The sequence below is a fragment of the Methylobacterium sp. C33D genome, from assembly GCF_053345825.1.
This window is the reverse complement of record NZ_JBKFAV010000020.1, coordinates 1-110332: the sequence shown is the minus strand read 5'-3', so window position 1 is coordinate 110332 and position 110332 is coordinate 1. Positions and strand designations below refer to the sequence as shown.

Here is a 110332-nt window from a genome sequence, read left to right as displayed (position 1 = left end):
CAGTTCGGCGAAGCGATCCGCGATGGTCGGCTCGACATTGTCCTGCGCGTAGGTCGCCGCGAGCAGATGGCCGAGATGATACTGCACGCTGTCGGGGAGCCGGGGGCCCTGCGCGTCGATTGTATCAGCGTCGAGCGAGAGTTCGAGCATGATAGCCGATCACCTGAAGGGTATGAAAGATCGCGTGGCGCCATTAACCCCTGATCACGCCGCATCCGCCGCAACATAGATCAGCGGATGGGCACATCTTCGGATCAATATATGCTGGCATCCGCGACAATCGCGGCAGAGATTTCGACGGAATAGAGGGAGTTCGATGAGGTCATACGCACCGGAAAACTGTTCGCCGCGCGGCGGTATCTGCGGCAGCGCACGGGGATATCTCGCTCCCGCGAATGCTCACCCCGGGATGGGCGGGCACGGGACGCCCCGGACCGCCGGATCGCGCCCATGACCCGGCTCTCGGATCTCGAGGACGATCCCGCCTTCCAGGAGGCCGTCCGCGCCGTGCGCGGCGCGGCCAGCACCCTGAGCGGCCGGGCCGTGACCCTGGAGGAGGCCCGGTTCCTCGTCGGCATCGCCCTGACGACCTTCGCGCATGCCGGCGGTCTCGAGGAGCCGAGCCGCAGCCGGCTGGCCCGCTTCTCGGCGCGGATCGGGCCCGGCACCGTCGTCGAGACGCTGACCAAGCACTGAGCGCGGGCCCGGGCGCGCGGGCCGGCGGCCCGCGCGCTCATCCGGCCTCCGCCATGGCCGCACGCAGAACCCGGAGGAGGTCCGCCATGACCGCATCCCGGTCCGGGTGGCGCGCCGCGAGGCGGAGCCCCGCGGCGACGTGCTGGTCGATGATCAGGAGACCGACCTCGCGCAGGGCCGCGGTGGCGGCCCGGATCTGCTGGATCTCGTCGAGGCAGTGCCGGTCGGCCTCGACCATCGCCCGCAGGCCCCGGACCTGACCCTCGATCCGCCCCAGACGCCGGACCAGCGGTGCGCGCTCCGCGTCGGTCCGGGCGAGGCAGACACGACCGTCGACGAGCGTGCCGCGTGTCACCGTTCTGCGAGCCACCTGTTCCCGTCCGCGCGCGGGTCGCGGCGCGCCGGAGCGCCGCGCCATCGGATCGAGCCGTCCCGGCCGGCGGACCGGCCGGGCGCCCGGCGGATCAGCCGATCTGCTGGGCCTCGGCTCCGCTTTCGGGCCGCGCCGGGCCGAGGACCGGCTCCTCGCCCATCGGCTGGTTCTGGACGACGCTGAACTCGCCCTTGCCGTCGAGCGACGGGCCCTGCGTCCAGCGCCCGGCCGGCGGCGGCGAGCCGTCCGCCGACGTCGAGAAGAAGTTGTAGTTGAACTTCTGGTTCTCCTTCTCCTGCGGGAAGGAGTTCGGGATCGGCAGCGTGCCGGCGTGGCCGCCGAGTTCCTCGATCACCGCCAGCCACTGCTGCTGGTGCATCGTGTCGCGGGCGATGAGGAAGCTCCACATGTCGCGCATGCCGGCATCGTTGGTGGCGTTGTAGAGCCGCACCGCCAGCACCCGCCCGGTGCTCTCCGCGGCGACGTTGCAGTACATGTCGGCCGCGATGTTGCCGCTGGCGTAGATGTGGCTCATGTCGAAGGACTGGCCGTCGGAATTGCCCGGGAAGGCGGCCATGCCGGCGGAGAGCAGCGTCTTGTGCAGCATGCCCTCGGCGATGTGGCGCGGGTTCTCGCCGCCCATCACGGCCCCGACGATCGCGTCGGCCGCGCCGGCTTCCTGGACCTTGGTGGGGGCGTTCTCAAGATTCAGCGCCACCGCGGTCGCGAGCATCTCGATGTGGCCGATCTCCTCGGTGGCCGTGTTGAGCAGCATGTCGCGGTACTTGGTGGTCGGGGCGCGGTTCCCCCAGGCCTGGAAGAAGTACTGGAAGGCGACCCGGATCTCGCCCTCGATGCCGCCGATCGCCTGCTGGAGCATGCGGGCGTAGATCGGGTCGGGGCTGTCGACCTTGACCGGGTACTGAAGCCGCTTGTCGTGATAGTACATGATGTCTGTCCCTCGCGAGAGGCACGGCGTGCTCAAGCCCACCGCACGATCGGCCGTCGGCCCGGTACTCCCCGGGAGCATCGAGCCTCGCACCCTGTCCAACCCCGCATCGGGACCACGGTTCGATCTGCTCCGCGTTTTATAACGATCAATATTTGATCGATCTCATTTTATCCCGCCATATCAGGATATTGGCAGGAAAAATCCGCCCTAGATTTGGTCTGATCGATCAGAATTACATGACTTATGTTAGGGCGCCGCGTGACCGGATCGCCGGGACGCCGCCTCGTATCCCGGCAGCGGGCGCTCCGCGAACGGGCTGACGGCGCGGCCGCGCGGGGTCCGCCCTGTCCGGAGAAACGGCTCGCCGTGACGGTGATCGCGGGACGCGCGGCTCGGGGTGCCTACAGGAGCCCGGTGCGCCGGGCGAGCATCATCCCGAAGGCGAGGCAGGCGGCAAGGCTGACCGCCAGCATGGCCACGTTGGTCCAGAACCGGACCGGCCGGCTGGACCCGTCGATCCCGCTCGCCCGCAGCCGCACCCACGGCACGTAGAGGTAGAGGGCGATCAGCGTCAGGACCAGGAACGCGAGGGTGGCGAGCCGTCCGGTGACCAGGGCCGCGCCGGCCAGGACAGCCCAGCCGATGACGAGGCCCAGCATGGTGAACAGGGCTGTCGAGTTCACGTCCGAGCGTCCCCTTCAGCGGATGGTGTCGGCCGGGCAGCCGCCGCGATCCTCAGTCCACGCGAGGCTCCGCTAGGGAACCTTTAGCATTGTCCGGGCTGATTGCGAGATCGGGAAGATTTCTGGTGCTGCGAGAGAGGATTGAACTCTCGACCTCTTCATTACCAATGAAGTGCTCTACCACTGAGCTACCGCAGCAGGTGACCGGGGGCGCCCCCGCGGGGGGCGTCTCCGTCCGGCCGAGTGGGGCCATAACGGATCGCCGCCGCGTTGGCAACGCCGTGTTGCGCTTCCGCGCCGTTTTAGGTGCGCGATGCGGCCCGGATCAGGGCGGCGAGCCCGGGCTCGGAGACGGCCTCGGCGGCGTCCGACGGGGTGAACCAGCGGAGTTCCCGCTGGCGAACCTCCGGGAAGTGCTTGAGCTGCTTGCGCACCTCCAGCGGGAACACCTTCACCTGGCACAGGACGGTGTCGAGGTTCCGCAGACGCTTCTGGTACAGGTACAGTCCGATCGGGCGCTTGCCGACCGCACCGCGCAGGCCGGCCTCCTCGTAGGCCTCCCGCGCGGCCGCCTCGAACGGCTTGCGGCCCTTCATCGGCCACCCCTTCGGTATGACCCAGCGGCGGCTCTCCCGCGAGGTCACAAGCAGGATCTTGGTCTCGCCGTCCCGCCCGTGCCGGAACGGCAGGGCCCCGACCTGCCGGCGCGGCTCGCCGTCCGCGTCGAGGGCGGTCACGGGCGCACCGCGCGGCACGGGGCGCGGCGCCGGTCCGACCGGATCGACGGCGCGCGCGGGCTGTGAGCGGGCTGGGGGATGATCGGATCCTCGGTCGGCAGCTCACGACAAGCTACACGGTGAGTCGGCCCATTCAACTTGAAATAGTCGAGCGCCGCGGCGTGCCCGTGACCCCGCGGCGCTCCTGTCATCCCGCGTCCGGATGGCCGGCGCGCCGCGATCGGTCAGCCGATCCGGCGGACCGATCGCTCACCCGAGCCGGACGGCGGCAGCGCCGCGGCCGCCATCCCGGCCGAGACCGGGTCCGGGCCGGACGGCTTCGGGGCACCCGCCTTCGCCGGAAGGACGGTCGGGACCGGCGCGGTGGGGGCGGACGCCGTGGACGCGACCGAGGCCGAGCCGGGGGCCGAGACGGGGGCCGAGACGGGGGCCGAGACGGGGGCCGAAGCCGGTGCCGCGGCGGGGGACACGGCCGGGGGCGATGTCGTGGCCGAGGTGGGAATCGAGGTGGGGACCGGCTTGGCGGCCGGTCCGGCGACCGGCGCCGCGGCGTTCGGGGCCGCCGGCACGAGTGCCGGACCGGCGGCGTCCGCTTCCGGCTCCACGGCGGGCGCGGCCGCGAGCGTGTTCGGCGGCTCGCGCCACGCGAAAGCGTCGAGGCGCCCGGTCACCGGCGAGACCGGCGCCCAGGTGTCGGTGGCGATACCGTCGGCGATCCACACGCGGTCGCGCGGGGCGCGGGCGGCCCGGGCCAGCCACTCGCGGGCCTGCCCGGAAGCGGCCCCGTGCTCGGCCTCCTCGATGGCCGCCATCATCAGGCAGGCCCGGGCGGTCGGACGATCGGAGAGCAGCGGCTTCACGGCCTCCCGGGCCCGCTTGTAATCGCGCGCGTCGAGGGCGGCCTGGCCCAGGGCGAGGCGGGATTCGGGGTCCCAGACCGACAGCTTCGCCAGGACCTCGGCGCGGGCGAGGCGGTCGCGGACCGAATCGCCGGGACGCAGGCCCAGGTAGACCTTGGCGAGGTCGGGATGGGGATTGGCCTTCCAGGCCGCCTCGACGATCCGGGCGGCCTTCTTGACGTCGCCGCGGCGGGCGAGGAGGCGTCCGGCGATGCAGGCCGCCGGCACGAGGTCGGGGGCGAGCTTGACCGCCTGCAGGACCCGCTCGGTGGCGAGTTCGGGCTCGCCGGCCTCGTGCTCGCCGGCGATCGCGGTGAGGAGCACCGCCCGCTGGCGCCGGGCCGCGGCCTTGTCGATCAGTCCGAGGGACGAGCGGCGCTCGATCGTCTCCAGGGCGGCGGGCCAGTCGCCGTCGGCGCTCTGCGCCTCCAGCAGGGCCTCGTTGGCCCAGGTGACGCTCGGGGCGAGGCGGGCGGCCTCGGTGGCGTAGGCGCGGGCGGCCGTCTCGTCCTCGCGGCGCCGGGCCTCCACGAAAAGGCCGCGCAGGCCCAGGACCCGGGTCTCGGGATCGTCGACCATGCGCTGGAAGGCGCTCTCGGCCGCGTCCCGGTCGCCGGAGATCTGCGCCGCCTGCGCCTTGAGCAGCAGGGTCAGCGGCTCGGTGCCGAGGAGCCGCTCGGCGTCCCCCGCGTAGCGCCGGGCCGCCAGGGGATCGCCCGAGCCCACCGCCACCATGCCGCGGGAGAGGGCCGAGAGGCCCTTGGCCCGGCGCCGCTCGGCCGAGCCGCGGACCAGGGCCTCGGGCAGGCCGATGACGCCGCGCACGATCGCCCAGAGGACGCCCAGAACGATCGCCGCCGCGATCACGCCGACGAGGGCGACCGCGAGGCTGGTGCCGATCTGGTAGCCGTTCCAGACGACGGTGACGGTGCCGGGCCTGTCGGCGATCCAGACCGCCCCGAAGGCGGCGAGTGCGAGCAGGGCCAGGAAGGCGAGGGCGCGCCACATGGGGTCAGTATCTCCTGTCGGCGGCCGGCTGGCGGCCGTCGCGGGGTGCGGGAGGAGCGGGGCGCCTGCGCGCCCGCTCGGAGATGGTGCGGCCGCGCAGCGCGCGGATCGGGGCCCTCACCGGCCTAGCGCCCGGGGGCGGCCTGGGCCGGCTGGGCGGCGCCGACCGGCAGGGCCTTGAAGGCGCCGTCGAGCAGCGCGCGCACGGCCTGCTCGGCCTCGGCCCGGGCCTTGAGCTTGGCGCCGAAATCGCCCGCCTGCTCCCGGGCGTCGGCCGGGAGCGCCGCGAAGGCCGCCGAGGCCGCCGGCAGGTCGCCGCGGTCCAGGGCCGCCTGGACCTTGCTCTCCGGATCGTCCGACGCCTCCGGGGCCGGCGCGTCCGCCTTGCGGATCTGCACGAGACCGTCGGCCATGCTGAGGAGCTTGGTGCGGAAATCGCCGGTCTCGGCCGCGCTCTTGGCCCGCTGCGCCTGCCGCTTGGCCGCGATCCGCTCGGCGATCGGCCGGAACGTGTCGGCGAGATCCCCCGCCGAGGGGGCACCGCCGTCGGCGAAGGGCGCGAGGGCCTTGGCCTGGGCCTCGGTCCCCGGATCGAGCTTGCGCAGGGTCGCGAGCGGCTCCGCGTAGGCGGTACCCGATTCCAGGGCGGCCGCCACGCGGTCGGCGACGACGACCCGGAGCGCCGCCTGGACGGTGCTGGCCTCGGCGCGCTGCGCCACGCTCTTGTCGAGGGCGGCGATCTGGTCGGCCTGCTCCTGCAGCCGCCGGTCGACCGCCTTCGCGGCCTCCGCGGCCTGGGCCTGTCCGGCCTCGGCGGCGGTGCGGCTCGCCTGAGTCGCGGCCTGGACCGCCTCGGTGGCGGCCTTCACCCGCGCGTCGACGGCCTGCTGCAGCGCGTCGAGCCGCTGTCCGAGGGCCGCGTCGGCCTCGGCATTCGCCTTGGTCTTCTGCTCCACCTCGCTCTGCAGCGCCGCGACCTTCCGGGCGGCCTCCTCGGCCGCGCCCTTGCTGGCGCCGCCATCCTCCACCGCCTTGAGGCGGGTCTCGAGGTCGGCGATCTGCTTGGCGTTGTCCTGGACCGCGCCGACCTTCGAATCGGCCGGCTGGTCGCGACCGGGCTCCTGACCGGGCTCCTCCTGCAGCGCCGCGACGCGCTGGTCGAGGCTGTCGAGCCGGGCGACGAGATCCGGCGGCACGGCCGGGGCCTGACCGGAAGCCTGACCGGCGGCTTGCCCGTCGGACGCGGGCGCCGCGCCGGATTTGTCCAGCGCCTGCTTGGCGCTCGCCTCCGCGGCGGCGACGCGCTTGTCGAGCGCCGTCACCGCGTCGCGCGGGGCCAGCCCGTCGAGTCGCTTGTCGAGGGACGCGAGCTGGCTGGAGAGCCTCTGGTCGAGGGCATTCAGGCGCGGGTCGGGGCCGATCCCGGCCTTCTCGGCGCCGAACAGCAGGCCGGCGCCGATCACGCCGCCGAGCAGCCCCGCGGCCGCGAGGGAGCCGAACCCGGCCCGGGCCCGGCCGGCGGGCGCGGCGGCGCCCCTGCTCGGGTCGACGGCGGCCGCCGCGGGGATCGGGCCCTTCGGCGGCTCCCTGCCGTCCCTGGCTGCGTCCTTGAGGGTGTCCTTGGGGGTCTCCTTGGGGATATCTTTGGCCGTCTCCCTGCCCGTCTCCTTGCCGGCAGCCGGCGGATCCGGGATCCGCTTGGCCTTCAGGTCGATGATCGGTCCGGCCGTCACCGCGCTGGCCGCCGCCGGGCCCGCGGCGCCGGACGCGGCGCCGCCCGGACGGGGACCGCCCTGCGGGCCGGCTCCGGCCTGCGCGGCCTTCGGGTCGATGCGCGCGCCGGACGCGCCGGACGCGCTGGTGGAGGCCGTCGTCGTCGAAGACGCGGACGTTCCGGCCCGGGCGTCGGCGGTCGGCGACACGGGCGCGCCCGCCTTGACGGGATCGGGCCTGGCGCCGGCCGGCTGGGCGGCCGGGCCGCTCGACGGCTTCAGGCTGTCGGCCCCGGAGGCCGGCTTGCCGGCATCGGACTTCGGATCGATCGTGCCGGGCTTGGCGGTCACGACCGGGTCGGTCGCCGGCCTGGGCGGCGTTCCGGACGCTGATCCCTGCGGCGCCTTCACGCCACCGGCGACGGTGGAAGAGGTGGAGGCCGACGTGGAGGCGGACGCGCTGGCCGACGTGCTGGCCGACGTGGAGGCGGAGGACGCCGACGTCGCGGCCGGTCGCGACGCGCCCCCGGGCGGGCTGGACTGCCCGGGCCTGCCGGGCGCGGCGTCCGGCTTCCGGCCGCCGGGGCCGGGCTTGTCGGCGTCGCTGGGTGGTGGCGTCACGGGCAAGTCCTCCAACTCTTCGGCGTCGCCGCGCCCCCCTAGCACCGCGGCGGCGCCGGGCGCGAGGGCGAGATACGGCGGCCCGGCCTCCCTGTCACCGCGCGGTTAGCCCGGTCGCCCTGCCAGGGCGTCGAGCAGGTCCGCTTCGCGCGGGCGCGCCGCGACGAAATGGACCGGAACACCGGCCGCTTCCAGGGGTGCCGCGACATCCGGCGATAGGCAGTAATGCCTCAGCCGGCGGAAAGCTCCGCCGTGCTCCGATCCATCCGCGAGGGCAAGGGCGACGGCGGCGCTGCGCCGGGAATAGTGAAGGGCCGCCTCGAGGCGGTTCCCGGCGAGTTCGCAGCCGACCGCCGGCGGCAGGCGCTCCAGCGCCTCGGCCCGGTAGGCCACGAAGGCGGTGACCCGGAAACCGGCCGCCGCCAGCGTCGCCGCCGGCTCCGGCTTGCGCTCGGCGCCGGTCGCGTGGAGGAGCGGCTCGCCGGGCGGCAGCGTCGCCGCCACCAGGGCGGCGAGGCCCGCGGCGTCGCCGGGCCCCTCCCGCACGGGACCGAGGCCGGCCGCGCGGGCCAGGGCGGCCGTCCGCGCGCCGACGGCGAAGACCGGGAGGCCGCGCAGGGACGGCGCGTCCCGGAGCGCCGGCACCGCGTTGGCGCTGGTCAGCAGCAGCGCGGCGAAGGGTCCCACGGGCGCCGCCGCCGCGGTCGGGCGCACCGCCAGGACGGGGGCGACCAGCGGCGCGTGGCCGAGGTCGGCCAGGGCCGCGCCCGTCCGCGTCGCCCCCGGCTCGGGCCGCGCCACCCAGATCCGCAAGGGCTAGGCGTCCAGGGTCAGGCGGATGCCGTGGCGCGCCGCCGCGCCGGGGGCGAGCCGGCGCTGCGAGTCGCGGTCCGCGAGGTCGCCCGCGAAGTCCGCCCAGTCGGCGTAGCCGGTCCAGCACTCGAGCGACAGGAACGGCGCGGTCGGCTTGGTCCAGACCGCCAGGTGGGGGAAATCCGCCATCTCCATGCGGATCGCCCGGCCGGGGCCGGTGAAGCGCATCCAGCGGCTGCGGGCGTTCCGGAACACGAAGGCTTCGGTGAACAGCGCCGGATCGAGGGGCAGCGTGTCCCCGGCGAGGGGGATCGGCTGCTCGTCGCGCAGCAGCAGGCCGCCCGGGCCGACCTGGGGCGCGAAGGGCCGCTCCGCCTCCTCGAAGGCCACCGCGTAGCCGCCGTCCCGGGCGCGGGCGCCGCCCGCGAAGGGCCACGGGAAGGCCGGGTGGAAGCCGAGGGCGTAGGGCAGGGGGACGGCGCCGGGATTGGCGACGGTCACGTCCAGGTCGAGCCCCGCCGGGCGGACCCGCGCGGCGACGTCGAGCCGGAACGCGAACGGGTAGTGCGCCCGCGTCTCGGGCCCGTCGGTCAGGCGCAGGGTCACCGCGTCGGCGCTCCGCTCGACCACCGCGAAGGGCAGGTCCCGGGCGAAGCCGTGCTGGGCCATCGGGTAGCGCTCGGACCCGACCGTCACGTGCCCGCCCGCCGAGGCGCCGACCACCGGGAAGAGCCAGGGCGCGTGGCGGTTCCAGTGCTCGGGGTCGCCGCTCCAGAGATACTCGGTCCCGCCGACCCGCCAGGAGACCGGCTCGGCCCCGTGGGTGGCGAGCGTCGCGGTGGTGCCGTCCGGCGCGGTCAGCTCGATGCGCGTGGTCACGGTGCTCTCCCGGTCTGCCTCGGAGAGCCGAGGTAACGGAGGCGGGGCCGGACGCAAGGCCCCGCGCGGGGTTGTTCACGCGGCCGTGCCGAGCCCCGGCAGGACCGCCTCGGGCGGCCCGGAGGCGACGATCCGGCCTGCCTCCAGGACGTGGACCGCGTCGGCGCCCTCCAGGGTCGAGAGGCGGTGGGCGATCAGGATCAGCGTCCGCCGGCCCGAGAGAGCGCGCAGCGCCCGCATCACGGCCGCCTGCGTCTCGTCGTCGAGGGCCGAGGTCGCCTCGTCGAACACGATGACGTCCGGGTCGTGGTAGAGCGCCCGGGCGATGCCGACGCGCTGGCGCTGCCCGCCGGACAGCCGCGCCCCGCGCTCGCCGACCCGCTCGGCGTAGCCGTGCGGCAGGGCGGCGACGAAGTCGTGGGCGCCGGCGAGCCGCGCCGCCCGCTCGACGGCGGCGAGGTCCGGCGCGTCGAGGCCGAGCGCGATGTTCTCCGCCACGGTGCCGTCCACCAGGAACACCTCCTGCGGGACGTAGCCGATCCGGTTCTGCCAAGCGGGGAGGGTGCCGGCGTCGAGGGGTCGGCCGTCCACGGTGATCCGGCCGGCGGTCGGGCTCAGGACGCCGAGGATCAGGCCGGCCAGAGTCGACTTGCCCGAGCCGGTGCGCCCGGCGAGCCCGACCGTGGCGTTGACCGGGATCGTCAGGTCGATCCCCGCGAGGGCCGGGCGTCCGGTGCCGTAGTCGAAACCGAGGCCCTCGAGCCGGATCGCCCGCGCGAAGGGCAGCCGTTCCGCGGTGCGGGGCCGGGGCTCGCGCTCGTCGGCGAGCGCGTCGACGATCGCCCGCACCGCCGGCAGGGTGAAGCGCATCAGCGCCACCGAGGTGAAGATGTTCTGGAAGGCCGGCAGCATGCGGTAGCCCGCGAAGGCGAACAGGCCGAGCAGCGGCAGGATGCCGGCGACGTCGAGCCCCCGGGCGAGCGCGAACAGCACCACCACGATCACCCCGCCGAAGGCCAGGGCCTCGATCACGAAGCGCGGCATCTGGCCGGTGAGCTGGCTCGCCGCGGTGGCGAGGGCATAGGCCCGGGCCGGGGCGTCGAACCGCGCCGCGAACGCCTCCGCGCGCCCGTAGAGCTTCAGCTCGGTGAGCGCCCCGAAGGTCTCCTGCACGATCCGGAAGCGGGCCTCGTTGTCGGCGACGGTGCGGCCGCCCAGCCGCGCCAGCCGGGCGCGCATCACGAGGTAGATCCCGACATAGAGGCCGCCGAAGCCGCCCCCCAGGATCAGCGCGAGCTGCGGCGCGTAGGCCAGCAGGAAGGCGATCACCGCGAGCGCCGAGCTCGCCCGCGAGGCGAGCACCGTGGCGGGCGTCAGCGCGCCGATGACCAGCCGGTCGGTCTCGGACAGCACGTTCTTGGCGAGCTCGGCGCTGTTGGCCTTCGCGAAGAACAGCCGCTCCCGGTCGAGGTAGCGGAACAGCAGCCGCCGGCTGAGGCTGTAGCCGGCCAAGTGGGTGAACCGGAGCTGCGCGTAGGTCAGACCGGCATTCACCAGCGCGGTGACGAGGATCGCCGCGAGCGCCGCGCCGCCGGTCACCAGCAGGAAGCCGCGCTCGTCGGTCAGGCCGAGGGCGCCCCGGGCCTGGGCCAGGTAGGGGACCCGGGTCGCCGCAGACGGGTCCCCGACCAGCGTCAGGAACGGGATCACCGAGGCGACGCCCACCACCTCGAGCAGCGCCGCGCCCGCGAGGCCGAGGGCGATCAGGGTGAGCCGGCGCCGGTCGGCCGGCCGCATGGCGCGGACGAGGTCGATCAGCGCGCGCATGGCATCGCGGGGTCTGGCGGGACGGCTCGCATGGTCGGGCCGGGCTTAAGCGCGCCGTCCCGGCCTGTCCACGCCGGGCTCAGTCGAGCTTCTTGAGGGAGCCCAGGTCGACCTCGCCGTCCTGCCCGGTGAAGGTCAGGGTCTTGGCGGCCCCGTCCGCCTGCGCGACGCCGCCGATCCGGTGGTCGCCGCTGTCGTAGGTCGAGACCTGCCCGTCGCGGTCGACGAGGAGGCGGCGCTTGTCCGGGAAGAACGCGTACTTCATCCCGTTCTGCGCGCCGCTGGTCGCGGGCTCGCCGAGATCCTTCGGCCACCAGGGCTCCGCGCCCGTCATCGGTTTCATCGGCTCCATGGGCTCCATCGGCTTCATGGGTTTCATCGGCTTCATCGGCTCCACGGCGCGCACCTCCTGTCCGGCGAGAGACAGGAGGACGCGGCAGGCGCGGAAGGGTTGCACGCGGGCCCTGCCGCCCGGGCCCGGCTCAGAGCGGCGGCAGCCCCGGCGCCGGGCGCTCCCGCACCTGGCCGTCGAAGCCGACGTGGAGCTGGTGCTCGCGACCGTCCCGGTCCTTCGCGGCCACCTCGAGATGGCGCGGCCCGCGGCCCGTCACCCGCACGTCGCCGTAGCCCGCCGCCTGGACCGAGGCGGTCAGGGCGGCCATGTCGGGCTTCGGCCCGAGACCGAGCCGGTCCTTGGCCCAGTCCAGACTGCCGGTCGGGGGGCCGCCGGCCGGCCCGAGCAGCAGCGTCCGCCCGTCCCCGTGGGACAGGACTCGGGCGTGCAGGAAGCCGGTCTCGAAGCGGCCCTGCACCGTCACGGTCTCGCCCTTGGCGACGAGGCCGCCGCCCTCGCCCTCGCGGCCCGTCTCCACGAGGGCCCGCCCGGTGTTGTCCTGCACCACGAACTTGTTGCCGAAGATCTCCGCGACCTCGCCCTTGATGGCGGTCGCGCCCGAGGGAGCCAGGGCCTGGATCGCCACCGGCGCGACCGGCGTCGGCTGGAACGGCGTTCCCTGCGCCAGGGACAGGCCGACGGCGCCCAGGGCCAGCGGCAGCGCCACCGCGCCCACCACCCAGGTCCGCCGCGGGACCGCCCTCGAAGCCGGCCCGGCGGCCTCGGGCTCGCGGACCTCCCGCGCCGTCCCGTCGATGGTCTTGTCGTCGCTCATGATCGCATCCTCTGAAGGGTCCGGATCCGCTCGATCCGATGCCCCTTCCTAGGGAGCCGCCGGCAATCCGGTCTGAACCGCGCGGTTCAGGCCCGGTTAAACGCGCCGCCCTAGAGCGCTCGCTGGGGAACCCGTGCGGGCTCAGAGGCTTGGCAGCGGGCGCTGATGCGGGCCGACAGGTCGCGGCGGCCCGCGGCCGTCCCGGCGGACCGGGTGAGACCACGGCCCTAAGTCCTGGCGGCAGCGGGTGAAACCGGCCTGCCGCCCGGAGCATCGATCCGGCGGCGTTCGAAGCCGGCCCTCGGGGCCAGACGGGGAGGTGAGACCGGTGAAGATCCTGCTGGTGGAGGACGACGCGGCCCTCGCGGCGGAGGTCGCCAGGGTCCTGCGCGCCGAGAATTTCGTGCTCGACCACGCCGCCACCGGCGAGGATGCCCAGCATCTCGGCGAGACCGAGGGCTACGACGCCGTCGTGCTCGATCTCGGCCTGCCGAAGGGCGACGGGGTCTCGGTCCTGCGGGCTTGGCGCGGGGCCGGCCGGACCCTGCCGGTGCTGGTGCTGACCGCCCGGGACGGCTGGAGCGACAAGGTGGCGGCCTTCAAGGCGGGGGCGGACGACTATCTCGTGAAGCCGGTCCGGGTGGAGGAGCTGGTGATCCGCCTGCGCGCCCTCGTGCGCCGGTCCCAGGGCGGCGGGGCGAGCCGGATCACCTGCGGCCCCCTGAGCTTCGATCCGGGTCTCGGCGCCTTCGAGCACGAGGGCCTGCCGCTCAAGCTCACCGGCCTGGAATGGCGGGTCCTGTCCTGCCTGATGCTGAACCGCGAGACCGTGGTGCCGCGCCCGCACCTGATCGAGCGGGTCTACGAGGGGGATGCCGACGTCGATTCGAACTCCGTCGAGGTGATCATCACGCGCCTGCGCCGGAAGATCGCCCCGGCGCGGATCGAGAGCGTGCGCGGCCACGGCTACCGCCTGCACGCGGAGCCCGCCTGATGGCGGCGACGGCGCCGCGGCGCTCGCTCCGCACGCGGCTGCTCGCGGCGGCCCTGGTGATGGTGCTGGCGGCCCTGGTGGTGGCGGGCCTCGCCATCGGGGTGATCCTGCACCGCTTCGTGCGCGGGCAGCTCGACGGCCGGCTCGACGCGCAGATCGTCGCCCTGCGGGCCGGGCTCGAGGCCGGGATCCTCCCGCAGGGTCTCGACGCGCCGCCCTTCGACCGGCCCGGCCCCGGCTGGGCCTGGGAGGTGCGCCGCGGCGGCGAGACGATCCGCTCCGGCTCCCTCCGCGGCGGGGACATCCGGCTGTCCGATCCGGGACCGGACGACGATCCGGGCCGGCCGCGCCCGGCCTCGGGCACGGGGCCGCGCGGCGAGCCCCTCGTCGCCCGCGTGCTGGCCGTGCCCGGACCCGAGCCGGCGACGATCGTGGTGGCGGCGCCGGAGGGGGAGCTGCGCGGGCCGCTGCGCGAGGCGCTGACGAGCCTCGCCCTGGCGCTCGGCATCCTCGGCCTGTGCCTGCTCGCCGGCCTGGCCTTCCAGGTGCGCCTGGGCCTCGCGCCGCTGACGCGCCTGCGCGCGGACCTCGCGTCGGTCCGGGCGGGGCGGCGCGAGCGCGTGCCGGCGGACCAGCCCGCCGAGATCGCGCCGGTGGCGGCGGAACTCAACGCGCTCCTCGATCAGAACGCGCAGAACCTGGAGCGCGCCCGCGGCCACGTCGCCAACCTCGCCCACGCCCTCAAGACGCCGCTCGCCACCCTCTCGATGGCCCTCGCGGAGCCCGCCCGCGACCCGGACGGCGCGCTGCGCCGGCAGGTGGACGACATGGACCGGCGGGTGCGGCACCACCTCCGGCGCGCCCGAGCCGCGGCCCTGGCGGGTTCGGCCCGGGGCCGCACGGCCCTGGCGCCCCGGCTGTCGGACCTGCGCGCGGCGCTGACCCGGATCCACGCCGAGAAGGGCGCGGCGATCGACCTCGACGTCCCCGAGGCCCTGTCGGTCTCCTGCGAGGGCCAGGATCTCGACGAGATGCTCGGCAATCTCGTGGACAATGCCTGCCGCTGGTGCCGCGGCCGCGTGCGCGTCTGCGCGACGGCGCGCGACGGCGCGGTGGCCGTGGTCGTGGAGGATGACGGGCCCGGCCTCGACCCGGCGGCGGCCTCCGCCGTCATGGCGCGCGGCAGGCGACTCGACGAGGGCGTGCCGGGCCACGGCTTCGGGCTGCCGATCACCCTGGAGCTCGCCGAGCTGTACGGCGGCGGCCTGAGCCTCGGGCGGTCGGATCTCGGCGGGCTTCGGGCGGACCTGGTTCTCCCGGCCTGACCGGGCCCCCTCAGCCCAGCGCCTCCCGGAGGATCGGCCGGATCCGCGGGTCGGCGCAGTGGGCCACGTTGAAGCGCATGTAGCCGTTCCACGCATCCGAGAGGCTGAACGAGGTCCCGGGCGCCAGCACCATGCCGCGGGCCAGCGCCCGGCGGGCGACGTCGGCCCCGTCGCGCCCGTCCGGAAGGCGCATCCACAGGAAGAAGCCGCCCCGCGGCTGCGCCCAGGTCTCCAGGCCGCAGGCGCGCAGCTCCGCGGAGGCCTGCACCATCGCGCCGGCGAGCCGGCGGCGGGTCTCGGCGAGGTGCCGCCGGTAGGCGCCCTCGGTGATCAGGGCGTGCACCAGCGCGGCCGTGATGTGGCCGTTGCCGAGGCTGAGGGCGAGCTTGAGGTCGACCAGCGGCTCGACCCAGTCGGCCCGGAGGGCGATCCAGCCGCAGCGCGCGGCCGCCGACAGGGTCTTGGAGAAGCTGCCGATCTGGATCACCCGCTCCAGCCCGTCGAAGCCGGCGAGCCGCGGGGCGGCCTCCGGCTCGAGGTCGCCGAAGATCTCGTCCTCGACGATGAGCGTGTCGTGCGTTTCGCACAGCTTGAGAAGGCGGTGCGCCACGGTCGGCGCGAGGCTCGCCCCGGTCGGGTTCTGGAGGGCGGCGTTGGTCAGGTAGAAGCGCGGCCGGTGCTGCTCCAGCAGGGTCGCGAGCGCCTGCAGGTCCGGCCCCTCCGGCGTGATCGGCACGCCGACCACCGCGACGCGCTGCGCGCGCAGAAGCGCCAGGAAGTTGAAGTAGCAGGGATCGTCGACCAGCACGGTGTCGCCGGGCTGGAGCAGGAACCGGCAGACGAGGTCCAGCGCCTGCGTGGCCGATTCGACCAGCACGATCTGGTCGGGCTCGGCGCCGACGCCCTTCTCGCCGACCTTGCGGGCGATCTGGTGGCGCAGGGGCTCGTAGCCGAGCGGCCGGTCGTAGTTGGTCATCTCGGCGAGGTCGGCGCGGGCCACCCGGCGCAGGCCCCGGCGGATCGCCTCGTGGGGCATCCAGGAATCGGGCAGCCAGCCGGCCCCGGGCTTCAGCTGGTCGGCGCCGGCCTGCTGCGCCTGCCGGGTGATCCAGAGCGGGTCGACGATCCGGTCGAGCCGCGGCCCCATCGCCTGGAGCGAGAGCGGCCGGGTCTTGCCGGCGACGTAGAAGCCCGAGCCCGGCCGCGGCACGACGGCGCCCTCGGCGGCGAGGCGCTCGTAGGCCTCGACGACGGTGGATTTCGAGACGCCCATGGTCTCCGCGAAGGCCCGCACTGAGGGGATCCGCACGCCGGGGACCAGCCGCCGCGCCGCGATCCGTTCCCGGATCTCGCTGACCACGGCCTCGACGCGCGTCCCGGGGCTCCTGACTGCGACCGCCATCCGTACTGCTCTTTCGTCCGGACAATTCTTCCGAACCGTACCGAAGTGTTCCTGTCGCCGCCAGCCCCGGATCGCCAGGATCGCGACACCCCGGAACGATGGAGGAGGGGATCCATGACCCAGTGCCTGACCGAGACCGTCGCCCGCGAAGTCCCGATCGAATCGCGGATCAGACCGCGGAGCGGATGGCTCGCCCGGACGGTGGGGCCCGTGCTGGCCGTCGGCGCGGAGGTGCGCGCGGGCCTGTCGCGGGCGGCGATGAACCGGCGCGTGCTCCAGCGCCTGTCGACCCTGTCGGACCGGGAACTGAAGGATATCGGCCTGACGCCCCAGGACGTGGCGGATGCCTGCGTGACGGGCACGGGCGACGCGATCCACCTGCTGGTCGGCCGGCGCGACGAGCGCCGCCGGGCCCGGCGCGCCCTGCGCCCTTGGTGATCGGGGTCCAAGGGGCCTAGGATCGCGCCGATGACACTGCGTGACGGGCTGGCCGCGCTCCTCGTGGTCACGCTCCTCGGTGTGAACTTCGTGGCTATCAAGGTGGGGCTGGTGACGGTGCCGCCGCTGATGCTGTGCGCCCTCAGATTCGGCTTCGCGGCCCTGCCGGCCGCCCTGGTGATCCGCCCGCCCCGGGCGCCCGCCGCCCTGGTGGCGGCCTTCGGGCTGGCGCTCGGGATCGGCCAGTTCGGGCTGCTGTTCACGGCGATCCGCCTCGGCATGCCGGCCGGCCTGTCGTCGCTGCTCATCCAGATGCAGGTGCCGTTCACCGTGGCGCTCGCCTGGATCGTCCTGAAGGAGCGCCCGCGGGTGCTCCAGGTGATCGGCGGCGCGGTCGCGCTCCTGGGCGTCGCCGCGGTGGCGCTCGGGCGGGCCGGGGGCGCCCCGGCGGGACCGGTGCTGCTGGTCGTCGGCGCGGCGCTGTCCTGGGCCAGCGCCAACATCGTGGCGAAGCGGATCGGCCGGGTCGACATGCTCGCGCTGATGGTCTGGGGCAGCCTCGCCACGGCGCCGCCGCTGCTCGCCCTCTCGCTGATCGTCGAGGGCTCCGACGCGGTCCGGGCCCTGACCCATCCCGACTGGGTGACGAGCGCCTCGATCGCCTTCCAGGCCTACCCGACGCAGCTCCTGGCCTTCGGCCTCTGGAGCCGGCTGCTGACCCGCTACCCGGCCGCCGCGGTGACGCCGTTCGCGCTGCTGGTCCCGGTGGCCGGCATCCTGAGCACGCACCTCGTGCTGGGCGAGCCGCTGAGCGCCGACATCCTGGCCGGCGGCAGCCTCATCCTGTTCGGGATCGCCCTCAGCCTCAGGGGCGGGCGGGCCGCCGTCCGGCCCGCGGGGCGCGGCCCGATCAGACCCGCGACGGGTGCACCGCCGAAGGTGACGTGACCCGCGCGCACCCGAGGCGCAGGACGCGCGTCGACGCTTTCGCGAGGCCGATAGTGTCGATTGTTCGGAAAGGGACGTGGCGCGGGCGACGGGGCTCGAACCCGCGACCTCCGGCGTGACAGGCCGGCACTCTAACCAACTGAGCTACGCCCGCACGGCGTGGTCGCCTTCGGTGGGGGCGTTTCGCCCGGCGACGGGGCGGGGTTTATGGGGCGCCCGGGGCCCTGTCAAGCGTGTCCGGCGGGGATTCGTATCCGCGCCGTCCGGGGCCTCCCGCGCAGGCATACCAGCCCCCGACTCGGCGCCTGCGCGCTTCCGTCGTGTTGTGCCGGCGCTGCGCAAGCCCATCTCGGACATGACCGACAGGAAGGCTGACAGCGCGCTTTGTGCGACGCGACAAGCCATTGTCACGGGCCGGCGGCTCGACTAAGCCTCCGGCCGCGCGCATCCTGGCATAAGAACAATTCCACGGGCGGATCCGGGTCGGCGTCGCACCGCGGTTTCACTCGTCTCGCGAGGCCCTGGCATGACCGGATTGTTGGCGGATTACCTGCCGCTCATCGTGTTCATCGGCGTGGCGCTGTTCATCGCCACGGCGCTGCTGGTCGTCCCCTTCCTGGTGGCCTTCAAGAGCCCCGATCCCGAGAAGCTCTCGGCCTACGAGTGCGGTTTCAACGCGTTCGACGACGCCCGCATGAAGTTCGACGTGCGCTTCTACCTCGTCGCCATCCTGTTCATCATCTTCGACCTCGAGGTCGCGTTCCTCTTCCCCTGGGCGATCACCTTCGGGGATCTGGGCTGGTTCGGCTTCTGGTCGATGATCGTCTTCCTGGGCGTGCTGACCGTCGGTTTCGTCTACGAGTGGCGCAAGGGCGCCCTCGAATGGGATTGATGTCCCGCCGCTCGCCGCCCGCACTGAATTCCTGAGTCGCCGATGGCCCTGATCACCGACACCAACCGCGCCCCCGCGATCGCGCCCCAGCCGAAGGGGATCATCGATCCCAACACCGGCCGCCCGATCGGCGCGGACGACCCGACCTTCCTGTCGATCAGCGACGAGCTGGCCGACCGGGGCTTCCTGCTCACCACCACGGACGAGCTGATCAACTGGGCCCGCACGGGCTCGCTGATGTGGATGACCTTCGGTCTCGCCTGCTGCGCGGTCGAGATGATGCAGATGTCGATGCCGCGCTACGATTGCGAGCGATTCGGCTTCGCCCCCCGCGGCTCGCCGCGCCAGTCCGACGTGATGATCGTCGCCGGCACGCTGACCAACAAGATGGCCCCGGCTCTGCGCAAGGTCTACGACCAGATGCCGGAGCCCCGCTACGTCATCTCGATGGGCTCCTGCGCCAACGGCGGCGGCTACTACCACTACTCCTACTCGGTGGTGCGCGGCTGCGACCGGGTGGTGCCGGTGGACATCTACGTGCCCGGCTGCCCGCCCACCGCCGAGGCGCTGCTCTACGGCGTGCTGCTGCTGCAAAAGAAGATCCGCCGGACCGGCACGATCGAGCGCTGAGGAGCGGCCATGACGAACGGCATCTCGATCCTGCCCCACACCCAGCCGGTCTACGGCGACGACGCCGTCACGGCCATGGCCGAGCGCGTCGTCGGCGCCCTCGGCCCGGCGGTGGTATCCCACGCCATCGCGTTCGGCGAGCTGACGCTGGTGGTCCAGGCCTCCGACATCGTCTACGCGCTCACCTACCTGCGCGACGATCCGGCCTGCGCGTTCCGCAACTTCATCGACATTTGCGGCGTGGACTACCCGCAGCGCGAGAAGCGCTTCGACGTGGTCTACCACCTCCTCTCGCTGCGCCATAACCTGCGCATCCGGGTGAAGGTGCAGACCGACGAGGTGACGCCGGTCCCCTCGGTGATCGAGGTCTTCCCGGCGGCCAACTGGTACGAGCGTGAGACCTACGACCTCTACGGGATCCTGTTCTCGGGCCATCCCGACCTGCGCCGCCTGCTCACCGATTACGGCTTCGAGGGGCACCCCCTGCGCAAGGACTTCCCGCTCACCGGCTTCGTAGAGGTCCGCTACGATCAGGATCAGGCGCGGGTCGTCTACGAGCCGGTGCAGCTGACGCAGGAATTCCGGAACTTCGACTTCTTGTCCCCGTGGGAAGGCACCGACTACGTGCTCCCCGGCGACGAGAAGACGTCGGCATGAGCCGCGGAGACCGTCCGTGACCGAACACAACATCCGCAACTTCGCGATCAACTTCGGCCCGCAGCACCCGGCGGCGCACGGCGTGCTGCGCCTCGTGCTGGAACTCGACGGCGAGGTGGTCGAGCGGGTCGACCCGCATATCGGCCTGCTCCACCGCGGCACCGAGAAGCTGATCGAGTACAAGACCTACCTGCAGGCGACGCCCTATTTCGACCGGCTCGACTACGTGTCGCCGATGAACCAGGAGCACGCCTTCTGCCTGGCGATCGAGAAGCTCGCCGGGATCGAGGTGCCGCGCCGCGCGCAGCTGATCCGCGTGCTGTTCTGCGAGATCGGCCGGCTGCTGTCGCACCTGCTCAACGTCACGACGCAGGCGATGGACGTCGGCGCCCTCACGCCCCCGCTCTGGGGTTTCGAGGAGCGCGAGAAGCTGATGATCTTCTACGAGCGGGCCTCCGGCGCCCGGCTCCACGCCAACTACTTCCGGCCGGGCGGCGTCCACCAGGACCTGCCTCCCAAGCTGATCGACGACATCGACGCGTTCTGCGACCCGTTCCTGCAGGTCGTGCAGGACCTCGACGACCTCGTCATGGCCAACCGCATCTTCAAGCAGCGCAACGTCGATATCGGCATCGTGTCGGTCGACGAGGCGATGGAGTGGGGCTTCTCGGGCGTGATGGTGCGCGGCTCGGGCATCCCGTGGGACCTGCGCAAGGCGCAGCCCTACGAGTGCTACGAGGAGATGGAGTTCGACATCCCCGTCGGGAAGAACGGCGACACGTACGATCGCCAGGTGATCCGCATGGAGGAGATGCGCCAGTCGGTGCGCATCATGAAGCAGTGCGTCGCCAAGCTGCGCGAGCCCGCCGGCCAGGGGCCGATCGCCTCCGTCGACGGGAAGTTCGCGCCGCCGCCGCGCCGGGAGATGAAGCGCTCGATGGAGGCGCTCATCCACCACTTCAAGCTCTACACCGAGGGCTTCCACGTGCCCGAGGGCGAGGTCTACGCCGCGGTCGAGGCGCCGAAGGGCGAGTTCGGCGTGTACCTGGTGTCCGACGGGACCAACAAGCCGTATCGCTGCAAGATCCGCGCGCCGGGCTTCGCGCACCTGCAGGCGATGGACTGGATGTGCCGCGGGCACCTCTTAGCCGACGTGTCCTGCGTGCTCGGCACGCTCGACATCGTGTTCGGCGAAGTGGATCGGTAAGACAGAAGCGATGGCAAACCGCAGACTCGCCCCCGCCTCGGAGCAGCCCGAGAGCTTCGCGTTCTCGCCGGAGAACGCCGAGTGGGCCAAGACCCAGATCGCCAAGTACCCGGAAGGCCGCCAGGCCTCGGCGGTGATCTCGCTCCTGTGGCGGGCCCAGGAGCAGAACGGCGGCTGGCTGCCGCGGGCGGCCATCGAGGCCGTGGCGGCCGAGCTCGGCATGCCGAACATCCGCGTGCTGGAGGTCGCGACCTTCTACACGATGTTCGCCCTCGAGCCCGTGGGCCGCTTCTGGATCCAGGTCTGCGGCACGGTCCCGTGCGATTCCTGCGGCGCGCGGGGGCTCAAGGAGATGCTCCAGTCCCGCCTGGGACCGGCCGGCCACGTCTCGGCCGACGGCAATTTCTCGTGGCTCGAGGTCGAGTGCCTGGGCGCCTGCTGCAACGCGCCGATGGTGCAGATCAACCAGGACTACTACGAGGACCTGACGCCCGATTCCCTCGGCCAGCTGATGGACGACCTCGCCGCCGGCCGTCCCGTGAAGGTCGGCTCGCAGACCGGTCGCGTCTCGTCCGAGCCCCAGGGCGCCGTGAACACCCTCACCGACCCGACGCTGTTCGACGGCTCGCGGGTCGGCGCGTGGCGCAAGCGCTTCGAGGAGGCCGGCAAGAGCGAGGAACCGGCCGCCAAGATCGGCGAAGCCGCGTCCAGCACGCAGCAGGCCGCCGAGAACCCGAAGCCGGCCCGGCCCGACGCCGGCCGCCCGGTCGAGCGCCCCGTGAGCGACGCGCCGGCCCAGCGCGCCGCCGACGGCGAGACGCCGGTGAAGCCCGAGGATCGCGCCGACGCGGCCGAGCGCGGCCGCTCCACCGCCAAGCACGGCGCCGCCCGTCCGGGCGACGCGGACGTGCTCGATTCGCCGGCCAAGCGCGTCGCCGAGGGCGAGCCCGCCGCCGGCGAGCAGGGCCATCAGGAGGTGCCGAACCGCGACGCCGTCCCGCAGCAGCCGGAAGCCTCCGGCGCTAGCGAGGGCGAGGTGGCGGCCGAGACCGAGGAAGCCCGCATCGCCGGCGCTCTCGCGGCCCTGCCGAAGGACGCGAGCCCCGAGCAGAAGGCCGACGCGGTGGGCAAGCGCCCGCCGGCTCTGGAGGGCGCCCGCGCCGGGAAGCCGGACGAGCTGACGCGCATCAAGGGCATCGGCCCGGGCAACAGCCAGCGCCTGAACGGGCTCGGCATCTACCATTTCGACCAGATCGCCGCCTGGTCCCGCGACGAGATCGCCTGGGTCGGCACCTACCTCGCGTTCCCGGGTCGCATCGACCGGGAGAACTGGGTGGGGCAGGCCAAGGCCCTGTCGGCGCCGGCTCAGTGAGGACCTGACATGCTGTCGGATCAGGATCGCATCTTCACCAATCTCTACGGCCTGCACTCGCCGGGCCTGGAAGCCGCCAGGAAGCGCGGCGCCTGGGACGGGACCAAGTTCCTGCTGGAGCAGGGCCGCGACTGGATCATCGAGGAGATGAAGGCCTCGGGCCTGCGCGGCCGCGGCGGCGCGGGCTTCCCCACCGGCCTCAAGTGGTCGTTCATGCCCAAGAAGTCTGACGGGCGCCCGCACTACCTCGTCGTCAACGCCGACGAGTCGGAGCCGGGCACCTGCAAGGACCGGGAAATCATGCGGCACGACCCGCATCTCCTGATCGAGGGCTGCATGCTCGCCTGCTTCGCCATGGCGGCGCATGCCTGCTACATCTACATCCGCGGCGAGTACGTCGCCGAGAAGCACGCCCTCCAGAAGGCCGTGGACGAGGCCTACGCGGCCCGCCTCGTCGGCCAGTCGAACGTGCACGACTACCCGTTCGACATCTACGTCCACCACGGCGCGGGCGCCTACATCTGCGGCGAGGAGACGGCCCTCATCGAGAGCCTCGAGGGCAAGAAGGGGATGCCGCGGCTGAAGCCGCCGTTCCCGGCCAATATGGGCCTCTACGGCTGCCCCACGACCGTGAACAACGTCGAGTCGATCGCGGTCGCCGGCACGATCCTGCGCCGCGGCGGCGCGTGGTTCGCGGGGCTCGGCGGCAAGAACAACACCGGCACCAAGCTGTTCTGCGTCTCGGGTCACGTCAACAAGCCGTGCAACGTCGAGGAGGAGCTGGGCATCACCTTCCGCGAGCTCATCGACCGCCATTGCGGCGGCATGCGCGGCGGCTGGGACAACCTGCTGTGCTCGATCCCGGGCGGCTCGTCGGTGCCGCTGGTGCCGGCCGAGCAGATCGTCGACGCCAAGATGGACTTCGACACCCTGCGCAACCTGGGCTCCGGTCTCGGCACCGCGGCGGTGATCGTGCTCGACAAGTCCACCGACATCGTCGCGGCGATCACCCGGATCTCGTACTTCTACAAGCACGAATCCTGCGGCCAGTGCACGCCCTGCCGTGAGGGCACCGGCTGGATGTGGCGGGTCATGCAGCGCATGACCGAGGGCCGCGCCCAGAAGCGCGAGATCGACATGCTGTTCGAGGTGACCAAGCAGATCGAGGGCCACACGATCTGCGCGCTCGGCGACGCGGCGGCCTGGCCGATCCAGGGCCTGATCCGGCACTTCCGCCCCGAGATCGAGAAGCGCATCGACCGCTACACCGCGAACCCGCACAGCGAGCCTGTGCCGATGGCCGCGGAGTGATCCGATGACGGGCCAGCCTGACAACCTGATGCTCGTGTCCCTGCGGGGAATCGACGGGAAGGTCGATCGCCCCAGCGACGATGTCCGAGAACTGAGAGGCCGCATGGCAGCGGTCGAAGCGAATCTGGCTGGCGTCCACCGGCGGATCGACAGGGTCGAGCTTCGCGTCGAGCGGATCGAGCGACGCCTCGATCTCGCCGACGCCCCGCACTGAGATTGCACCGATGACCAAAATCCTCGTCGACGGCACCGAGGTCGATGTCCCGGCCGACTACACGCTGCTCCAGGCCTGCGAGGCCGCGGGGGCCGAGATCCCGCGCTTCTGCTTCCACGAGCGCCTGTCGATCGCCGGCAATTGCCGCATGTGCCTCGTCGAGCTGAAGGGCGCGCCGAAGCCGGTGGCTTCCTGCGCCTACGCGGTGAAGGATTGCCGGCCCGGCCCGAACGGCGAGCCGCCGGAGGTGCTGACCCGCTCGCAGGGCACTAAGAAGGCCCGCGAGGGGGTGATGGAGTTCCTCCTCATCAACCACCCCCTCGACTGCCCGATCTGCGACCAGGGCGGCCACTGCGACCTGCAGGACCAGGCGATGGCCTACGGGGTCGATTCGACCCGGTACACGGAGAACAAGCGGGCGGTCGAGGAGAAGAATATCGGCCCGCTGGTGCGGACCGCGATGAACCGCTGCATTCACTGCACCCGCTGCGTGCGCTTCCTCGCCGAGGTCGCGGGCGTACCAGACCTCGGCGCCATCGGCCGCGGCGAGGACATGGAGATCACCAGCTACCTCGAGCAGTCGATGGCCTCGGAGCTCCAGGGCAACGTCGCCGACCTCTGCCCGGTGGGCGCCCTCGTGCACCGGCCGCAGAGCTACAACGTCCGCCCGTGGGAGCTGAACAAGACCGAGTCGGTCGACGTGATGGACGCGGTCGGCTCGTCGATCCGCATCGACACACGCGGCCGCGAGGTCATGCAGATCGAGCCGCGGATCAGCGAGGAGATCAACGAGGAGTGGATCTCCGACAAGACCCGCTACCACATCGATGGGCTGCGGATGCAGCGCCTCGACCGGCCGTACCTGCGCGAGAACGGCCGGCTGCGGCCCGCCTCCTGGGGTGAGGCGTTCCAGGCCATCGCCGCCAAGGTGAAGAGCGCGGATCCGAAGCGCGTCGGCGCGATCGTCGGCGATCTCGCGGGTGTCGAGGAGATCTTCGCGCTCCGCGAGCTGATCAAGAGCCTCGGCTCGCCGAACCTCGATTGCCGCCAGACCGATGCCGGCCTCGACCCGGCGCTCGGCCGCGCGTCCTACATCTTCAACCCGACCATTCCGGGAATCGAGGCGGCGGACGCGATCCTGATCGTCGGCGCCAACCCGCGCACCGAGGCCTCGCTGCTGAACGTGCGCATCCGCAAGCGCTGGCGCATGGCGCCGCTGGCGGTGGGCGTGATCGGCGAGCCGGTCGATCTGACCTATCCGAGCCATTACATCGGCGCCGGCCCCGACTCGCTGGCGGCGCTCGCCCGCGGCGAGCACAGCTTCCTCGAGATCCTCAAGGAGGCGAAGGCGCCGCTCGTCATCGTCGGCGCCAATGCGGCACCGGGCATCCTGGCCGCTGCCGCCTCCCTCGCGAAGGAGGTCGGCGCGGTCTCGGCCGAGGGCAACGGCTTCGGCGTGCTGCACACCGCGGCGGCCCGGGTCGGCGCGCTCGATCTCGGCTTCGTGCCGGGGGAGGGCGGCCTGACCTTCGCGCAGATGCTGGAGCCGGGCGCGCTCGATGTCCTGTTCAACCTCGGCGCCGACGAGCGCGACGTCGCCCCGGGCGCCTTCGTGGTCTACCAGGGCAGCCACGGCGACCGCGGCGCCTCCCGCGCCGACGTGATCCTGCCGGGCGCCGCCTACAGCGAGAAGTCGGCGACCTGGGTGAACACCGAGGGGCGCGTCCAGATGGGCAACCGCGCCGCCTTCCCGCCTGGCGACGCCCGCGAGGACTGGGCGATCCTGCGCGCCCTGTCGGACGTGCTGGGCCAGCGCCTGCCCTTCGATTCGCTGACCGCGCTCCGGCGGGCGCTCTACGCCGCCCACCCGCATCTGGCGGCGATCGGCGCGGTCGAGCCGGGCAACGTGACCGAGGCGGTCGACCGGCTCGCCGGTCTCGGCGGCTCGGCGACCGGGTCGGCCTTCGCGTCGCCCGTGACCGACTTCTACCTCACCAACCCGATCGCCCGCGCCTCGCGCATCCTCGCGGAGTGCTCGCGCCTCGCACGGGAGCGCGCCGCCGAGGCGCGGCCCCTCGCGGCGGCCGAGTAGGAGCTCAAGACCGATGACGCCGCTCGAAATCCTCGGGACCGTGCTCCTGATCGTGCTGAAGAGCTTCGTGCTGCTCTCGGCACTGCTCGTCTTCATCGCCTACGCGCTGCTCGCCGACCGCAAGATCTGGGCGGCGGTGCAGCTCCGCCGCGGCCCCAACGTGGTCGGGCCGTTCGGCCTGTTCCAGTCCTTCGCCGACCTGATCAAGTTCGTGATCAAGGAGCCGGTGATCCCGGCGGGCGCCAACAAGGCGATCTACCTGCTGGCCCCGCTCGTCTTCGCGATGCTCGCCCTGTCGAGCTGGGCGGTGATCCCGCTCGCGGACGGCTGGGCGATCGCCGACATCAACGTCGGCATCACCTACATCTTCGCGATCTCGTCGCTGGGCGTGTACGGCGTCATCATGGGCGGCTGGGCGTCGAACTCGAAATACGCCTTCCTCGGCGCGCTCCGCTCGGCGGCCCAGATGATCTCCTACGAGGTCTCACTCGGCTTCGTGATCATCTGCGTGCTGCTCTGCGCCGGCTCGCTCAACCTCTCGCGGATCGTGATGGCGCAGGACACCAGCCTCGGCCTGTTCGGCTGGTACTGGCTGTGGCTGTTCCCGATGTTCGTGGTGTTCTTCGTCTCGGCGCTCGCCGAGACCAACCGCCCGCCCTTCGACCTGCCGGAGGCCGAGTCGGAGCTCGTGGCCGGCTACATGGTCGAGTACTCCTCGACGCCGTACCTGCTGTTCATGCTCGGCGAGTACGTCGCCATCATGAGCATGTGCGCGCTGGGGACCATCCTGTTCCTGGGCGGCTGGCTGTCCCCGATCCCGTTCGCGCCCTTTACCTGGGTGCCGGGCGTGATCTGGTTCACCCTGAAGGCGAGCTTCCTGTTCTTCCTGTTCGCGATGGTGAAGTCCATCGTGCCCCGCTACCGCTACGATCAGCTCATGCGCCTCGGCTGGAAGGTCTTCCTGCCGATCTCCCTGATCTCGGTCGTCGTCGTCGCCTTCGTGCTCAAGCTGACCGGCCTCGCGCCGGGCGCCTGAGCCCCCCTTCGCATCGGAGATCCGGGCATGAAGCTCGATCAGGTCGCCAAGAGCCTTCTCCTGAAGGAGTTCGTGTCCGGGATGATCCTCGGCATGCGCTACTTCTTCAAGCCGAAAGCCACGATCAACTACCCGTTCGAGATGGGCCATCGCGGTCCGCGCTTCCGGGGCGAGCACGCGCTGCGCCGCTACCCGAACGGCGAGGAGCGGTGCATCGCCTGCAAGCTCTGCGAGGCGATCTGCCCGGCGCAGGCGATCACCATCGAGGCGGGCCCCCGCCGGAACGACGGCACCCGCCGCACGACGCGCTACGACATCGACATGGTGAAGTGCATCTACTGCGGCATGTGCCAGGAGGCCTGCCCGGTGGACGCCATCGTGGAGGGGCCGAACTTCGAGTTCTCGGTGGAGACCCGGGAGGAGCTTCTCTACGACAAGCAGAAGCTCCTGCTGAACGGTGACCGCTGGGAGCGCGAGATCGCCCGCAACATCGCGATGGACGCGCCGTACCGCTGAGGCATCGTCCCGGGCGCCGGTCGACGGCGCCCGGAAGAAGATGCCGCGAAGACACGGCTCTCGAGCACCGCACCGGTTCCCGGTTCCGGTGCGATGCTCTAGAGCCATGCCGGGGGCGCTGTTGTGCCCCCGTCGACCGGGTTCTATAGACGGGCCGCCCGCCGCGGACCGTCTCCACGCACGGCAGAAGGGGCCGCTCCGGCGGCCGATCCCGATCAGCGCATGACCGCAGCAGCCGCCTTCTTCTATCTGTTCGCGAGCATCACGGTCGCGTCGGGCTTCATGGTGATCGCCTCGCGCAATCCCGTCGCCTCGGTGCTGTTCCTGATCCTCGCCTTCGTGAACGCCGCCGGGCTGTTCGTCCTGATGGGCGCCGAGTTCCTCGCGATGATCCTCGTGGTCGTCTACGTGGGCGCAGTCGCGGTGCTGTTCCTGTTCGTGGTGATGATGCTCGACGTCGACTTCGCCGAGCTGCGCCAGGGCTTCCAGCAGTATCTCCCGATCGGCGCCCTGATCGGCGCGGTCTTCCTGGTCGAGATCCTGCTGGTCGTCGGCTCGTGGAGCATCGATCCGGGCCTCGTCCAGGCCCCGCTCGGCAACGTCGCCTCGGCCGAGAACCTGACCAACGCCCAGGCGCTCGGCCGCGTGATCTACACGGACTACGCCTACTTCTTCCAGCTCGCCGGCCTGATCCTGCTGGTCGCCATGATCGGCGCCATCGTGCTGACGCTGCGCGACCGGCCGGGCGTCAAGCGCCAGAACATCGCGGTCCAGAACGCCCGCACCCAGGCCATGGCGGTCGAGACGCGCAAGGTCCCGTCGCGCCAGGGTGTCGAGGTCTGATGCGCGCGCTGATGAGAGCCGGAGGAATCGAACGATGATCGGCCTGAGCCACTACCTCACCGTCGCGGCGATCCTGTTCACGCTCGGCGTGCTCGGCATCTTCATCAACCGCAAGAACATCATCGTCATCCTGATGTCGGTCGAGCTGATCCTGCTCTCGGTCAACATCAACCTCGTCGCCTTCTCGACGCAGCTGAACGACATCACCGGACAGGTCTTCGCCCTGTTCGTGCTGACCGTCGCGGCCGCCGAATCGGCGATCGGCCTCGCGATCCTGGTGGTGTTCTTCCGGAACCGCGGCTCGATCGCGGTGGAAGACGTCAGCATGATGAAGGGCTAGGGCCTTCCCCTTCGCGCGCCCCGAGTGACATCCGGACGCCGCCGCTTCGCGGCCGGCCCGGAGGACGGACTGCAAGAGAGCGATGTATCACGCGATCGTCTTCTTCCCGCTCATCGGCTTCCTGATCGCCGGCCTGTTCGGCCGGTACATCGGGGCGCGCGCCTGTGAGTACATCACCACGTCCTTCCTCGCCTTCACGGCGCTGATCGCCTGGGGCGTGTTCATCGACGGCGGGCCGGCCGAGCGCGTGCAGGTGGCGTCCTGGTTCGCGGCCGGCGACCTCCAGGTCGACTGGGCCTTCAAGGTCGACACCCTGACCCGGGTGATGCTGGTGGTCGTGACGACCGTCTCGACCCTCGTGCACCTCTACTCCGTCGGCTACATGGAGGAGGATCCGCACCGGCCGCGCTTCTTCGCGTACCTGTCGCTGTTCACCTTCGCCATGCTGATGCTGGTGACGGCCGACAACCTCGTCCAGATGTTCTTCGGCTGGGAGGGCGTGGGCCTCGCCTCGTACCTGCTGATCGGCTTCTGGTACGAGAAGCCCTCGGCCAACGCCGCCGCCATGAAGGCGTTCATCGTCAACCGCGTCGGCGATTTCGGCTTCTCCCTCGGCATCTTCCTGGTCTTCGTGCTGACCGGCTCGGTGGCGTTCGACGCGATCTTCGGCAAGGTCGACGCGATCAAGACGCTCACCTTCCACTTCCTGGGCTACGACTGGAACGCCCTGACGCTCGCCTGCCTGCTGCTGTTCATGGGCGCCATGGGCAAGTCGGCGCAGTTCCTGCTGCACACGTGGCTGCCGGACGCCATGGAGGGCCCGACCCCGGTCTCCGCGCTGATCCACGCCGCCACCATGGTCACCGCCGGCGTGTTCATGGTCGCCCGCCTGTCGCCGCTCTTCGAGGAGGCGCCGAACGCGCTCATCGTCGTCACGGTGATCGGCGGCATCACGTCCCTGTTCGCGGCCACGATCGGCCTCGTGCAGAACGACATCAAGCGGGTCATCGCCTACTCGACCTGCTCGCAGCTCGGCTACATGTTCGTGGCGCTCGGCGTCGGCGCCTACGCGGCCGGCGTGTTCCACCTGTTCACCCACGCCTTCTTCAAGGCGCTGCTGTTCCTCGGGGCCGGCTCGGTCATCCACGCGATGCACCACGAGCAGGACATGCGGAACATGGGCGGCCTGCGCCGCTACATCCCCTACACCAGCGCCATGATGGCGATCGGCTCCCTGGCGCTGATCGGCTTCCCCTACACGGCCGGCTACTACTCGAAGGACGCGATCATCGAGGCGGCCTACGCCTCGACCCGCCCGGGGCACACGCTCGCCTTCCTGTGCACCGTGGTGGCGGCGTTCTTCACCTCGTTCTACTCCTGGCGCCTGTTCTTCATGACCTTCGAGGGCCCGGCCCGCTGGGGCGCGCACGCCGCCCACGATCAGCACCACGCGCCCGCGGTCGCCCACGCGAGCATGGCCCACGCGACCATGGCCCACGAGGCCGACGGCGCGCCCGGCCACACCGAGGGCGTCGCCCACGACGACAAGGGCCACGACATCGAGCCGGCCCACAAGAGCGACCTCGTCGCCGACGACCACCACGGGCACGGCCACCACGGCGACCACACGCCCCACGAGAGCCCGCTGGTGATGACGATCCCGCTGGCGATCCTCGCCTTCGGCGCGCTGTTCGCCGGGATCATCTTCCACAACCGCTTCATCGGCGAGGGGATGGACGCGTTCTGGGGCCACGCCCTGGCGCACGGGCCGAACAACCACATCATGCACGAGATCCACGAAGTCCCGGCGCTGGTCTCGTACGCGCCGCTGATCATGCTGATCCTCGGGTTCGTCGTCGCCTACTGGATGTACATCCGCCGGCCGGAGCTGCCGGGCGCGCTCGCCGCGCAGCAGCCGTCGCTGTACCGGTTCCTGCTCAACAAGTGGTACTTCGACGAGATCTACGACCGGATCTTCGTCCGCCCGGCCAAGGATTTCGGCCTGTTCCTGTGGAAGCAGGGCGACGGCCGGATCATCGACGGCATCGGGCCGAACGGGATCGCGGCGCGCGTCGTGGACGTGACCCGCGGGGTCGTCCGCCTCCAGACCGGCTACCTCTACCACTACGCCTTCGTCATGCTCATCGGCGTCGCCGGCCTGATCAGCTGGTACCTGATGTCCGGCCTGCCCAAGGGTGCACACTGACATGCTCGGCCTCGGCATCCTCTCCGGCCTGCTGATCGTGCCGCTCTGCGGCGCGGCCTTCATCCTGACGCTGAGCGGCGACGAGGAGTCGGTCGCGCGCAACAGCCGCTGGGCCGCGCTCGCCACGACGATCGTCACGTTCCTGCTCTCCCTGGTGGCCTGGAGCCGCTACGACACCGCCTCGTCGAGCTTCCAGCTGGTCGAGAGCCACGCCTGGCTCACCGAGACGATCCGGTTCAAGCTCGGCGTCGACGGCTTCTCCATGCCGCTGATCCTGCTGACCACGTTCCTGATGCCGTTCTGCATCGGCGCCTCGTGGCACTCGATCCACTTCCGCGTGAAGGAGTACTTCGTCGCCTTCCTCGTCCTCGAGACGACGATGATCGGCGTGTTCGCCTCCCTCGACCTGCTGCTGTTCTACCTGTTCTTCGAGGCCGGCCTGATCCCGATGTTCCTGATCATCGGCATCTGGGGCGGCGCGCGCCGGGTCTACGCCAGCTTCAAGTTCTTCCTGTACACCCTGCTCGGCTCGGTGCTGATGCTGCTCGCCGTGATGGCGATGTACTGGCAGGCCGGCACCACCGACATCCCGACCCTGCTGCAGTACCGCTTCCCGGTGCAGATGCAGACCTGGCTGTGGCTCGCCTTCTTCGCCTCCTTCGCGGTGAAGATGCCGATGTGGCCGGTCCACACCTGGCTGCCCGACGCCCACGTGGAGGCCCCCACCGCCGGCTCGGTGATCCTGGCGGGCATCCTCCTGAAGATGGGCGGCTACGGCTTCATCCGGATCTCGCTGCCGATGCTGCCGGTGGCGAGCCACGACTTCGCGCCCCTCGTCTTTGCGCTGTCGGTGATCGCGATCATCTTCACGTCGCTCACCGCGATGATGCAGACCGACATCAAGAAGCTGATCGCCTACTCGTCGGTGGCCCATATGGGCTTCGTGACGCTGGGCCTGTTCACCCTGAACGAGCAGGGCATCCAGGGCGCGCTGTTCCTGATGATCTCCCACGGCATCGTGTCGGGCGCGCTCTTCCTCTGCGTCGGCGTCGTCTACGACCGGATGCACACCCGCGAGATCTCGGCCTACGGCGGCCTCGTGAAGCGGATGCCGCTCTACGCGGTGGCCATGATGGTGTTCACCATGGCCAATGTCGGCCTGCCGGGCACCTCGGGCTTCGTCGGCGAGTTCCTGTCGATGCTCGGCGCCTTCAAGGCGAACCCGAACGTGGCGTTCTTCTCGACCTTCGGCATCATCCTGTCGGCGGGCTACGCCCTGTGGCTCTACGCCCGGGTGGTCTACGGGAAGCTGGAGAAGCCGAACCTCCAGGGCATCCTGGATCTCGACACCCGCGAGAAGATCATCCTGGCGCCGCTGGTCGTGCTGACGATCTACTACGGGGTGCACCCGGCCCCCGTGCTCGACGTGTTCGCGCCCTCGACCGACGCGCTGATGGCGAGCATCAAGACCGCGCTCTCGAACACCCAGACGGCCGCCGCGGCGCTGCCGATCCCGCGCTGAGGCGGACACCATGACAACCGTCCACTCCGTCCTGCCCTCGCTGGCGCCGCTCATGCCCGAGCTGATCCTCGGCATCGGCGTCATGGTCCTGATCCTCTACGGCGCGTGGCGCTGCGACCGCTCCGCCGAGACCGTGAGCATCGGCGCCCTGGTCCTGCTCCTCGTCGCCCTGTCGGTGGTCATCTCCCAGCCGATCCACGGCCGGGTCACGACCCTGTCGGGCGCGTTCGTGTCCGATTCCTTCGCCAAGGTGATGAAGTCGCTGGTGCTGCTCGGCTCCTCGGCGACGATCCTGCTGGCGCACGACTTCTTCAAGCGCGAGCGCATCGACCGGTTCGAGTTCCCGGTGCTGATCGTGCTCTGCACCATCGGCATGATGGTCATGGTCTCGGCCAACGACCTGATCGCGCTCTACCTGGGCCTCGAGCTGCAGTCGCTCGCCGCCTACGTGATCGCGGCCTTCCACCGCGACGACGTCAAGTCCACCGAGGCCGGCCTCAAGTACTTCGTGCTGGGCGCGCTCTCCTCCGGCATGCTGCTCTACGGCGCCTCGCTGGTCTACGGCTTCACCGGCACGGTCTCGTTCCCCGGCATCGTCTCGGCGCTCAACGAGAATGCCGGCTTCGGCATCGTGCTGGGCATCGTGTTCCTGGCGGCCGGCGTGTGCTTCAAGCTGGCGGCCGTGCCGTTCCACATGTGGACGCCCGACGTCTACGAGGGCTCGCCGACCCCGGTAACGGCCTTCTTCGCCTCGGCGCCCAAGATGGCCGCCGTGGCGATGACCGTGCGGGTCTTCATCGGCGCGATGCCGGACGTGACGGCGATCTGGCAGCAGATCTTCATCTTCGTCTCGATCGCGTCCATGGCGCTCGGCTCATTCGCGGCGATCGGCCAGACGTCGATCAAGCGTCTGATGGCCTACTCGTCGATCGCCAATATCGGCTACGCGCTGATCGGCCTGGCCTCCGGCTCGGAGGAGGGGATCAGCGGGCTCGTCACCTACATGATCATCTACCTCGCGATGACGCTCGGCACCTTCGCGATCATCCTGTCGCTGCGGCGCCGGGACGTGATGTTCGAGAAGATCGAGGACCTGTCGGGCCTGTCGCGGACCCATCCGTGGCTCGCCTTCTGCCTCGCCGCGATGATGTTCTCGCTGGCCGGCATCCCGCCGCTCGCCGGGTTCTTCGCGAAGTTCTACGTCTTCGCCGCCGCCATCAAGGCGGGCCTCGTGACGCTGGCGGTGATCGGCGTGGTGACCAGCGTGGTCGGCGCCTACTACTACCTGCGCGTCGTGCGCATCATGTACTTCGACGAGCCGAAGGAGCCGTACGAGGCGATGGCCCCGGGGCTGCGCGTCGTGCTCGCCCTGTCGAGCGTCGTCGTGGTGCTGTTCTTCCTGCTGCCCGGGCCGCTGGTCGGCGCCGCCGGCCGGGCCGCGAAGTCGTTGTTCTAGGAACGTCTTGAGCTATCGACTCGGGCCCTCGGCGCGCGCCGAGGGCCACCGCCTGCACGTCCACGACACCCTCGGCTCCACCAACACGGAGGCCATGGCGCGCGCGCGCGCGGGCGAGACCGGACCGCTCTGGGTGGTGACCCACCGCCAGGAGGCGGGCCGCGGCCGGCGGGGCAACAGCTGGGCCTCGCTCCCCGGGAACCTCGCGGCCAGCGTGCTCTGGCCGGTCGCCGGGGTCGCGCCCGACCACCTCGCCGAGCTCGGCTTCGTGGCCGGCCTCGCCCTGGTCGAGGCGCTGGAGGCGGCCTGCGGCACCCTGCCGGATACCGGATCCGGCGCCGGCGCCCGATCTCTCCGGCTCAAATGGCCGAACGACGTGCTGCTCGGCGGGGCGAAGCTCGCCGGCCTGCTGCTGGAGGCGGAGACGCTGCCGGGCGGCCGGCGCGCCGCCGTCATCGGCTTCGGCGTGAACGTCGCGGCCGCGCCGGAGGGCCTCGGGGCCGCGAGCTTGGCGGCGGCGGGTTACGCGGCCGGTGCCGAGGCGCTACTGGAACATCTCTCGGACCGGGTGGCCGCGCGGGCGCGCGCCTGGGACCGGGGACGGAATTTTGCTGACCTGCGCGCGGCCTGGCTCGCGCGGGCCGCGGGTCTCGGATCGGAGATCGCGGTGCACAGCGGCGGGCACACCCTGCGGGGCGTGTTCGAGACGATCGACGAGGGGGGGCGGCTCGTGATCCTCGCCCCCGACGGGAACCGGCATACCGTGACGGCGGGCGAGGTGCATTTCGGATCGGCCGCGACGGCGGCCTGAGTTTGGACGACGACAGATGGTTAAGGGACAGGAGGAGCTGGTCTTCCTGCCGCTCGGCGGCGTGGGCGAGATCGGGATGAACGCGGCGCTCTACGGGTTCGGCCCGGAGAAGGGCCGGAAGTGGATCATGGTCGATTGCGGCATGGGCTTCGCCGGTGAGGAGCAGATGCCGGGCGTCGACCTGATGTTCCCCGACCTCTCCTTCATCGAGGAGCGGCGCAAGGACCTGCTGGGGATCTTCATCACCCACGCGCACGAGGACCATATCGGGGCGATCTCGGAGCTGTGGCCCCGGCTCAAGGCACCGGTCTACGCGACGCGCTTCGCCAAGAACCTGCTGGAGACCCGGCGCCTGTCCGAGCCCGGCGCCCCGAAGGTCGAGCTGCGGGAGGTGAAGCCCGGCCGGCGCGTGACCGTCGGGCCGTTCGAGCTGGAGTACGTGCCGGTCTCGCACTCCATCCCGGAATCCAACGCCATCGCGATCCGCACCGCGGCGGGCCTCGTCCTGCACACCGGCGACTGGAAGATCGACCCGACCCCGGTGGCCGGCTCGGTGACGTCCCCGGAGGCGTTCACGGCGCTCGGGGACGAGGGCGTCCTCGCCATCGTCTGCGACTCGACCAACGTCGTGCGCGAGGGCTTCTCGCCGAGCGAGAAGACCGTCGCCGAGACCCTGAAGACGCTGATCGCGGACGCGCCGCACCGGGTCGCGGTGACGACCTTCGCGTCGAACGTGGCGCGCATCCGCGCGGTCGCCGAGGCCGCCGCCGCCTGCGGGCGCGAAGTCATCGCGGTCGGCCGCGCCATGGACCGGGTGATCGACGTCGCCCGCGAGTGCGGCTACCTCGACGGCCTGCCCGAGTTCCGCCGCTCGGATTCGTGGAAGAGCCTGCCGCGGGAGCGCGTCGTCGCCCTGCTCACCGGTTCCCAGGGCGAGCCGCGGGCGGCCCTCGCCCGCGTCTCCCGCCGCGACCACCCGGATATCAGCCTCACCGCCGGTGACCAGGTGATCTTCTCCTCGCGCGCCATCCCGGGCAACGAGCGCGATGTCGGGTCGATCATCAACGACCTGATCGAGCAGGGCGTCGAGGTGATCACCGACCGCACCGACCTCGTCCACGTCTCCGGTCACCCGCGCCGGGACGAGATGGTCGAGATGTACCGGTGGACCCGCCCCGGCACCGCCATCCCGGTCCACGGCGAGGCCCTGCACCTCGACGAGCACGCCCGCTTCGCGCGGGCGCAGGGCGTGCAGAACGTGGTCAAGGCCCGCAACGGCAGCCTGATCCGCCTGAGCCCGGGCAAGCCCGAGGTGATCGACCACGTGAAGGCCGGCCGCCTGTTCAAGGACGGGGACGTCCTGATCGACGAGAAGGACCGGGCGATCCCGGAGCGACGCAAGCTGATGCAGGCCGGCTTGGTCTCGGTGGCGATCGCCATCGACGAGGACGGCGTCGTGCTCGGCGAGCCGGCCGTGGACATCATCGGCCTGCCGAACCGCGGCCGGTCCGGCGAGCCGCTGATCGAGACCGTGGTGGACGCGGTCTCCCGCACCCTCTCGGGGATGTCGCGGGGCAAGCTCAAGGACTCGGAGAGCGTCGAGAAGACGGTCGACCGGGCCGTGCGCACCGCGGTCAACGAGGTGTGGGGCAAGAAGCCGGCCTGCCACGTGCAGGTGGTGGAGGTCTGATGTTGGCGGCCGATAGCGGTTGGCTGTAATCTAGACCGAGCCGATGCAGCCGGTCGTCCGACCGGCTGCCGGACACGGCCCAGGCTCCGTCTCCGTGCGGGAGAGGGACAGGGTGAGGGGACAAGGTTCTGCCGGAGAGGGCGTGTCCCTCACCTCAACCCTCTCCCGCACGGGAGAGGGGGCCGGTCGCGTCCCGGCGCACGGGCGGAGCCTTCCCCGCGAACGAACGAAGCTCCCGGACAGGGGGCCAGCACGCCGGGGAGGAAACACCATGATCGGCCGTCTCAACCACGTGGCCATCGCCGTGCAGGATCTCGACGCCGCCTGCGCGGTCTACCGCGACACGCTGGGCGCGACGATCACCGCGCCCCTGCCGCAGCCCGAGCACGGCGTCACCGTCGTGTTCGTCGAGCTGCCGAACAGCAAGATCGAGCTGATGTCCCCCCTGGGCGAGGGCTCGCCGATCGAGGCCTTCGTGGCCCGGAACCCGGGCGGCGGCATCCACCACGTCTGCTACGAGGTCGACGACATCCTGGCCGCCCGCGATCAGCTCAAAGCGCAGGGCGCCCGGGTGCTCGGCACCGGCGAGCCGCGGATCGGCGCGCACGGCAAGCCGGTCCTGTTCCTGCACCCCAAGGACTTCCTGGGCACACTGGTCGAGCTGGAGCAGGTGTGAGCCGGATGATGAACGCGCTGGCCCGCTCGACGCCGGTGACCCTGGCGGCGATCACCGTCCTGATCGCCGCCTTCGTGGCGGCGGCGGTGGGCCTGTTCAAGCTGACGGTGGGCGGGGCGATCGCCCTCTACTTCGTGGTCTGGTGGACGCTGCTCTTCGCCGTCCTGCCCCTGCGCAACCAGCCGGAGACGCGGCCCAGCCACGTGGTGCCGGGCCAGGATCCCGGCGCGCCGGCGGCGCCGCGGCTGCGCGAGAAGGCGATCTGGACGACGCTGGTCGCGGGCGCCGCCTTCCTGATCGCCCTGGCGGTGTTCCCGCTGACCGGGCTGTAGCACGGGTCGGAACGGCGGTCCGGGACGGGCCGCCGCGGCGGGTTACGGCTCGGGAAACCAGATGGCGCGGGCCCTTCGGGCGGTCCGGCACGGCCGCGCCGACCGGACCCAAGAATAAAAAAAGCAAGGCCCGAGGCCTTGCTTTCAAGCTTCAGTGGCTCGACCTTGAAAGATCCCTCGCATTGGCTGCGGGGCGGTCGCTTTTCCTCCCGAGACTCGGACCTTGCGCCGCCTCTTCCGGGCGTCGCAAACATCGCCGGACGCTTATAGGAACAACAATTCGTGTTGTCACCGGGTCTGCGAGAAAAATCTGCGCTTTCTTGCCGGCAAATGGGCAGACCGCTGCCCGCCTAGGCAGCGGCCCCACCGCGGCCGGGCCGCCGCCTCCGGTTCGCCGCGATTACGCCCCGCCGTGGTCGCGCAGTGCTTGTAATTTGCGTCTCCGGCGTGTTGTGTGCCGGCGCGCCGCGGCTCCTCCCGGCCGATCCTCTTCCAAGACTCTGACGACATGCGTCTCTCCCGCTACTTCATGCCGACCTTGCGCGAGACGCCCAAGGAAGCCGAGATCGTCTCGCATCGGCTGATGCTGCGCGCCGGCCTGGTCCGCCAGGAAGCCGCCGGCATCTACGCCTGGCTGCCGCTGGGCCTGCGGGTGCTGGAGCGCGTCTGCGCGGTGATCCGACGGGAGCAGGACCGGTCCGGCGCCGTCGAGATCCTGATGCCGACGGTGCAGTCCGCCGAGCTGTGGCGGGAATCCGGCCGCTACGATGCCTACGGCAAAGAGATGCTGCGCCTGAAGGATCGTCACGACCGCGAGATGCTCTACGGCCCCACCGCCGAGGAGATGGTCACCGAGATCTTCCGGGCGAGCGTGCGCTCCTACAAGGACCTGCCCAAGAACCTCTACCAGATCTCGTGGAAGTTCCGCGACGAGGTGCGGCCGCGCTTCGGCACGATGCGCTCCCGCGAGTTCCTGATGAAGGACGCCTACTCGTTCGACTTCGACCAGGCCGGGGCGCGCCACGCCTACAACCGGATGTTCGTGGCGTACCTGCGCACCTTCGCGGGCCTCGGCCTGAAGGCGATCCCGATGCGGGCCGATACCGGCCCGATCGGCGGCGACCTGTCCCACGAGTTCATCATTCTGGCCAAGACGGGCGAGAGCGAGGTCTTCTGCGACAAGACCTATCTCGACTTCGACATCCCGCCGGCGACCGTCGATTTCGACGACGTCGCCGCCCTCCAGGGCATCGTCGATGCCTGGACCTCGCACTACGCGGCCACCGAGGAGATGCACGAGCCGGCGGCCTTCGCGGAGGTCCCGGAGGACAACCGCATGGCGGCCCGCGGCATCGAGGTCGGGCACATCTTCTATTTCGGCACCAAGTATTCCGAGCCGATGGGCGCCAAGGTCGCCGGTCCGGACGGGATCGAGCGGCCGGTCCACATGGGCTCCTACGGCATCGGGCCGAGCCGCCTGGTCGCCGCCATCGTCGAGGCCAGCCACGACGAGGCCGGGATCATCTGGCCGGACTCGGTGGCACCGTTCGACGTCGCGCTGATCAACCTCAAGGTCGGGGACGCGGCAACGGACGCCGCCTGCGCGCAGATCCAGTCCGACCTCGAGACCGCCGGCCTGTCGGTGCTCTACGACGACCGCGACGAGCGCCCCGGCGCGAAATTCGCCACCGCCGACCTGATCGGCCTGCCCTGGCAGGTGATCGTCGGGCCCAAGGGCCTGGCGGAGGGCAAGGTCGAGCTGAAGCGGCGTGCCGGTGGCGAGCGCGAGAGCCTCGCGACCGTCGATCTGCTGACACGCATCCGGCGCGTCTGAGGCGTGCCGATGGCGGCCTCAGCGGCGCTGGACCGGGTCCGGACCTTCGCGACCTCGTTCACGGCCTCGTTCCGCCAGGGCACCGCGCCCTTCGCGCCGTTCGAGTGGATCCTCGCCGGCCGCTACCTGCGCGCCCGGCGCCGGGGCGGCGGCGTCTCGGTGGTGGCGTTCTTCTCGGTGCTCGGCATCGCGCTCGGCGTCGCCACGCTGATCATCGTCCTGTCGGTGATGAACGGCTTCCGGGCGGAGCTGCTGTCGAAGATCGTCGGCATCAACGGCCACCTGTTCGCCACGCCCATCGACCGGCCGCTCAACGACTGGACCGACCTGTCGGAGCGCCTGTCGAAGGTGGCGGGCGTGCGCGCCGCGGTGCCGCTGGTCGAGGGCCAGGCCTTCGCCTCGTCGCAGTACGGCGGATCCGGCGTCATCATCCGCGGCGTGCGGGCAGCCGACCTCGACGCGCTGGCGGCCGTCTCCTCGTCGATCCGCGGCGGCACCCTGGAGGGCTTCGACGACGGCACCGGGGTGCTGATCGGGCGGCGGCTCGCCGACACGCTGGGCCTGCAGGCCGGCGACACGATCACGCTGGTCACGCCCAAGGGCTCGTCCACGCCCTTCGGGACGGCGCCGCGCACCAAGAGCTACACCGTCAAGGCGGTCTTCGAGGTCGGCATGACCGAGTTCGACCAGACCTTCGTGTTCATGCCGCTCGCCGAGGCCCAGGCCTTCTTCAACAAGGACGGCGACGTGAGCATGATCGAGATCTACGTCGACGATCCCGACCACGTCGGCGACATGCGCGAGCCCCTGGAGATGGCGGCCGAGCGCCCGATCCTGCTCACCGACTGGCGCCAGCGCAACCGGACCTTCTTCGGGGCCCTGGAGGTCGAGCGGAACGTCATGTTCCTGATCCTCAGCCTGATCGTGGTCGTGGCGACGCTCAACATCGTCTCCGGCCTGATCCTGCTGGTGCGCGACAAGTCGAGCGACATCGCGATCCTGCGCACCATGGGGGCGACGCCGGGCACGATCATGCGGGTGTTCCTGATCAACGGCGCGCTGATTGGCGTCGTCGGGACGCTCAGCGGGCTGGGGCTCGGCGTCCTGATCACCCTCAACATCAAGCCGATCCAGCACGTGCTGTTTCCGGGCGCCTGGGACCCGACGGTGCGCTTCCTCGCCGAGATCCCGGCCCAGATGAACCCGAAGGAGATCACCGCCGTGGTGATCACCTCCCTGCTGCTGTCGCTCGCGGCGACGCTGTATCCCTCCTGGCGCGCCGCCCGGCTCGATCCGGTGCAGGCCCTCCGCTACGGCTGACGGTCCGCATCCGATGAGCGATTCGAGCCAGACAGCCGGCGACCCGCCGGTTCCGGCCCTGTTCTTCTCCCGCGTCGAGCGGCGCTACGCCCAGGCCGAGGGTGCCCTGGAGATCCTGCGCGGGGCCGACCTCGCGATCTGGCCGGGCGAGCTGGTGGCGCTGGTCGCGCCGTCGGGCGCCGGGAAGTCGACGCTGCTGCATCTCGCCGGCCTGCTCGAGCGGCCCGACGGGGGCGAGATCTACATCGGCGGCCACCCGACCGCCGCGATGGCGGATGCCGAGCGCACCCGCCTGCGGCGCGAGGAGATGGGCTTCGTCTACCAGTTCCACCATCTCCTGCCCGAATTCTCCGCGCTGGAGAACGTGGTGATGCCCCAGCTCATCCGCGGCCTGAAGCGCCCGGAGGCGAAGGCCCGCGCCACGGAACTCCTGAGCTTCCTGGGCCTCAAGGAGCGGCTGCCGCACCGCCCCGCGGAGCTGTCGGGGGGCGAGCAGCAGCGCGTCGCCATCGCCCGGGCCGTGGCCAACGGCCCGCGCCTCCTCCTCGCCGACGAGCCGACCGGCAACCTCGACCCCGGGACGGCGGGCCACGTCTTCTCGGTCCTGATGGCGCTGGTCCGCGCCTCGGGGCTCGCCGCCCTGGTCGCGACCCACAACCTGGAGCTGGCCGCCCGCATGGATCGGCGGGTCACCATCCGGGACGGGCTGATCACGCAGCTCGACTGAGCCGCGCCCCGTCCGGGCCGGTGTCCCGCGCGGCGGCGCAGTGACGGCACCACCGTCGTCGCGAACAGCGCGCGGTCGTTCGGGGGGCACGGCGCGTCGCCTGGCCGTACCACCCTGGGTCGATTCCTGGTCGGACCATGACGGAGCCCCATCGGGGCAGCGCGTCCCGTGCGCGGGACGGTGCGCAGCTCGGCGGTCGTCCCTCGAACGCCGCGCACCGCCAGCCTCGATCAACCACAAGGCGCAGTGATCCGGGACCGTGGCCTGCCCGGGTCCGTGGGCTCACGCTCCCCGCAAGTGCACGCGATTTTTAATCCGTCGCGCCGCGTGCGGCGCGTCACGTCGCGAAAGACACCGGCTCCCTACCTTACCATCACGCTAGATAAAACAGAGCCGAACAACCGGCCTGTACTGCGTGATCTCTGGAGCACCACCATGAAGACCCGTATCGCCGTCGCCGTCACCGCACTTATCCTTGGCGCCGCTCCGATCTCGTCCGCTCTGGCGGCGAACGGGGCCCGCTGGACGGGCCTCGCGCCCTACGAGGTCGAGACCACGGGCTCGCTGGGTCTCGGGGTCCACGACGATCCCAACTATGTCGGCTGTCCGCTGAGCTCGGCCGCCGAGGGCAACGCCAACCAGCAGACCCGGCCGGTGAAGCAGTACGGACAGACCGCCGGCGGCTACCGCTGCTGAGCCGGCGCGAGGACGGATGAAGCTCAAGGCTCTCTCCTACGTCATGATCGGCGCCTTCGTGAGCGGCCTGCTCATGACCTTCGTCGGTTCGGCCACCGCGCTGCTCGGGCAGTGATCGGAGGGCGCCGTCTCCCTCGGGAGGCGGCGCCGCCCGCGTTGGGCCGGCGCGGTCAGAACGCGCGGGACGGGCCGGGGCCGGCCTCGGCGGCCGTCAGCCGCTCGACGTAGTCGCAGGCATCGCGGATGGCATCGGGGCCCTCCGCCATCCGCGCCCGGGCCGCCGCGCAGGCCCGCGCCACCGCCGGATCGGCGAGCAGCCGGCCGAGGACCCGCGCCGCCCGCGCCGGCCGGAACGCGCGCCGGCTCAGGGTGGCGCCGAGATCCCGGTCCTTCAGCCGCCGCCCCTCGTCGAAATGGTCGAAGGCCACCGGCACCACGAGCTGCGGGACGCCCGCGGCCAGGGCCTGCGCCACCGTGCCGACGCCGCCGTGATGGACCAGCGCCGCGCTGCGCGGCAGCAGCGCGCTCAGGGGTGCGTAGGGCAGATGGATGATTTCGGCCGGCAGCGGCCTCGGGATCTGCCCGCCCTGCGGGGCGAGCAGGACGCCGCGCCGGCCCATGCGCCGGCACAGCCGTACCGCGGTGTCGAAGAAGCCGGCGCCCTGGCGCATGGCGGAGCCGTAGGTGAACACGATCGGCGGATCGCCCGCGTCGAGGAACGCTTCCAGTTCCGGCGGCATGGCCGCCACGTCGCCGAACCGGTCGACCAGCGGGAAGCCGAGCTGCACCGCCTGGCCCGGCCAGTCGGCCTGCGGCTCCGCGTACCAGTCGGGGAACATGAGGAGCATGCCGGTCGGGCTGTTCCACCAGTGCCGCAACCGGTAGACCGGATCGAGGCCGAGACGCGCCCGCAAGGCGTTCAGCGGCGGGAGGGTGAACGGGCCGACCGCCACCTTGTCGACGCCGAGATTCACGTAGGCCCGCAGGGCGGCCGGCAGGACGCGCGGCAGCGGCAGGCCCGGCAGACGCGGCGGATCGTACCGGCTCTCGATCAGGAACGGCATGACGTGCAGCGTCGCGGTCGGCAGATCGTAGAGGTCCTGCGCGAGCCGCGCCCCCCAGCCCAGCGGCGAGGCGACCACCCGCAGGTCGATCCCCCGGGCGCGGGTCGCGCCGAGCCACAGGCAGGCCGGCTCGGCCACCTGCAGGGCGTAATCGAACATCGGGCGGAAGCCCTGCTGCGGGTGCCACAGGTCCGGCTGGCGGATCACCGCCTCGTAATCCGCCACCGTGCCCAGCGGCTGGAAGGCGAGGCCGGCCCGGCGGGCCATCGCCTCGAACGGGGCCGGGGCCGCCAGCGAGACGCCGTGACCGCGCTTCAGGAGCTCGTGGCCCAGCGCGATGAACGGCAGCACATCGCCATGGGTGCCGACGGCCACGAGGGCGACGTCGAACCGTTCGACCGTCCGGTGCGCGGGAATGGCGTGCTCCTTCGAACCCCCCAGCCGGTGACGAGCTCGTCTCGAAGGCGGGGGCATGCCAGCCCGCCCGATCCGCATCAAGACACTTTTTACCCTATCGAAGAAACGGGGCCGCGCTGTGGCCCGCAGACCTTCCCAAAGAACAAAACATGAACATACTGGGACCGGAACACGGGAGGCAGGTCGATGCTGAAGCGGATGGTCCTGACCGGAATGGTCGAGTTCATGGCGTTCGGGATGCTGTTCGCGGCGGTGGGCGCCTGGGCGATAGCCTTGGCACCGGTTCGTTAGCCGGATTTTTCCGAAGACGACCCGGTTCCCGCCGCGGGCGGGTTATGCACAGGCGATCGCCGCGCGGACGCCGATTGTCCACAGGTCCGGGCCGAACTGGTGCTTCCGGGGCACGACCGGTGGATATCGTCCTCCGCCCGCCCGGCACACGTCGACTTGAGGCGGGCGAGCGGGGATGCTGCCCGACCCCGGAACAAGGTCGGCCATGCCACGCCAGCTCAAGGAGGTCGGATTCGTCCACCTCCACGTCCACTCGTCCTATTCCCTCCTCGAAGGGGCGCTGAAGGTCGGCACCCTGATCAAGGCGGCGGTCGCCGACAGGCAGCCGGCCCTGGCGCTCACCGACACCAACAACCTGTTCGGCGCGCTGGAATTCTCCGAGAAGGCGGCCGGGGAGGGCGTCCAGCCGATCGCCGGCGTGCAGCTCTCGGTGGCGTTCGAGGCCGCCGACCCGCACCAGCGCCAGGCGCCGACCAGCCACGGCATCGTGCTCCTCGCCCAGGACGAGACCGGCTACGCGAACCTGCTGCGGCTGGCGAGCCGCGCCTATTTCGACACGGCGCTCGGCGAGGCGCCGCGCCTGGATGCCGGGGCCCTGGCCGGCGCCTCGGAGGGGCTGATCGCGCTCACCGGCGGGATGGCGGGGCCCCTCGACGCGGCCTTCCGAGCGGGACGGCCGGAGCTGGCCCTCAACCGCCTGAAGCGCCTGAAGGAGACGTTCGGCGAGGACCGGCTCTACGTCGAGATCCAGCGCCACGGCCAGTCCGAGGAGGGGCGGATCGAGACCGCGCTCCTCGATCTCGCCGGCCGCCACGGCCTCGGGATCGTGGCGACGAACGAGCCCTACTTCGCCAAGCCCGACGATTACGACGCCCACGACGCGCTGCTCGCCATCGCGGAGGGCCGCCTCGTCTCGGACGAGCGCCGCCGACGGCTGACGCCGAGCCACGCCTTCAAGACCCGGGCCGAGATGGCCGAGCTGTTCCGCGACCTGCCGGACGCTCTCCAGGCCACGGTCGAGATCGCCATGCGCTGCGCCGTCCGGGCGCGGACCCGCAAGCCGATCCTGCCGAATTTCGGTGCCGTGGCGGCGGGCGAGGCGCCCCCCATGGCGGAGGCCCTGGCGGAGGCGGCGGACACCAACGTGCAGGCGGTCTCGGCCGACGAGCCGACCGAGCTGCGCCGGCAGGCCGAGGCCGGGCTGGAGCTGCGCCTGAAGCAGCACGGCACGGCGCCGGGCTTCTCCGAGGAGGATTACCGCAAGCGCCTCGAATTCGAGCTCGACGTCATCGTGAAGATGAAGTTCCCGGGCTACTTCCTGATCGTCTCCGACTTCATCAAGTGGGCCAAGGACCACGACATCCCGGTCGGGCCGGGCCGCGGCTCCGGCGCGGGCTCGCTGGTGGCGTGGTCGCTGCTGATCACCGATCTCGACCCGCTCCGGTTCGGCCTGCTGTTCGAGCGCTTCCTCAACCCCGAGCGCGTCTCGATGCCGGATTTCGACATCGACTTCTGCGTCGAGGGCCGCGAGCGGGTGATCAAGTACGTGCAGCAGCGCTACGGCGAGGGGCAGGTCGGGCAGATCATCACCTTCGGTACGCTGCTCGCCCGCGGCGTGCTGCGCGACGTCGGCCGCGTGCTGGAGATGCCCTACGGGCAGGTCGACAAGCTGACCAAGCTCGTGCCGCAGAACCCGGCCAACCCGGTGACGCTCGCCCAGGCGATCGAGGGCGAGCCCAAGCTCCAGCAGGCCATGGAGGAGGAGCCGGTCGTCGGCCGCCTCATCGACATCTCCAAGAAGCTGGAGGGCCTGCACCGCCACGCCTCGACCCACGCGGCCGGCGTGGTGATCGGCGACCGGCCGCTCGAGGAGCTGGTCCCGCTCTACCGCGACCCGAAGACCGGCATGCGGGTCACCCAGTTCAACATGAAGTGGGTCGAGCAGGCCGGGCTGGTGAAGTTCGACTTCCTGGGCCTCAAGACCCTCACCATGCTGCGCTGCTGCACCGATCTGCTGAAGCAGCGCGGCATCGACATCGACCTCGCCTCGCTGCCGCTCGACGACCCGAACACCTACGGGCCGATGGGCCGGGGCGAGACGGTCGGCGTGTTCCAGGTGGAATCGGCCGGCATGCGCAAGGCGCTCTGCGAGATGCAGGCCGACCGGCTGGAGGACATCATCGCCCTGGTGGCGCTCTACCGGCCGGGCCCGATGGCCAACATCCCGGTCTACTGCGAGCGCAAGCTCGGCCGCGACGCCGGCAACGAGGCGTCTTGGTACCCGGATCCGAAGCTGGAGCCGATGCTGAAGGAGACCTTCGGCATCATCGTCTACCAGGAACAGGTGATGGAGATCGCGAAGGTGCTCGCCGGCTACTCGCTCGGCGAGGCCGACATGCTCCGGCGCGCCATGGGCAAGAAGATCCGCGCCGAGATGGACGCGCAGCGTGACCGGTTCCTGAAGGGCTGCACCGAGCGGGGGCTGACCAAGGCCAAGGCCAACGAGATCTTCGACCTCTTGGCCAAGTTCGCCGATTACGGCTTCAACAAGAGCCACGCGGCGGCCTACGCGCTGCTGACCTACCAGACCGCCTACCTGAAGGCGAACCACCCGGTCGAGTTCCTGGCCGCCGCCATGACGCTCGACATCGACAACACCGACAAGCTCGCGGAATTCCGCCAGGACGCGCAGCGCCTGAAGATCACGGTCGAGCCGCCCTCGATCAACACCTCGGGCGAGGTGTTCGAGGTGCGCGACGGCAAGATCTTCTACGCGCTCGCCGCCATCAAGGGCGTCGGCCGCGAGGCGGTGCGGGCGCTGGTCGAGGCCCGCGGCGACCGGCCGTTCAAGGACCTCGCCTGCCTCGCCCGCCGGTTGAACCCCCGGATGATCAACAAGCGCACCCTGGAGAGCCTGGTCCAGGCCGGGGCCCTCGACTGCATCGAGCCGGACCGGGCGCGCGCCTTCGCGGCGGTCGAGCCGATGATGAGGCTCGCCGCCAGCGCGGCGGAGGCGGAATCGGCCGGCGTCACCGACATGTTCGGCGGCGTGGTGGCGGACGACGTGTCCCTGCGCATCCCGCCCCACGAGATCTGGCCGATGGCCGACACGCTGAAGCGCGAGTACGCGGCGATCGGGTTCTTCATCTCGGGCCACCCGCTGGACGAGTACGGCGACCTGCTCGACAAGCTGCGGGTGCAGAGCTGGACGGATTTCTGCCGCGCGGTGCGGGCCGGGACCTCGAGCGTCGGCCGGGTGGCGGCCTCGGTGCTCGACCGGGCCGAGCGGCGGACCAAGACCGGCAACAAGATGGGCATCGTCACCCTGTCGGACCGGACCGCGCATTTCGAGGCGATCATCTTCTCCGAGGGGCTCGGCCAGTACCGCGACATCCTGGAGCCGGGCCGCCCGCTGGTGCTCCAGCTCCAGGCGAATCTGGAGGGCGAGGACGTGCGCGCCCGCATCCTCACCGCGGAGCCCCTGGACCAAGCGGTGGCGCGCCATCAGAAGGGCATGCGCATCCATCTGAGCGACCCGCGCGGCGTCGCTCCGGTGCAGCAGCGCCTGTCGATGCGCGGCGAGAGCGAGGTCTCGCTGATCCTCAAGCTCGACGGCGGCGAGCGCGAGGTGGAGATCCGGCTGCCGGGCAAGTTCCAGGCGAGCCCGGCACTGGCCGGCCAGCTCCGGACCGTGCCGGGGGTGGTGCAGGTGGAGGTGAGTTAGAACGGCGCCGCGAGGCAGCCGGTCAGGGCGCCCTTCAGCGCGGCGGCGTCGGCCTCCGCCACCGTGAACGCCGCCGTCAGGGTCGGGTCCTCGCCGCGCGGGCTCGCCTGCGTCCAGGTCAGCTTGGTGCCGGGCTGGACGAGGGCCAGGGCGACCCCGCGCAGCGGATCCTCGCCGCGGCGCGCGCCCGTCACCGTCAGGGTGAAGCCCGACTCCGGCCCGGTCGCGGCGCCCCGCACCGGCATGCGCGCGGAGCGCACGCTGCCGGCGCTGGACACCAGGAGGCCCGTGAGGGGCTTCTCGCTCTCGGCCCCTTCGAGGCCCGCGAAGTCGAAGCGCGGCGCCAGCTCGGCGAAGCGCGGCACGGTCAGGGCCGCCGACAGGCCGGTGCCGGCCGGATCGCAGGCGACGTGCAGGGTCGCCGGCCGGTGGTCCACCGCGAGGGTCGCGGTACCGGTCAGGTCCGCGCTGCCGCCGGGCCCCCGGGCGCTGCCGGCGAGCAGGGGGGTCCGGCCGGTGAGGATGTCGGACAGGCTCTCCCCGCGGCTCAGCGGCCCGGCCAGGAGTGCTGCGGCGGCGATGACGACCACCGCCAGGGCCACGCCGATCCGGAGCCGCATCCTATCCTCCCCCTGTGGACATCACGGGCGGGCGGCATAGACGATCGCGGCCGCATCGCAACCCTTCCTTCACCACGCCCGCGGGAATCCGACCGCCCGCGCGCCCGCGTGCACCGCAGCAACTCCGTAAAAACCGATCGTTCCTATGCACCGTCGCTCAAGCCTGAGCGTCGCCATGCGCACGAAGATCCTGCTCGTCCTCACCCTCCTCGTCTACGTCACCACCGGCCGTGCCCCCGGCTTCCGGGAGCCGCGCAACCCGTACGCGGAGCACGGCGGCGGGCGCCTCGTGGTCGCGACCAAGCGCGCCTGGATCTGAGCCGCGGCCCGGTCGAGGAAACCGCCATCGCGACGGGAGCGAGGCGACCCGGGGCAGCCCCACATCTCCGCGTCTGGCGCCGGTGGACCGCCGCGCTCGCGTGGGCGGCTGCTCCGACGGGATCGACAGGAGACCGTCTCACGCCGCAGGCGCGCAGGCCCTGAGCCGCGCGGCCACCAGGGCCTGGAGGTTCCAGAGGTGGCGGTCGCGGATGCCGAGGCGCTCGCAGGCCTCCACGGTCCGAAACAGGTACTCGGCGCTCGGCCCCTTGTGACCGCAGGCCGCGGCGATCTTCTCGGCGATCTCGGTATCCGAGAGGCGGCCGGCGTAGCGGTCGCTGGCCCGGTTGGCGAGGAAGGTCAGGGCCGGGACGGTCCCGGCCTCGGTGGCGACCGGCAGCCAGCGGGCGACGTAGCCGCGGCCGCGCATCTCGCGGCGCCAGACCGGCATCAGCGCCTCGCGGATCTCCATGCCGGGCAGGCGGAAGGCCACGCCCCGGCACAGGCCGCCGCGGTCCAGCGCCAGGACGAAGCCCGGCCGCTCCGGAGTGCCGCGGAAGCGGCGCTGGAGCAGGCAGAAGCGGCGGTGGAAGCCGCGCACCGTCCCGATCCGGCGTTCGGCCACCGGGAATTCCGGATTCCACATCAGCGAGCCGTAGGCGAAGACCCAGAGGTCGCTGCCCTCGCGCCCGGCGACGATCGCGTCGAGCCCGGGGCGCAGCTCCGCGTCCGAGAGAACCTCGAGGGCGCTCGGGTCGTCGGGGATCGGGACGGCGTGGGCGCGGGCGATCAGGTCGAGGCTGAGGTCGAGGGTGCGGGCGGGCGCGGCGGGCATGGGCCGTCAACGCCCAGGCCTCACGGCTTGTTGCCCAGCGCGTCGAGTTCGGGGAAGGGCCGGGTGCGATGCCCGATGCAGACCTCGTCGTCGTCGAGCACCGAGAGCCGGTCGTTCTCTGCGACCAGCGCGATCCTCGGGCGCTCGGGCTTGCCGAAGGTCCGGCCGTACATGCGACCCGAGACGCAGTAGATCACCCGGCCGCCCTCCGCGATCGGCCCGGCGATCCGGCTGCCCGCGAACCGGACCGGCAGCAGGGACGCCGCGCCGAAATCGACCTGCCTGAGCGCCAGGGCGGCGATGCGCCGGAGGAGGGCCGGGGAGGGGACGGCCTCGGCGGCGGGCTCCGGTGCCCGCGGCGCGGCCCGCGCACCGGCGGCGAGGAGGACCAGGAGGGCGGTGAGGGCGGCGCGGCGCGGCATCGGTCACCGCTACCCGGCCAAGGCTGCCCGGGGCTTGGCACCGCGCGGGGCAGCGCCGACGGCCGCGACTCCCTATATGGGGGGCACGCGCGGCGCACGCCTCTCACCCGACTCCTCTCACGAAGACGCGACGTTCGATGCAGTGGACCGACGACGCCCTGGTGCTCGGCCTGCGCCGGCACGGGGAGACCGGCGTCATCCTCGAGGCCATGACCGAGGCCCACGGGCGCCATCTCGGCCTCGTGCATGGCGGCCGCTCGCGCCGGATGCAGCCCGTGCTGCAGGCCGGGAACCGGGTCCGCCTGACGTGGCGGGCGCGCCTCGACGAGGGGCTCGGCGCCTACGCGGTCGAGCCCCTGGATTCGCAGGTCTCGCGGCTGATCGGATCGAGCCTCGCCCTCTACGGCATGAACCACATGGCGGCCCTGCTGCGGCTGCTCCCCGAGCGCGACCCGCATCCGGCGCTCTACGAGGCGGCGGGGATCCTGATCGAGCATCTCGACGATCCCGCCGTCGCGCCGCCCCTGATGGTGCGGTTCGAGCTGGCCATCCTGTCGGAGCTCGGCTTCGGCCTCGACCTCACCGCCTGCGCGGCCACCGGCGGCAACGATGGCCTGGCCTACGTGTCGCCCAAGAGCGGCCGGGCGGTCAGCGCCTCGGCCGGCGAGCCCTACAGGGACCGCCTGCTGGCGCTGCCGACCTTCCTGCACGCGGGCGGATCCCCCGGTCCCGACGGCGTTGCGCAAGGGTTTACCTTGACGGGGTACTTCCTCGACCGGCACGTCTGGGGCCCGCGCGGCCTCGGGCCGCCCGAGGAGCGGGCGCGATTCGTTGCGCTCGGCCGCGAGGCCGGGTAATGTTCGTGTTCTGTTCCAATCACGCCCGGGCCTGAGCGCCGCTCGACCCGGGACGAACAAACCCGTCATTCCGGGGCCGCGGAGCGGAGCCCGGAATCCAGACGCGCGCGCGACCCGGCAGGATCGTCGGTCTCCTCCGGGACGGCAGGCGGGTCTGGATTCCGGGCGCGCCTCCCGCGCCCCGGAATGACGGACCGCTGCATGAGGTGGCGCGGCCGTTCGGCGGCCCCGCCCTGAGACAGGAGCCGTCATGGGCCAGCCCTTCGAGCCGCCGTCCGGCGACGGGATCGAGAGCGTCGAGCTGAAATCCGCCCTGGAGGAGCGCTACCTCGCCTACGCGCTCTCCACGATCATGCACCGGGCCCTGCCGGATGCCCGCGACGGGCTGAAGCCGGTGCACCGGCGCATCCTGTACGGGATGCGGCTGCTCCGCCTCGACCCGACCACCGCGCACAAGAAGTGCGCGAAGATCGTCGGCGACGTGATGGGCGATTTCCACCCCCACGGCGACCAAGCGATCTACGACGCGCTCGTCCGGCTCAGCCAGGACTTCGCCCAGCGCTACCCGCTGGTCGACGGCCAGGGCAATTTCGGCAACATCGACGGCGACGGCCCCGCCGCCTACCGCTACACCGAGGCGCGGCTCACCGAAGTCGCACGCCTGCTCCTCGACGGCATCGACGAGGACACGGTCGATTTCCGGCCCTCCTACAACGGCGAGAAGGAGGAGCCGGTCGTGCTGCCGGCGGCCTTCCCCAACCTGCTCGCCAACGGCAGCCAGGGCATCGCGGTCGGCATGGCGACCTCGATCCCGCCGCACAACGCCGCCGAGCTGTGCGACGCCGCGCTCTACCTGATCAACCACCCCGAGGCGACCTCGGGACAGCTCGCCAAGTTCGTGCAGGGGCCGGACTTCCCGACCGGCGGCATCCTGGTCGACTCGGCCGAATCGATCGCCGAGGCCTACCGGACCGGCCGCGGCGCCTTCCGGGTCCGCGCCCGCTGGGCCAAGGAGGATCTCGGCCGCGGCACCTGGAACATCGTCGTCACCGAGATCCCCTACGGCATCCCGAAGGGCCGGCTCATCGAGAAGATGGCCGAGCTGCTGCAGGAGAAGAAGCTGCCGCTCTTGGCCGACGTGCGCGACGAGTCGGCCGAGGACGTGCGCGTGGTGCTGGAGCCGCGCTCGCGCACGGTCGATCCGGTGATCCTGATGGAGTCGCTGTTCCGGCTCACGGAACTCGAGACCCGCATCCCGCTCAACCTCAACGTCCTGGTCGGCGGCCTCGTGCCGAAGGTGATCGGGCTCGCCGAGTGCCTGCGCGAGTGGGTCGACCACCGCCGCGTGGTCCTGCAGCGCCGCTCGCGCTACCGCCTCGGCCAGATCGACCGGCGCCTGGAGATCCTGGGCGGGTTGCTCATCGTCTACCTCGACCTCGACGAGGTGATCCGCATCATCCGCGAGGAGGACGAGCCGAAGGCCGCCCTCATGGCCCGGTTCGAGCTGACCGAGGTGCAGGCCAACGCGATCCTCGACACCCGGCTGCGGTCCCTGCGCAAGCTGGAGGAGATGGAGCTGAAGCGCGAGTTCGAGGCGCTCACCGCCGAGAAGGCCGAGATCGACGCGCTGCTGGCCTCCGAGCCGGCGCAGTGGAAGGCGATCCAGGCGCAGATCCGCGCCGTGAAGAAGACCTTCGGGCCCGAGACCAAGCTGGGCAGGCGCCGCACGACGCTGGCGAGCCCGCCGGATGTCGGCGGCATCGACTTCACCGCCGCCCTGGTCGAGCGCGAGCCGATCACCGTGATCGTCTCGACCAAGGGCTGGATCCGGGCACTGAAGGGCCACGTCGCCGATCTCTCGGGCATCGCGTTCAAGGGCGATGACACCCTGAAGATCGCCTTCCCGACCGAGACGACCCAGAAGATCCTGCTGCTCGCCACGAACGGGAAGGTCTTCACCCTGGAGGCCTCGAAGCTGCCGGGCGGGCGCGGCTTCGGCGACCCGGTCCGGCTGATGGCCGACCTCGACGACGGCACCGAGATCGTGGCGGCGCTACCCTACCGGCCGGAGACCAAGCTGCTGATCGCCGGCTCCGACGGGCGCGGCTTCGTGGCGCCCGCCGACGCGCTCGTGGCCAACACCCGCAAGGGCAAGAGCGTGCTCGGCCTCGACGGCGACGCAACCGCGGCCGTGCTGGTGCCGGCCGAGGGCGACCACGTCGCGGTGGTGAACACCGAGAAGCTGCTCCTGATCTTCCCGGTCTCCGAGGTTGCCGAACTCGCCCGCGGCAAGGGGGTCCGGCTCCAGCGCTGCCGCAGCGGGACGCTCCTCGACGCGCACGTGTTCAAGCTCGCCGACGGCCTGCCCTGGCAGGACGGCTCTCCGGAGGGCCGACTCGCCAACGCCTCGGTGCTGGAGAAGTGGCTCGGCCACCGGGCCGAGGTCGGGCTGATGATGGCGCGCAGCTTCCCGAAGTTCGAGCGGTTCGGGCGCTGAGAGAGGGCGAGAGGGTGACGGGCTTCCAACCCGCGCCCTCATCCTGAGGTGACCGCGTCAGCGGGCCTGGAAGGGCGCATCTGACATGCTCCGGCGCCTCGGGATCAAGAGCGGGTGCGATGAGTCCTATGTCGGTGCGAACGCTGGTCTAACCAGAGCGCACCCAGGGCCAGCACGCCCCCACCGATTGGGACAGCGAGCAAAAGGAGAAACTGGGCTATCGTCATGGGCGAAGGTTCCGCAAGGCGTGCCTCACGACCCAAAGTATGACGCCAGTCATGATCCAGCCAATCGCCATCGCGACGAGTACGGTCGCGAAGTGAGGGCTATCCGATAGCGCAGTCGAGATGAACGGCGCGAAACCACCCACAGCGAAGATCGCGACAGCGAGACCATTGGCGTAGGTCGACGTGAACTTGATGCGCTCGTTCGCGACGAGCTTCTCGTCCCCGTCCGACATCGAATCCGAGCCCCCGACCGGCACTGGCGTCAGCCCACCCTGGCGATGTGGGGAACGAACGACGCCCCTCGCTTCACCGTCCCTTCGCGGCCGCCTCGTCCGCCGCCCAGAGGTGCTGCGCCGCGTAGGCCCGGAACGGGCGCCACGCCTCGGCCCGCGCCAGCAGCGCGGCCGGACTGGGACGGCCGGTGCCGCTCTCCAGGGCCCGCAGCAGGCCGACATCGCCCACCGGCAGGGCGTCGGGCAGCTTGAGCGCCCGCATGGCGATGTACTGTGCCGTCCAGGGCCCGATCCCCCGGATCGCCGTGAAGCGCAGCACCGCTTCCTCCAGGCTTCCCGCCGGGGCGAACAGGTCCCGATCGGCCAGCGCCGCCGCCGCGAGCGCCCGGATCGCCGCGCCGCGGGCCCGCGGCATGTTGAGCGCCAGGGCCACATCCGCCTCGACGAGATCGTCCGGCGCCGGGAAGACATGGGTCAGGCCGCCGACCGGCGCGGCGAGCCGCGTCCCGAAGGCCGCGACCAGTTTCCCCGCGAGCCCGATCGCGGCGGCGACGGAGACCTGCTGCCCGAGGATCGCCCGGCAGCCGGTCTCGAACGGATCCCAGGCGCCCGGCAGGCGCAAGCCCGGCCGAGCCGCCACGAGGGGCGCCAGAACTGGATCCCCGGCGAGGCAATCCACGATGGCGGCCGGGTCGGCGTCGCAGTCGAACAGGCGTCGCAGGCGCGCGGTGACCGCGGGAACGTCGGCCGGATCGACGCAACGGAGCCCGACCCGTAGGCCCTCGTCCCCGGGCCGCACCGTCAGGATGCCGTGGCGCCCCGCCAGATGCACGGTGCGCGCATAGGCCGAGCCGTCGGTCTCGACCGTCTCGACACCGGGAATTGCCCGCTTGGCCAGGAAGGCGCGGATCGCCGCCCAGTCGTAGGGCGGCCGAAAGGGCAGTCGGAGTTCGATCACCTCCGAAACCGCGAAGGGCGGCCTCTCGGCCGCCCCCGAATCGTATCCGAGGACAGGCTCCGCCTCAGCCGCGCTGGTCGACCGCCACGTAGTCGCGCTGGGCCGGGCCGACGTAGAGCTGGCGCGGACGGCCGATCTTCTGCGACGGGTCCTCGATCATCTCGGCCCACTGGGCGATCCAGCCGACCGTGCGGGCCACCGCGAACAGCACCGTGAACATGTCGGTGGGGAAGCCCATCGCCTTGAGGGTGATGCCCGAGTAGAAATCGATGTTCGGGTAGAGCTTCTTCTCGATGAAGTACTCGTCCTTGAGGGCGATCTGCTCCAGCTCCATGGCGACGTGGAGCAGCGGATCGTCGGTCTTGCCGAGCTCCTTCAGCACCTGGTGGGTGGTGCTCTGCATGATCCGGGCGCGCGGGTCGTAGTTCTTGTAGACCCGGTGACCGAAGCCCATCAGGCGGAACGGGTCGTTCTTGTCCTTGGCCTTGGCGACGTACTTCCCGACGTTCTCCGGGGTGCCGATCTCCATCAGCATCTTGAGCGCGGCCTCGTTGGCGCCGCCATGGGCCGGGCCCCACAGGCAGGCGATGCCGGCCGCGATGCAGGCGAAGGGATTGGCGCCCGAGGAGCCCGCGAGGCGCACCGTCGAGGTCGAGGCGTTCTGCTCGTGGTCGGCGTGCAGGATGAAGATCTTGTCGAGCGCCCGAGCGAAGACCGGGTTCACCTCGTACTCCTCGCACGGCACCGCGTAGCACATGCGCAGGAAATTCGACGTGTAGTCGAGGTCGTTCTTCGGGTACACGAAGGGCTGGCCGATCGAGTACTTGTAGGCCATCGCGGCGAGCGTCGGCATCTTGGCGATCATGCGGATCGACGCGATCAGCCGCTGGCTCTCGTCCGTGATGTCAGTCGAATCGTGGTAGAAGGCCGAGAGGGCGCCCACCGAGGCGACCATCACGGCCATCGGGTGCGCGTCGCGGCGGAAGCCGGTGAAGAACCGGTTCATCTGGTCGTGCACCATGGTGTGGCGCGTGACCCGGTACTCGAAATCGGCCCGCTGGGCGGCGGTCGGCAGGGCGCCGAACAGCATCAGGTAGCAGGTCTCGAGGAAGTCGCCCTTCTCGGCGAGCTGCTCGATCGGGTAGCCGCGGTACAGCAGCACGCCCTCGTCACCGTCGATGTAGGTGATCTTCGATTCGCACGAGGCCGTCGAGGTGAAGCCCGGGTCGAAGGTGAAGGCGCCGGTCTGGGCGTAGAGCTTGCCGATATCGATCACGTCCGGCCCGATCGTGCCGGATTTCACCGGCAGCTCGATCGACTTGCCGTCCACGGTGATGGTGCTGGGTGCGCTCATGGATCGTGGACCCTTCTCTGGCGACGTGGCGGATGCCGGCCTCGGGCTGGCCGAGTCGGTCCCGGGGGCCTGAGCACACGCATTATGCTGCGGGTGCTCACAGCCATGGGTTACCCAAACGGCAGTGCAGCAGCAACGGGGTCGGTGACAACCCGCCCCCGTCGCCAAGCGAATTCCGCCAACCGGATTCCACCCAACGCAATCCGGGCCGGGGCCGGCAGTTCCCTGTCCGCCCCCGGTCCGGGCGCGGCGATCCCAGCCCTGTCTCTGCCCTGCCTCAGCCCTGCGGCGCCTGATCCCCGAGGCGCGCCAGGGTTTCCTCCCGGCCGAGCACCGCCATGACGTCGAACAGGGGCGGGGAGGTGGTGCGGCCGGTCAGCGCCGCGCGCAGGGGCTGGGCAACCTGCCCGAGCTTGCAACCGGCCGCCTCCGCGTACTGGCGCACCGCGCCCTCGGTGGCGGCCGCGCTCCAGTCGGGCAGCGCCTCGAGCACCGGCCGCACCCCGGCGAGGCGGCCGCGCCCCTCGTCGGAGAGGAGAGCGCGGGCCTTGTCGTCCAGCGCCAGGGGCCGCTGGGCGTAGAGATAGTAGGCGCTGTCGAGGAGCTCGATCAGCGTCTTGGCCCGCTCCTTCAGGCCCGGCATGGCCTGGATGAGCTTGTTCCTGAGGTCGGGCCGCAGCGGCGCCGACAGGCCGCGCTCCGGCCCGACGTTGGGCAGGATGGTCTCGATCGCCGCGACGAGGTCGGAATCGGCGCTGGTGCGGATGTAGAGGCCGTTGAGGTTGGCGAGCTTGGCGAAGTCGAACCGCGCCGCCGAGCGGCCGACCGCGCCGAGGTCGAAGGCCGCGACCATCTCGTCGGTGGAGAAGACCTCCTGGTCGCCGTGGCTCCAGCCGAGCCGCACGAGGTAGTTGCGCAGCGCCGCCGGCAGGTAGCCGAGGTCGCGATAGGCCTCGACGCCGAGCGCCCCGTGGCGCTTCGAGAGCTTGGCCCCGTCCGCCCCGTGGATCAGCGGGATATGGGCCATCCGGGGGATCTCCCAGCCGAGGGCCGAGAAGATCTGGCTCTGGCGCGCCGCGTTGGTGAGGTGGTCGTCGCCGCGGATGATCTGCGTGACGCCCATGTCGTGGTCGTCGACCACGACGGCGAGCATGTAGGTCGGCGTCCCGTCCGAGCGCAGCAGGACGAGGTCGTCGAGGTCCTTGTTGGCCCAGGTCACGCGGCCCTGGACGGCGTCCTCGACCACCGTCTCGCCCTCGGTCGGCGCGCGCAGGCGGATCACCGGCTTGACCCCGGCGGGGGCCTCGGACGGGTCGCGGTCGCGCCAGCGGCCGTCGTAGCGCGGGGCGCGCCCCTCCGCGCGGGCGGTCTCGCGCATCTGCGCGAGTTCCTCGGCGGTGGCGTAGCAGTGATAGGCGCGGCCCGCGGCCAGCAGCTCCTCGGCGACCGCGCGGTGGCGCTCGGCGCGGGAGAACTGGAAAACCACGTCGCCGTCCCAGTCGAGGCCGAGCCAGGAGAGGCCGTCGAGGATCGCGTCGATCGCCCCCTTGGTGGAGCGCTCGCGGTCGGTGTCCTCGATGCGCAGCAGCATCTTGCCGCCGGTGTGGCGGGCGTAGAGCCAGTTGAACAAGGCCGTGCGGGCCCCGCCGATATGCAGGTAGCCGGTGGGCGAGGGGGCGAAGCGCGTGACGACGGCTGAGGACATCGGTCCGGTACGTTCCGGGGCTGGTCGCGGGCGGGGCGCGACGGACGGCGAGAGGGCGGCGAAGGGGCGGCGGAGCGGCGAGGGGCTCGACAGGGCGCCCGTAGCACGAAGAACCCGCTGTAGCACGGGCCGGCGGATGCGTTAAGAATCGCCCGCAGAATCGCCCGGCCCCGACGACAGGTCGCGCGGAGCGGGGCGGCGGCGATGCGGCGGATCGGCGCGAGGCGGGTGGACGGCGCGGTCGCGCTGCTCGGCCCGCGCGTCCGAGCCCTCCCGCCCGCCCTCCCGGCGCTCCGCGACTGGGCCGCCGTCGGCCTCGCCCGCGAGGTTGAGCAGCGCCGTCTGTTCCCCTGGCTGGCGGTGGCCTTCGGCGGCGGGATCCTGGCCTACTTCGCGGCGGCCGACGGCGCGCCGAGCCTCGCCGCGCCCCTGATCGCGGCCGCCCTCGCGCTGGCCCCGGTCCCCGTCCTCGGCGCGCGGCCGGCAGCCCTCGCGGCGGCGCTCGCGGTGGCGGCCGCGTTCCTCGGCTTCGCGGCGGCGACCTGGCGGGTCTCGCAGGTCGCCGCCCCGATCCTCACCCGCACCGCGATCGGCCCGCTCGTCGGAACGGTGGAGGCCCTGGACGAGCGCGAGGTCGGCGCCCGGCTGGTGATCCGGGTGGAGAGCTTCGCCGGCCTCGCGCCGGAGGCACGGCCCGCCCGGGTCCGGGTCTCGTTCCGGAAGACGCCGATCCCGCGTCCCGGGGACGGCGTCGCCGCCACGGCCCGGCTGCTGCCGCCCCCGGAGGCGGCCCGGCCCGGCGGCTACGACTTCGCCCGGGACGCCTACTTCCAGGGGATCGGCGCGGTGGGCTCGCTGGTCGGCGCCGTCACCGTCCGGGAACCGTCCGGGCCGCCGCCGCTCGGCCTGCGGCTCGCCGCGGCGCTGGACGCGGCGCGCAACGGGCTCACGCGCCGGATCGCGGAGGCCGCCGGCGGCCAAGCGGGCGCGGTGGCGGCGGCCCTGGTGACCGGCAAGCGCGGCCTCATCGGACCGGCGACCAACGACGCGCTCCGCGCCGCCGGCATCTATCACGTGGTGTCGATCTCGGGCCTCCACATGGTGCTCGCCGCCGGCGTGGTGTTCTGGCTGGTCCGGGCGGTTCTCGCGGCGGTACCGCTCTGCGCGCTGCTCTGGCCGATCAAGAAGATCGCCGCCGGCTTCGCGATGGTCGGCGTCACCGCCTACTGCGCCTTCTCGGGCTGGGACATCGCGGCCGAGCGCTCGCTGATCATGACCCTGATCATGCTGGGCGCGATCCTGGTGGACCGGCCGGCCCTGTCGATGCGCAACCTCGCCCTCGCGGCGCTGATCGCGCTCGCCCGGGAGCCGGAGGGCCTGCTCGGCCCGAGCTTCCAGATGTCCTTCGGCGCCGTGGCCGGGCTGATCGCCTGCGCGCGGCTGATTGACGGCCGGCTGTTCGTGCGCCCGGGGGCAGGGCGGATCGGGCGGATCGTCGGCGCGGGCCTCTCGGCGATCACCGGGACCCTGGCCACGACCCTGGTGGCGCAGGTCGCGACCGCGCCCTTCGCCACCTACCACTTCCAGACCGTCCAGCCCTTCGGCCTCGTCGGCAACGCCCTGACCCTGCCGCTCGTCTCCCTGGTGGTGATGCCCGCCGCGGTGATCGGGTGCCTCGCCTATCCCTTCGCCCTCGACCGGCCGGTTTGGTGGCTGATGGGGCAGGCGGTGGCCGGGATGCTGGCGATCTCGAACTGGATCGCCGGGTTCGAGCGGGCGATCCTGGTGCTGCCGGCCTTCGGCGCCGGGGCGCTGGCGCTGCTCACCGCCGGCCTGCTGCTGGCGACGCTGCCGGCCTCGCGCCTGCGCTGGCTCGCCGTGCCGCCGGTCCTGCTCGGGCTCGTCCTCGCGGCCCGGCCGGACCGCTACGACCTCTACGTCGACCGGCAGGGCGCGGGCGCCGCGGTGCGGGGGCCGGACGGGCGGCTCGCGGCCCTCGGAAGCCCCTCCGGCTTCGTCCTCGAGCAGTGGCTGAAGGCGGACGGCGACGGGCGGCGACCCGCGGCGCTGATCGTCCGGTCGGGCAGCGGGCGCTGCGACCGGCTCGGCTGCACCGCCAGGCTGCCGGACGGGCAGGCGGTCGCCCTGGTCCGGGACCGGCGGGCCTTCCCGGAGGATTGCGCCCGCGCCGCGGTCCTGATCACGGGCCTCGCGGCGCCGCCGACCTGCACGGGCCCCCTGGTGATCGACCGGCGGGTCCTCGCCGCCCGCGGGGCGGTGGCTCTCCGGACCGACGGCGACGGCTTCGCCGCGCGCTACGCCCGGGACGACGGCCGCGCTGTGCCCTGGCGGCCGGCCGCGGGGCGCGGGCCGGGAGAGCCGCGGCCGGTCACCGCGGAGCCGGGCGACCGCGCCGCGGAGGACGGGGTCGTCGCGACGCCGGAGGCCGACGCCGCGCCGGGCGGAGACCTCGCCCCCGGCGACGCGCCGGCCGAGCCGCTTCAGTAGCGGCGGACGAGGCTGACGAGGCGGCCTTGGATCCGGACCCGGTCGGGCCCGAGCACGCGGGTCTCGTAGGCCGGGTTGGCGGCCTCCAGGGCGATGGAGGAGCCGCGGCGGCGCAGGCGCTTGAGCGTCGCCTCCTCGTCATCGATCAGCGCCACGATGATGTCGCCGGTATTGGCCGTTTCCTGCTTGCGGATGACCACGAGGTCGCCGTCCAGGATGCCGGCCTCGACCATCGAGTCGCCGCGCACCTCGAGGGCGTAGTGCTCGCCGCCGGCCACGAAGTCCGGCGACAGGGTGATGGCGTGGCTCTGGTTCTGGATCGCCGAGACGGGCGTGCCGGCCGCGATCCGGCCCATGACGGGGATCGAGATGGCGCGGCCGGACTCGTCGATCATCCGCGTGCTCGCCGGGGCCGGCGGCGGCTTGGACTTGCCGCCCTCGACCACGCTAGGCGTGAAGCGGCGCGGCTCGGCGGGGGCCTGAGTCGCCGGGACGGCCTGGGTCAGGCTCTCGGGGATGCGGATCACCTCGATGGCGCGCGCCCGATTCGGGAGGCGCCGGAGGAAGCCGCGCTCCTCGAGCGCTGTGATCAGCCGGTGGATGCCGGATTTCGACTTGAGATCGAGGGCATCCTTCATCTCGTCGAAGGACGGCGGGACACCGCATTCCTGCATCCGGCTCTGGATGAATCGCAGGAGGTCCAGCTGCTTGCGCGTGAGCATCGACGGGGGACTCGCGGCTTGGCGGACCGCCACGTGACGGTCTCCGAAACAAATCACGAACAGGTTAAACGTTCCGCAAGTGTTCCGCAAGAGCGGCACCGCTCCGCTCGGCGCGCCGCGGCGCGCCCGCGGGAGAAGGCCGAGAAACGCATTGACGGCGCAAGCGGAGCCGTTTCAATGCACCGCGGTGCCCCGCCGGGCAGGCGGCGGATCCGGGGCGCGGGCTGGGACCCTCATGGAATGACGAGGATGCGACGACCCGCGGCTCTGCTGCCCCTCGGCCTCGCCGCCCTCGGCCTCGCCGGCTGCACCACCGGGTTCTCCTACATCTCGCGGAACTACGTGGCGCTCACCCCCCAGGTCGTGACGATCGGCTGCAAGGAGCCCTACGAGGTCTACGACAACCGGCAGCTGCGCCGGATGCTGATCGTCTCCAACGCCCTGCGCGAGTACGCCGGCTGCAATCTGAGCGAGGTCCGGATCGATCCGGAGCCGGACGCCACCCGGGTGAAGCGCTTCCGCACCGCCGCCCGGGCCTATCTGGACGAGACCGTGCGCGAGGATTGCCGGGTCACCGGCGAGACCGTGTTCGATCCGCTGAAGACCGAGTTCGCCTACGCCTGCGACGCGCCGATCGAGAAGCGCGGCACGGTGGTCCCCCGCCTGCCGGGCCGCAATCCGGGTCTCGGCGTGCGCTGACCGGCCGGCGGCGCGCCCTCAGGCGCCCGGTTTCGGGAAGGTCCGCTCCGCGGCGTCGCCGGCCGCGGCGAGCAGGGCGCGGGCGAAGGCCCGGGCCTCCGCCCGGTCGAGCACGATCGCGGCCGTGACCGGCGCGCCGCCGAGGTCGGCCAGGGCGAGTTCCAGGCGCACCCCGTCGGGCACGGCGCTCGCCTGCAGGCTCCAGCCGGAGCCCCGATCCGTGCTCTCCGCCATCTCACGCTCCTCCCGCCCGCCCCGGGAAAACGCCGCAGGCGCCCGCCGGAACCGGCCGTACCCGGGACTGTTCCCGAGCCGTGCCCAGCGCTTCCCTGCCTCGCCTGTCCTCTTACCTCAAGGCCGCGGGTCCCGGACTCGTGGTGATGCTGGCCGATACCGATGTCGGAAGCCTCATCACGGCGGCCCAGAGCGGGGCGCGCTGGGGCTACGCGCTGCTGCTCCTGCAGATCCTGCTGGTGCCGATCCTGTACGTCGTCCAGGAGCTGACGGTGCGGCTCGGCACCGCCACCGGCCGCGGCCACGGCGCGCTGATCCGGGAGCGGTACGGGCCGTCCTGGGCCTGGATCTCGTACGGCGGCCTCGTGGTCGCCGGGCTCGGCGCCATCGTGACGGAATTCTCCGGCATCGCCGGCATCGGGGACCTGTTCGGGGTGCCGCGGCTCGTCAGCCTCGGCCTGCCGGCCGGCCTGCTCCTCGGGCTCGTCCTCACCGGCAGCTACCGGCGCGTCGAGGTCGTGGCGATCGTCGTCGGCCTGTTCGAGCTGGTCTTCGTCGGGCTCGCCGTCGCGGCGCGGCCGCACGTGTCCGAGATCGTCGCCTCCTTCGGGCACATGCCGCTGGGCGACGGCCAGTTCAGGGTGCTGATCGCGGCCAATATCGGCGCGGTGATCATGCCGTGGATGATCTTCTACCAGCAGTCGGCGATCGTCGATAAGGGCCTGGGCTGGGAGCACGCGCGGCGCTCGCGGCTCGACACGCTCGTGGGCGCGGTGGTCTCGCAATGCGTGATGGGCGCGATCCTCGTCGCCGCCGCCGCCACGATCGGCAAGGCCGGGCAGGGCAGCGCGAAGGGACTCGAGACGGTCGGCGACCTCGCGGGCGCCTTCACGCCGGCCCTCGGGCCTTGGCTCGGGCAGGTTGTGTTCGGGGTCGGCATCATCGCGGCGGCCTTCGTGGCGCTCAACGTCGTGGCCCTGGCACTGGCCTGGGGATTCGGCGACGTGACCGGCCGGCCGCACTCCCTGGAGCAGTCGCCCCGGGAGGCGCCGGCCTTCTACGGCGCCTTCGCGCTCGCGGTCGCGGCGGGGGCGGGCGCCGTGCAGCTCGTTCCGAATCTCGTGGCGCTCAACATCGCCGTGGAGGTGATGAACGCCCTGCTCCTGCCGCTCGCGCTCGGCCTCCTGATCCTGCTCGCTACCCGCGGCCTGCCGGAGGGCCAGCGCGTGGAGGGCGCCTACAAGTGGGTGGTCTACGCGGTCTCGGGGATCACCGTGGCCTTCGCACTGGTCGGCGTGCTCGACGGGGTCGGCCTGCTCTGAGCTCATTGACGCGGCCGGCGCGATGATGTCTCCCGCGGGCTCCGATCAGGTGGAGTTCGAACATGCAAGAGATCTGGTTCCGCACGGGCGAGGCCACGGTGCTGGCGGCCGAGGGCCAGTACACCGACGCCATGCCGGAGGTGCTGATCGGCTCGGTGCGCGGTCCGGTCGGCCAGGCCTTCGCGTCGATGATGGGGCAGGTCCAGGGCCACACGCGGATGTTCGTGGTCCGCGACCTCAACCAGCTCGTGCGCCCCGCCACGATGATGACCACCAAGGTCACGATCCACACGGCCGAGTATGCCGAGCTCCTCGGCGGCGTGGTCCAGGCCGCCACCGGCGACGCGATCGTGGACTGCATCATCGAGGGCATCCTGCCGAAGGACGGGCTCGACGAGCTGTGCATGATCATCATGATCTGGCTCGATCAGCGCTGCGCCGAGGACGACAACCTCGACCAGAAGGACCTCTACCGGACCAACTACGAGGCGACGAAGCTCGCCATCGCCCGCGCCCTCAAGGGCGAGCCGACGGTCGACGAGCTGATCGCCAACCGGAAGACCGTGAAGCACTACGCGCTCGACGGCGTGATCGAGTACTGAGCGGGCGCTCGGCGGGGCACGCCGCCCCGTCATCGCGCGCGGCGAAGCGCGCCGGGGCAGCGCGCGCTCGGTGATTGTGGCGCCGCCTGGATCGCTTCGCTGCGCCCGCGAGGACGGCGGTCCGGGGTTCGACGGGCGCCGGAACACCGCACGTCCGGGCGCGCGCCAGGGTCGAGCGGGCGTCGAGATCGGCCATCGCGCAGGCGAGACCGAAGCCGGGGAGGACCGGACGGTCGCCCCCGGTCAGGCGGCTATCCCGGCGGGATGCGCCCCACCGAGCAGAGGGTCCGCATCGTGGTGCTGCCCGGGTCGGTGTAGCAGGACGCCGACCAGCCGTTCTGCTGGATGAACGACTTGCGCCGCTCCGCCAGCGCGGTCCGGTAGGCGGTGGCGATGATCGGCTCGACGGTCGCGGCCGGTTGGCCGACGAGGATCTCGGAGGCCACCGACAGGTCGCGGAAGAAGGTCGCCGAGGGGCTCGGCTCGGCGGAGGTCGCCTGCACGATCGGCTCGGCCCGGCAGGTGACGTCGAACTTGATCGGTCCGGCCACGCGGATGTCGATGCTCGGGCCGGCGCGCTTGCCGACCCGGCCGCCGATCGCGTCGGCGATCTGGCGGGTGAGGTCGTCGCAGCTGTCGGCCCGGGCGGCCTGCGCCAGCAGGGGCAGGGCCGCGCAGGCGGCGAGGAGGAGGAGGCGCGGAACGGCGAAGCTCGACATCGCCGCACTCTACGCGCGGGGCGGGGCCTGTCGAGGGGCCCGGCGAGGGGCTTCCCTCAGTGGAAATCCCGGCTGCGATACACGCGCCGGTCCGGGGGTACGCCGAAATCCGTGTTCTCGGGCGGCAGCTTCATGCCGGCCTCGCGCAGGTCGCGCAGGGCGGCGGTGAGGTCGCGAAATCCCTCCGCCACGAGGTGGACGACCCCGTCCGCCCGCTGGATCCGGCCGCGCACCGCGAGGAACCGGGCCTGCATGGCGGTCCGGCGGTTCGCCTCGAACACGGTCTTCCAGACGATCACGTTGGCGATACCGGTCTCGTCCTCCAGGGTCAGGAAGACCACGCCCTTGGCGGTGCCCGGCCGCTGGCGGATCAGCACGAGCCCCGCCACCGTGACCCGCGCGCCCTGGGGCAGGGAAGGGTCGAGATGGGCCCGGGCCGGGATCGCGCCGATCCGGGTGAGCCGCCCCCGGAAGAACGCGACCGGGTGCCCCTGGAGCGACAGGCCGGTGGCGGCGTAATCCTCGGCCACCGCCTCGGACGGGGCCAGGGCCGGCAGGTCCACCGCCGGCTCGTGCCGGAACAGGCCGTCATCGGCGTGCCACGCGAAGAGCGGGAGCGGCGCGTCGAGGAGATGGGCGCGGCGCTCCGAGCCGTCGGCCGCACTCTCCCTCTTGGCGGCCTTGCGGGCCGCGGTCCCCTCCAGGGTGCGGACCATCCAGAGGGCGGCGCGCCGGTCGAGGCCGAGCGAGCGGAACGCGTCGGCCTCGGCCAGCCGCTCCAGGGTGTTGCGGGGCAGGGCGAGGGACGCCTGCAGGCCCTCGATGCTGGCATAGCCGTTGGCCCGCAGCCGCACGAGCCGGCGCATCGCGGCCTCGGGCAGGCCGCGCACGACGCGCAGGCCGATCCGCACGGCGTGCCGCTTCGGATCCCCGGCCGGCTCCAGGGTACAGTCCCAGTCGCTGGCGTTGACGCAGACGCCCCGCACCTCGACCCCGTGGGCGCGGGCGTCGCGCACGAGCTGGGCCGGCTGGTAGAAGCCCATCGGCTGGGCGTTGAGGATCGCGGCCAGGAAGACGTCGGGGTGGCGGCACTTCATCCAGGCCGAGGCGTAGACGAGGAGCGCGAAGCTCGCCGCGTGGCTCTCCGGGAAGCCGTAGGTCGAGAAGCCGCGGATCTGCGCGAAGCAGCGCTCGGCGAAATCCTGCGGGTAGCCCCGGCGGGTCATGCCGCCGACGAATTTCTCTTGGAACCCGCCGATCGAGCCGACGTGGCGGAAGGTCGCCATCGCCCGGCGCAGGCCGTCGGCCTCGGCCGGGGAGAAGCCCGCCGCCGTGATGGCGATCTGCATGGCGTGCTCCTGGAACAGCGGCACGCCGTAGGTCTTCTGCAGGACCTCCTTCAGCTCGTCCGCCGGGCCGTGATCCGGGTGTGGGGCCGGGTACTCGACCGGGTCGATCCCGGAGCGCCGCCGCAGGTAGGGATGGACCATGTCGCCCTGGATCGGGCCGGGGCGCACGATCGCGACCTGCACCACGAGATCGTAGAACTCCTTCGGCTTGAGGCGCGGCAGCATCGACATCTGCGCCCGGCTCTCGACCTGGAACACGCCGACGGAATCGGCCTTGGCCAGCATGGCGTAGGTCGCGGGATCCTCCCGGGGCAGATCGGCGAGCGTCTCGTAGAAGGTGCCGTGGTCCCTTTCCAAGAAGTCGAGGCCGCGCTTGAGGCAGGTCAGCATGCCGAGCGCCAGCACGTCGACCTTCATCAGGCCGATCGCGTCGATGTCGTCCTTGTCCCACTCGATGAAGGTCCGGTCCGCCATGGCGCCGTTGCCCACCGGGACGGTCTCGTCGAGGCGGCCGCGGGTCAGCACGAAGCCGCCGACGTGCTGCGACAGGTGGCGGGGGAAGCCGATCAGCTGGTGGGAGAGGTCGAGGGCCTGCCGGATCGCGGGGTTCTCCGGGTCGAGGCCGGCCTCGCGCACGTGCCGGTCCGGCATGCCGGTGCCCCATGAGCCCCAGACCGTGTCGGCGATCGAAGCGGTCACGTCCTCGGTCAGGCCCAGGACCTTGCCGACCTCGCGGATCGCCATGCGCGGGCGGTAATGGATCACCGTCGCGCAGAGGGCGGCGCGCTCGCGGCCGTAGCGGGCGTAGAGGTGCTGGATCACCTCCTCGCGGCGCTCGTGCTCGAAATCGACGTCGATGTCGGGGGGCTCGCCACGGTTCTCCGAGATGAAGCGGGCGAAGAGCAGCCGGTGCTTCGACGGGTCCACCGCGGTGATGCCGAGGCAGAAGCACACGGCGGAATTGGCCGCCGAGCCGCGGCCCTGGCAGAGGATGCCCCGGCCGCGGGCGAACTCGACCACGTCGAACAGGGTCAGGAAGTAGCGGGCGTAGTCCATCTTGGCGATGAGCCGCAGCTCCTCGCGCAGCGTCGCCGCGACGGCTTCGGGGACCTCGCCGCCGTAGCGCCAGCGCGCCCGCTCCCAGGTCTTCTCCTCCAGGTACTCCTGCGGCGTGCGCCCGGGGGGCACCGGCTCGTCCGGATACTCGTAGTGCAGCTGCGACAGGCTGAAGTCGCAGGCCTCGGCGATCTCGACGGTGCGGGCGAGCGCTCCCGGGTGGTCGGCGAACAGCCGCGCCATCTCGGCGGCGGGCTTCAGGTGGCGCTCGGCATTGGCCTCCAGCCGGTAGCCGGCGTCCCCGATCCGGCAACCCGCGCGGATGCAGGTGACCACGTCCTGGAGCGGGCGGCGCTCGGGATGGTGGTAGAGCGCGTCCGAGACCGCGACCATCGGGGCGCCGGAGGCCGCGCCCAGCTCGGCGAGGAGCCCGAGGCGCCGCCTCTCGTCGCCGCGGCGCGTGTGGCTCGCCCCCAGGAAGGTCCGGCCCGGCGCCGCTGCGGCGAGCGCCTCAAGCCGCGCCCGGAACCCCTCCGGCAGGCGCCGGGTCGGGGGCATGGCGATGAACATCTGCCCCTCGGCGGCCTCCAGCATCTCCGCGAAGGAGAAGCGGCAGTCGCCCTTGCGCACGCGCCGGTTGCCCAGGGTGAGCAGCCGGCAGAGTCGCCCCCAGGCCGCCCGGTCCATCGGGTAGGTGACGGCCTCGAACCCCTCCTCGGTGACGAGGCGCACCCCCGGCAGGATCCGGATCGCGGTGCCCTGCGGTTCGAGGGCGCGTGCCGCCGCGTGCGCCCGGACCACGCCGGCCACGGTGTTGCGGTCGGCGATGCCGATGGCCGCGAGGCCGTAGGACGCCGCCTGCACGACGAATTCCTGCGGGTGGGACGCGCCGTGCAGGAAGGAGAAATTCGTGGTGACGGCGAGTTCGACGTAGGTGGGGCCGCTCACGCGAACAGCCCGTGGACGTACCACGCGGCCGGTCGGTCGGGGGCGTGCGGGCCGTCGCGGTAGAGCCAGAGCCGGTGCCCGGCCTCGCACTCGATGCGGTAGTAGTCGCGATCCGCGCCGGGCTCGCGCCACCATTCGGCGGCGATCCGCTCGGGCCCCTCGGCATGGGCGACCCGGTGGATCCGGGCGCGCCAGCGGAAGCGCCGGGGCGGCCCCTCCGGGACGGTCGAGAGCACGTCGCAGGCGGCCTCGCCGCGGGGGAAGATCACCAGGGGCCGGGGCGGGAGGTGGTCGGTCCAGGGGGAGGCGCCGGTGCGCGGCTCCTCCTCCGCCTCCGCGTCGCGAGGGTCGCGCATCCCGACTGAACGCCGCGATCGGTGCAGGAGCGCGCTCCGCCCCCTCTCCCGCACGGAGGAGGGGACCCGCGATCGATCCGGACACCCCGTTGCCGGCCCCGATGTACGGATCCGCGTGTCCCGCGGCGGGGGAGGGAGGCGATGCCCAGGACTGGCCAGGGCTCCTCCTCGGCACCGATCCCTGCCTCTCTCCGGCAACCCAGACCCGGCCCCTTTCGCCCCGCTCGGGAAGGTAGCTCGCCCGCGGCTCGAGCCGCAGGAGCGCCCGCCCGAGCCGCTGCGCCAGGGCGTCGGCCAGGAACCCGACCCCGTCGCCCGCGGCCGCCGCGCCGAGATCCGCCTGGCGGGCCGGCATGGGGCCGGTCACCGTCACGGCGAGCGCCACCGTCTCGAAGCCGAAGCCGGCGTCGAGGGCGGAGCCCAGCCGGTCGAGGCGCAGGGCGACGAGGGCCGCGACCCGCTCCGGATCGCGCTCGGGCCGGGACAGGCCGAGATCGATCGCGCGCAGGGCGCCGTCGACCCGGTGCAGGCTGAGGCGCAGGGCGCAGGCGCCGAGCCCGTCCCGCTCCAGCCGCGGCGCGGTCTCCGCCATCAGGTCCCGGGCGGTCCGGACGATGTCCGACTGCCGCCCGATCGGGTCCAGGAAGCCGCGGGCGGCGGCGTAGTCGGCCGCCTCCGTCAGGGGCGCCAGCGGCTCGGGCCGGCGGGCCAGGGCCTGATCGAGCCGCAGCAGCAGCGCCGCGCCGAAGCGGCGGGCGAGGGGGCCCCGGGGCAGGGCGTCGAGCGCGCCGATCCGGCGCAGGCCCAGCCGCTTCAGGCCCGCCACCGTGCCGGGATCGAGGCGCAGGGCGTCCACCGGGAGGGTCCGCAGGGCCGCCGAGGCCCCGCCCGGCGGCACCACGACCGGATCGGGCCCGCCCTGCCGCGCGAGCGCAAAGGCGGCGCCGGGCGTGTCGGCCAGCGCGATCCCCGCCGGGATGCGGCTCCGCGCGAGCCGGGCGGCCAGGTCCGCGACGAGGTTGGCCTCGCCGCCGCGCAGGTGGCTCGCGCCGGCGACGTCGATGTAGAGGCCATCCGCCGCCTCGGCGGGTCCGAACGGCGCCACGAGGGGCGCGTAGCCGCTGGCCCAGCGGCACAGCCGCAGCAGGGCGGCCCGGTCGGCTTCCGGGTCGGCCGGGTAGACCTGGAGCGGCACGCCGATCCGCGCCCGGACGCGGCCCAGAGGCTCCCCGGGCCGCAGTCCCAGGGCCTGGGCCTGCGGATCGAGAGCGAGCAGCCGCAGCCCCCCGGAGCCCTCGCCCGCAACGGCCAGCGGCCCCTCCTCAGGCGCGAGACCGGCCCGCCGCAGCCGCGTCACCGGCCAGTGGCTCAGGCAGATGCAGACGATGCGCGGCATGGTCCCACTCCAGAAGCCAGTCGCCGCCCCGCCCGTTGCGGCAGCGCTCGAGCCGCGCCCGCCAGCGCGGCCTGTCCAGGGTCCCGAACCGGTCCCGCGCCGCCGGCGCGGCGGCGATCCGCCAGCGCGTGGCCGCCCCGTTGGGCAGACCGGCCGGCGCCGGCCGGAGGATCAGCAGGAGCGGCGGCGCCGGACCTTCCGCGGCGAGCTGCAGGCGCCGGCCCGGCTTCAGCGGCAGCCCGTCCCGCAGGAGGCCGATCAGGGCCGCGAGCGCCCGCGCGTGCAGGGCCGCCTCCAGAGCGCGGAACACCTCCGCGTCGCTGCCGGCCTCCAGCAGCAGCAGGCGGCCGGGGTCGAGGCCGAGGCCGGCGAGGCCGTACCCGTAGGGCAGGGGCTGGCCGGGCGCGGCGGCGATCAGCGCCTCCCCGGGCTCCCGGGCGAGGTGGCGGGCGCAGAGCGCCAGGGCGAAGCCCAGGGCCGCGATCGCGTCCGCGGGCTCGGCCGGCGCGATCTCGTGGGGTGGCCCGAGGAGGAGGCCGCCCCCGGGCAGGTGCGCGTCGAGATCCGGGACGCCCGTAGGCAGGACCGGGGACGGATCCCGGCCGCGGTCCGGCGGCGCGAGGCGCGCCCGCAGGTCCGCCAGCCGGGCCCGGGGATCGCCGCGCGCGATCGCCGCCTCGGTCTCGTCGGAAGGGTCCAGCCCCATCTCCATCGGCTCCGGTCATGCTGGACGATAGGAACATAACAGGAACACGCACAAACGGTTTCCGCACGGGACCGGAATCCCGCGTGGCGGCAGCGGCTTGGCCTGTGGACGGGTGTGGACGCCTGTGGAATCGGCCGCCCCCGCGGGCTCCGAGGTCGCGGTTGACCGCGATCGCAGCGCGAGACCAATGTCCGGACGCCGCGCGCGTGACGCGGCCGAACCGGACCGCGCATGCGCTCAGCCCTCAGCTCAGCCCTTACCCTGACGCTCCTGCTCGCCCTGCCGGGGGCGGCGCTCGGCCAGCAGGCGGATCCGCCGGGGGCCGCAGCCCCGGATCCGGCCACGTCCGCCCCCGCGACGGGGCGGGCGCGGCCGGCCCGCCCGCGGGTCCGCCACGCGCAGGCGCCGAGCCAGCCGATCATGGTCTACGACGCGCGGATCGAGGCCGGAGACCTGCGGATCTCGGGCTCCGTGCGCAAGCCCGGCGCGATCGTGGTGCTGGACGATGACATCTCGATCCAGGCCGACCGGCGCGGCCGGTTCACCTTCCGGCTGCCCTACCGGCCCTCGACCTGCGTGGTGACGCTGAAGGCGGAGCCGGACGAGCGCGAGGCGGTCGTGGCGAACTGCGCGCCCGAGGGCCCGCCCGGACCGCCCGGTCCCCAGGGTGCGGCGGGACCGCCCGGCGAGACGGGGGCCAAGGGTGAGACGGGGGCCAAGGGCGAGACGGGGGCCAAAGGGGATCAGGGTCCCAAGGGGGACCAGGGCCTCAAGGGCGAGACGGGTCCCCAGGGCGAGCCGGGCCCGAAGGGGGAGCCCGGTGCCGCGGGCGCGGCCGGCCCGCAGGGCGCACCGGGCCCGAAGGGCGACACGGGCGCCTCGGGTGCACCGGGCTCGCGGGGGCCGATCGGGCCGCAGGGCGGCCCCGGCCCGAAGGGCGAGGCCGCCAGCCTGCGGCCCGTGCGCAACTCCGACTGCCCGGGGGGCTGCGCGATCACTTGCGCGACCGGGGAGATGCTGGTTACGGCCCACTGCCTCAAAGGCGGCGCGCCGACCTACGACGGGGAGGGCGCCAGCTGCCCGGCGGAGGCGACCGGCATCGTCGGGTTCTGCACGCGGCCCTGATCCCGGCGGCTCAGCCGCCGGTCTCGCGCAGCCAGTCGAGCATCCCGGCGGCGGCCGCCCGGCCGCCCGCGAAGGCGCCCTGGAGGAGGTAGCCGCCGGTCGGCGCTTCCCAGTCGAGCATCTCGCCGGCCAGGAACAGGCCGGGATGGCCGCGCAGCATGGACCGCCCGTCCAGCGCGTCGAGCCGGACGCCGCCCGCCGTCGAGATCGCCCGCTCGATCGGCGCCGAGGCGGTGAGGGTGATGGGCGCGGCCTTGATCAGCCCGGCGAGGGTTCCGGGCTCCGCCGGGAGGGTGCCGCCGGCCGCCTCGCGCAGCAGCCCCGCCGCCGCGGGCGCGAGGCCCGCGGCCTTGCGCAGCCGGGTCGCGGTCGAGTCGCCCGGCCGGGCCCCGGACAGGCGCCGGGCGAGGGCGTCCCGGGTCAGGTCCGGGCGGAGATCCACGACGAGCCGCGCGCTGCCCCCGGCCGCGATCGCCTCGCGCAGGGCGCGCGAGAGGGCGTAGATCGCCCCGCCCTCGAGGCCGGCCTCGGTGATCACGGCCTCGCCCCGCACCGTGGTGCCCGCGCAGGCGAGGGCCACCCGCTTCAGCGGCGCGCCGGAGAACCGCTCCCGGAACAGGTCGGACCACGCGACCGCGAAGCCGGCATTGGCCGGACGCAGGGGCGCCACCGCCACGCCGAGCCCCTCGAGGAGCGGAACCCAGCGCCCGTCGGAGCCGAGGCGCGGCCAGCTCGCCCCGCCGAGGGCCAGCAGGCTGGCGCGGGGCCGGAGGTCCACGGGACCGTCCGGGGTCTCGAAGCGCAGGCCCCCGGCGATCCCCGTGAGCCGGTGGCGGGTCCGGATCCGGACGCCGAGGCGGTCGAGCCGCGCCAGCCACGCCCGCAGCAGGGGCGAGGCCTTGAAGCTCCGCGGGAAGACGCGCCCGCTCGAACCGACGAAGGTCGGCTCGCCGAGATCCGCGCACCACGCCCTGAGCGCGTCGGGCGGGAAGGCCGCGATGGCCGCGTCGAGGGCGCCGCGCGGGTGGTAACGGGCGAGGAACTCCGCCCGCGCCTCGCTGTGGGTGATGTTGAGGCCGCCGCGCCCTGCGATCAGCAGCTTGCGGGCGACCGACGGCATGCGCTCGTAGACCGTGACCGCGCGGCCGGCCTCGCCCAGCAGCTCGGCCGCGGCGAGCCCCGCGGGCCCCCCGCCCACGATGGCGATTGCGTCCCTGTCATCCGGCATGGGGCGGGAGAGCGACAGCCCGGCACCCTCTGTCAAGGGCGAAGGCCGGATGGGCGCCGGGCGCCATGGGCCGGCCTCCGGCGTTGCGCTAGGAAACGGACACGCCCGAACGCACGTTCTCCCCGATCCCGGGCGCCGCGGTTACCGGCGCGCCGGCCCGCGACCGCGGCCTGCCCGCGCCCCCCTCATGCCGCCCCAGGCCCCGTCCGCCCCGGACGGTCGGCCGGCACGGTCCGGATCAGAGGCTCTCAGACACGTGGCCAGTCCCGTCGCCGTCACCGAGATCCAGCCGCAGGCCCAGGCGCGGCCCGCCCCGCAGGCCGCGCTCAGCCCCGGCGAGATCCGCGCCATCGTCTACGGGCTGATGACCGCGATGCTGCTCGCGGCCCTCGATCAGACCATCGTGGCGACCGCCATGCCGACCATCGGCCTCGACCTCGGCGACGCCGCGAACCTGCCCTGGATCGTCACCGCCTACCTGCTGGCCTCCACCGCGGTGACCCCGCTCTACGGCAAGCTCAGCGACATCCACGGCCGGCGGGTCATGCTGCTGATCGCCATCGCGACGTTCGTGGTCGGCTCGCTCGCCTGCGCGCTCGCGCCCACGATGGTGGCGCTGGCGCTCGCCCGGGGCCTCCAGGGTGTCGGCGGCGGCGGTCTGATCGCCCTGTCGCAGACCATCCTGGCCGACATCATGTCGCCCAAGGAGCGGGCGCGCTATCAGGTGGTGATCGCGGGCGTGTTCGTGACGGCCTCGGTGGCGGGGCCGCTGCTCGGCGGCCTCTTCGCCCAGCACCTGCACTGGTCGCTGATCTTCTGGATCAACCTGCCGATCGGGGTCCTCGCCTTCGCGCTCACCAACGCCAACCTCAAGCGCCTGCCCCGCCACGAGCGCCGCCACCGGCTGGACTATCCCGGCGCCGCCCTGATGGTGGCGGGCTCCGTCACCCTCCTGCTGGCCCTGAGCTGGGGCGGGGTGCGCTATCCCTGGGACTCGGCGCCGGTCCTCGCCCTCCTCGCCGGGGCGGCCGTGCTCGGCGGCGGCTTCGCGGCGCGGCTCGCCACGGCGGCCGAGCCGCTGATCCCCACGGAGGTGCTCAAGGACCGGGTGGTCTACAGCGCGACGCTGGCGGCCTGCTTCGCCATGGGCACCTTCATCGGGCTCACCATCTACGTGCCGATCTTCCTCGAAGGGGTGATCGGGCTCTCGGCGAGCGAGTCCGGCGTGGCCCTGGTGCCGCTGATGATCGGCACCGTCACGGGCGCGACCCTGTCGGGCCGGTCGATGCTGCATTTCCGGCACTACAAGCGCGTGCCCCTGGCGATGATGTGCGTCAGCCTCGCCTGCTGCGCCACCATCGCCTGGCAGGGCCGAGCGCTGCCCTTCTGGCTCATGGAGGTGCTGTTCGCGCTGCTCTCCATGGGAATCGGGACGATCCTGCCGCTCTCGACCATCTCGATCCAGAACGCGGTGGAGACGCACCAGCTCGGCATCGCCACCGCCGCGATGAACTTCTTCCGCTCCCTCGGCGGGGCGCTGATCGTGGCGGCCTTCGGCACGATCGTGCTCGGCGGCGCCGCCGGCGGGGCGGGGGGAGGGGGCCACGACGTGGAGAGCCTGATCCGCGGCGCGGACCCGGCCCAGCTCGCCGTGACCTTCCGCCACGTCTTCCTGGCCGCCTGCCTCGGCCTGCTCGGCGCCTTCACGTTCCTCGCGCTGATGGAGGAGCGGCCCCTGCGCGAGCGCGCGTCGCCGAAGATGGCCCCCGAGACGCCCGACGGCTCCGCCTGACGGCCCCTCGACCTCCTCCGATCCCGGAGAGGCCTTCGGACCGCAGGGAGACCGCAGGCCGCTCCGACGCGGGCCCTGGTCGCGGGCCCTGGTCGCGGCCCCTTGTCGCGGACCCTTGTCGCGGCGAGGCCACGGAGGCGGGAGATCGTCACCGGCCCGCGCGCCGCCCCGGTGCCCTGCCCTTGATTCGCCCGGATCACCCCTTACGTCGGCCCCATCGGCTGCGGGCCCCTCTGGCGGGCGCTCCTCAGCGCCCGTGATGTCGGAGCCGATGCTTTCCATATGGAATCAGCATCAGGTCCCGCACATGATGGACGTCCTCACCGTCGTATGGCTCGGCAAGCCGTTGTGGATGTGGCTCGGGTTCCACGTCCTGATCGCCTGCCTGCTCGCCTTCGACCTCGGGCTCCTCCACCGCGACAAGGAGCACGAGATCGGCGTCCGGGAGAGCCTGCTGCTGACCGGCTTCTACCTCGCCCTCGGCCTCGCCTTCGGCGGCTGGATCTGGTGGTATCTCGGGCCGTCCTCCGCCGAGGAATACGTCACCGGCCTCGTGGTCGAGAAGTCGCTGTCGATGGACAACGTCTTCGTCATCGCCATGATCCTGACGGCGCTCGGCATCCCCCGGGCCGCCCAGCACCGGGTCCTGCTCTGGGGCATCCTGGCGGCGGTCGTGCTGCGCGGCCTGATGATCGGGCTCGGCGCCGCCCTCGTGCACGAGGTGCACTGGGTGCTGTCCCTGTTCGCCGCCTTCCTGATCTACGCGGGCCTGAAGATCCTGCTCTCGGGCGACGAGGAGGAGGGCGACTTCCAGAACAGCGCCGTCGTGCGCTGGTTCAAGACGACCTTCCGGGTCACGCCCGACCTGCACGGCCAGCGCTTCGCGGTGCGCAAGACCGACCCGAGGACCGGCAAGGTCGCCCTGTACTTCACCCCGCTGGCGCTCGCTCTGGTTCTGGTGAACGGCGCCGACGTGATCTTCGCGGTCGACAGCGTGCCGGCGATCTTCGCGATCACCACCGACACGTTCGTGGTCTACACCTCCAACATCTTCGCGATCCTGGGCCTGCGCGCCCTCTACTTCGCCCTCGCCGCGATGGTCGACCGGTTCGCCTACCTGAAGACGGCGCTGGCCTTCATCCTGATCTTCATCGGCGCCAAGATCGTGGTCGCCGACACGTTCGGGCTCGTCCACGTGCAGCCCTGGGTCTCCCTTGTGGTGACCCTGACGCTGCTTGCGGCGGGCGTCTTCTACAGCCTCTGGCGGACCCGGACCGACGCGCCGGCCGCGTCCGCCCCGGAAGCCGGGCACCCCCGCGAGGCCCGGGCCCACCGCGCCTGAGGCCAAGGCGGGCGCCCGGCCCTCAGGCCGCCGGCAGCGCCGCGATCAGGTCGCGCAGGGTGGTGATGGTGGAGGCGTCGGCCACGCCGTCCACCCGCGCCGGGCGGAAATGGCGCTGGAACGCCGTGACCACCGCGTGGGTGCGCGCGTCGAACAGCCCGGTCACCGGCAGGTCGTAGCCGTAGAGCGCGAACATCGCCTGCAGCGCCTCGACGGGCTGGCCGGAGTCGCCCCGCGCGAAGAAGCGGCCGTCCTGGAGGCGGGCGGGCGGCACGCGGTGGCCCACCCCCGCCGCCGCCAGACGGTCCCACGGGAAGGTCTCCCCCGGATCCTCCTTGCGCTCGGGTGCCACGTCGGAATGGGCGAGCACCCGCTCCGGCGGGATCGGCCAGCGGCCGAGAATGTCCCGGGCCAGCGCGATCACCGCCTCGACCTGGGCCTCCGGGTAGGGCGGCAGGCCGCCGGCATGGCCCGGATGGACGATCTCGATCCCGATCGACCGGGAGTTGACGTCGGTCTCGCCCTTCCAGGCCCCGGCCCCGGCGTGCCAGGCCCGGCGGGCCTCCGGCACCATCTGGACGATGCCGCCATCCTCGAACACGAGGTAGTGCGCCGAGACCTCGCTCAGCGGGTCGCGCAGGCGCGCGAGCGCGGCGGCCCCGCTGTCCATCCCGGTGTAGTGCAGGATCAGCATGTCGAGCGGCCCCGCGCGGCGGGCGCCGTGGTTCGGCGAGGGCGCGACGCGGCGGGCGAGGGGGCTGTCGGGGGTCAGGCTCACCGCAGCCCGCGCTCCTGCGCGATCCGGTCATAGGCCGCGTTGATCGCGGCGAGCCGCCGGGTGGCGATGGCCACCGCCTCCGTCGGCAGGCCGCGGGCGAGCGCCCGGTCCGGGTGGTGCTCGGCCACCAGCGCCCGGTGGCGGGCCTTCACGGCGGCGTCGTCCGCCTCGGGGTCGAGCCCGAGGACGCCGTAGGGATCGTCCGGCAGCCGCACGTGGCGCGCGGCGATGCGCCGGAACGCCGCCTCGTCGAAGCCGAAGATGCCCGAGACCGCGCGCAGGTAGCGCTCCTCGGCCTCGTGCAGCGCCCCGTCGGCGCCGGCGATCTGGAACAGGCCGTCGAGCACGTCCTCGAGGAGCGCCGGCTCGTCGCCGAAGGTGGTCGCCAGCTGCTGGGCGTAGGCCTCGAAGCCGTTGGTGGTCTTCTTGGCGAGGTCGAACAGGCGCTCGACGCCCGCCCGCGCGGACGGCTCCACCTGCACGACCCGGCCGAACGCCTCGACCTCCGACGGCAGCACGACGCCGTCGGACTTGGCCATCTTGGCGGCGAGCGCCACGAGCCCGGTGGTGAACACGACGTCGCGGGGCGTCCGCCCGAAGGGCGCGCCGACGCGGTCGAGCAGGAAATGGCCCGCGACCCCGCCGATCAGCGCCCCGAGGGGTCCGCCGATCGCGAGGCCGAATCCGGCGCCGCCGAGCTTGCCCCAGACGCCCTGAGATCGGGTCGCCTGATTCATGGCCGGACCGGTCCCGGCGCTGATCCTCGGCTCGGCACTGTCATCGGGGGGGCGGCGGGGCTCCGGCGCCGGGACGCGCCCGGCCGAGCGACGGGATAGCCGCTCCGCGCGCCGCGAGGAAGGGCCGGGACGCGCCCGGCCCTCCCGGGTGCGGTCAGTTCGGCTCAGCGGCAGTAGATGTTGCCGTAGGCGTCGCGGTAGGTGCCATAGGGGCAGCGCGGCGCGGTCGAGGCGCCCACGATGGCGCCGCCGGCGCCGCCGATCGCGGCACCCGCCAGGGCACCGCCCGCGCGGCCGGTCGCCGCCGCGCCGATCGCCGCGCCGGTCAGAGCGCCGAGGCCGGCACCGCCCAGAGCGCGGTCTTCCGGGGTGTTGCAGCCGGCGAGCGAGAGGGCGGCGATGGTGGCGATGGCGGCGGCCGTCAGCTTCTTCATGGTCCCCAGAACTCCCTTGTGTATCCGGTCCGGCCGGTGGCCGTGATCGTTGCGGATCGGGTCGAGCTTAGCAGGAAAGGAATGTCGGCCATACGGCTAAGGTTCCATCGGCCGCGCGACGCGTTGCCAGACGCGTTGCCAGACGAGTTGCGCCCTGTTCCCGTCTCGCCCTATGCCACGGTTCGGAGGCGCTCCGGCCGCGGTGCCGCGGCGCCCGATCCGCACCACGCCCGGCACCAGTCCGTCACCAGTCCCGAGGGTCCCATGCCGACAGCCACCACGATCGTTCGCCGGGCCGCCGTCCGCGCCGACCGCGTCGCCGACACGGTGACTCTCGACCGCGCGGCCCGGCACGCGGTCGCGGGATCCCTGGTCGCAGAGGGCGGCCTCGGCTTCGACGTCGCGCTCACCAAGACCGCCGCGCTCGAGGACGGCGACGCCCTGCGCCTCGACGACGGCCGGCTCGTCGCGGTGCGGGCGGCCGCCGAGGACCTCCTGGAGGTCCGCGCCGAGAACCCGGCCCGCCTGCTGCGCCTGGCCTGGCAGCTCGGCGGCAGCCACGTGGACGCCGAGATCGGCGCGGACGTGCTCTACGTGCCGGCGACCGCCGCCGCGGCCGAGCTGGTGCGCGGGCAGGGCTGCGTCGCGACCCCCGTCTCCCGCGCCTTCCGGCCCGAGCAGGCCGCCCACGATCACAGCACCTGCGGACACGATCACGGGCACGACCACCATGCCCACGATCACGACCACGATCATCACGACCACGGTCACAAGCACGCGCACGACCACGGTCACAGCCACGATCACGGGCACCATCACGAGCACGGGCACCAGAAGCACGGCCACGATCACGCCCACGATCACGCCCACGATCACGCCCATGACCACGCCCATGACCACGGGCACGTGCACGGTCCCGGCTGCGGCCACGAGCACTAGCGTTCGAGCCGGGCCCGGTCCGGAGCGGCGCTCGGGGACAGGGCCGGTCAGACGGGACCGATCGGGGGTCCCGCGCCGGCTCCCGACCGCGGCCGCTCCACCACCGTCACGCGGCCATCACGCGGCCGTCACTCCGCCGGGACGAAGCGCAGCGTGCCGGCGCGACGCGTGGGCCGGCCGGTATCGTTCGTGTGATTGACGCCGTCCATCACCGGGACCTCCGGGAAGTCGAAGGGGCTGACCCCGTCCAGGCAGGCCACGTTGACCGCGTGGACGTTCGGATCCGACCGCCGCTGATGATGCGTGTAGACGCCGCAGCGGGAGCAGAAGAAGTGCTGCGCCGCCCCGGTATGGAACCGGTAGGTCGTCAGCGCCTCCGCCCCCTGCAGGATCCTGACGCCGCCCGGCCGCGCCATGACGACGACGGCGCCGCGCATGCGGCAGTAGGAGCAGGTGCACCGCCGGATCGACGCGAGATCGTCGCTCAGGGCCGCCTCGAAGCGCACGGCCGCGCAATGGCAGCGGCCGGGCCGGATCGTCGCGTCGTCCGCCATGGTGCTGGGCTTCCCGCGCAGTGTCCCGCGATCCGGCTCGACGGTCGGTCCGGCCGGTGCCCCGGGGTCTAAGTCCGGGATGCCGCGCGGACAATCACCGTGTCTTCACGCGGGATGTCAGGAAAACTCACGCGGGCCCCCGGCAGGCCGGGAACCTGGCCGGTCACATCCGCTTCGGCACGGGCCTGCGGCAGTACAGGCGCGCCGCCTCGGCGGACAGGCCGTCCTGGGCGGCCGCGCACTGGTCGAGGGTGAGGCCGATGCTGGCCGCGTAGGGCTCGTTGGGCGACAGCGCGGCGCGGGCGAGGGCCGCGAGGTACAGCAGGAACGCCGCGCCCGCGACGATCAGCGCCGCGACGAGGGCACGGTTCAGCAGCATCGCCGGCGACCGCTCACGGGAGCCCGACCAGCAGCAGCGCGAGCGCAAGCACCGTCAGCCCCGCCCCAATCAGGGCCACGGCGGTGTAGTCCCGTCGGGATCGCCGCAGGGCTGCGCGGCCGGGCCGGATCACGGTCCGCGCCCCGGATCCCCGGGCAGGGTCCGCGTCGCGGGGCTGGCTCACTGCAGCAGGCCCCACAGGCCCGTGATCAGCCCGAAGGTGAGCGAGAGCATCGCTGCGCAGAGCAGGACGCGGTCGATCACGCGGGCGGCCCGATCCTCCGGCTGAACGTCGATCATGGCGGGACCTCCTCGCGGCCAGAGTGACGGGCGGCTGTTGCTGACCTGTGTCGACCTGTGTCGACCTGTGTCGGTCCGTCGCCGGCACACGCGCCCGTGCGGTCCGCGGCGGAGGCGGCCTCGGACGGGGCATCGCCGGCGCGGGCGCGGCGCCAAGGCACCGGAACACCCGGGATGCCGCGCGGTTGGACCGGCACCCCCACCGGAGACGACGCGTGACCACGGATCCGCTGCACAAGTATCCCCGGCCGCCCTTCGCGGCGCAGCCCCAGAGCTTCCCCGGCAAGACCGGCCGCATGGAGCCGGAACCCGACCACGGCGAGGCGAGCTACGCGGGCTCCGGCAAGCTGACCGGCCAGGCGGCGCTGATCACCGGCGGCGATTCCGGCATCGGCCGCGCGGTCGCCATCGCCTTCGCCCGGGAAGGGGCCGACATCGCCATCTCCTACCTGCCGGACGAGCAGGCCGACGCGGAGGCGGTCGCCCAGTGGGTCGAGAAGGCGGGCCGGCGCGCGCTGCTCCTGCCGGGCGACCTCAAGGACGCCGCCTACGGGCGCCAGATCGTCGCCCGCACGGTGGAGACGTTCGGGCGCCTCGACGTGCTGGTCAACAATGGCGCGTTCCAGCAGCCGAACCAGGACCTCGCCGGGATCGACGACGCCGTGTTCGAGGACCATTTCCGCACCAACGTGTTCGGCGCCTTCTACGTGACCAAGGCGGCGCTCGCCCATCTGAAGCCCGGCGCCTCGGTGATCTTCACCTCCTCGGTGAATTCCAAGCACCCGATGCCGTCGCTCCTGGCCTACAGCGCCACCAAGGGCGCCCTGAGCAACATGGTGCTCAGCCTCGCCCAGCTGCTCGCCGACAAGGGCGTGCGCGTGAACGGCGTGCTGCCCGGGCCGATCTGGACCCCGTTCATCCCCTCCGGGATGAGCCAGGATTCGGTGACATCGTTCGGCAGCCAGGTGCCGTTCGGCCGGCCCGGACAGCCGGCCGAACTCGCCTCGGCCTACGTGATGCTGGCCTCGGAGGAGAGCAGCTACACGTCCGGCGCGCTCGTCACGGTGGCCGGGGCCATGCCGGTGTTCTGACGCGCCTCTCCGACGCGCCGCGCGGACGGGCCCCACGTAGGGCGCCCGTCCGGAGCGGCGGCTCCCTCAGGCGGCGCGCATCTCGACGAGGAAGCGCATCACCTCGGCGCGCAGGGCCTCGGCGCTGCGGCAGACGTCGCCGGCGGCCGCACCGACCTCCCCGGCGACGCGGTGCGTCGCCTCCGCGGCCGCCGCGGCCGAGACCACGTTCTGGCTCACCGCATCGGTCCCCCGGGCGGCCCCGTCGATGTTCTGCGCGATGTGCCCGGTGGCGAACCGCTGCTGCTCGACCGCCGCCGCGATCGCGCTGGCGATCGCGTTCATGGTGTCGACGGTCCTGCCGATCGCGTTGACCGCGCCGACCGCCTCCGTCGTCTCGCCCTGGATCGCCGCGATCTGCGCGGTGATCTCCTCGGTGGCCTTCGCGGTCTGCCCGGCCAGGCCCTTCACCTCGGCGGCGACCACGGCGAAGCCGCGCCCGGCATCGCCCGCCCGCGCCGCCTCGATCGTGGCGTTCAGCGCCAGCAGGTTGGTCTGCTCGGCGATCGCCGAGATGATCCGCACGACCTCCCCGATCCGCTCCGCCGTCCCGGCGAGGCCGCGGATCTGCCGGTCGGTGCGCTCCGCCTCGGCCACGGCCTGGCCGGCGATGGTGGCCGACTTGGCGACCTGCCCGCCGATCTCGCCGATCGAGGCGGACAGCTCCTCGGTGGCCGCCGCCACGGTCTGAACGTTGGCGGCCGCCTGCTGCGCCGCCTCGGCCGCCGAGCCGGCCTGCCGTGACGCCTGCGCGGCGGTGTCGGCCATCGCCCCACAGGCCTCCCGCATGCCGGCCGCAGCGGCGTCGACCCGTGCCAGGAGCTGGCCCGCCTCGGCGTCGAAGCTGCGGGTCACCGCCTCCATCCATTGGGCGCGCTCCTGCCGGCGCTCCTGCTCGGCGCGCTGCTCGTTCGACAGGGTCCGCGCCTGGATCATGCTGTCCCGGAACACGCCGGCGGCCTCGGCCATCTGACCGATCTCGTCGCGCCGACCGAGCCCCGGGATCGCGAGGTCCGTCGCGCCGCCGGCGAGCTGGCGGAGGGCGGCCGTGAAGGCGCTCAGGGGGCGCGTGATGCTGCGCGCCAGCAGGAACCCGACCAGCCCGATCCCGATCGCGAGGGGGATCAGCCAGAGCAGGGTGGTGACCATCCGCGCCCGGTCCAGGGCGTGGATGTCGTCCACGTACAGGGCCGAGTTGATGACCCACTGCCAGGGCTCGTAGGCGAGCGAGTAGGCGACCTTCGGGGCGGCCTCGGTCTCGCCGAGGCGGGCCCACCGGTACTCGGTGAAGCCGCCGCCCTCCTGGGCGCGCTGGATCATCGTCCCCACGAAGGTCTTCTTCATCGCCGCGTCGTCGCGGGACCGCGTGTTCTCGATCTTGGGATCGGGATGGACGACGTTGCGCCCGATGTCGCCCGGGGTCGAGCTGTAGACGAAGACGTAGTCGTTGCCGTTGTAGCGCATCGCCCGCAGCGCGTCCGCCGCGCGCCGCCGCGCCTCGTCGACCGTGATGGTGCCGGCCTCCGCCTGCCGGGCGAACGCCACCACGATGCCGTGCGCCGACTCGACCTGGGCGCGGATCGCGGTCTTGCGACCCTCCATCATCACCGTGCCGACCGACGAGATCTGGACGCCCACGATCGCTATGAATGCCAGCAAGATACAGCTGATGAGATAGAATATCTTCTTGCCGATCGTCATTTCAAATATTCCTGCTCAACAATTCTATCGTCAGCCGCAGTTCATAGATAGAATCAACTGTGCTCCGGCGCCGCGGCGACCTATGATCTCTCCCAGATTGGAGTAATTCCATGCCGGCCACACATGTGAGATATGCTTCCTACTGCGCGCGGCAGCGCGGATGCGGCCGGGGGAATGGCACGGACGGACGCCCCCGTCCGGAGCGGCGTCGCGCGACAGCGCCGCGCCCCCGCGGCGACGGCGACGGCCTGACCGGCGTCGCGCGCCGTTTCGCCGGGCGGCCTCCCGTGGTATCCGGCGCGCTCACCCGCCACCTGCCGGATCGCGGGCGCGCCCCGCCCCCGGCGGGACGCCTCGCGGGCGGGACTACGGGCACAGCGCGGATCTGGGAACGTGACGGCGGCTGACGAACGCGGCGCACTGGCGGGATGGCGCTTCTCCGTCGCCCCGATGATGGACTGGACGGATCGCCATTGCCGGGCGTTCCACCGGTCCCTCTCCGCGCGCGCCCGGCTCTACACCGAGATGGTGACGACCGGCGCTGTGCTGCACGGGCCGCGCGAGCGCCTGCTCGGCTTCTCGGCGCTCGAGCACCCGGTGGCGGTCCAGCTCGGCGGCTCGGATCCGGCGGAGCTGGCGCAGGCCGCCCGGATCGCCGCGGATCTCGGCTACGACGAGGTCAATCTCAACGTCGGCTGCCCCTCGGACCGGGTGCAGGAGGGCCGCTTCGGCGCCTGCCTGATGCGCGAGCCGGCCCTGGTCGGCGACTGCGTCGCCGCCATGAAGGCCGCGGTCCCCGTGCCGGTGACGGTGAAGTGCCGGATCGGCGTCGACGACCAGGACCCCGAGGCGGCGCTCGACAGCCTGGCCGACGCCGTGGTGGCGGCGGGCGTCGACGGGCTGATCGTCCACGCCCGCAAGGCCTGGCTCCAGGGGCTCTCGCCCAAGGAGAACCGCGACGTGCCGCCCCTCGATTACGGCCGCGCCGCGCGGCTGAAGCGGCGGCTTCCCGGCCTGCCGATCGCGGTCAACGGCGGCCTGCGCGACCTGGATTCCGCGCGGGCGCGGCTCGCGGAGGTCGACGGCGTCATGGTCGGCCGCGCCGCCTACACCGAGCCGGCGCTGCTGCTCGGGGTCGATCCCGACCTGTTCGGCGTGCCGGCCCCGGCCCCCGACGCCTTCGCGGCGGTCGCGGCGTTCGAGCCCTACATCGCCGCGTGCCTCGCCCGGGGCGAGCGCCTCCACGCGGTCACCCGGCACATGCTCGGCCTGTTCAACGGCCGGCCGGGCGCGCGGGCCTTCCGGCGTCACCTCTCGACCCACGGGATGCGCCCGGAGGCCGACCTCGCGACCCTGCGGGAGGCGGTGGCGCTGGTCTCCCGCGCCGCGCCCGAGGCCCGCGCCGCCTGAGCAGCGGCCCGGTCAGGGCCGGCGCAGGATCAGGCGGTCGCCCCGGACCTCGTAGCCGGAGAGCCGCGACAGGAAGGTCTGGCCGAGCAGGTTCGCCGAGAGCGCGCCCGGCTTGGCCACCATGGCGTTGACCCGCCGCTCGGTGATCGTCCCGACGCTGAGCGAGTCGAGCTGGGTCGGCGCCGCGTAGGTGATGCCGTTGGCGGTGGAGACGCGGGCGGTGAAATCGGAGGGCGCGGGCGTGAGCCCCAGCGCGGCGGCGTTCTCGGCGGTGAGCACGACGCTGCTCGCCCCGGTGTCGAACAGGAAGGGCTGCACCCGGCCGTTCACCTGGGCGTCGACCCGGAAATCGCCGTCCGCCCGCCGGGTGACGGTCACGGAGCCGTCGCCGCTCGAGGTCGCGCTCCCCGGCCGCAGATCGCCGAGCACCCGGGCGCCGACGTCCTGGATCCGGTCGCGGTAGCTGTAGCCGATCACCAGGGCGAGGCCGATCAGCGCCCAGGCCAGGAGCGCCTGCAGGTTCGCGCCGAGCCGGGCCGTGAATTGCCGCCAGAACCCGGCCACCACCAGGAGCAGGATCGTGCCGGTCCAGGCGAGGTTGGCCAATTGGTCGGGCCCGATCACGCCGCCGACGGTGTCGCTGCCGTCGCTGAGGACCAGGGCGACGAGGACCAGGGCGAGGGCCGCGAGGCCGAGATAGATCATGACGGCAGCGGCGCTTCCAGGGGCGTCAGACCGGCGGCGCGCATCCGGGCGCCGAGCCCCGCCATCACGGCGCGGCGCTGCGGCTCCGACAGCGCGCCCCAGGCGGCGATCTCGTCGCGGGTCCGGCCGCAGCCGCAGCACAGGCCGGTCGCGGCGTCGAGGACGCAGACCTTGGTGCAGGGCGAGGCGGGTTTCGGCGCGGGCGGCATCGGTGATCCTTGGCCGCGGGATCGTGGCCGGGTCAAGACGCGGCGGGACCGCTCAATCCGCCACGCCCGCCGTCGCCGCCACCAGGGCCAGCAGGGCGGCGATCTCCGCGACCTGCTGGCAGGCGCCAATGACGTCGCCGGTCTGCCCGCCGATCTCGGCGCGCGCCAGCCGGGTGAGACCCAGGGCCGCGAGGCCGGCGCACAGCACCATCAGCGCGACCCCGCCGAGGGGCAGGCCGAGGGGCACGGCGCCGAGCGCCAGCAGCGCGCCGAGGCCGAGCGCGGTGGCGAGGCTCGCCCGGCCCGGGCGGCCGACCGAGGCGGAGAGGCCGCCGGGCCGCGCCGGCGCCAGCAGCACCATCGGGGCGAGGGCGGCGACCCGCGACAGGGCGGCCGCCAGGATCAGGCCGGTCACGGCCGCGTGGCCGATCCGGTCGAGGAGCGTCGCCAGGGCGCCGATCCGCAGGGCCAGCGCCAGGACCAGGGCGGCGCCGCCGTAGGCCCCGATCCGGCTGTCGCGCATGATCTCCAGGCGGCGCTCCGGGGTGGCGCCGCCGCCGAACCCGTCGGCGACGTCGGCGAGCCCGTCCTCGTGGAGGGCGCCGGTCGCCACCACGGCGACCGCCACCGCGAGGGTCGCGGCCAGGAACGGCCCGAGCCCGACGGCCCAGCCGGCCGCCAGCACCAGGGCGGCGGGCAGCGCCAGGATCACGCCGGCCAGCGGCAGCATCCGCGGCAGGGTGGTGAAGTCGGGGCTGCGGTGCGGGTCCGGCTCGCCGGGCAGTTGCGGCACCGGCAGGCGGGAGTAGAAGCGCAGGCACCCGGCGAGGTCGTAGAGGGCGCCGCGCCCGGGCCAGTCGGCCTCCCCGCCGGTCTGCCTGTCCATCGCGGTCTCTCGCATCCGCCCGCCACCGCGCGCCGCTCCCGTATAGTCTCCCCGTCCGGAGGCGCCCACAGGAAATCACCGCCGCCATGACCGATTCGACGACCGCTCCCGAACCCGGCCCCTTCGACGACATCCGCAACCTGCTGAAGGCGATGCCGGGCCCCGACGCGGAGGCGAAGGCCGCCGTCGCGGCCCGGGACGCGACCCTGACGAAGCCCGCCGGCTCGCTGGGGCGCCTGGAGAGCCTCGTGACGTGGCTGGCGGCGTGGCAGGGCAAGGCGCCGCCGACCTTCGACCGGCCGCTGGTCTGCGTCTTCGCCGGCAGCCACGGGGTCACGCGCCGCGGCGTCTCGGCCTTCCCGGACGCGGTCAACCGGCAGATGCTCGACAACTTCGCCGCCGGGGGCGGGGCGATCAACCAGATCTGCGCCGCCTACGGCCTCGGCTTCAAGGTGTTCGACCTCGCCCTCGACATGCCCACCGGCGACATCGCGGAGGGGCCGGCCCTCGACGAGCGCGCCACGGTCGCCACCATGGCGTTCGGCATGGAGGCGGTGGCCGCCGGCACCGACTGCCTGGGCATCGGCGAGATGGGCATCGGCAACACCACGGTGGCGGCCGCCCTCTACGCCGCCCTGTTCGGCGGCGATCCCGCCCACTGGGTCGGGCGCGGCACCGGGATCGACCGGGACGGCCTGTCGCGCAAGGTCGCGGCCGTGGAGGCGGCGCTCGCGCACCATGCCGGCCACCTCGACGACCCGCTCCAGGTCCTGGCGCGCCTCGGCGGCCGGGAGATCGCCGCCATGGCGGGCGCGATCCTGGCCGCGCGTCTGCAGCGCATCCCGGTGGTGATCGACGGCTACGTGGCGACCGCCGCCGCGGCGGTTCTGCACGCCGCAGACCCGGGCGCCCTCGACCACTGCCTCGCCGGCCACGTCTCGGCGGAGGGCGCCCACGCCGAGGTTCTGGAGCGGCTCGGGCTGGTGCCGCTGCTGGCGCTCGGCATGCGCCTCGGCGAGGCCTCGGGCGCCGGCATGGCGATGGGCCTGCTGAAGGGCGCGCTCGCCTGCCACACCGGCATGGCGACCTTCGCGCAGGCCGGTGTGTCCGAGAAGGGCGCGGGCTGACGCCGCGTCTTCGCGAGCGCAGCGAAGCAACCAAGGGCAGCGGGACGTCGGCAAGCGTAGCGTCGCTGGATTGCTTCGCTGCGCTCGCGAAGACGGACGGTCTTCTGGCCGGCCGTGATCAGCCGGTCTTCTCGATGTTCCAGAAGAACTGCACCGGCGCCATGACCATGCCCTTGAGCTTCGCGCTGACCGCCATCGGCTGCTGCACGAGGCCCGCGGGCGCGTAGGGCACGACCTCGAAGGCGCGCTCCTCGATGCGCGCGGCGAGCGCCTTCTGCTGCGCCTCGTCGCTGGTGGCGATCCAGTCGCTGCGCAGGGTCTCCAGGGTCGGGTCGTCCGGCCAGCCGAACCACGCCGCCTGACCGTTGGCGCGGATCAGCGGGTGGAGCGCCGGGTTCAGCACGTCCGCCCCCGACCAGAGGGTGTGGAACAGCGACCAGCCACCGGCATCGACCGGCCCGCGGTTGCCGCGGCGGGCGATGAAGCTGCCCCAGTCGGTCGAGACCAGATCGACATTCATGCCGAGCTGCTTGAGCAGGTCCTGGGTCACCAGCGACTGGTTGTAGGCGATCGGCTGGTCGGCCGGGGCGAGCAGCACCACGCGCTCGCCCTTGTAGCCGGCCTTGGCCAGCATCGCCTTGGCCTTGGCGAGGTCCGCCTGCATGGCCGCGGCCCCGCCGGCCCCGGTCGACATCGGCGAGCCCGGCGTGAAGAAGGTCTTGGCCTCCCGGTAGTATTCGGGGCTGCCGACCACCGCCTGCATGTAGTCGTCCTGCTTCATGGCCATCATCACGGCCCGGCGGATCTCGGGATTGTTGAACGGCGGCTGCGTATGGTTGAACCGCATCAGCAGGATCAGCCCGAGCGGCACGTTGCGGATCTCGATCCCCGGCTTGCCCTTGAGCACCGGGATCAGGTCGATCGCCGGCTGCTCGTACCAGTCGACCGCCCCCTGGATCATCGCGCCCACCGCCGCCGAGGCCTCGGTGATCGCGAGCCACTCGATCCGGTCGACCTTGGCGACCTTGCCGCCGGCCGCCCAGGAGGGCGCCTCCTCGCGGGGGCGGTAGCCGGCGTGGCGGGTGTAGATCGCGTTCTGGCCGGGGATCCATTCCCGCGCCTCGAAGCGCCAGGGCCCGGAGCCGGTGGCGTCGGCGATCGGCTTCGACGCATCCTGGAGCGCGACGCGCTCCGGCATGATGAAGGGCACGTTGGAGGACAGCTTGCCGAGCGCCGCCGGGAGCAGGGGGAACGGCTTCTTCAGCGCGATGGTGAAGGTCCGCGCGTCCTCCTGGCCGTAGCCCTCCACGAAGCCCGCCAGGGTCTGGCCGAACGCGTCCCGCTTGGACCAGCGCGCGATGGACGCGATGCAGTCCTTGGCCTCGACGGGGGAGCCGTCGTGGAAGGTGAGGCCGTCGCGGAGATGGAAGGTCCAGCGCAGGCCGTCGGGCGCGGTCTGCCACGCGCTCACCATCTGCGGCTGGATGCGGAAATTCTCGTCGGTGGCGAACAGCGTGTCGTAGACGAGGTAGCCGTGGTTGCGGATGACGTAGCTCGTGGCGACGATCGGATCGAGGGACGGCAGGGGCGTCGACGGGATGAAGCGCAGCACGCTGCCGCCGCCGGGCTGGGCCCGGACCAGGTGCGGGAGGCCGAGGCCGGCGGCCGCGCCTGCGGTACCGGCCAGGATCTGGCGGCGGGAGAGCGTCATCGCGGGCACCCTTGTCGTGATCGGGCCCGTTGCCCGATTGATTTTATACAATTTCAACACTGAAGCTCCGCCGTCAAGGGTCCTGCGGAGCATCCGGGGCCGATCGGGAGCGAGACGATGAAGAACCGGACCATCGCGGGCTCGATCGGGACCGAGATCCGCCGGCGCATCCTCGACGGCCGCTATCCGGCCGGCTCCCAGCTCCGCCAGGACGGCCTCGCGGCGGAGTTCGGCGCCAGCCGGATCCCCGTGCGCGAGGCCCTGTTCCAGCTCGAGGCCGAGGGCCTCGTGCGGATCCTGCCCCATCGCGGCGCCATGGTGGCCCCGCTCTCGCCGGCGGACGCGGCCGAGGCCCTCGAGCTGCGGGGCGCCCTGGAGCCGCGCCTCCTGGCCCTCTCGGCGCCCCGCCTGACCGCCGACGACTTCGCCCGGGCCGACGCGCTGCTGGAGGAGTACGCCGCGGCCCTGCGGGCGGGCGCGACGGCGCGCTGGGGCGCCCTCAACACGGAGCTGCATCTGCTCCTCTACAGCCGGGCGGAGCGCCCCCGCGCCCTCGGGCTGGTCGGCTCCCTGCTGGCCGAGTGCGACCGCTACACCCGCCTCCAGCTCTCCACCGACAGCGCCGAGCTGGAGCGGGCCGACCGCGAGCATCGCGAGATCGTCCGGCTGTGCCGGAACGGCCACGTCTCGGCCGCCCGCGCCCTCCTGACCGACCATATCGACCACGTCGCCGCCGCGCTGATGGCGTTCCTCGGCGCCGCGCCCGGCCCGGCCCACGCGACGGCGATTGTATAAAATCCTTGCCAGACGCGCGCGGCGCTGCCATGGAGAGGCGTGCCGCCCCGCGGGGCCCGCGGGGCCGGCCGGGACGATCCCACCTCCCAGCAGGCGAGCCGGCGATGGCCTTCGATCGACACATCTTCTCCGGCACGATCCCGGCCCTGATGACGCCCTGCCGGCCGGACCGGTCGCCCGACCTCGACGCCCTCGCGCGCAAGGGGCGGGAACTCGTCGATGCCGGCATGTCGGCGGTCGTCTACTGCGGCTCGATGGGCGACTGGCCGCTGCTCACCGACGAGGAGCGGATGGCGGGCGTCGAGCGGCTGCTCGCCGCCGGCGTCCCGGTGATCGTCGGGACCGGCGCGCAGAACCCGAAGCGGGCCGCGGCGCTCGCGGCGCACGCCAAGGCGGCCGGCGCCCACGGCCTGATGATCATCCCGCGGGTCCTGTCGCGCGGCAGCTCGGCCGCGGCCCAGGAGGCGCATTTCGGCGGCATCCTGGAGGCGGCCGTCGACCTGCCGTCGGTGATCTACAACAGCCCCTATTACGGGTTCGAGACCCGGGCGGACCTGTTCTTCCGCCTGCGCGCCCGCCACCCGCACCTCGTCGGCTTCAAGGAGTTCGGCGGCGCGGCCTCGCTCACCTACGCGGCCGAGCACATCACCGGCCAGTCGCCCGACATCACCCTGATGGTCGGCGTGGATACCCAGGTGGTGCACGGCTACGTCAATTGCGGCGCCCGGGGCGCCATCACGGGCATCGGCAACGTCCTGCCGCGGGAGGTGCTCCACCTCGTCGCCCTGTGCGAGAAGGCCGCAGCGGGCGACGTGCGGGCCCGGCGCCGGGCCGAGGAACTCGACGCCGCGCTGGCGATCCTGTCGAGCTTCGACGAGGGGACGGACCTCGTCCTCTACTACAAGCACCTGATGGTGCTGGAGGGGAACCCGGAATACGCGCTCCACTTCAACGCTACCGACGCGCTGAGCGCCGGCCAGCGCCACTACGCGGAGACGCAGCTGCGCCTGTTCAAGGCGTGGTACGCGCAGTGGTCGGAGGCGGGCGCCGGGGCCTGATCCCCGGGCGCGCCGCCGAACGCAGGGCAGCCCGCCTTTGCGCGGGACCGCCCGTCGGCGCTATGGCGGGGGCGAGATCGGCCTTACCCGCGAACATCCATGAAGATCACCCAAGCCTTCACCTTCGAGGCGGCCCACCGGCTGCCGAACGTGCCCGAGACCCATCGCTGCCACCGGATGCACGGGCATTCCTACCGGGTCGAGCTGACGGTCGCCGGCCCGGTCGATCCCCACACCGGCTGGGTGATCGACTTCTACGACATCGAATCGATCTTCGGGCCGCTGCTCGCCCGGCTCGACCACCACTGCCTCAATGAGATCGAGGGGCTGGAGAACCCGACCGCCGAGAACATCGCCGCCTGGATCTGGCAGCGCCTCCGGCCGGACCTGCCGGGCCTCGCGCTCGTGCGGGTCGCCGAGACGCCGATGTCCTGGGCCGAGTACGATGGCGAGTGAGACCGCGATCGCCGGCGACCGCGCCGCGCTGGTGCTGTTCTCCGGGGGCCAGGATTCGGCCACCTGCCTGGCCTGGGCGCTGGACCGGTTCGACCACGTCGAGACCCTCGGCTTCGACTACGGGCAGCGCCACCGGGTCGAGCTCGACCGCCGCGCGGCCCTGCGGGCGGGCACGACCGCCCTCGATCCCGCTTGGGCGGCCCGCCTCGGCGAGGACCACACGCTCGCCCTCGACGCCCTCGGGCAGGTCTCCGAGACGGCGCTGACGCGGGAGGCCGCGATCGGCTACGAGGCGTCGGGCCTGCCCAACACCTTCGTGCCCGGCCGCAACCTCGTGTTCCTGACCTTCGCGGCGGCGCTCGCCTACCGGCGCGGGCTCCGCCACGTGGTCGGCGGCATGTGCGAGACCGACTATTCCGGCTACCCGGATTGCCGCGACGACACCATCAAGGCCCTGCAGGTGGCGCTCAATCTCGGCATGGAGCGGCGCTTCGTGCTGCACACGCCGCTGATGTGGCTCGACAAGGCGCAGACCTGGGAACTCGCCGAGAGCCTCGGCGGCCGGGCGCTGGTCGACCTGATCGTCGAGGAGAGCCACACCTGCTACCTCGGCGAGCGCGGGCAGCGCCATGCCTGGGGCTACGGCTGCGGCACCTGCCCGGCCTGCCGCCTGCGGGCGGACGGCTACGCCCGGTTCACTGCGGCCTGAGGCCGTCGACCAGCACGGCGAGCGTCCCCCGGAAGGCGTTGGGGCTCGCGAACAGGCGCTCCATCAGGAGCGCCCCCTCCAGGGTGGCGACGACGTAGCGGGCGAGCACCGCCGGGTCGGCGCCCGCACGGACGCTGCCGTCCGCCTGGCCCGCGCGCAGGATGCCCTCCAGCCACGCGAGATGGTCCGCGAAGAAGGCCGCGATGTCCCGGCGCAGGCGCTCGGGCAGGGCCTCGCCCTCGATGGCCAGCGCCGCGCAGAGGCAGCCGAGCCCCTGCTCGACGCCGCCGAGGTAGAGCCGCCCGTAGGCCTCGACCCGGCCCGGCCCGTCCGGCACGTCCCGGCGGATCGCCTCCAGGGCCGCCGCGTAGCGCGCCGCGTAGGCCGCCACGAGGGCGGCGCCGAGATCGACCTTGGTGGGGAAATGGTGGTGGATGCTCGCCTTGCGGATGCCCACCGCCGCCGCGAGGTCGGCGTAGCTGAAGCCGGCGAAGCCGCGGCCCCGCACCAGGGTCTCGGCCTGCATCAGCAACTCGGCGCGGGTATCCCTCATCGCGGCGATCGTCGCTCCAAACTCGCCCCCGTCACCGCACGAAGTCACGCGAACGTGCGGCCGCGGCGGAGACCGGCTCCCGGCGGGCCCTTGACGGACCGACAATCTACCTACTTAATGGTAGACAATCAAGATCGGGCAAGATCGGGAGGTACCGGCATGGCGGCACGCGCCGTCCAACCGCGGATGCAGGCCGCCGGGCCGACGCGACGGCACGCCCTCTTCGCGGGTCTCTGCCTGTGCTGCCTGCCGACGCTGGGCCGCGCCGCCGAGAGCTTCACGATGGAGGAGGTCGGGCCCGGCCTGTACGTCCGCAAGGGCCTGATCGCCGACGCCACCTCCGAGAACGCCGACGCCATCGCCAATATCGGCTTCCTCGTCGGCAGGACCGGCGTGGTGGTGACCGAGTCGGGCGGCAGCCTCGCCGACGGCCAGTGGCTGCGCGCCGAGATCGCCAAGCGCACGGACAAGCCGATCACCCACGTGGTGCTGACCCACGTCCACCCGGACCACGTCTTCGGGGCGGGGGCCTTCGTCCAGGACAAGCCGGTCTTCATCGGCCACGCCAAGCTCACCGAAGCGCTGGCGGCCCGGGGCGAGTTCTACCGCAAGCGGCTCATCGACCTGCTCGGCGAGGACCGGACCGGGCCGGTGGTCTACCCGACGATGACCGTTGCCGACACGGCCGAGATCGACCTCGGCGACCGGCGCCTGACCTTCACGGCGCACGGTCCGGCGCACACCACCTCGGACCTGTCGATGATCGATTCCGGCAGCGGCCTGCTGTTCCCCGCCGACCTGCTGTTCGTGAACCGGATCCCCTCCCTCGACGGCAGCCTCAAGGGCTGGCTCGCCGAGATCGAGCGGCTGAAGGCCATGGGGCCCGCCCGGGCCGTCCCGGGCCACGGCCCCGTCGCGGTCGACCTCGCCCCGGCGCTCGCCGACCTCTCCGGCTACCTGACCGCCCTGCGCGACGGCACCCGGGCAGCGATCGCCAAGGACGTCCCCATCGAGAAGGCCGTGACCAGCGTCGCGGCGGACCAGCGCGACAGGTGGGCGCTGTTCGACACCTACAACGGCCGCAACGTCACCGTGGCCTACCAGGAACTCGAGTGGGAATAGGGTTCGAGATCCCCATATCTGAATCAATCGGGAGGCACGCCATGACGCACAGGATCGGACAGACCTACATCGGACAGACCTTCTCCACCCTCGCCCTCGGCCTCGTCCTGGCGACGACGGCCCTGTCGGGGCCCCTCGCCGGCGCCGCGCGGGCGGCCGGCGCCTCCGACACCGACCAGGAGCGGGCGGCCCGCTGGCAGGAGATCGCCAAGTCGATCTTCGGCGACCGCCAGATCGCGCCGACCGACAGCCTCGTGAAGATCGAGGCGCCCGCCCGGGCGCTCGACGCCGCCCTGGTGCCGATCACCCTGACCATGCCCAATGACGGGCAGATCAAGGCGGTCTCGCTGATCATCGACGACAACCCGGCGCCCTACGCCGCCAAGTTCGAGTTCGGGCCGGCCGCCGACCCGGCCGAGCTGAAGCTGCGCGTGCGGGTCAACAACTACACCGACATGCACGCCGTGGTGGAGACGACCGACGGCAAGCTCTACGAGGCCAAGCAGTTCGTGAAGGCCTCCGGCGGCTGCTCGGCCCCGATGGGCATGAGCGACGAGGAGGCGATGAAGGGCATGGGCGACATGCGCATGAAGTTCGCCGAGACGGCGGCCGGCAAGCCCGTGGAGGCGACGCTGATGATCCGCCACCCGAACTTCTCCGGCATGCAGATGAACCAGGTGACCCGCGACTACACCCCGGCGCGCTACATCGACAAGGTCACCGTCTCGGCGGGCGACCGGAAGGTCTTCACCATGACGGGCGACATCTCGATCGCCTCGAACCCGGTGATCAACTTCGCGCTCAAGCCGGACGGCAAGCCGATCCAGGTCGCGGCCTCCGACAACCAGGGCGGCCAGTGGCAGCACAGCTTCACGGCGCCGAGCCCGACGAACTGACCATGCGGCGCCTCCTCCTGACCGGCCGGGCCGCCGCGGCCTGCGCGGCGCTCCTCTGCCTCGCCGCGGCGCCGGCCGACTCGCCGGTGAACGTGCCCGAGCCGGAGGGGCTCTACGCCGGCCCCCCGAAGGGCTACACGCCGCAGACCCTCAAGGGCGCCGCGGTGGTCGACGCCGACGCCGTCGCGGCTCTGATCGCCGGGCCCGACAGGCCGGTGCTGCTCGACGTGGCGGCGCCGGACCGCAAGCCGTCGAACTTCCCGGAGGGCCGCCTGTGGCTGCCGGTGCATCCCTCGATCCCCGGCGCCGTCTGGATGCCGGAGGCCGGCGCCGATCCCCTGGCCCCGGCGCGCGAGGCGCTGTTCTACGCCCGCGTCGCGGCGCTGACCGGGGGCGACACGGCCAGGCCCGTCGTGGTGTTCTGCCACGTCGAGTGCTGGGGCAGCTGGAACGCCGCCAAGCGGCTGGTGCGGAAGGGCTATACCGGCGTGCGCTGGTTCCCCCAGGGCGTCGAGGGCTGGCAGGAGAAGCACGAGACCGCGAACCTGAAGGTCGATCCGGACTGGAAGGCCGGCGCCGAACCGCAGGCGGGGCGCTGACCCGCGGCGCCGGGCATTGTAAGCAGGGGCCCGGAACGCGGCTCGCGAAGCGGGACGCGCCCCCGCTCCCGGGCGGGAGAGAGCGCCCCCGCCGCGTCCGCGGTGTCCGGAATGAGGTCTGAACCATGTCGCAGGTCGTGCAGTCCCGCCGGCTCCGGGCGATCGATATCGGCAAGCGCAAGGCCGAGGGGCGCAAGATCATCGCGCTCACCGCCTACCACGCCCACACCGCCGGCATCGTCGATCCCTACTGCGACTTCATCCTCGTGGGCGATTCCCTCGGCATGGTCATGCACGGGATGGAATCGACGATCCCCGTGACCCTGGAGATGATGATCCTCCAGGCCCAGGCGGTGATCCGCGGCACGCAGAAGGCGCTGGTCGTGGTCGACATGCCGTTCGGCTCCTACGAGGCGAGCCGGGAGCAGGCCTTCCTCAGCGCCTCCCGGGTCCTCAAGGAGACCGGCGCCGGCGCGATCAAGATGGAGGGCGGCGCCCACTTCGCCGAGACGGTGGCGTTCCTCGTCCAGCGCGGCGTGCCGGTGATGGGCCATATCGGCCTGACCCCGCAGGCGGTGAACACGATGGGCGGCTTCAAGGTGCAGGGCCGGGGGCCGGACGACGAGCGCCGCCTGCTGGAGGATGCCCGCGCCGTCTCGGAGGCCGGCGCCTTCGCGATCGTGCTCGAGGGCATCGTCGAGCCGGTGGCGCGGGCGATCGCGTCCTCGCCCCGGGTGACCGCCGCCACGATCGGCATCGGCGCCTCGGCAGTCTGCGACGGCCAGATCCTGGTGCTGGAGGACATGCTCGGCCTGTCCGAGCGCACGCCGAAATTCGTGCGCCAGTTCGGGAGCCTGCGGACCCACATCGAGGACGCCGTGAAGGCCTACGCCGAGGAGGTCCGGGCCGGACGGTTCCCGGCCGACGACCACACCTACGGGTAGGGCAGGGCGGGGGCAGGGCGGGGGCAGGGCCCGGCCGGCGCGCCCGCGAAGTCCTGAACGGACCGCGCCGGCCCCGTTCAGCCGGAGCGGTCTATCGGTCCGCCGGTCGTGCCATCGGGAGTAGGCGCCGTGAGGCTTGTCAGCGCGTTCGCGGCCTGCGCCGCCTGTGTCGGAGCCGCCCTGGCCGGACCGCGACCGGCCCTCGCGCTCGCGAACCCGGCCTCGGCCTTCTGCGCGACCATGGACGGTCGATCGATCCTCGCGAAGCTCCCCGACGGCGGCACGATCGGGCTGTGCGCCCTTCCGGGCCGGAAGATCGTCGAGGAATGGACGCTGTACCGGATGTTCCACGGCAAGAAGCCGGCACCCGACGCCAACCCGTTCCGATAGCCCGGCCGGCGCCTCCGGTCCGGTTCTCGGGCAGTTCTCGGGCAGTTCTCGGGCAGCCTTCGTCCACCTTCCATCGGACCGCACCCGCATTCGACGCGCGATCAGGGCCGGCGTGATTGATCTCGCCGGCCCGACGATGCCATCCTCGTCGTCCGAACGCTCTCAGGCGGGATCGACGACTCATGCAGCGGGCCCGATCGCGCCGGCGCCTCGTCGGCGCGTGCCTCGCCCTCGGCCTGATCGCGGCCGGGCCCGGAGCCGGATCCGCCGGGACCCTGACGCGGGCGCAGGTCGAGGCGCAGCTGCCGGCGCTGGAGGCGCTGGCGCAGCGGGCCGTCGACGCGGGCGCGGTGCCGGGCCTCGCGGTCGCGGTCGTCCTCGGCGACGCGACGCTCCTCCTGAAGGGATACGGCCTCAGGCAGGCCGGGAAGCCCGAGCCGGTCGGCCCCGACACGGTCTTCCAGATCGCCTCTCTGTCCAAGCCTGTCACCGCGACGATCGTGGCGGCCCTGGTCGGCGACGGGGTGGTCGACTGGGATTCGCGCGTCGCGGATCTCGATCCCGCCTTCCAGCTGCGTGAGCCCTACCCGACCGCGCAGGTCACGGTGCGCGACTTCCTGAACCATCGCAGCGGCCTGCCGGGGACCGCCGGCGACGATCTGGAGGCGATCGGCTTCGGACGCGACGCGATCCTGCACCGGCTCCGCCTCGCGCCGCCCGCCTCCAGCTTCCGCGCCGGCTACGCGTACAGCAATTTCGGCTTCACCGAGGGCGCGCTCGCCGCCGCGAGGCCGACCGGCCAGCCCTGGGAGGCGGTCGCCCGGGACCGGCTGTTCCGGCCCCTCGGGATGACCGCCACCGGCACGACCCACGCGGAGTTCCTGAGCCGGGCCGACCGCGCGGCGCTCCACGTCCGGGCCGGGGGCGTCTGGACCGCCAAGGTCGAGCGGAACCCCGACGCGCAGGCGCCGGCGGGCGGCGTCAGCAGCGATGTCCGCGACCTCTCCCGATGGCTGCGGCTCGTGATCGGCAGCGGCCGCTACGAGGGGGCGCAGCCCGTCGCGGCCGCGGCGCTGGCGCAGACGCACGTCCCGCTCACGGCCCGCGGCCGCAACCCCGTGACCGGCGCGGCGTCCTTCTACGGCCTCGGCTGGAACGTCGAGTACGGTCGCCACGGCCCCGTCTGGGGCCACGCGGGCGCCTTCAGCGTCGGGGCGCAGACGCTGGTCTCCATCCATCCGGAGGCCGGTCTCGGGATCCTCGTCCTGACCAACGCCTTCCCGTCCGGCGTGCCGGAGGGGCTGGCCGACAGCTTCGCCGACCTCGTCTTCGACGGCCGCGCCGGCCGGGACTGGGTGACGGCCTGGGGCGCGGCCTACGAGACCCTGTTCGCGCCCGGCATCGCCGCCGACAAGGCGGCCTACGGCACGCCGCCGGCGTCGCCCGCCGCGCCCCTGGCGCTCTCGGCCTACGCCGGGCGCTACGCCAACGCCTATGTCGGCGAGGCCGTGGTGGCCGAGGCGGACGGCGCCCTGACGCTGACGGTCGGCCCCGGGGGCGCGCGCCGCTACCCGCTCCGGCACTTCGACCGCGACCTCTTCCTCAGCTTCCCGGACGCGGAGGCGCCCGACCGCCCCTCCGCCGTCCGCTTCGCCATCGGCAGCGACGGCCGGGCCGCCGCCCTGACGGTGGACGCGCTCGACGCGAGCGGGCTCGGCACCCTCGCGCGGCGGGACTGACCGCCGCCGTCACCCCGCCCGCCGCGACGGCAGCCGCAGGCCCGGGGCCGGGCGCTCCAGCAGCACCTCCCGGCGGAAGCGCACCAGCCGCGCCGGCCGGCCGGCGGCGCCGCTGGTCACGCTCTCGGTCTCCTCCACCAGCCCCTGCTGGGCCACGAGCCGCCGGAAGTTCTGCTTGTGCAGCTGCGTTCCCGACAGGGCCTCCACGGTCTTCTGCAGCTGCAGCAGGGTGAATTCCGGCGGCATCAGCTCGAACACCACCGGGCGGTACTTGATCTTGCCCCGGAGCCGGCCGATCGCGGTGGCGAGCACCCGCCGGTGGTCGAACGCCATCGGCACGCCGGTCGGGTCGTTCGGCAGGGCCGGGCCGGAGTTGCCCCGCGCCTCCGGGATCAGCCCGGCCTCGAACAGCAGCTCGTAGCGCTCGAGGACGCGCTCCTCGTTCCACGTGCCGCCGTTCATGCCGAAGGTCAGGCCGAGGCGGTCCAGGCGGCGGGTCCGGGTGGCGCAATCCTCGGGCTCGGACGCCCATTCGGCGAGCCGCGCCTCGATGGCGTCGAGCTGGCGCGGGCGCCCCTGCCGGAAATCCTCGTAGGGCAGGTAGCGGTACCAGTTCTGCCACGCGGCCTCGGCGAGCCCCGCCGGCCGCTCCTCGCGGACGAGCGCCAGATAGGCCACCGAGAGCGAGTGCACCCCCGACAGGGTCGCCGTGCCGGAGCGGTCGCGGTCGCCGAAGGTGTAGAGCTGCTCCACGTAGCCGAGGCGCTGGTGCGTCTGCCGCTCCACCCAGGCGCGCAGGCCCCGCTCCAGCGTGGCGTGCTCGGGGACGAGGGGGCCGGCCGGCAGGCCGTCGCCGCGGCCGGGCGCCTGGTCGGGAACCCGGATCGTCAGGGCGCGCGGCTCCCCCTTGGTCGCGGCGACGATCACCGCGACGAGGCCTACGGAGGAGCGCTCCGGCGGGGCCTGCCCCCCGCGCGCGTCCGTCTGCGCCGCGGCACCCGTCATCGTTCCTCGACCGTCCGTCCCCCGGGATGCGCCGTAGCGGATCCCACCTATAGGGGGACAGGATCGCCGCGCGTCAACGCCGCCGTATGACGGAGCGGGGGACCCGTCGACGCACCGCTCTCCACCGGCCGCTTGCCAACGCCGCGAGGCCTGCCCAAACAGGGGTCCGGGAGCGCCGGCACGGGACCGGCCGAGGCGGACCGAGCGACGACAGCGATGCCAGCGAGCGCGACTTCCCCCGCAGCTTCCCCCTCGATCCCGACCGGCAGCCAGCCCGTCGACCTGCGGCTCTACGGGCTCCTCGATGTCGGCGTCTGCGGCGCCGACGGGGCGCGGCTGGCGGAGCTCGGCGCCGAGGCGGTGGCGGGGGGCTGCACCCTGCTCCAGTACCGCGAGAAGAACATCGCCGATGCCCGCGCCGCCCTGGCGCGGATCCGGGCGATCCTGGCAGCGGTGGGCGGCCGCGTCCCGGTCCTCGTCAACGACCGCGTCGACCTCGCCCTCGCGGCCGGAGCAGACGGGGTGCATCTCGGCCAGGGCGACCTCCACCCGGCCGACGCGCGCCGGCTCCTGGGGGAGGGCGCGATCATCGGCCTCACCCTGAAGAAGCCCAGCCAGGCCGACGAGCTGTACCGGCTGCCCGTCGACTACGCCTGCATCGGGGGCGTGTTCGCCACCACCAGCAAGGACAATCCCGACCCGCCGGTGGGTCTCGACGGCTTCGCCAGCATCGCCTTCCGCGCCCGCCTCGCCCGCGGGGCCGGCCTGCCGCTCGGCGCCATCGCGGGGATCGGGCTCGACAACGCCGCCGCGGTGGTCGCCGCGGGGGCGGACGGGGTCGCGGTCATCACCGCGCTGTTCGGCGCGGAGTCGGTGCGCCAGCGGGCCCGCGACCTGCGCGCGCGGATCGACGGCGCCCTGGCGGAGCGGGCCGGCGCCCGATGAGCGGCCCCGCGCCCATCGCCGTCACGATCGCGGGCTCGGATTCCGGCGGCGGGGCCGGCATCCAGGCCGACCTCAAGACCTTCTCGGCGCTGGGCGTCTACGGCGCCAGCGTGATCACGGCGCTGACCGCGCAGAACACGCGGGGCGTCCAGGGCATCCACGACGTGCCGGCGGAGTTCGTCGCCCGGCAGATCGACAGCGTGTTCCCCGACCTCGCCGTGAGGGCCGTGAAGATCGGCATGCTGTCGCAGACCGCGGTGATCGCCGCGGTCGCCGACGGACTGGCCCGGCACGCCGGGTCGATCCCGGTGGTCCTCGACCCGGTGATGGTCGCCACCAGCGGCGACCGGCTGATCACCGACGCGGCCGTGGCGACGCTGCGCGAGCGGCTGCTGCCCCGGGCCGACCTGATCACCCCCAACCTGCCGGAGGCGGCGGTGCTCCTCGGCGAGCCCGTCGCGGCGGACGCGGCGGCGATCGTGGCCCAGGCGCGCCGGCTCGTGGCCTTGGGCGCCCGGGCGGTGCTGATCAAGGGCGGCCACGGCACCGGGCGCGAGAGCATCGACCACCTCGTCACGGCGGACGGCACCCTGCGGACCCTGTCCGCGCCGCGGATCGCGACGCGCAACACCCACGGTACGGGCTGCACGCTCTCGGCCGCGGTGGCGGCGGGCCTCGCCCAGGGCCTGGCGCTGCCGGAGGCGGTGGCGGAGGCCAAGGCCTACCTCACGGCCGCCCTGGCGGCCGCGGACGGCCTCGCGGTCGGGGCGGGCCACGGGCCGGTCCACCACTTCCACGCCGTCTGGTCTTAGGCCGGTTCCGGGCCGGTCCCGGGCCGGTCCCGGGCCGGTCCCGGGCCGATCGCATCCGCCGCCTTTCCGGTGCGCACGCCGCCGCGCACGCCGCCGGCCGCCTTGCAACCGGGCGACGATTGCGTTTGAAGAAGCGCACGATCGTTCGGATAACGGAACGGTGCAGGCGGATCGGGGACGATGCAGGATCAGGCGGAACGGCCCGACCGGGCGCGCGGGCGCGACCTGCTGACCGGGGCGCAGGCGCTCTCCGGCCAGCTCGGCAAGACCATCCAGCGGCTGCGCAAGGCCTACAACCTGTCGCTCTCGGAACTCGCCGAGCAGTCCGGCGTGGCCAAGTCGATCATCAGCCAGATCGAGCGCAACGAGACCAACCCGACCCTGGCGACGATCTGGCGCCTGTCCCAGGCCCTCGACGTGTCGATCGAGCGGGTGCTGGCGGCCGGCGACGAGGAGCCGTTCATCGAGAAGACCTCCCGGTCCGACACGCCGATCCTCGTCTCCGAGGACGGGAAGGTGCGGCTGGCGATCATCGGCTGGCTCAAGACGATCGAGTGGCTGCAATGGTACGAGGTCACGGCCGACCCGGGCGGCGTCCTCGACTCGGACCCGCACCAGCGCGGCTCGGTCGAGTCCCTCTCGGTCACCGAGGGCGCGTTCGAGGTCGAGATCGGCGGCGTCGTGCAGCGGGCGCGGGCCGGCGAGACCCTGCGCTACCGCTGCGACCGGCCCCACCTCGTGCGCTGCACGGACGGCCCGGCCCGGGCCACCATGGTGGTGATCATGAAGGCCGCCGTGATGGAGTGAGGCGGCCCGGTCAGCCCGCCGGTCCGCCCTCGGCGCCCCGCGCGAGGGCGCGCGCGCGGTAGTCGCGGGGGCTCAGGCCGTAGCGCTCCTTGAAGCGGTGGGAGAAGTGGGACTGGCTGAGGAAGCCGCAGCCATACGCCAGGGTCCCCAGCGGCATGTGGGAGCAGCCCGGATCGGCCAGACGCCTGGCCGCGACCTCCAGCCGGCGGTGCCAGATCCAGTCGGCGATGTGCCGCTCCCGCGCGTGGAACAGCGCCTGCAGCCGCCGCAGGGACACGCCGGCCGCGGCCGCGATCCGGGGCGGGTCCAGGGTCGGATCGTGGAGATTGGCCTCGATGAAGGCCCGGGCGCGCTGCATCACGACGCTGTCCCGCACGGGCTGCTGCACCTCCTGCGCGAGCCGCTCCGCGAGGCTGGCGACGATGAGGTCGAGCCCCGTGGCGACCATCCGCTCGGCCATCTGGGGTGTCAGCTGGTCGCCCAGCCTGAGCAGGTTCCCGAGGAACGACCGGGTCAGGGTCGCCGTCCCGAGAGCGCCGCCGACGGTCACGCCGGCGAACAGGCGGGCTGAGCCCAGGGGTCCCTCGAGTCGCTCCCGCGGGATCCCGATCGCCAGCACCTCGCTGTAGCCGTTGTGCTCGATGGTCCAGGGCGTATTCGTATCCCGGATCGAGAAATCGCCACGTTGATCCGTGCCGGACCGACCGTACTGGTCCGCACGAACGCGCCCGGAGAGCACCATGCTCATGAACAGGTGGTCGGTCTTGTGGTTCTCGTGCCGGAGCGTGCGCGGCGTCGTGGCCGCCCGCAGGTTGCGCAGCGCGAATCTCGTGAAGACCAAGCCGCCGATACTGGTCCCCTCGATCGTGGCGTGAAACGGCTCGTCGTTGAGGGGGCTCTGCGCCATGGGAACAAGGCGATCTTCGCAGACGTCTCGCCAAAGGCGAAACTTGTCCTTCTCCAATACACCGTCAGTTGAAAACAGAGTCTGCATCGCGGCAGCGCTATGAACGCGCCGGCCGCGATCTGCAACCGCGCGCCGTCCCGCACGCCGCCGCGGATCGAGCGGCTGGACGCGCCGAGCGGTCGCGCCGGACGCACCGGGTCGCGGCCTCCGGGCCGGCGCGCGGGGCCCGCGCGATCGGCATCCGGGGCGAGGATCTGTCGGGCGTGCCCCGGCGGGGGCGTCGGCGCGGACCGGCCGCGGGGGCCGTCAGCGCCCGCTGTTCACCCAGCGCACCACGTCGGCCAGGACGATGGTCAGCGCCTGATCGAGGGCGCGGGCGCCGTTGCCGGCATCGATCTTGGAGACCGGCACGCGGGCCGTGAAGATCCGCGCCGCCGCGACCTTGCCGGTGCCGTCGGCCACGAGCTTCAGCGACAGGTCGACCACCGCCTCGCCGGTCCCGGACTGCACGTCGAAGGCCCGGATCTCGCTGATCAGCTGGTAGTCGGCCACGACCTTGTCGCCGGGCCGGCTCACCGAGCGGAGCCGCCCGGAATTCTCCAGGCTCTGGATGAGCCGCGTCTGGATCAGGCGCGGCAGCCGGTCGGCCCACTGGCCGCCGCCCAGGAACGACAGGGCGCCGCCAGTCTCGCGGACGATGATCCGGTCGGCCTCGAAGGGCTGGATGCTCACCGGCTCCGACACCACGATCGAGCGGCCGGCCGCGATCGGCCGCCCCGCGGCCGGCAGCGCCGCGAGGTCGAAGGTGAGGGGCGCCGCGCCGCCGCAGCCGCCCAGGAGGGCGGCGAGCAGCGCGGCGGCGGCGATGTGGGACGAGCGGACCATACGCATGACCTGAAGGACCCCGCCGGCGAACGGCGGAGCTGTATAAGCTATGCGGTTAAAACTAATCCGCTGCGGCATCTGTGCCGTGCGCCGGGACACATGCGCCCGGCGACGCGGCATTTCACCGGCCACCGTTGTATTCAGGCAACGAGGGCTTGCCGCCGAAGATCACTTGGCTCGGGTCGCGCTCAAGGCTGCGCACCGTGCGGTTGAGGGTGCTCAGCGTCCGCTGCCCGTCGCCCGACAGGGCCTCCACCTCCCGGCGGCCGGTGCCGCTCAGCCGGCCGAAATTGGCCGAGATGCTGGCGGTGCGCTTGTCGAGGTTCTCCGACATGGTCCGGAACGCCTTGCCGGCGTCGCGCACCGAGATCGCCGCCGCGCGGATCTCCGCGAAGGTGCTGGAGCCCTCCTGGCCGGAGGCCGAGCCCAGGAAGCTCTCGGCGCCGTTGAGCACCGCGTCGATCTTGTCGGCCGAGGCGCTGAGCTTGCCGGCCAGCAGCCGGGCGTCGTGCAGGCCCGCCTCGATGTCGGGGCTGGCCTTGGACAGGGCCGCGGAGAAGCGGTCGGCGTTGTCGATCACCCGGCCGAGCTTGGCCCCGTCCACGGCCTTCACCAGCGCGGAGATGTTCGGGCCGGCATCGGCCAGCGTCTTCGAGAAGGTCTCGACATTGGCGAGCGACCGGTTGATCGCCCCCTCGTTGGCGGAGACGAGCCGGTCGAGGCGGGCCAGCATGTCGTCGGCCCGCTGCGCCACCTGGCGCGCCAGCGCCATCATGTCCTGCATGTCGGAGGAATCGGCGAAGATCGTCGGCGGCTCGCCGTTGGCCATCGGGGCCAGCACCGGCGCGTCGGCGTTGCCGCCCGACAGGGAGATCACCGAGACGCCGGTGAGCATCGCCGAGTCGAGGCGGGCGCGGGTGTCGGCCCGGAGCGGGGTCGCGGGATCGACCTTGATCGTGGCGAGCACCCGGCGGGGATCCTGCGGGGCGAGGCGGATATCGGTGACCTCGCCGACCTTGATGCCATTGAAGTTCACGCTCGAGCCGCGCGACAGCCCCCCGACCGAGCCGGAGAAGACGATGCGGACGAGCTGGCTGACCTGCCGCGACGAGCCGCCGGAGAGCCACAGCACGGTGCCGAAGCCCGCCAGGATGACGGCGATCGTGAAGGCCCCGATCAGGGCGTAGTTCGCGCGGGTTTCCATGCGCTCAACCTGCGGTTCTGGCCGGCGGAGATCCGGCCGGGCCTGGAGCCCCGGCTCCCGGAGGGGAGCAGGGCGGGATCTGGGTGGGTCGGCGACGATCGGGCACCGGATCAGGCATGGGCCGCGATGCCGCCCGTGGCGATGGTCCGGGCGCGCTTGCCGTGGAAGTACGAGCGCAGCCAGGGATGGTCGCTCGCCAGCATCTCGTCGATCGTGCCGGCGGCGATGATCTGGCCGTCGCCAAGCGCCGCGATGCGGTCGCAGGCGGTGTAGAGGCTGTCGAGGTCGTGGGTGACCATGAACACGGTCAGCCCCAGCGTCTCCTTGAGGGTCGAGACGAGGTCGTCGAACTCGCCCGCGCCGATCGGGTCGAGGCCCGAGGTCGGCTCGTCCAGGAACAGGATCTCGGGATCGAGCGCCAGGGAGCGGGCCAGAGCCGCGCGCTTGATCATGCCGCCCGACAGTTCAGAGGGCAGCTTGTCGGCGGCGTCGGGCTTCAGGCCGACCATCTCGATCTTGAGCCGGGCGAACTCGTCGAGCAGGCGCTCGGACAGGTTCAGGTGCTCGCGCATCGGCACCTGGATGTTCTGCTTGACGGTCAGCGCCGAGAACAGGGCGCCCTGCTGGAACAGCACGCCCCAGCGCTGCTCCATCCGGCGCCGCTCGGCGTAGGTCAACGCGTCGACGTCGCGGCCGAACACCTCGATCGTGCCGGCCCGCTTGGGGTTGAGACCCAGGATCGTCCGGGTCAGCACCGACTTGCCCTGGCCCGAGGGCCCGACGAAGCCCAGGATCTCGCCGGCGCGGATGTCCAGGCTCAGGCCTTTCAGGATGTTGCGGTCGCGGAAGCCGACCACGAGGTCGCGCACGCGGATGATCGGCGCGGGGCCATTCGGCGAGGCGGTCATCGGGGCATCCATCGCGGCGGCCTCAGAAGTCGATCGCGGCGAAGAACACCGCGAACAGGCCGTCGAGGACGATGACCATGAAGATGGACTTCACCACCGACGCGGTGACGTGACGGCCGAGCGATTCCGCGGAGCCCTCGACCGCGAAGCCCTCGATCGTGGCGATCACCCCGATGGTCAGCGCCATGAACGGCGCCTTGATCAGGCCGACCATGACGTGGTGCACGCCCACCGCCGCCTGGAGCCGGACCAGGAACTGGTCGAGGGTCAGGCCGCCGTAGAGCATCGCGGTGAGGCCGCCGCCGGCGAGGGCCGCGAGGTCGCCGATCAGCGTCAGCATCGGCAGGCCGATCATCAGCGCGAGCACCCGGGGCACGATCAGGATCTCGACGGGGTCGAGACCCATGACCCGGAGCGCGTCCACCTCCTCGCGCATGCGCATGGAGCCGATCTCGGCGGTGATCGCCGAGCCCGAGCGGCCCGCGACCATGATCGAGGTGAGCAGCACGCCCATCTCGCGCAGGATCAGGAGGCCGATCAGGTTGACCACGAAGGTCTGGGCGCCGAAGCGCTGGAGCTGGAAGATGCCCTGCTGGGCGACGATGCCGCCCACGAGGAACGAGATCAGCACGATGATCGGCGTGCCGTTGAGCGCCACCTGCTGGATCTGGTTGATCAGGGCGTTGCCGCGGAACGTGCCGGGCCGCAGGGCGACGCGCCCGCAGGCGGCGATCAGCTCGCCCAGGAAGGCGAGGGCGGTGACGAACTCGTGGCCGCCCTGCACGGTCCGGCGCCCGGTGGCGTCGAGCAGGCCGACGACCGGGCCGTGCTGCCGCGGCGGCGGCGCGTCCGGCTCGCGCAGCCGGACCTCGCCCAGCAGGGTGCGGTGCTCCGGGCGGGCGCCGAGATAGGTGAGGGCGCTGCCCGCCTGCTCGATCTCGGCGCGGGTCCGCTCCAGGACCCAGGCGCCGAGGGTGTCGAGGCGCTCGATCCCCGACAGGTCGACCGCCACCGGCCCGGCGCGGCCGGCCGCCGCGATGCGCGCGGCCGCGGCCTCGACGGTCGGGGCCTGGTCGGCGGTCCAGCGGCCGTCGAGCGCCAGGCGGCCGTCGGCCGACCGGTCCCGCAGCGCGGCGCCGGCCAAGGCGCCGGGAACAGTGCCCTCGCTCAGCAACACCCTTACTCCTCGATCGAGGCACCACCCTGCCCGGCGGTTATGACGACATTACGGTTGACGATCCGTCTCCAACCTCACCCCCAGCGCGCGGCGGGAGGCCAGGGCGAGGCCCAGGCCCGCGGCGGCGAGCGGCGCCATCAGCAGGAAGGCGAGGGGGCCGCCGGCCCGGTAGGCGACGCCGCTCGCCAGGGTCGCGACCACCGAGATCCCGGCATTGACCGCGCTGAGGGTGCCCTGCGCCCGGCCGCGCGCGCCGTCGGGGGCGTAGGCCGAGACCGCCGCCATGGCGCCGAGCTGGGTCGCCCCGAAGGTCAGGCCGTGGAGGCACTGGAGCGGCACCAGCGCGGCGAGATGGTCGCCGAGGAGGTACATGCCGATCGCCCGCAGGATCGCCGCGACGGCCCCGGCACCGAGGAGCCGCACCGGGCTGCGCCAGGCGGCCGGCAGGGCGGGCAGGCCCGCGAACAGGGCGATCTCGGCCAGGACCCCGGTCGCCCAGAGCGCGCCGACCCAGGTCGGCGGGATGCCCTGGCCGGTCCAGTAGATGCTGCCGAACCCGTAGATCGCCCCGTGGCTCGCCTGGATCGCGGCGGCCGCGCCGATGCACAGCCAGAGCCGCCGCGGCAGCCGCTTCCGGCCGGCGCCCTCCGCCGACGGCGGCAGGGCCGCCACCGCGCGGCTGCGCCACGCCACCAGCCCCGCGCCGAGGGCGAGGCCGGTCAGGAGCAGCGGCACGGCGAGCCGGCCGCCGAGCGCCGTCAGCAGCAGCCCGCCCGCGAGGTTCGCCAGCAGGAACGCGACGGAGCCCGCCATCCGGATCCGCGCGTAGGTCAGGCGCGCGTCCCGGCGCACGGCCGCGAGCGTCAGGTAGTCGATGCAGGGCACGAGCGGCGCGCCGGCGACCGCGTTGAGCACGATCAGCCCGGCGAGCAGCGGCCACCCGATCCCGGCCGCGGCGGGCATCAGCGCGTAGGTCAGGCTCAGGGCGAGGCTGCCGAGCAGGATCAGCCGCCGGGGGCCGAGGCCGCGGTCGAGGAGGCTCATCAGCGGCGCCGTGGCGGCGATCCGCGTGGCGATCGGCAGGGCGAGGAGGACGCCGATCACCCGGGCATCGAGCCCGAGGGCGTCGAGCCACAGGGGCATGAAGGGCATCGCGATGCCGATCTCGGTGAACACCACGGCGTAGAGCAGCGACAGGCGCGCCGGGCCGGACGGGCGGAGCAAGGCGGGTCTCGACGAGCGGGATCGGGAAGGCGGGGCGGGGAGGGCGTCCGTAAGCGCCCGTTAAAGGGCCTCTGTCAAATTCGCGGCGATCGGTGCGCACCGGGGCGGGCCGCCGCCGCGCCCGCATCGAGCGTCCAGAGAGGCCCATGTTCGGTTCCGTCAACCCGAGCGCGCACGCTTCGGCCGAGTACGAGGCGATCGAGGCGACGATCAGCGCCAGCGAGCGCGGCCGCTGGTTCCTCGCCGAGTACGCCCGGCGCAACCGGGGCGCGGAGACCGAGGTATTGCTCGGGGCGATCGCGCGACTGGAGCGGAGCGTCACCGCCGACCGCGGACAGGAGGCCTTCGGACACCTGCGCGGCAACCTCCTCGACATGGCCGACGCGATCAGCCGGACCAAGGGCGAGATCGCCGCGCTCAACGCCCCGAACAGCGACGAGACCCGGCTGACGCAGGCGTCGCTCGCCCTCGACGCCATCGTGCGCGAGACCGAGCAGGCCACCTCCGACATCCTCGGCGCCGCCGAGTCGATCCAGGAGGCAGCCTGGACCCTGCGCGAGCGCGGGGCCGACGCGCGGGCCTGCGACGCCCTCGACCGCCACGCGACCGCGATCTACACGGCCTGCTCCTTCCAGGATCTCACCGCGCAGCGCACCGCCCGGATCGTCTACACCCTGCGCTACCTGGAGGACCGGGTCTCCGCGATGATCGCCATCTGGGGCGAGGACGCGGTGCGGGTGCCGCCCCACCGGGGCGCGCGGCCGGTCGGCGAGCCGGCCGATCTGAACCAGAGCGACATCGACCGCTACATCGCCATGGACGTGCCGGCCGTCACGGTGGCGGCCCTCGTGGCCCGCCCCGGCAGCCCGGCGCTGCACGAGGACCTGGTGTTCCTGCCGGTCCAGGCGGAGGCCCGGGCACCGGAGGCCGAGCCGGAGACAGAGGTCGCGGCCGAAGTGCCGGCCGCGCCGGAGCCGGTGGCGGAGGCCGAGCCGGACGCCGTGTCCGAGCCGACGGGAGCGGCCGCGCTGGCATTCGCCCCGGAACCGGACCTAGCCGCCGCGGCGGGGGACGGGCCGGAGGCCGCACCCGCGGCCGACTTGCAGGCCGGCTTGCGGGCCGGCTTGCAGGCCGGCTTGGAGGCCGATCTGGTAGCCGACTGGGCGGTCGATCTCGAGGCTGCCCCGGAGCCGGAGCCGGCTCCGGAGGTCGCCTCCCTTCCCGTCGCCGATCCGTCCGCCGCGGACGCGCCGGAGGCCGCCACCGCGATCGAGGAGGCGCTCGAGACGGACGTCGAGGAGGATGTCGCGCAGGACATCGCGCGGGACGTGGCCGACCTCACCTGGGGCGAGACCGTCGCGGCCGCTCCCGAGCCGGCGATGCCGCCGGAGGAGCCGGCCCTGAGCTTCGCCGAGATCGACGCGCTGACGCCGGAGCAGCGGCTCGCGCTGTTCGCCTGACGGGTCCGGCCCGGCCCCGACGTCCGGTGCGCTCCGGCAGGCGCGCGCCGGCGCGGACCCTGCTATCAGGGGCGCCCCCGGCAACCCCGAGCACGCGCATCCGTGGCCCTGCACCTGATCAAGCTCTGCGTCGGCCCCGCCACCATCGCCGACCTCGAGGCCCGGCAGGCCCGGTTCCGCGCCGAGGCGCTCCGGGACGGCCGGCAAGCGGCCCCGTTCCACGTCACCCGCACCCTGCCCAAGCGCCACCGCGAGATCACCGGTCAGGGCTCGATCTACTGGGTGATCCGCGGGACGCTGTCCTGCCGGCAGGCGATCACCGCGATCGAGCCGCTCACGGACGCGGACGGGATCCCGCGCTGCCGGCTGGTCTTCGATCCCCGGCTCGTCCCGGTGGCGCCCCGGCCCTACCGGCCGTTCCAGGGCTGGCGCTACCTGACCGCGCGCGACGCGCCGGCCGATCTCGGGGCCGAGGCCTCGGGGGACCTCGCCGAGATGCCCGAGGCCCTGCGGCGCGAGCTGGTCGGCCTCGGCCTGCTGTGACGGCGGGACGGCGCCCGCGCCGCCCGGTCCCGCGCGCGTGACCTCCGATGCGGGGGAGGGCGCGGCGGGTCTTTTCGTCCCCGGCATGGACCCCGCCGGCGCCGCGGGCGGCCCCGGCGGGATCGGTCCTACGCCCCGTCGAAGCGCCCGCTGGCATGGGCCAGCATCGTGTAGACCTTGCCGGTCTCCGAGGTCAGGTAGGCGTCGGTGCGCTTGGCGTCGCTGTCGTTCTTGACCACGTCGCCGAGCAGGCGCTCGAACTCGCTGACGTAGCGGTCGACGCTGCGGCGGAACTCCGCGTCGGTCCTGTAGCGGCGCTGGATCTCCGAGAAGGTGGCCCGGCCCTGCGGCGTGTAGATCCGCGGGTCGAACAGGTTCGGCTCGCCCCGGCGGTACCGTTCCCAGAGGTCGACCGCGGTCCGGTGCTCGATCATCTTGGCGATGTCGGTCGAGATCGTGTCGAGGGCGATCCGCCCGGTCTCGGCGGCCGCCACAGCCGGGCGGCGGGCCGCCGGCGCGGGCGCCGGGGCCGCGGCCGGCACGTCGGCCGCCGGCTCCTCGTCGTCGTCCAGCGAGGCGCGGGTCAGCAGGTCGGAGAGCCAGCCGCGCTTGTCGCCGGCCTGCGCCGGGCGGGCGGGCGCGGACGGGCGCGGCGCCTCGATCTTGGCCGTCGCGGGGCGGGGCGCCGCCGCGGGCGCCGGCAGGGCCGGAG

The 110332-nt window shown here is 72.7% G+C and carries 106 protein-coding genes, 2 tRNA genes and 1 pseudogene (1 of these 109 cut by a window edge); 59 read left to right on the top strand and 50 right to left on the bottom strand.

The features are described 5' to 3' along the window. On the bottom strand, positions 1–150 hold the 5' end (the start) of the coding sequence (locus ACLBXO_RS17610; protein WP_447686140.1) for a sigma-70 family RNA polymerase sigma factor. The gene continues 600 nt to the left of window position 1, outside the view; 150 of the gene's 750 nt are visible here — the first part of the coding sequence; its start codon is at positions 148–150; its stop codon lies beyond the left edge, outside the window. A gap of 300 nt (positions 151–450) precedes the next feature. Here ACLBXO_RS17610 and ACLBXO_RS17605 point away from each other — a divergent pair, with 300 nt between their 5' ends. Beyond that, positions 451–696: a hypothetical protein gene (locus ACLBXO_RS17605; protein WP_331314620.1), complete on the top strand. Its 246-nt coding sequence runs from the start codon at positions 451–453 to the stop codon at positions 694–696. 37 nt (positions 697–733) lie between these two features. Here ACLBXO_RS17605 and ACLBXO_RS17600 read toward each other — a convergent pair whose 3' ends face one another. The 7 genes from ACLBXO_RS17600 to ACLBXO_RS17570 form a co-directional block, all read right to left on the bottom strand. After that, positions 734–1066 carry a metal-sensitive transcriptional regulator gene (locus tag ACLBXO_RS17600; protein WP_331314617.1) on the bottom strand — a complete coding sequence of 111 codons (333 nt, stop codon included), beginning with the start codon at positions 1064–1066 and terminating at the stop codon, positions 734–736. Between the two features lie 94 nt (positions 1067–1160). Continuing rightward, complete coding sequence (locus ACLBXO_RS17595; RefSeq protein ID WP_447686139.1) at positions 1161–2018, bottom strand: manganese catalase family protein; 858 nt, start codon at positions 2016–2018, stop codon at positions 1161–1163. 404 nt (positions 2019–2422) lie between these two features. After that, complete coding sequence (locus tag ACLBXO_RS17590; RefSeq protein ID WP_331314614.1) at positions 2423–2704, bottom strand: hypothetical protein; 282 nt, start codon at positions 2702–2704, stop codon at positions 2423–2425. Between the two features lie 123 nt (positions 2705–2827). Next, positions 2828–2902: transfer RNA gene (locus ACLBXO_RS17585), tRNA-Thr, on the bottom strand. A gap of 104 nt (positions 2903–3006) precedes the next feature. Further along, on the bottom strand, positions 3007–3441 hold the full coding sequence (locus ACLBXO_RS17580; RefSeq protein WP_447686138.1) for an NUDIX hydrolase: 435 nt from the start codon (positions 3439–3441) through the stop codon (positions 3007–3009). A gap of 224 nt (positions 3442–3665) precedes the next feature. Beyond that, a complete protein-coding gene (locus ACLBXO_RS17575; protein WP_447686137.1) occupies positions 3666–5348 on the bottom strand; it encodes a heme biosynthesis HemY N-terminal domain-containing protein in 1683 nt (560 codons plus the stop codon). Between the two features lie 125 nt (positions 5349–5473). Beyond that, the gene (locus ACLBXO_RS17570; protein WP_447686136.1) at positions 5474–7411 is read right to left on the bottom strand and encodes a translation initiation factor 2; all 1938 of its coding nucleotides are present in this window, start codon (positions 7409–7411) and stop codon (positions 5474–5476) included. On the opposite strand from ACLBXO_RS17570, the gene ACLBXO_RS17565 reads away from it, so the two are divergent. Then, positions 7401–7790: a hypothetical protein gene (locus ACLBXO_RS17565; protein WP_447686135.1), complete on the top strand. Its 390-nt coding sequence runs from the start codon at positions 7401–7403 to the stop codon at positions 7788–7790. The genes ACLBXO_RS17570 and ACLBXO_RS17565 overlap by 11 nt on opposite strands. Here the strand turns inward: ACLBXO_RS17565 and ACLBXO_RS17560 are convergent. The 5 genes from ACLBXO_RS17560 to ACLBXO_RS17540 all read right to left on the bottom strand — a co-directional run bounded on the left by ACLBXO_RS17560 (position 7787) and on the right by ACLBXO_RS17540 (position 12369). Continuing rightward, the gene (locus ACLBXO_RS17560; RefSeq protein WP_447686134.1) at positions 7787–8494 is read right to left on the bottom strand and encodes a uroporphyrinogen-III synthase; all 708 of its coding nucleotides are present in this window, start codon (positions 8492–8494) and stop codon (positions 7787–7789) included. The two genes, ACLBXO_RS17565 and ACLBXO_RS17560, sit on opposite strands and share 4 nt — an antisense overlap. Positions 8495–8497: 3 nt before the next feature. Beyond that, positions 8498–9373, bottom strand: a complete 876-nt coding sequence (locus tag ACLBXO_RS17555) for an aldose 1-epimerase family protein (protein ID WP_447686133.1) — start codon at positions 9371–9373, stop codon at positions 8498–8500. 75 nt (positions 9374–9448) lie between these two features. Beyond that, positions 9449–11200, bottom strand: coding sequence for an ABC transporter ATP-binding protein (locus ACLBXO_RS17550; RefSeq protein ID WP_331314609.1), 1752 nt, complete (start codon positions 11198–11200; stop codon positions 9449–9451). Positions 11201–11279: 79 nt separating this feature from the next. Further along, the gene (locus tag ACLBXO_RS17545) at positions 11280–11657 is read right to left on the bottom strand and encodes a hypothetical protein (RefSeq protein ID WP_447686132.1); all 378 of its coding nucleotides are present in this window, start codon (positions 11655–11657) and stop codon (positions 11280–11282) included. Positions 11658–11682: 25 nt separating this feature from the next. Further along, positions 11683–12369 (bottom strand): DNA-binding protein, encoded by a 687-nt coding sequence (locus ACLBXO_RS17540; protein WP_447686131.1) that lies wholly within the window; start codon positions 12367–12369, stop codon positions 11683–11685. A gap of 328 nt (positions 12370–12697) precedes the next feature. On the opposite strand from ACLBXO_RS17540, the gene ACLBXO_RS17535 reads away from it, so the two are divergent. Both ACLBXO_RS17535 and ACLBXO_RS17530 read left to right on the top strand, forming a co-directional pair. Then, positions 12698–13363, top strand: a complete 666-nt coding sequence (locus ACLBXO_RS17535; RefSeq protein WP_331314605.1) for a response regulator transcription factor — start codon at positions 12698–12700, stop codon at positions 13361–13363. Next, entirely contained in the window at positions 13363–14688 is a 1326-nt protein-coding gene (locus ACLBXO_RS17530; protein ID WP_447686130.1) for a sensor histidine kinase, read from the top strand. Before ACLBXO_RS17535 ends, ACLBXO_RS17530 begins: the two co-directional genes overlap by 1 nt. A 10-nt stretch (positions 14689–14698) precedes the next feature. Here ACLBXO_RS17530 and ACLBXO_RS17525 read toward each other — a convergent pair whose 3' ends face one another. Then, positions 14699–16090: an aminotransferase-like domain-containing protein gene (locus tag ACLBXO_RS17525; RefSeq protein ID WP_447686129.1), complete on the bottom strand. Its 1392-nt coding sequence runs from the start codon at positions 16088–16090 to the stop codon at positions 14699–14701. A gap of 114 nt (positions 16091–16204) precedes the next feature. On the opposite strand from ACLBXO_RS17525, the gene ACLBXO_RS17520 reads away from it, so the two are divergent. Next, a complete protein-coding gene (locus ACLBXO_RS17520) occupies positions 16205–16528 on the top strand; it encodes a DUF1127 domain-containing protein (RefSeq protein ID WP_331314598.1) in 324 nt (107 codons plus the stop codon). A 30-nt stretch (positions 16529–16558) separates the two neighbouring features. After that, a complete protein-coding gene (locus tag ACLBXO_RS17515; protein ID WP_331314596.1) occupies positions 16559–17476 on the top strand; it encodes an EamA family transporter in 918 nt (305 codons plus the stop codon). 77 nt (positions 17477–17553) lie between these two features. Here ACLBXO_RS17515 and ACLBXO_RS17510 read toward each other — a convergent pair. Next, positions 17554–17630 (bottom strand) — tRNA-Asp (locus ACLBXO_RS17510). Positions 17631–18002: 372 nt separating this feature from the next. On the opposite strand from ACLBXO_RS17510, the gene ACLBXO_RS17505 reads away from it, so the two are divergent. The 23 genes from ACLBXO_RS17505 to ACLBXO_RS17395 all read left to right on the top strand — a co-directional run bounded on the left by ACLBXO_RS17505 (position 18003) and on the right by ACLBXO_RS17395 (position 41856). Next, positions 18003–18368: an NADH-quinone oxidoreductase subunit A gene (locus tag ACLBXO_RS17505; RefSeq protein ID WP_007560754.1), complete on the top strand. Its 366-nt coding sequence runs from the start codon at positions 18003–18005 to the stop codon at positions 18366–18368. A 42-nt stretch (positions 18369–18410) separates the two neighbouring features. Then, complete coding sequence (locus tag ACLBXO_RS17500) at positions 18411–18998, top strand: NuoB/complex I 20 kDa subunit family protein (RefSeq protein WP_010686017.1); 588 nt, start codon at positions 18411–18413, stop codon at positions 18996–18998. A gap of 9 nt (positions 18999–19007) precedes the next feature. Continuing rightward, the gene (locus ACLBXO_RS17495; RefSeq protein ID WP_331314594.1) at positions 19008–19655 is read left to right on the top strand and encodes an NADH-quinone oxidoreductase subunit C; all 648 of its coding nucleotides are present in this window, start codon (positions 19008–19010) and stop codon (positions 19653–19655) included. Between the two features lie 16 nt (positions 19656–19671). Further along, complete coding sequence (locus ACLBXO_RS17490) at positions 19672–20862, top strand: NADH-quinone oxidoreductase subunit D (RefSeq protein WP_354456072.1); 1191 nt, start codon at positions 19672–19674, stop codon at positions 20860–20862. A gap of 10 nt (positions 20863–20872) precedes the next feature. Continuing rightward, entirely contained in the window at positions 20873–22234 is a 1362-nt protein-coding gene (gene nuoE / locus ACLBXO_RS17485; RefSeq protein WP_447686128.1) for an NADH-quinone oxidoreductase subunit NuoE, read from the top strand. 9 nt (positions 22235–22243) lie between these two features. Then, a complete protein-coding gene (gene nuoF, locus ACLBXO_RS17480; RefSeq protein WP_331314588.1) occupies positions 22244–23545 on the top strand; it encodes an NADH-quinone oxidoreductase subunit NuoF in 1302 nt (433 codons plus the stop codon). A gap of 28 nt (positions 23546–23573) precedes the next feature. Next, entirely contained in the window at positions 23574–23759 is a 186-nt protein-coding gene (locus ACLBXO_RS17475) for a hypothetical protein (protein ID WP_447686127.1), read from the top strand. 10 nt (positions 23760–23769) lie between these two features. Beyond that, positions 23770–25851, top strand: a complete 2082-nt coding sequence (nuoG, locus tag ACLBXO_RS17470; protein ID WP_447686126.1) for an NADH-quinone oxidoreductase subunit NuoG — start codon at positions 23770–23772, stop codon at positions 25849–25851. 13 nt (positions 25852–25864) lie between these two features. After that, on the top strand, positions 25865–26887 hold the full coding sequence (gene nuoH / locus ACLBXO_RS17465; RefSeq protein WP_020092240.1) for an NADH-quinone oxidoreductase subunit NuoH: 1023 nt from the start codon (positions 25865–25867) through the stop codon (positions 26885–26887). A gap of 27 nt (positions 26888–26914) precedes the next feature. Continuing rightward, positions 26915–27403, top strand: coding sequence for an NADH-quinone oxidoreductase subunit NuoI (nuoI, locus tag ACLBXO_RS17460; protein WP_007560744.1), 489 nt, complete (start codon positions 26915–26917; stop codon positions 27401–27403). A gap of 222 nt (positions 27404–27625) precedes the next feature. Then, entirely contained in the window at positions 27626–28246 is a 621-nt protein-coding gene (locus tag ACLBXO_RS17455; protein ID WP_091977239.1) for an NADH-quinone oxidoreductase subunit J, read from the top strand. A gap of 34 nt (positions 28247–28280) precedes the next feature. After that, positions 28281–28586: an NADH-quinone oxidoreductase subunit NuoK gene (nuoK, locus tag ACLBXO_RS17450; protein ID WP_010686008.1), complete on the top strand. Its 306-nt coding sequence runs from the start codon at positions 28281–28283 to the stop codon at positions 28584–28586. Between the two features lie 82 nt (positions 28587–28668). Continuing rightward, complete coding sequence (gene nuoL / locus ACLBXO_RS17445) at positions 28669–30792, top strand: NADH-quinone oxidoreductase subunit L (protein ID WP_447686125.1); 2124 nt, start codon at positions 28669–28671, stop codon at positions 30790–30792. Position 30793: 1 nt separating this feature from the next. Next, entirely contained in the window at positions 30794–32314 is a 1521-nt protein-coding gene (locus ACLBXO_RS17440; RefSeq protein ID WP_331314579.1) for an NADH-quinone oxidoreductase subunit M, read from the top strand. Between the two features lie 10 nt (positions 32315–32324). Continuing rightward, on the top strand, positions 32325–33770 hold the full coding sequence (nuoN, locus tag ACLBXO_RS17435) for an NADH-quinone oxidoreductase subunit NuoN (RefSeq protein ID WP_447686124.1): 1446 nt from the start codon (positions 32325–32327) through the stop codon (positions 33768–33770). A 7-nt stretch (positions 33771–33777) separates the two neighbouring features. Beyond that, on the top strand, positions 33778–34581 hold the full coding sequence (locus ACLBXO_RS17430) for a biotin--[acetyl-CoA-carboxylase] ligase (RefSeq protein WP_447686123.1): 804 nt from the start codon (positions 33778–33780) through the stop codon (positions 34579–34581). Positions 34582–34597: 16 nt separating this feature from the next. Further along, positions 34598–36271 carry a ribonuclease J gene (locus ACLBXO_RS17425; protein WP_012319023.1) on the top strand — a complete coding sequence of 558 codons (1674 nt, stop codon included), beginning with the start codon at positions 34598–34600 and terminating at the stop codon, positions 36269–36271. 271 nt (positions 36272–36542) lie between these two features. Continuing rightward, on the top strand, positions 36543–36947 hold the full coding sequence (gene mce / locus ACLBXO_RS17420) for a methylmalonyl-CoA epimerase (protein WP_331314572.1): 405 nt from the start codon (positions 36543–36545) through the stop codon (positions 36945–36947). 5 nt (positions 36948–36952) lie between these two features. Next, positions 36953–37279 (top strand): DUF1467 family protein, encoded by a 327-nt coding sequence (locus tag ACLBXO_RS17415; protein WP_331314739.1) that lies wholly within the window; start codon positions 36953–36955, stop codon positions 37277–37279. A gap of 508 nt (positions 37280–37787) precedes the next feature. Beyond that, positions 37788–39113 (top strand): proline--tRNA ligase, encoded by a 1326-nt coding sequence (gene proS / locus ACLBXO_RS17410; RefSeq protein WP_447686122.1) that lies wholly within the window; start codon positions 37788–37790, stop codon positions 39111–39113. A 9-nt stretch (positions 39114–39122) separates the two neighbouring features. Continuing rightward, entirely contained in the window at positions 39123–40433 is a 1311-nt protein-coding gene (locus ACLBXO_RS17405) for a lipoprotein-releasing ABC transporter permease subunit (RefSeq protein WP_447686121.1), read from the top strand. Positions 40434–40446: 13 nt separating this feature from the next. Next, positions 40447–41160 carry an ABC transporter ATP-binding protein gene (locus ACLBXO_RS17400; protein ID WP_012319018.1) on the top strand — a complete coding sequence of 238 codons (714 nt, stop codon included), beginning with the start codon at positions 40447–40449 and terminating at the stop codon, positions 41158–41160. Positions 41161–41595: 435 nt separating this feature from the next. Further along, entirely contained in the window at positions 41596–41856 is a 261-nt protein-coding gene (locus tag ACLBXO_RS17395) for a hypothetical protein (RefSeq protein ID WP_331314565.1), read from the top strand. 170 nt (positions 41857–42026) lie between these two features. On the opposite strand, the gene ACLBXO_RS17390 is transcribed toward ACLBXO_RS17395, so the two are convergent. Next, entirely contained in the window at positions 42027–43394 is a 1368-nt protein-coding gene (locus ACLBXO_RS17390; RefSeq protein ID WP_447686120.1) for a glycosyltransferase, read from the bottom strand. A gap of 439 nt (positions 43395–43833) precedes the next feature. Between ACLBXO_RS17390 and dnaE the strand changes: the two genes are divergently transcribed. Next, positions 43834–47352 carry a DNA polymerase III subunit alpha gene (gene dnaE / locus ACLBXO_RS17385; RefSeq protein ID WP_331314564.1) on the top strand — a complete coding sequence of 1173 codons (3519 nt, stop codon included), beginning with the start codon at positions 43834–43836 and terminating at the stop codon, positions 47350–47352. Here dnaE and ACLBXO_RS17380 read toward each other — a convergent pair. Beyond that, positions 47349–47972, bottom strand: a complete 624-nt coding sequence (locus ACLBXO_RS17380) for a hypothetical protein (RefSeq protein WP_331314562.1) — start codon at positions 47970–47972, stop codon at positions 47349–47351. The two genes, dnaE and ACLBXO_RS17380, sit on opposite strands and share 4 nt — an antisense overlap. 145 nt (positions 47973–48117) lie before the next feature. On the opposite strand from ACLBXO_RS17380, the gene ACLBXO_RS17375 reads away from it, so the two are divergent. Continuing rightward, positions 48118–48291, top strand: a complete 174-nt coding sequence (locus ACLBXO_RS17375) for a hypothetical protein (RefSeq protein ID WP_447686119.1) — start codon at positions 48118–48120, stop codon at positions 48289–48291. Between the two features lie 138 nt (positions 48292–48429). On the opposite strand, the gene ACLBXO_RS17370 is transcribed toward ACLBXO_RS17375, so the two are convergent. Both ACLBXO_RS17370 and ACLBXO_RS17365 read right to left on the bottom strand, forming a co-directional pair. Further along, positions 48430–49125: a gamma-glutamylcyclotransferase gene (locus ACLBXO_RS17370; protein WP_331314560.1), complete on the bottom strand. Its 696-nt coding sequence runs from the start codon at positions 49123–49125 to the stop codon at positions 48430–48432. 20 nt (positions 49126–49145) lie between these two features. Next, positions 49146–49547, bottom strand: coding sequence for a hypothetical protein (locus ACLBXO_RS17365; protein ID WP_447686118.1), 402 nt, complete (start codon positions 49545–49547; stop codon positions 49146–49148). Positions 49548–49684: 137 nt separating this feature from the next. Here ACLBXO_RS17365 and recO point away from each other — a divergent pair, with 137 nt between their 5' ends. Further along, positions 49685–50404 (top strand): DNA repair protein RecO, encoded by a 720-nt coding sequence (recO, locus tag ACLBXO_RS17360; RefSeq protein WP_331314556.1) that lies wholly within the window; start codon positions 49685–49687, stop codon positions 50402–50404. Between the two features lie 250 nt (positions 50405–50654). Continuing rightward, positions 50655–52901, top strand: a complete 2247-nt coding sequence (gene parC, locus ACLBXO_RS17355) for a DNA topoisomerase IV subunit A (RefSeq protein WP_331314554.1) — start codon at positions 50655–50657, stop codon at positions 52899–52901. A gap of 223 nt (positions 52902–53124) precedes the next feature. Here the strand turns inward: parC and ACLBXO_RS17350 are convergent, their stop codons facing one another. The 4 genes from ACLBXO_RS17350 to gltX all read right to left on the bottom strand — a co-directional run bounded on the left by ACLBXO_RS17350 (position 53125) and on the right by gltX (position 57378). Then, the gene (locus ACLBXO_RS17350) at positions 53125–53361 is read right to left on the bottom strand and encodes an amino acid transporter protein (protein WP_447686117.1); all 237 of its coding nucleotides are present in this window, start codon (positions 53359–53361) and stop codon (positions 53125–53127) included. 73 nt (positions 53362–53434) lie between these two features. Beyond that, the gene (locus tag ACLBXO_RS17345) at positions 53435–54319 is read right to left on the bottom strand and encodes a DNA-3-methyladenine glycosylase family protein (RefSeq protein ID WP_447686116.1); all 885 of its coding nucleotides are present in this window, start codon (positions 54317–54319) and stop codon (positions 53435–53437) included. Positions 54320–54383: 64 nt separating this feature from the next. Then, entirely contained in the window at positions 54384–55673 is a 1290-nt protein-coding gene (gltA, locus tag ACLBXO_RS17340; protein ID WP_273563803.1) for a citrate synthase, read from the bottom strand. Between the two features lie 277 nt (positions 55674–55950). Then, complete coding sequence (gene gltX / locus ACLBXO_RS17335) at positions 55951–57378, bottom strand: glutamate--tRNA ligase (RefSeq protein WP_447686115.1); 1428 nt, start codon at positions 57376–57378, stop codon at positions 55951–55953. A gap of 204 nt (positions 57379–57582) precedes the next feature. Here gltX and ACLBXO_RS17330 point away from each other — a divergent pair, with 204 nt between their 5' ends. Further along, a complete protein-coding gene (locus ACLBXO_RS17330) occupies positions 57583–59886 on the top strand; it encodes a ComEC/Rec2 family competence protein (protein ID WP_447686114.1) in 2304 nt (767 codons plus the stop codon). On the opposite strand, the gene lexA is transcribed toward ACLBXO_RS17330, so the two are convergent. Then, positions 59880–60608 (bottom strand): transcriptional repressor LexA, encoded by a 729-nt coding sequence (gene lexA / locus ACLBXO_RS17325; protein WP_331314547.1) that lies wholly within the window; start codon positions 60606–60608, stop codon positions 59880–59882. The two genes, ACLBXO_RS17330 and lexA, sit on opposite strands and share 7 nt — an antisense overlap. Positions 60609–60857: 249 nt before the next feature. On the opposite strand from lexA, the gene ACLBXO_RS17320 reads away from it, so the two are divergent. Next, positions 60858–61307 (top strand): hypothetical protein, encoded by a 450-nt coding sequence (locus tag ACLBXO_RS17320; RefSeq protein WP_331314545.1) that lies wholly within the window; start codon positions 60858–60860, stop codon positions 61305–61307. 18 nt (positions 61308–61325) lie between these two features. Here the strand turns inward: ACLBXO_RS17320 and ACLBXO_RS17315 are convergent, their stop codons facing one another. Next, a complete protein-coding gene (locus ACLBXO_RS17315; RefSeq protein ID WP_012318997.1) occupies positions 61326–61541 on the bottom strand; it encodes a hypothetical protein in 216 nt (71 codons plus the stop codon). Between the two features lie 146 nt (positions 61542–61687). Between ACLBXO_RS17315 and ACLBXO_RS17310 the strand changes: the two genes are divergently transcribed. Continuing rightward, positions 61688–62863: an NRAMP family divalent metal transporter gene (locus ACLBXO_RS17310; protein ID WP_447686113.1), complete on the top strand. Its 1176-nt coding sequence runs from the start codon at positions 61688–61690 to the stop codon at positions 62861–62863. Between the two features lie 62 nt (positions 62864–62925). After that, positions 62926–63465 (top strand): formaldehyde-activating enzyme, encoded by a 540-nt coding sequence (gene fae, locus ACLBXO_RS17305; protein WP_020092273.1) that lies wholly within the window; start codon positions 62926–62928, stop codon positions 63463–63465. A gap of 251 nt (positions 63466–63716) precedes the next feature. On the opposite strand, the gene ACLBXO_RS17300 is transcribed toward fae, so the two are convergent. The 5 genes and pseudogenes from ACLBXO_RS17300 to ACLBXO_RS17280 form a co-directional block, all read right to left on the bottom strand. Further along, positions 63717–64184, bottom strand: a complete 468-nt coding sequence (locus tag ACLBXO_RS17300; RefSeq protein WP_447686112.1) for a hypothetical protein — start codon at positions 64182–64184, stop codon at positions 63717–63719. 56 nt (positions 64185–64240) lie between these two features. Next, positions 64241–67537: an error-prone DNA polymerase gene (locus tag ACLBXO_RS17295; protein WP_447686147.1), complete on the bottom strand. Its 3297-nt coding sequence runs from the start codon at positions 67535–67537 to the stop codon at positions 64241–64243. Then, entirely contained in the window at positions 67534–67893 is a 360-nt protein-coding gene (locus tag ACLBXO_RS17290) for a DUF6504 family protein (protein WP_447686146.1), read from the bottom strand. Before ACLBXO_RS17290 ends, ACLBXO_RS17295 begins: the two co-directional genes overlap by 4 nt. A gap of 997 nt (positions 67894–68890) precedes the next feature. Beyond that, positions 68891–69289 (bottom strand): annotated as a pseudogene (locus ACLBXO_RS17285) (Y-family DNA polymerase); the annotation flags it as partial. Next, positions 69216–70001 (bottom strand): ImuA family protein, encoded by a 786-nt coding sequence (locus tag ACLBXO_RS17280; RefSeq protein ID WP_447686111.1) that lies wholly within the window; start codon positions 69999–70001, stop codon positions 69216–69218. The gene ACLBXO_RS17280 and the pseudogene ACLBXO_RS17285, both read right to left, overlap by 74 nt. Before the next feature lie 225 nt (positions 70002–70226). Here ACLBXO_RS17280 and ACLBXO_RS17275 point away from each other — a divergent pair, with 225 nt between their 5' ends. Beyond that, on the top strand, positions 70227–71120 hold the full coding sequence (locus tag ACLBXO_RS17275; RefSeq protein WP_447686110.1) for a collagen-like protein: 894 nt from the start codon (positions 70227–70229) through the stop codon (positions 71118–71120). Between the two features lie 10 nt (positions 71121–71130). Here the strand turns inward: ACLBXO_RS17275 and ACLBXO_RS17270 are convergent, their stop codons facing one another. Continuing rightward, positions 71131–72348 (bottom strand): TIGR03862 family flavoprotein, encoded by a 1218-nt coding sequence (locus ACLBXO_RS17270; protein ID WP_447686109.1) that lies wholly within the window; start codon positions 72346–72348, stop codon positions 71131–71133. 256 nt (positions 72349–72604) lie between these two features. Here ACLBXO_RS17270 and ACLBXO_RS17265 point away from each other — a divergent pair, with 256 nt between their 5' ends. Both ACLBXO_RS17265 and ACLBXO_RS17260 read left to right on the top strand, forming a co-directional pair. Then, positions 72605–74140: an MDR family MFS transporter gene (locus tag ACLBXO_RS17265; RefSeq protein ID WP_447686108.1), complete on the top strand. Its 1536-nt coding sequence runs from the start codon at positions 72605–72607 to the stop codon at positions 74138–74140. A 307-nt stretch (positions 74141–74447) separates the two neighbouring features. Next, positions 74448–75482, top strand: a complete 1035-nt coding sequence (locus ACLBXO_RS17260) for a TerC family protein (protein WP_331314529.1) — start codon at positions 74448–74450, stop codon at positions 75480–75482. Between the two features lie 22 nt (positions 75483–75504). On the opposite strand, the gene ACLBXO_RS17255 is transcribed toward ACLBXO_RS17260, so the two are convergent. From ACLBXO_RS17255 to ACLBXO_RS17245, 3 genes are all read right to left on the bottom strand, one after another. Next, a complete protein-coding gene (locus tag ACLBXO_RS17255; protein WP_331314527.1) occupies positions 75505–76260 on the bottom strand; it encodes an N-acetylmuramoyl-L-alanine amidase in 756 nt (251 codons plus the stop codon). After that, on the bottom strand, positions 76257–76997 hold the full coding sequence (locus ACLBXO_RS17250) for a TerB family tellurite resistance protein (RefSeq protein WP_331314525.1): 741 nt from the start codon (positions 76995–76997) through the stop codon (positions 76257–76259). The genes ACLBXO_RS17255 and ACLBXO_RS17250 overlap by 4 nt, the downstream gene beginning before the upstream one ends. 164 nt (positions 76998–77161) lie before the next feature. After that, complete coding sequence (locus tag ACLBXO_RS17245) at positions 77162–77431, bottom strand: hypothetical protein (RefSeq protein WP_331300722.1); 270 nt, start codon at positions 77429–77431, stop codon at positions 77162–77164. 264 nt (positions 77432–77695) lie between these two features. Here ACLBXO_RS17245 and ACLBXO_RS17240 point away from each other — a divergent pair, with 264 nt between their 5' ends. Further along, on the top strand, positions 77696–78370 hold the full coding sequence (locus ACLBXO_RS17240; protein WP_447686107.1) for an urease accessory protein UreE: 675 nt from the start codon (positions 77696–77698) through the stop codon (positions 78368–78370). A gap of 128 nt (positions 78371–78498) precedes the next feature. Here ACLBXO_RS17240 and ACLBXO_RS17235 read toward each other — a convergent pair whose 3' ends face one another. After that, positions 78499–78924, bottom strand: coding sequence for a GFA family protein (locus ACLBXO_RS17235; RefSeq protein ID WP_447686106.1), 426 nt, complete (start codon positions 78922–78924; stop codon positions 78499–78501). 163 nt (positions 78925–79087) lie between these two features. Continuing rightward, positions 79088–79303, bottom strand: coding sequence for a hypothetical protein (locus ACLBXO_RS17230; RefSeq protein WP_447686105.1), 216 nt, complete (start codon positions 79301–79303; stop codon positions 79088–79090). 515 nt (positions 79304–79818) lie between these two features. Between ACLBXO_RS17230 and ACLBXO_RS17225 the strand changes: the two genes are divergently transcribed. Continuing rightward, a complete protein-coding gene (locus ACLBXO_RS17225; RefSeq protein ID WP_331314519.1) occupies positions 79819–80694 on the top strand; it encodes an SDR family oxidoreductase in 876 nt (291 codons plus the stop codon). Positions 80695–80760: 66 nt separating this feature from the next. Here ACLBXO_RS17225 and ACLBXO_RS17220 read toward each other — a convergent pair whose 3' ends face one another. Next, entirely contained in the window at positions 80761–82392 is a 1632-nt protein-coding gene (locus ACLBXO_RS17220; RefSeq protein WP_447686104.1) for a methyl-accepting chemotaxis protein, read from the bottom strand. Between the two features lie 435 nt (positions 82393–82827). On the opposite strand from ACLBXO_RS17220, the gene dusA reads away from it, so the two are divergent. Beyond that, entirely contained in the window at positions 82828–83844 is a 1017-nt protein-coding gene (gene dusA / locus ACLBXO_RS17215) for a tRNA dihydrouridine(20/20a) synthase DusA (protein WP_447686103.1), read from the top strand. Between the two features lie 12 nt (positions 83845–83856). Here the strand turns inward: dusA and ACLBXO_RS17210 are convergent, their stop codons facing one another. Genes ACLBXO_RS17210 through cobS form a run of 3 tightly spaced genes read right to left on the bottom strand, consistent with a single transcriptional unit; the run spans position 83857 to position 85644 of the window. Beyond that, positions 83857–84549, bottom strand: coding sequence for a retropepsin-like aspartic protease family protein (locus ACLBXO_RS17210; RefSeq protein ID WP_447686102.1), 693 nt, complete (start codon positions 84547–84549; stop codon positions 83857–83859). Next, positions 84546–84758 (bottom strand): DUF1289 domain-containing protein, encoded by a 213-nt coding sequence (locus ACLBXO_RS17205; RefSeq protein WP_447686101.1) that lies wholly within the window; start codon positions 84756–84758, stop codon positions 84546–84548. The genes ACLBXO_RS17210 and ACLBXO_RS17205 overlap by 4 nt, the downstream gene beginning before the upstream one ends. Positions 84759–84810: 52 nt before the next feature. Continuing rightward, positions 84811–85644, bottom strand: coding sequence for an adenosylcobinamide-GDP ribazoletransferase (gene cobS, locus ACLBXO_RS17200; protein WP_447686100.1), 834 nt, complete (start codon positions 85642–85644; stop codon positions 84811–84813). 86 nt (positions 85645–85730) lie between these two features. Between cobS and cobT the strand changes: the two genes are divergently transcribed. Further along, entirely contained in the window at positions 85731–86771 is a 1041-nt protein-coding gene (gene cobT, locus ACLBXO_RS17195; RefSeq protein ID WP_331314496.1) for a nicotinate-nucleotide--dimethylbenzimidazole phosphoribosyltransferase, read from the top strand. Between the two features lie 118 nt (positions 86772–86889). Here cobT and ACLBXO_RS17190 read toward each other — a convergent pair whose 3' ends face one another. After that, a complete protein-coding gene (locus ACLBXO_RS17190) occupies positions 86890–88482 on the bottom strand; it encodes an ABC transporter substrate-binding protein (RefSeq protein WP_447686099.1) in 1593 nt (530 codons plus the stop codon). A gap of 117 nt (positions 88483–88599) precedes the next feature. On the opposite strand from ACLBXO_RS17190, the gene ACLBXO_RS17185 reads away from it, so the two are divergent. The 4 genes from ACLBXO_RS17185 (at position 88600) to queC (ending at position 91500) form a co-directional block, all read left to right on the top strand. Then, on the top strand, positions 88600–89277 hold the full coding sequence (locus tag ACLBXO_RS17185) for a GntR family transcriptional regulator (RefSeq protein WP_447686098.1): 678 nt from the start codon (positions 88600–88602) through the stop codon (positions 89275–89277). Positions 89278–89381: 104 nt separating this feature from the next. After that, the gene (locus ACLBXO_RS17180) at positions 89382–90335 is read left to right on the top strand and encodes a dihydrodipicolinate synthase family protein (protein WP_447686097.1); all 954 of its coding nucleotides are present in this window, start codon (positions 89382–89384) and stop codon (positions 90333–90335) included. A 99-nt stretch (positions 90336–90434) separates the two neighbouring features. Further along, positions 90435–90791 carry a 6-carboxytetrahydropterin synthase QueD gene (queD, locus tag ACLBXO_RS17175; RefSeq protein ID WP_020092323.1) on the top strand — a complete coding sequence of 119 codons (357 nt, stop codon included), beginning with the start codon at positions 90435–90437 and terminating at the stop codon, positions 90789–90791. Beyond that, complete coding sequence (gene queC, locus ACLBXO_RS17170) at positions 90781–91500, top strand: 7-cyano-7-deazaguanine synthase QueC (RefSeq protein ID WP_447686096.1); 720 nt, start codon at positions 90781–90783, stop codon at positions 91498–91500. The genes queD and queC overlap by 11 nt, the downstream gene beginning before the upstream one ends. Here queC and ACLBXO_RS17165 read toward each other — a convergent pair. Next, positions 91487–92053, bottom strand: a complete 567-nt coding sequence (locus tag ACLBXO_RS17165; protein ID WP_447686095.1) for a TetR/AcrR family transcriptional regulator — start codon at positions 92051–92053, stop codon at positions 91487–91489. The genes queC and ACLBXO_RS17165 overlap by 14 nt on opposite strands. A 159-nt stretch (positions 92054–92212) precedes the next feature. On the opposite strand from ACLBXO_RS17165, the gene ACLBXO_RS17160 reads away from it, so the two are divergent. From ACLBXO_RS17160 to ACLBXO_RS17135, 6 genes are all read left to right on the top strand, one after another. Further along, the gene (locus tag ACLBXO_RS17160) at positions 92213–93175 is read left to right on the top strand and encodes a quinoprotein relay system zinc metallohydrolase 2 (RefSeq protein WP_447686094.1); all 963 of its coding nucleotides are present in this window, start codon (positions 92213–92215) and stop codon (positions 93173–93175) included. A gap of 41 nt (positions 93176–93216) precedes the next feature. Continuing rightward, complete coding sequence (locus ACLBXO_RS17155) at positions 93217–94071, top strand: quinoprotein dehydrogenase-associated SoxYZ-like carrier (protein ID WP_331314485.1); 855 nt, start codon at positions 93217–93219, stop codon at positions 94069–94071. A gap of 2 nt (positions 94072–94073) precedes the next feature. Then, positions 94074–94670 carry a rhodanese-like domain-containing protein gene (locus ACLBXO_RS17150; protein WP_447686093.1) on the top strand — a complete coding sequence of 199 codons (597 nt, stop codon included), beginning with the start codon at positions 94074–94076 and terminating at the stop codon, positions 94668–94670. 125 nt (positions 94671–94795) lie between these two features. Continuing rightward, a complete protein-coding gene (panB, locus tag ACLBXO_RS17145; RefSeq protein ID WP_447686092.1) occupies positions 94796–95614 on the top strand; it encodes a 3-methyl-2-oxobutanoate hydroxymethyltransferase in 819 nt (272 codons plus the stop codon). A gap of 129 nt (positions 95615–95743) precedes the next feature. Further along, positions 95744–96004 carry a DUF333 domain-containing protein gene (locus ACLBXO_RS17140; protein ID WP_447686091.1) on the top strand — a complete coding sequence of 87 codons (261 nt, stop codon included), beginning with the start codon at positions 95744–95746 and terminating at the stop codon, positions 96002–96004. A gap of 182 nt (positions 96005–96186) precedes the next feature. After that, the gene (locus tag ACLBXO_RS17135; RefSeq protein WP_447686090.1) at positions 96187–97743 is read left to right on the top strand and encodes a serine hydrolase; all 1557 of its coding nucleotides are present in this window, start codon (positions 96187–96189) and stop codon (positions 97741–97743) included. A gap of 9 nt (positions 97744–97752) precedes the next feature. Here the strand turns inward: ACLBXO_RS17135 and ACLBXO_RS17130 are convergent, their stop codons facing one another. Continuing rightward, positions 97753–98748 (bottom strand): NUDIX hydrolase, encoded by a 996-nt coding sequence (locus tag ACLBXO_RS17130; RefSeq protein WP_447686089.1) that lies wholly within the window; start codon positions 98746–98748, stop codon positions 97753–97755. A 216-nt stretch (positions 98749–98964) separates the two neighbouring features. Here ACLBXO_RS17130 and thiE point away from each other — a divergent pair, with 216 nt between their 5' ends. The 3 genes from thiE to ACLBXO_RS17115 all read left to right on the top strand — a co-directional run bounded on the left by thiE (position 98965) and on the right by ACLBXO_RS17115 (position 101312). Beyond that, positions 98965–99693 (top strand): thiamine phosphate synthase, encoded by a 729-nt coding sequence (gene thiE, locus ACLBXO_RS17125; protein WP_447686088.1) that lies wholly within the window; start codon positions 98965–98967, stop codon positions 99691–99693. Further along, the gene (gene thiD, locus ACLBXO_RS17120) at positions 99690–100505 is read left to right on the top strand and encodes a bifunctional hydroxymethylpyrimidine kinase/phosphomethylpyrimidine kinase (protein ID WP_331314473.1); all 816 of its coding nucleotides are present in this window, start codon (positions 99690–99692) and stop codon (positions 100503–100505) included. The genes thiE and thiD overlap by 4 nt, the downstream gene beginning before the upstream one ends. Positions 100506–100685: 180 nt before the next feature. Beyond that, on the top strand, positions 100686–101312 hold the full coding sequence (locus ACLBXO_RS17115; protein ID WP_331314471.1) for a helix-turn-helix domain-containing protein: 627 nt from the start codon (positions 100686–100688) through the stop codon (positions 101310–101312). A 10-nt stretch (positions 101313–101322) separates the two neighbouring features. On the opposite strand, the gene ACLBXO_RS17110 is transcribed toward ACLBXO_RS17115, so the two are convergent. The 6 genes from ACLBXO_RS17110 to ACLBXO_RS17085 all read right to left on the bottom strand — a co-directional run bounded on the left by ACLBXO_RS17110 (position 101323) and on the right by ACLBXO_RS17085 (position 107617). Next, positions 101323–102306, bottom strand: a complete 984-nt coding sequence (locus ACLBXO_RS17110) for a helix-turn-helix domain-containing protein (RefSeq protein WP_447686087.1) — start codon at positions 102304–102306, stop codon at positions 101323–101325. Positions 102307–102525: 219 nt separating this feature from the next. Continuing rightward, positions 102526–103104: an ABC-type transport auxiliary lipoprotein family protein gene (locus ACLBXO_RS17105; protein ID WP_331314468.1), complete on the bottom strand. Its 579-nt coding sequence runs from the start codon at positions 103102–103104 to the stop codon at positions 102526–102528. Positions 103105–103225: 121 nt separating this feature from the next. Then, positions 103226–104308: an MlaD family protein gene (locus ACLBXO_RS17100; protein WP_331314467.1), complete on the bottom strand. Its 1083-nt coding sequence runs from the start codon at positions 104306–104308 to the stop codon at positions 103226–103228. Positions 104309–104418: 110 nt separating this feature from the next. Further along, positions 104419–105228, bottom strand: a complete 810-nt coding sequence (locus tag ACLBXO_RS17095; RefSeq protein WP_447686086.1) for an ABC transporter ATP-binding protein — start codon at positions 105226–105228, stop codon at positions 104419–104421. Positions 105229–105238: 10 nt separating this feature from the next. Continuing rightward, positions 105239–106393, bottom strand: coding sequence for an ABC transporter permease (locus tag ACLBXO_RS17090; RefSeq protein WP_447686085.1), 1155 nt, complete (start codon positions 106391–106393; stop codon positions 105239–105241). A 48-nt stretch (positions 106394–106441) separates the two neighbouring features. Continuing rightward, a complete protein-coding gene (locus ACLBXO_RS17085) occupies positions 106442–107617 on the bottom strand; it encodes an MFS transporter (protein ID WP_447686084.1) in 1176 nt (391 codons plus the stop codon). Between the two features lie 146 nt (positions 107618–107763). Between ACLBXO_RS17085 and ACLBXO_RS17080 the strand changes: the two genes are divergently transcribed. Together ACLBXO_RS17080 and ACLBXO_RS17075 are read left to right on the top strand one after the other, a co-directional pair. Next, positions 107764–109077: a hypothetical protein gene (locus ACLBXO_RS17080; RefSeq protein ID WP_447686083.1), complete on the top strand. Its 1314-nt coding sequence runs from the start codon at positions 107764–107766 to the stop codon at positions 109075–109077. Positions 109078–109179: 102 nt separating this feature from the next. Further along, positions 109180–109620: a DUF1489 family protein gene (locus ACLBXO_RS17075; RefSeq protein WP_447686082.1), complete on the top strand. Its 441-nt coding sequence runs from the start codon at positions 109180–109182 to the stop codon at positions 109618–109620. A gap of 128 nt (positions 109621–109748) precedes the next feature. On the opposite strand, the gene ACLBXO_RS17070 is transcribed toward ACLBXO_RS17075, so the two are convergent. Continuing rightward, positions 109749–110332: hypothetical protein (locus ACLBXO_RS17070; RefSeq protein WP_447686081.1), on the bottom strand; the 584-nt coding region annotated here is incomplete at its 5' end.

Excerpts from the sequence above, each read along its gene's own strand:
- ACLBXO_RS17115 (WP_331314471.1), top strand. The coding sequence starts at position 100,686 with ATGCAGGATCAGGCGGAACGGCCCGACCGGGCGCGCGGGCGCGACCTG.
- ACLBXO_RS17155 (WP_331314485.1), top strand. The coding sequence starts at position 93,217 with ATGACGCACAGGATCGGACAGACCTACATCGGACAGACCTTCTCCACC.
- ACLBXO_RS17240 (WP_447686107.1), top strand. The coding sequence starts at position 77,696 with ATGCCGACAGCCACCACGATCGTTCGCCGGGCCGCCGTCCGCGCCGAC.
- ACLBXO_RS17505 (WP_007560754.1), top strand. The coding sequence starts at position 18,003 with ATGACCGGATTGTTGGCGGATTACCTGCCGCTCATCGTGTTCATCGGC.
- ACLBXO_RS17130 (WP_447686089.1), bottom strand. The coding sequence starts at position 98,748 with ATGACGGGTGCCGCGGCGCAGACGGACGCGCGCGGGGGGCAGGCCCCG.
- ACLBXO_RS17475 (WP_447686127.1), top strand. The coding sequence starts at position 23,574 with ATGCTCGTGTCCCTGCGGGGAATCGACGGGAAGGTCGATCGCCCCAGC.
- ACLBXO_RS17080 (WP_447686083.1), top strand. The coding sequence starts at position 107,764 with ATGTTCGGTTCCGTCAACCCGAGCGCGCACGCTTCGGCCGAGTACGAG.
- ACLBXO_RS17375 (WP_447686119.1), top strand. The coding sequence starts at position 48,118 with ATGCACCGTCGCTCAAGCCTGAGCGTCGCCATGCGCACGAAGATCCTG.
- ACLBXO_RS17320 (WP_331314545.1), top strand. The coding sequence starts at position 60,858 with ATGCGACGACCCGCGGCTCTGCTGCCCCTCGGCCTCGCCGCCCTCGGC.
- ACLBXO_RS17530 (WP_447686130.1), top strand. The coding sequence starts at position 13,363 with ATGGCGGCGACGGCGCCGCGGCGCTCGCTCCGCACGCGGCTGCTCGCG.
- ACLBXO_RS17205 (WP_447686101.1), bottom strand. The coding sequence starts at position 84,758 with ATGCCGCCCGCGCCGAAACCCGCCTCGCCCTGCACCAAGGTCTGCGTC.
- ACLBXO_RS17275 (WP_447686110.1), top strand. The coding sequence starts at position 70,227 with ATGCGCTCAGCCCTCAGCTCAGCCCTTACCCTGACGCTCCTGCTCGCC.
- lexA (WP_331314547.1), bottom strand. The coding sequence starts at position 60,608 with ATGCTCACGCGCAAGCAGCTGGACCTCCTGCGATTCATCCAGAGCCGG.
- ACLBXO_RS17400 (WP_012319018.1), top strand. The coding sequence starts at position 40,447 with ATGAGCGATTCGAGCCAGACAGCCGGCGACCCGCCGGTTCCGGCCCTG.
- ACLBXO_RS17395 (WP_331314565.1), top strand. The coding sequence starts at position 41,596 with ATGAAGACCCGTATCGCCGTCGCCGTCACCGCACTTATCCTTGGCGCC.
- ACLBXO_RS17165 (WP_447686095.1), bottom strand. The coding sequence starts at position 92,053 with ATGAGGGATACCCGCGCCGAGTTGCTGATGCAGGCCGAGACCCTGGTG.
- gltX (WP_447686115.1), bottom strand. The coding sequence starts at position 57,378 with ATGTCCTCAGCCGTCGTCACGCGCTTCGCCCCCTCGCCCACCGGCTAC.
- ACLBXO_RS17405 (WP_447686121.1), top strand. The coding sequence starts at position 39,123 with ATGGCGGCCTCAGCGGCGCTGGACCGGGTCCGGACCTTCGCGACCTCG.
- ACLBXO_RS17495 (WP_331314594.1), top strand. The coding sequence starts at position 19,008 with ATGACGAACGGCATCTCGATCCTGCCCCACACCCAGCCGGTCTACGGC.
- recO (WP_331314556.1), top strand. The coding sequence starts at position 49,685 with ATGCAGTGGACCGACGACGCCCTGGTGCTCGGCCTGCGCCGGCACGGG.
- cobT (WP_331314496.1), top strand. The coding sequence starts at position 85,731 with ATGACCGATTCGACGACCGCTCCCGAACCCGGCCCCTTCGACGACATC.
- nuoK (WP_010686008.1), top strand. The coding sequence starts at position 28,281 with ATGATCGGCCTGAGCCACTACCTCACCGTCGCGGCGATCCTGTTCACG.
- queD (WP_020092323.1), top strand. The coding sequence starts at position 90,435 with ATGAAGATCACCCAAGCCTTCACCTTCGAGGCGGCCCACCGGCTGCCG.
- ACLBXO_RS17390 (WP_447686120.1), bottom strand. The coding sequence starts at position 43,394 with ATGCCCCCGCCTTCGAGACGAGCTCGTCACCGGCTGGGGGGTTCGAAG.
- ACLBXO_RS17330 (WP_447686114.1), top strand. The coding sequence starts at position 57,583 with ATGCGGCGGATCGGCGCGAGGCGGGTGGACGGCGCGGTCGCGCTGCTC.
- parC (WP_331314554.1), top strand. The coding sequence starts at position 50,655 with ATGGGCCAGCCCTTCGAGCCGCCGTCCGGCGACGGGATCGAGAGCGTC.
- ACLBXO_RS17415 (WP_331314739.1), top strand. The coding sequence starts at position 36,953 with ATGATGAACGCGCTGGCCCGCTCGACGCCGGTGACCCTGGCGGCGATC.
- ACLBXO_RS17440 (WP_331314579.1), top strand. The coding sequence starts at position 30,794 with ATGCTCGGCCTCGGCATCCTCTCCGGCCTGCTGATCGTGCCGCTCTGC.
- ACLBXO_RS17190 (WP_447686099.1), bottom strand. The coding sequence starts at position 88,482 with ATGACGCTCTCCCGCCGCCAGATCCTGGCCGGTACCGCAGGCGCGGCC.
- ACLBXO_RS17105 (WP_331314468.1), bottom strand. The coding sequence starts at position 103,104 with ATGGTCCGCTCGTCCCACATCGCCGCCGCCGCGCTGCTCGCCGCCCTC.
- ACLBXO_RS17100 (WP_331314467.1), bottom strand. The coding sequence starts at position 104,308 with ATGGAAACCCGCGCGAACTACGCCCTGATCGGGGCCTTCACGATCGCC.
- nuoL (WP_447686125.1), top strand. The coding sequence starts at position 28,669 with ATGTATCACGCGATCGTCTTCTTCCCGCTCATCGGCTTCCTGATCGCC.
- ACLBXO_RS17270 (WP_447686109.1), bottom strand. The coding sequence starts at position 72,348 with ATGCCGGATGACAGGGACGCAATCGCCATCGTGGGCGGGGGGCCCGCG.
- thiE (WP_447686088.1), top strand. The coding sequence starts at position 98,965 with ATGCCAGCGAGCGCGACTTCCCCCGCAGCTTCCCCCTCGATCCCGACC.
- proS (WP_447686122.1), top strand. The coding sequence starts at position 37,788 with ATGCGTCTCTCCCGCTACTTCATGCCGACCTTGCGCGAGACGCCCAAG.
- ACLBXO_RS17310 (WP_447686113.1), top strand. The coding sequence starts at position 61,688 with ATGCTGGCCGATACCGATGTCGGAAGCCTCATCACGGCGGCCCAGAGC.
- fae (WP_020092273.1), top strand. The coding sequence starts at position 62,926 with ATGCAAGAGATCTGGTTCCGCACGGGCGAGGCCACGGTGCTGGCGGCC.
- panB (WP_447686092.1), top strand. The coding sequence starts at position 94,796 with ATGTCGCAGGTCGTGCAGTCCCGCCGGCTCCGGGCGATCGATATCGGC.
- ACLBXO_RS17300 (WP_447686112.1), bottom strand. The coding sequence starts at position 64,184 with ATGTCGAGCTTCGCCGTTCCGCGCCTCCTCCTCCTCGCCGCCTGCGCG.
- ACLBXO_RS17500 (WP_010686017.1), top strand. The coding sequence starts at position 18,411 with ATGGCCCTGATCACCGACACCAACCGCGCCCCCGCGATCGCGCCCCAG.
- ACLBXO_RS17540 (WP_447686131.1), bottom strand. The coding sequence starts at position 12,369 with ATGAGCGACGACAAGACCATCGACGGGACGGCGCGGGAGGTCCGCGAG.
- ACLBXO_RS17235 (WP_447686106.1), bottom strand. The coding sequence starts at position 78,924 with ATGGCGGACGACGCGACGATCCGGCCCGGCCGCTGCCATTGCGCGGCC.
- nuoN (WP_447686124.1), top strand. The coding sequence starts at position 32,325 with ATGACAACCGTCCACTCCGTCCTGCCCTCGCTGGCGCCGCTCATGCCC.
- ACLBXO_RS17350 (WP_447686117.1), bottom strand. The coding sequence starts at position 53,361 with ATGTCGGACGGGGACGAGAAGCTCGTCGCGAACGAGCGCATCAAGTTC.
- ACLBXO_RS17575 (WP_447686137.1), bottom strand. The coding sequence starts at position 5,348 with ATGTGGCGCGCCCTCGCCTTCCTGGCCCTGCTCGCACTCGCCGCCTTC.
- thiD (WP_331314473.1), top strand. The coding sequence starts at position 99,690 with ATGAGCGGCCCCGCGCCCATCGCCGTCACGATCGCGGGCTCGGATTCC.
- ACLBXO_RS17135 (WP_447686090.1), top strand. The coding sequence starts at position 96,187 with ATGCAGCGGGCCCGATCGCGCCGGCGCCTCGTCGGCGCGTGCCTCGCC.
- nuoH (WP_020092240.1), top strand. The coding sequence starts at position 25,865 with ATGACGCCGCTCGAAATCCTCGGGACCGTGCTCCTGATCGTGCTGAAG.
- ACLBXO_RS17210 (WP_447686102.1), bottom strand. The coding sequence starts at position 84,549 with ATGATCTATCTCGGCCTCGCGGCCCTCGCCCTGGTCCTCGTCGCCCTG.
- nuoG (WP_447686126.1), top strand. The coding sequence starts at position 23,770 with ATGACCAAAATCCTCGTCGACGGCACCGAGGTCGATGTCCCGGCCGAC.
- ACLBXO_RS17595 (WP_447686139.1), bottom strand. The coding sequence starts at position 2,018 with ATGTACTATCACGACAAGCGGCTTCAGTACCCGGTCAAGGTCGACAGC.
- nuoE (WP_447686128.1), top strand. The coding sequence starts at position 20,873 with ATGGCAAACCGCAGACTCGCCCCCGCCTCGGAGCAGCCCGAGAGCTTC.
- ACLBXO_RS17425 (WP_012319023.1), top strand. The coding sequence starts at position 34,598 with ATGGTTAAGGGACAGGAGGAGCTGGTCTTCCTGCCGCTCGGCGGCGTG.
- ACLBXO_RS17550 (WP_331314609.1), bottom strand. The coding sequence starts at position 11,200 with ATGCGCGCGCTGATCGACCTCGTCCGCGCCATGCGGCCGGCCGACCGG.
- cobS (WP_447686100.1), bottom strand. The coding sequence starts at position 85,644 with ATGGACAGGCAGACCGGCGGGGAGGCCGACTGGCCCGGGCGCGGCGCC.
- ACLBXO_RS17110 (WP_447686087.1), bottom strand. The coding sequence starts at position 102,306 with ATGCAGACTCTGTTTTCAACTGACGGTGTATTGGAGAAGGACAAGTTT.
- ACLBXO_RS17180 (WP_447686097.1), top strand. The coding sequence starts at position 89,382 with ATGGCCTTCGATCGACACATCTTCTCCGGCACGATCCCGGCCCTGATG.
- ACLBXO_RS17370 (WP_331314560.1), bottom strand. The coding sequence starts at position 49,125 with ATGCCCGCCGCGCCCGCCCGCACCCTCGACCTCAGCCTCGACCTGATC.
- ACLBXO_RS17150 (WP_447686093.1), top strand. The coding sequence starts at position 94,074 with ATGCGGCGCCTCCTCCTGACCGGCCGGGCCGCCGCGGCCTGCGCGGCG.
- ACLBXO_RS17525 (WP_447686129.1), bottom strand. The coding sequence starts at position 16,090 with ATGGCGGTCGCAGTCAGGAGCCCCGGGACGCGCGTCGAGGCCGTGGTC.
- ACLBXO_RS17315 (WP_012318997.1), bottom strand. The coding sequence starts at position 61,541 with ATGGCGGAGAGCACGGATCGGGGCTCCGGCTGGAGCCTGCAGGCGAGC.
- ACLBXO_RS17280 (WP_447686111.1), bottom strand. The coding sequence starts at position 70,001 with ATGGAGATGGGGCTGGACCCTTCCGACGAGACCGAGGCGGCGATCGCG.
- ACLBXO_RS17245 (WP_331300722.1), bottom strand. The coding sequence starts at position 77,431 with ATGAAGAAGCTGACGGCCGCCGCCATCGCCACCATCGCCGCCCTCTCG.
- ACLBXO_RS17455 (WP_091977239.1), top strand. The coding sequence starts at position 27,626 with ATGACCGCAGCAGCCGCCTTCTTCTATCTGTTCGCGAGCATCACGGTC.
- ACLBXO_RS17515 (WP_331314596.1), top strand. The coding sequence starts at position 16,559 with ATGACACTGCGTGACGGGCTGGCCGCGCTCCTCGTGGTCACGCTCCTC.
- ACLBXO_RS17250 (WP_331314525.1), bottom strand. The coding sequence starts at position 76,997 with ATGAATCAGGCGACCCGATCTCAGGGCGTCTGGGGCAAGCTCGGCGGC.
- ACLBXO_RS17185 (WP_447686098.1), top strand. The coding sequence starts at position 88,600 with ATGAAGAACCGGACCATCGCGGGCTCGATCGGGACCGAGATCCGCCGG.
- ACLBXO_RS17260 (WP_331314529.1), top strand. The coding sequence starts at position 74,448 with ATGATGGACGTCCTCACCGTCGTATGGCTCGGCAAGCCGTTGTGGATG.
- queC (WP_447686096.1), top strand. The coding sequence starts at position 90,781 with ATGGCGAGTGAGACCGCGATCGCCGGCGACCGCGCCGCGCTGGTGCTG.
- gltA (WP_273563803.1), bottom strand. The coding sequence starts at position 55,673 with ATGAGCGCACCCAGCACCATCACCGTGGACGGCAAGTCGATCGAGCTG.
- ACLBXO_RS17365 (WP_447686118.1), bottom strand. The coding sequence starts at position 49,547 with ATGCCGCGCCGCGCCGCCCTCACCGCCCTCCTGGTCCTCCTCGCCGCC.
- ACLBXO_RS17095 (WP_447686086.1), bottom strand. The coding sequence starts at position 105,228 with ATGGATGCCCCGATGACCGCCTCGCCGAATGGCCCCGCGCCGATCATC.
- dnaE (WP_331314564.1), top strand. The coding sequence starts at position 43,834 with ATGCCACGCCAGCTCAAGGAGGTCGGATTCGTCCACCTCCACGTCCAC.
- nuoF (WP_331314588.1), top strand. The coding sequence starts at position 22,244 with ATGCTGTCGGATCAGGATCGCATCTTCACCAATCTCTACGGCCTGCAC.
- ACLBXO_RS17160 (WP_447686094.1), top strand. The coding sequence starts at position 92,213 with ATGGCGGCACGCGCCGTCCAACCGCGGATGCAGGCCGCCGGGCCGACG.
- ACLBXO_RS17230 (WP_447686105.1), bottom strand. The coding sequence starts at position 79,303 with ATGCTGCTGAACCGTGCCCTCGTCGCGGCGCTGATCGTCGCGGGCGCG.
- ACLBXO_RS17290 (WP_447686146.1), bottom strand. The coding sequence starts at position 67,893 with ATGCGCGACCCTCGCGACGCGGAGGCGGAGGAGGAGCCGCGCACCGGC.
- ACLBXO_RS17605 (WP_331314620.1), top strand. The coding sequence starts at position 451 with ATGACCCGGCTCTCGGATCTCGAGGACGATCCCGCCTTCCAGGAGGCC.
- nuoI (WP_007560744.1), top strand. The coding sequence starts at position 26,915 with ATGAAGCTCGATCAGGTCGCCAAGAGCCTTCTCCTGAAGGAGTTCGTG.
- ACLBXO_RS17520 (WP_331314598.1), top strand. The coding sequence starts at position 16,205 with ATGACCCAGTGCCTGACCGAGACCGTCGCCCGCGAAGTCCCGATCGAA.
- mce (WP_331314572.1), top strand. The coding sequence starts at position 36,543 with ATGATCGGCCGTCTCAACCACGTGGCCATCGCCGTGCAGGATCTCGAC.
- ACLBXO_RS17380 (WP_331314562.1), bottom strand. The coding sequence starts at position 47,972 with ATGCGGCTCCGGATCGGCGTGGCCCTGGCGGTGGTCGTCATCGCCGCC.